General features: G+C 71.9%; 85 protein-coding genes and 1 pseudogene (1 of these 86 running past the window's edge). 56 read left to right on the top strand and 30 right to left on the bottom strand.

Going from position 1 to position 115,343, the window contains the following annotated elements; translation table 11 throughout:
• Window positions 1–596: 596 nt before the first annotated feature.
• Window positions 597–1,439 carry a hypothetical protein gene (locus tag OHA89_RS39115; protein ID WP_331761640.1) on the bottom strand — a complete coding sequence of 281 codons (843 nt, stop codon included), beginning with the start codon at window positions 1,437–1,439 and terminating at the stop codon, window positions 597–599.
• Between the two features lie 596 nt (window positions 1,440–2,035).
• Between OHA89_RS39115 and OHA89_RS39120 the strand changes: the two genes are divergently transcribed.
• On the top strand, window positions 2,036–2,566 hold the full coding sequence (locus OHA89_RS39120; protein ID WP_266617151.1) for a hypothetical protein: 531 nt from the start codon (window positions 2,036–2,038) through the stop codon (window positions 2,564–2,566).
• 146 nt (window positions 2,567–2,712) lie between these two features.
• On the opposite strand, the gene OHA89_RS39125 is transcribed toward OHA89_RS39120, so the two are convergent.
• A complete protein-coding gene (locus OHA89_RS39125) occupies window positions 2,713–5,112 on the bottom strand; it encodes a UvrD-helicase domain-containing protein (protein ID WP_331761642.1) in 2,400 nt (799 codons plus the stop codon).
• Between the two features lie 840 nt (window positions 5,113–5,952).
• On the opposite strand from OHA89_RS39125, the gene OHA89_RS39130 reads away from it, so the two are divergent.
• The 3 genes from OHA89_RS39130 to OHA89_RS39140 all read left to right on the top strand — a co-directional run bounded on the left by OHA89_RS39130 (window position 5,953) and on the right by OHA89_RS39140 (window position 9,125).
• Window positions 5,953–6,975 (top strand): bifunctional DNA primase/polymerase, encoded by a 1,023-nt coding sequence (locus tag OHA89_RS39130; protein ID WP_331761643.1) that lies wholly within the window; start codon window positions 5,953–5,955, stop codon window positions 6,973–6,975.
• Window positions 6,972–8,567, top strand: a complete 1,596-nt coding sequence (locus tag OHA89_RS39135) for a phage/plasmid primase, P4 family (RefSeq protein WP_331761644.1) — start codon at window positions 6,972–6,974, stop codon at window positions 8,565–8,567. The genes OHA89_RS39130 and OHA89_RS39135 overlap by 4 nt, the downstream gene beginning before the upstream one ends.
• A gap of 180 nt (window positions 8,568–8,747) precedes the next feature.
• Window positions 8,748–9,125 carry a DUF6009 family protein gene (locus OHA89_RS39140; protein WP_257559655.1) on the top strand — a complete coding sequence of 126 codons (378 nt, stop codon included), beginning with the start codon at window positions 8,748–8,750 and terminating at the stop codon, window positions 9,123–9,125.
• Window positions 9,126–9,278: 153 nt separating this feature from the next.
• Here OHA89_RS39140 and tpg read toward each other — a convergent pair whose 3' ends face one another.
• The 6 genes from tpg to OHA89_RS39170 all read right to left on the bottom strand — a co-directional run bounded on the left by tpg (window position 9,279) and on the right by OHA89_RS39170 (window position 16,701).
• A complete protein-coding gene (tpg, locus tag OHA89_RS39145) occupies window positions 9,279–9,833 on the bottom strand; it encodes a telomere-protecting terminal protein Tpg (RefSeq protein WP_266617156.1) in 555 nt (184 codons plus the stop codon).
• A 3-nt stretch (window positions 9,834–9,836) separates the two neighbouring features.
• On the bottom strand, window positions 9,837–12,020 hold the full coding sequence (gene tap, locus OHA89_RS39150) for a telomere-associated protein Tap (protein ID WP_331761645.1): 2,184 nt from the start codon (window positions 12,018–12,020) through the stop codon (window positions 9,837–9,839).
• A 131-nt stretch (window positions 12,021–12,151) separates the two neighbouring features.
• A complete protein-coding gene (locus OHA89_RS39155) occupies window positions 12,152–13,090 on the bottom strand; it encodes a ParB/RepB/Spo0J family partition protein (protein ID WP_331761646.1) in 939 nt (312 codons plus the stop codon).
• Window positions 13,087–14,343, bottom strand: coding sequence for a ParA family protein (locus OHA89_RS39160; protein WP_257559659.1), 1,257 nt, complete (start codon window positions 14,341–14,343; stop codon window positions 13,087–13,089). Before OHA89_RS39160 ends, OHA89_RS39155 begins: the two co-directional genes overlap by 4 nt.
• Window positions 14,344–14,513: 170 nt before the next feature.
• Window positions 14,514–15,164: a ScbR family autoregulator-binding transcription factor gene (locus tag OHA89_RS39165; RefSeq protein ID WP_266617159.1), complete on the bottom strand. Its 651-nt coding sequence runs from the start codon at window positions 15,162–15,164 to the stop codon at window positions 14,514–14,516.
• A 196-nt stretch (window positions 15,165–15,360) separates the two neighbouring features.
• The gene (locus OHA89_RS39170; RefSeq protein ID WP_331761647.1) at window positions 15,361–16,701 is read right to left on the bottom strand and encodes an FAD-dependent monooxygenase; all 1,341 of its coding nucleotides are present in this window, start codon (window positions 16,699–16,701) and stop codon (window positions 15,361–15,363) included.
• Between the two features lie 91 nt (window positions 16,702–16,792).
• Between OHA89_RS39170 and OHA89_RS39175 the strand changes: the two genes are divergently transcribed.
• The 3 genes from OHA89_RS39175 (at window position 16,793) to OHA89_RS39185 (ending at window position 19,366) form a co-directional block, all read left to right on the top strand.
• Window positions 16,793–17,551 (top strand): TetR/AcrR family transcriptional regulator, encoded by a 759-nt coding sequence (locus OHA89_RS39175; protein ID WP_266617161.1) that lies wholly within the window; start codon window positions 16,793–16,795, stop codon window positions 17,549–17,551.
• A gap of 128 nt (window positions 17,552–17,679) precedes the next feature.
• Window positions 17,680–18,849 (top strand): epoxide hydrolase family protein, encoded by a 1,170-nt coding sequence (locus OHA89_RS39180; RefSeq protein WP_331761648.1) that lies wholly within the window; start codon window positions 17,680–17,682, stop codon window positions 18,847–18,849.
• 10 nt (window positions 18,850–18,859) lie between these two features.
• Window positions 18,860–19,366, top strand: coding sequence for a DinB family protein (locus OHA89_RS39185; RefSeq protein ID WP_266617163.1), 507 nt, complete (start codon window positions 18,860–18,862; stop codon window positions 19,364–19,366).
• 63 nt (window positions 19,367–19,429) lie between these two features.
• Here OHA89_RS39185 and OHA89_RS39190 read toward each other — a convergent pair whose 3' ends face one another.
• Together OHA89_RS39190 and OHA89_RS39195 are read right to left on the bottom strand one after the other, a co-directional pair.
• Window positions 19,430–19,981, bottom strand: a complete 552-nt coding sequence (locus OHA89_RS39190) for a flavoprotein (RefSeq protein WP_266617164.1) — start codon at window positions 19,979–19,981, stop codon at window positions 19,430–19,432.
• Window positions 19,982–20,122: 141 nt separating this feature from the next.
• Window positions 20,123–21,718 (bottom strand): MDR family MFS transporter, encoded by a 1,596-nt coding sequence (locus tag OHA89_RS39195; protein ID WP_331761651.1) that lies wholly within the window; start codon window positions 21,716–21,718, stop codon window positions 20,123–20,125.
• Window positions 21,719–21,859: 141 nt separating this feature from the next.
• On the opposite strand from OHA89_RS39195, the gene OHA89_RS39200 reads away from it, so the two are divergent.
• From OHA89_RS39200 to OHA89_RS39220, 5 genes are all read left to right on the top strand, one after another.
• A complete protein-coding gene (locus tag OHA89_RS39200) occupies window positions 21,860–22,438 on the top strand; it encodes a TetR/AcrR family transcriptional regulator (RefSeq protein WP_331761653.1) in 579 nt (192 codons plus the stop codon).
• 146 nt (window positions 22,439–22,584) lie between these two features.
• Complete coding sequence (locus tag OHA89_RS39205) at window positions 22,585–23,127, top strand: dihydrofolate reductase family protein (protein ID WP_331761654.1); 543 nt, start codon at window positions 22,585–22,587, stop codon at window positions 23,125–23,127.
• A 27-nt stretch (window positions 23,128–23,154) separates the two neighbouring features.
• The gene (locus OHA89_RS39210) at window positions 23,155–23,370 is read left to right on the top strand and encodes a DUF4287 domain-containing protein (RefSeq protein WP_266615943.1); all 216 of its coding nucleotides are present in this window, start codon (window positions 23,155–23,157) and stop codon (window positions 23,368–23,370) included.
• 67 nt (window positions 23,371–23,437) lie between these two features.
• The gene (locus tag OHA89_RS39215) at window positions 23,438–24,289 is read left to right on the top strand and encodes an NAD(P)H-binding protein (RefSeq protein WP_266615945.1); all 852 of its coding nucleotides are present in this window, start codon (window positions 23,438–23,440) and stop codon (window positions 24,287–24,289) included.
• Window position 24,290: 1 nt separating this feature from the next.
• Complete coding sequence (locus OHA89_RS39220; RefSeq protein ID WP_266615947.1) at window positions 24,291–25,292, top strand: AraC family transcriptional regulator; 1,002 nt, start codon at window positions 24,291–24,293, stop codon at window positions 25,290–25,292.
• Here OHA89_RS39220 and OHA89_RS39225 read toward each other — a convergent pair.
• Complete coding sequence (locus OHA89_RS39225) at window positions 25,289–25,765, bottom strand: GNAT family N-acetyltransferase (protein ID WP_266615949.1); 477 nt, start codon at window positions 25,763–25,765, stop codon at window positions 25,289–25,291. The genes OHA89_RS39220 and OHA89_RS39225 overlap by 4 nt on opposite strands.
• 94 nt (window positions 25,766–25,859) lie before the next feature.
• On the opposite strand from OHA89_RS39225, the gene OHA89_RS39230 reads away from it, so the two are divergent.
• Window positions 25,860–26,396 carry an anthrone oxygenase family protein gene (locus OHA89_RS39230; RefSeq protein ID WP_331761657.1) on the top strand — a complete coding sequence of 179 codons (537 nt, stop codon included), beginning with the start codon at window positions 25,860–25,862 and terminating at the stop codon, window positions 26,394–26,396.
• A gap of 8 nt (window positions 26,397–26,404) precedes the next feature.
• Here OHA89_RS39230 and OHA89_RS39235 read toward each other — a convergent pair whose 3' ends face one another.
• Window positions 26,405–26,893, bottom strand: coding sequence for a DUF1772 domain-containing protein (locus OHA89_RS39235; protein ID WP_331761659.1), 489 nt, complete (start codon window positions 26,891–26,893; stop codon window positions 26,405–26,407).
• A 190-nt stretch (window positions 26,894–27,083) separates the two neighbouring features.
• Between OHA89_RS39235 and OHA89_RS39240 the strand changes: the two genes are divergently transcribed.
• The 4 genes from OHA89_RS39240 (at window position 27,084) to OHA89_RS39255 (ending at window position 31,998) form a co-directional block, all read left to right on the top strand.
• Entirely contained in the window at window positions 27,084–28,439 is a 1,356-nt protein-coding gene (locus OHA89_RS39240) for an AMP-binding protein (protein ID WP_331762024.1), read from the top strand.
• A gap of 507 nt (window positions 28,440–28,946) precedes the next feature.
• Window positions 28,947–30,065: a bifunctional DNA primase/polymerase gene (locus OHA89_RS39245; RefSeq protein WP_406368835.1), complete on the top strand. Its 1,119-nt coding sequence runs from the start codon at window positions 28,947–28,949 to the stop codon at window positions 30,063–30,065.
• The gene (locus tag OHA89_RS39250; protein ID WP_331761663.1) at window positions 30,062–31,612 is read left to right on the top strand and encodes a phage/plasmid primase, P4 family; all 1,551 of its coding nucleotides are present in this window, start codon (window positions 30,062–30,064) and stop codon (window positions 31,610–31,612) included. Before OHA89_RS39245 ends, OHA89_RS39250 begins: the two co-directional genes overlap by 4 nt.
• Window positions 31,609–31,998, top strand: a complete 390-nt coding sequence (locus OHA89_RS39255; protein WP_266615955.1) for a DUF6009 family protein — start codon at window positions 31,609–31,611, stop codon at window positions 31,996–31,998. The genes OHA89_RS39250 and OHA89_RS39255 overlap by 4 nt, the downstream gene beginning before the upstream one ends.
• A gap of 152 nt (window positions 31,999–32,150) precedes the next feature.
• On the opposite strand, the gene OHA89_RS39260 is transcribed toward OHA89_RS39255, so the two are convergent.
• On the bottom strand, window positions 32,151–33,173 hold the full coding sequence (locus OHA89_RS39260) for a ScbA/BarX family gamma-butyrolactone biosynthesis protein (RefSeq protein WP_331761666.1): 1,023 nt from the start codon (window positions 33,171–33,173) through the stop codon (window positions 32,151–32,153).
• A gap of 287 nt (window positions 33,174–33,460) precedes the next feature.
• Here OHA89_RS39260 and OHA89_RS39265 point away from each other — a divergent pair, with 287 nt between their 5' ends.
• Entirely contained in the window at window positions 33,461–34,780 is a 1,320-nt protein-coding gene (locus OHA89_RS39265) for a cytochrome P450 (protein ID WP_331761668.1), read from the top strand.
• Here the strand turns inward: OHA89_RS39265 and OHA89_RS39270 are convergent.
• Window positions 34,707–35,648, bottom strand: a complete 942-nt coding sequence (locus OHA89_RS39270) for an NAD-dependent epimerase/dehydratase family protein (RefSeq protein WP_331761670.1) — start codon at window positions 35,646–35,648, stop codon at window positions 34,707–34,709. The two genes, OHA89_RS39265 and OHA89_RS39270, sit on opposite strands and share 74 nt — an antisense overlap.
• A gap of 159 nt (window positions 35,649–35,807) precedes the next feature.
• Between OHA89_RS39270 and OHA89_RS39275 the strand changes: the two genes are divergently transcribed.
• The 7 genes from OHA89_RS39275 to OHA89_RS39305 all read left to right on the top strand — a co-directional run bounded on the left by OHA89_RS39275 (window position 35,808) and on the right by OHA89_RS39305 (window position 42,898).
• Window positions 35,808–36,473, top strand: coding sequence for a ScbR family autoregulator-binding transcription factor (locus tag OHA89_RS39275; protein WP_331761672.1), 666 nt, complete (start codon window positions 35,808–35,810; stop codon window positions 36,471–36,473).
• A 393-nt stretch (window positions 36,474–36,866) separates the two neighbouring features.
• Window positions 36,867–37,487 carry a ScbR family autoregulator-binding transcription factor gene (locus OHA89_RS39280; RefSeq protein WP_331761674.1) on the top strand — a complete coding sequence of 207 codons (621 nt, stop codon included), beginning with the start codon at window positions 36,867–36,869 and terminating at the stop codon, window positions 37,485–37,487.
• A gap of 292 nt (window positions 37,488–37,779) precedes the next feature.
• On the top strand, window positions 37,780–38,619 hold the full coding sequence (locus OHA89_RS39285) for an AfsR/SARP family transcriptional regulator (RefSeq protein ID WP_257559680.1): 840 nt from the start codon (window positions 37,780–37,782) through the stop codon (window positions 38,617–38,619).
• Between the two features lie 94 nt (window positions 38,620–38,713).
• Window positions 38,714–39,394 (top strand): ScbR family autoregulator-binding transcription factor, encoded by a 681-nt coding sequence (locus OHA89_RS39290; protein WP_331761676.1) that lies wholly within the window; start codon window positions 38,714–38,716, stop codon window positions 39,392–39,394.
• Between the two features lie 19 nt (window positions 39,395–39,413).
• Window positions 39,414–40,199: a phosphopantetheine-binding protein gene (locus tag OHA89_RS39295; RefSeq protein WP_331761678.1), complete on the top strand. Its 786-nt coding sequence runs from the start codon at window positions 39,414–39,416 to the stop codon at window positions 40,197–40,199.
• 33 nt (window positions 40,200–40,232) lie between these two features.
• Entirely contained in the window at window positions 40,233–42,044 is a 1,812-nt protein-coding gene (locus OHA89_RS39300; RefSeq protein ID WP_266615970.1) for a beta-ketoacyl synthase N-terminal-like domain-containing protein, read from the top strand.
• Window positions 42,041–42,898, top strand: a complete 858-nt coding sequence (locus OHA89_RS39305; protein WP_266615971.1) for a 4'-phosphopantetheinyl transferase superfamily protein — start codon at window positions 42,041–42,043, stop codon at window positions 42,896–42,898. Before OHA89_RS39300 ends, OHA89_RS39305 begins: the two co-directional genes overlap by 4 nt.
• 131 nt (window positions 42,899–43,029) lie before the next feature.
• Here OHA89_RS39305 and OHA89_RS39310 read toward each other — a convergent pair whose 3' ends face one another.
• Entirely contained in the window at window positions 43,030–43,995 is a 966-nt protein-coding gene (locus OHA89_RS39310) for an AfsR/SARP family transcriptional regulator (RefSeq protein WP_266615972.1), read from the bottom strand.
• Between the two features lie 244 nt (window positions 43,996–44,239).
• Between OHA89_RS39310 and OHA89_RS39315 the strand changes: the two genes are divergently transcribed.
• The 4 genes from OHA89_RS39315 to OHA89_RS39330 all read left to right on the top strand — a co-directional run bounded on the left by OHA89_RS39315 (window position 44,240) and on the right by OHA89_RS39330 (window position 48,515).
• Complete coding sequence (locus OHA89_RS39315; protein WP_257559686.1) at window positions 44,240–45,061, top strand: AfsR/SARP family transcriptional regulator; 822 nt, start codon at window positions 44,240–44,242, stop codon at window positions 45,059–45,061.
• Between the two features lie 147 nt (window positions 45,062–45,208).
• A complete protein-coding gene (locus OHA89_RS39320; RefSeq protein WP_257559687.1) occupies window positions 45,209–45,940 on the top strand; it encodes a thioesterase II family protein in 732 nt (243 codons plus the stop codon).
• A complete protein-coding gene (locus OHA89_RS39325) occupies window positions 45,937–47,193 on the top strand; it encodes a beta-ketoacyl-[acyl-carrier-protein] synthase family protein (protein WP_323186116.1) in 1,257 nt (418 codons plus the stop codon). The genes OHA89_RS39320 and OHA89_RS39325 overlap by 4 nt, the downstream gene beginning before the upstream one ends.
• 41 nt (window positions 47,194–47,234) lie before the next feature.
• Window positions 47,235–48,515 (top strand): FAD-dependent monooxygenase, encoded by a 1,281-nt coding sequence (locus OHA89_RS39330; protein WP_266615973.1) that lies wholly within the window; start codon window positions 47,235–47,237, stop codon window positions 48,513–48,515.
• Window positions 48,516–48,554: 39 nt separating this feature from the next.
• On the opposite strand, the gene OHA89_RS39335 is transcribed toward OHA89_RS39330, so the two are convergent.
• Window positions 48,555–49,970, bottom strand: coding sequence for a condensation domain-containing protein (locus OHA89_RS39335; protein ID WP_331761685.1), 1,416 nt, complete (start codon window positions 49,968–49,970; stop codon window positions 48,555–48,557).
• Between the two features lie 380 nt (window positions 49,971–50,350).
• On the opposite strand from OHA89_RS39335, the gene OHA89_RS39340 reads away from it, so the two are divergent.
• From OHA89_RS39340 to OHA89_RS39355, 4 genes are all read left to right on the top strand, one after another.
• Window positions 50,351–51,964, top strand: a complete 1,614-nt coding sequence (locus tag OHA89_RS39340) for a class I adenylate-forming enzyme family protein (RefSeq protein ID WP_331761687.1) — start codon at window positions 50,351–50,353, stop codon at window positions 51,962–51,964.
• A gap of 48 nt (window positions 51,965–52,012) precedes the next feature.
• On the top strand, window positions 52,013–52,327 hold the full coding sequence (locus OHA89_RS39345; RefSeq protein WP_257559691.1) for an antibiotic biosynthesis monooxygenase: 315 nt from the start codon (window positions 52,013–52,015) through the stop codon (window positions 52,325–52,327).
• A gap of 67 nt (window positions 52,328–52,394) precedes the next feature.
• A complete protein-coding gene (locus OHA89_RS39350; protein WP_257559692.1) occupies window positions 52,395–52,709 on the top strand; it encodes an antibiotic biosynthesis monooxygenase in 315 nt (104 codons plus the stop codon).
• The gene (locus OHA89_RS39355; RefSeq protein ID WP_266615979.1) at window positions 52,702–54,363 is read left to right on the top strand and encodes an FAD-dependent oxidoreductase; all 1,662 of its coding nucleotides are present in this window, start codon (window positions 52,702–52,704) and stop codon (window positions 54,361–54,363) included. The genes OHA89_RS39350 and OHA89_RS39355 overlap by 8 nt, the downstream gene beginning before the upstream one ends.
• A 15-nt stretch (window positions 54,364–54,378) precedes the next feature.
• Here OHA89_RS39355 and OHA89_RS39360 read toward each other — a convergent pair whose 3' ends face one another.
• On the bottom strand, window positions 54,379–55,143 hold the full coding sequence (locus OHA89_RS39360) for a thioesterase II family protein (RefSeq protein ID WP_266947395.1): 765 nt from the start codon (window positions 55,141–55,143) through the stop codon (window positions 54,379–54,381).
• A gap of 440 nt (window positions 55,144–55,583) precedes the next feature.
• Between OHA89_RS39360 and OHA89_RS39365 the strand changes: the two genes are divergently transcribed.
• The 10 genes from OHA89_RS39365 to OHA89_RS39410 all read left to right on the top strand — a co-directional run bounded on the left by OHA89_RS39365 (window position 55,584) and on the right by OHA89_RS39410 (window position 71,311).
• Window positions 55,584–56,540 carry an aromatase/cyclase gene (locus OHA89_RS39365; RefSeq protein WP_331761690.1) on the top strand — a complete coding sequence of 319 codons (957 nt, stop codon included), beginning with the start codon at window positions 55,584–55,586 and terminating at the stop codon, window positions 56,538–56,540.
• Between the two features lie 23 nt (window positions 56,541–56,563).
• Window positions 56,564–58,333, top strand: coding sequence for an acyl-CoA dehydrogenase (locus tag OHA89_RS39370; protein WP_406368843.1), 1,770 nt, complete (start codon window positions 56,564–56,566; stop codon window positions 58,331–58,333).
• Window positions 58,334–58,380: 47 nt separating this feature from the next.
• Window positions 58,381–59,220 carry a 4'-phosphopantetheinyl transferase superfamily protein gene (locus OHA89_RS39375; protein WP_257559697.1) on the top strand — a complete coding sequence of 280 codons (840 nt, stop codon included), beginning with the start codon at window positions 58,381–58,383 and terminating at the stop codon, window positions 59,218–59,220.
• A gap of 109 nt (window positions 59,221–59,329) precedes the next feature.
• A complete protein-coding gene (locus OHA89_RS39380) occupies window positions 59,330–61,420 on the top strand; it encodes a condensation domain-containing protein (RefSeq protein ID WP_266615987.1) in 2,091 nt (696 codons plus the stop codon).
• A gap of 113 nt (window positions 61,421–61,533) precedes the next feature.
• Window positions 61,534–62,742 carry a methionine adenosyltransferase gene (gene metK, locus OHA89_RS39385; protein WP_257559699.1) on the top strand — a complete coding sequence of 403 codons (1,209 nt, stop codon included), beginning with the start codon at window positions 61,534–61,536 and terminating at the stop codon, window positions 62,740–62,742.
• A 75-nt stretch (window positions 62,743–62,817) separates the two neighbouring features.
• On the top strand, window positions 62,818–63,804 hold the full coding sequence (locus OHA89_RS39390; RefSeq protein WP_257559700.1) for a carbohydrate kinase family protein: 987 nt from the start codon (window positions 62,818–62,820) through the stop codon (window positions 63,802–63,804).
• Window positions 63,801–67,256 (top strand): methionine synthase, encoded by a 3,456-nt coding sequence (gene metH, locus OHA89_RS39395; protein WP_331761693.1) that lies wholly within the window; start codon window positions 63,801–63,803, stop codon window positions 67,254–67,256. The genes OHA89_RS39390 and metH overlap by 4 nt, the downstream gene beginning before the upstream one ends.
• Window positions 67,257–67,338: 82 nt before the next feature.
• Window positions 67,339–68,205: a methylenetetrahydrofolate reductase [NAD(P)H] gene (metF, locus tag OHA89_RS39400; protein WP_257559879.1), complete on the top strand. Its 867-nt coding sequence runs from the start codon at window positions 67,339–67,341 to the stop codon at window positions 68,203–68,205.
• Between the two features lie 30 nt (window positions 68,206–68,235).
• A complete protein-coding gene (gene ahcY, locus OHA89_RS39405) occupies window positions 68,236–69,654 on the top strand; it encodes an adenosylhomocysteinase (RefSeq protein ID WP_257559702.1) in 1,419 nt (472 codons plus the stop codon).
• A 61-nt stretch (window positions 69,655–69,715) separates the two neighbouring features.
• Window positions 69,716–71,311, top strand: a complete 1,596-nt coding sequence (locus OHA89_RS39410) for an acyl-CoA carboxylase subunit beta (RefSeq protein ID WP_257559703.1) — start codon at window positions 69,716–69,718, stop codon at window positions 71,309–71,311.
• Between the two features lie 107 nt (window positions 71,312–71,418).
• Here OHA89_RS39410 and OHA89_RS39415 read toward each other — a convergent pair whose 3' ends face one another.
• From OHA89_RS39415 to OHA89_RS39445, 7 genes are all read right to left on the bottom strand, one after another.
• Window positions 71,419–71,925, bottom strand: a complete 507-nt coding sequence (locus OHA89_RS39415) for a flavin reductase family protein (protein ID WP_266615993.1) — start codon at window positions 71,923–71,925, stop codon at window positions 71,419–71,421.
• Between the two features lie 23 nt (window positions 71,926–71,948).
• A complete protein-coding gene (locus OHA89_RS39420) occupies window positions 71,949–73,091 on the bottom strand; it encodes an LLM class flavin-dependent oxidoreductase (protein WP_331761697.1) in 1,143 nt (380 codons plus the stop codon).
• Entirely contained in the window at window positions 73,088–81,202 is an 8,115-nt protein-coding gene (locus OHA89_RS39425; RefSeq protein WP_331761698.1) for a non-ribosomal peptide synthetase/type I polyketide synthase, read from the bottom strand. The genes OHA89_RS39420 and OHA89_RS39425 overlap by 4 nt, the downstream gene beginning before the upstream one ends.
• Complete coding sequence (locus OHA89_RS39430) at window positions 81,199–84,585, bottom strand: beta-ketoacyl synthase N-terminal-like domain-containing protein (protein WP_331761700.1); 3,387 nt, start codon at window positions 84,583–84,585, stop codon at window positions 81,199–81,201. Before OHA89_RS39430 ends, OHA89_RS39425 begins: the two co-directional genes overlap by 4 nt.
• A complete protein-coding gene (locus tag OHA89_RS39435) occupies window positions 84,585–89,963 on the bottom strand; it encodes an acyltransferase domain-containing protein (RefSeq protein WP_406368849.1) in 5,379 nt (1,792 codons plus the stop codon). Before OHA89_RS39435 ends, OHA89_RS39430 begins: the two co-directional genes overlap by 1 nt.
• 220 nt (window positions 89,964–90,183) lie before the next feature.
• Window positions 90,184–91,824, bottom strand: coding sequence for an MFS transporter (locus OHA89_RS39440; protein WP_266616001.1), 1,641 nt, complete (start codon window positions 91,822–91,824; stop codon window positions 90,184–90,186).
• Window positions 91,825–91,934: 110 nt separating this feature from the next.
• On the bottom strand, window positions 91,935–92,309 hold the full coding sequence (locus tag OHA89_RS39445) for a cupin domain-containing protein (protein ID WP_215143713.1): 375 nt from the start codon (window positions 92,307–92,309) through the stop codon (window positions 91,935–91,937).
• Between the two features lie 287 nt (window positions 92,310–92,596).
• Between OHA89_RS39445 and OHA89_RS39450 the strand changes: the two genes are divergently transcribed.
• Complete coding sequence (locus OHA89_RS39450; RefSeq protein WP_257559880.1) at window positions 92,597–93,019, top strand: MarR family winged helix-turn-helix transcriptional regulator; 423 nt, start codon at window positions 92,597–92,599, stop codon at window positions 93,017–93,019.
• 152 nt (window positions 93,020–93,171) lie between these two features.
• Window positions 93,172–93,705, top strand: a complete 534-nt coding sequence (locus OHA89_RS39455) for an NUDIX domain-containing protein (RefSeq protein WP_266616004.1) — start codon at window positions 93,172–93,174, stop codon at window positions 93,703–93,705.
• On the opposite strand, the gene OHA89_RS39460 is transcribed toward OHA89_RS39455, so the two are convergent.
• Window positions 93,675–95,033 carry a hypothetical protein gene (locus OHA89_RS39460; protein ID WP_331761704.1) on the bottom strand — a complete coding sequence of 453 codons (1,359 nt, stop codon included), beginning with the start codon at window positions 95,031–95,033 and terminating at the stop codon, window positions 93,675–93,677. The genes OHA89_RS39455 and OHA89_RS39460 overlap by 31 nt on opposite strands.
• 746 nt (window positions 95,034–95,779) lie before the next feature.
• Here OHA89_RS39460 and OHA89_RS39465 point away from each other — a divergent pair.
• The 3 genes from OHA89_RS39465 (at window position 95,780) to OHA89_RS39475 (ending at window position 98,017) form a co-directional block, all read left to right on the top strand.
• Complete coding sequence (locus OHA89_RS39465) at window positions 95,780–95,935, top strand: hypothetical protein (RefSeq protein WP_331761706.1); 156 nt, start codon at window positions 95,780–95,782, stop codon at window positions 95,933–95,935.
• Between the two features lie 91 nt (window positions 95,936–96,026).
• Window positions 96,027–97,238, top strand: a complete 1,212-nt coding sequence (locus OHA89_RS39470) for a JmjC domain-containing protein (RefSeq protein ID WP_331761708.1) — start codon at window positions 96,027–96,029, stop codon at window positions 97,236–97,238.
• On the top strand, window positions 97,172–98,017 hold the full coding sequence (locus tag OHA89_RS39475) for an aldo/keto reductase (protein ID WP_331761710.1): 846 nt from the start codon (window positions 97,172–97,174) through the stop codon (window positions 98,015–98,017). The genes OHA89_RS39470 and OHA89_RS39475 overlap by 67 nt, the downstream gene beginning before the upstream one ends.
• Here OHA89_RS39475 and OHA89_RS39480 read toward each other — a convergent pair.
• The 4 genes from OHA89_RS39480 to gntD form a co-directional block, all read right to left on the bottom strand.
• Window positions 98,008–98,865, bottom strand: a complete 858-nt coding sequence (locus OHA89_RS39480) for a hypothetical protein (RefSeq protein WP_331761711.1) — start codon at window positions 98,863–98,865, stop codon at window positions 98,008–98,010. The genes OHA89_RS39475 and OHA89_RS39480 overlap by 10 nt on opposite strands.
• A gap of 181 nt (window positions 98,866–99,046) precedes the next feature.
• On the bottom strand, window positions 99,047–100,708 hold the full coding sequence (locus tag OHA89_RS39485) for an MBL fold metallo-hydrolase (RefSeq protein ID WP_331761712.1): 1,662 nt from the start codon (window positions 100,706–100,708) through the stop codon (window positions 99,047–99,049).
• Complete coding sequence (locus tag OHA89_RS39490; protein WP_266616007.1) at window positions 100,705–102,006, bottom strand: MFS transporter; 1,302 nt, start codon at window positions 102,004–102,006, stop codon at window positions 100,705–100,707. The genes OHA89_RS39485 and OHA89_RS39490 overlap by 4 nt, the downstream gene beginning before the upstream one ends.
• A gap of 46 nt (window positions 102,007–102,052) precedes the next feature.
• Window positions 102,053–103,144, bottom strand: coding sequence for a guanitoxin biosynthesis L-enduracididine beta-hydroxylase GntD (gntD, locus tag OHA89_RS39495; protein ID WP_266616008.1), 1,092 nt, complete (start codon window positions 103,142–103,144; stop codon window positions 102,053–102,055).
• 247 nt (window positions 103,145–103,391) lie between these two features.
• Here gntD and OHA89_RS39500 point away from each other — a divergent pair, with 247 nt between their 5' ends.
• From OHA89_RS39500 to OHA89_RS39525, 6 genes are all read left to right on the top strand, one after another.
• Complete coding sequence (locus OHA89_RS39500; protein WP_266616010.1) at window positions 103,392–105,272, top strand: B12-binding domain-containing radical SAM protein; 1,881 nt, start codon at window positions 103,392–103,394, stop codon at window positions 105,270–105,272.
• Window positions 105,269–106,828 carry an amino acid adenylation domain-containing protein gene (locus tag OHA89_RS39505; protein WP_331761714.1) on the top strand — a complete coding sequence of 520 codons (1,560 nt, stop codon included), beginning with the start codon at window positions 105,269–105,271 and terminating at the stop codon, window positions 106,826–106,828. Before OHA89_RS39500 ends, OHA89_RS39505 begins: the two co-directional genes overlap by 4 nt.
• Complete coding sequence (locus tag OHA89_RS39510) at window positions 106,825–107,502, top strand: hypothetical protein (protein WP_266616014.1); 678 nt, start codon at window positions 106,825–106,827, stop codon at window positions 107,500–107,502. Before OHA89_RS39505 ends, OHA89_RS39510 begins: the two co-directional genes overlap by 4 nt.
• Window positions 107,499–107,696, top strand: coding sequence for a hypothetical protein (locus tag OHA89_RS39515; RefSeq protein WP_257559726.1), 198 nt, complete (start codon window positions 107,499–107,501; stop codon window positions 107,694–107,696). The genes OHA89_RS39510 and OHA89_RS39515 overlap by 4 nt, the downstream gene beginning before the upstream one ends.
• A 67-nt stretch (window positions 107,697–107,763) precedes the next feature.
• Window positions 107,764–107,904, top strand: coding sequence for a hypothetical protein (locus OHA89_RS39520; protein WP_257559727.1), 141 nt, complete (start codon window positions 107,764–107,766; stop codon window positions 107,902–107,904).
• A gap of 70 nt (window positions 107,905–107,974) precedes the next feature.
• A complete protein-coding gene (locus OHA89_RS39525) occupies window positions 107,975–109,057 on the top strand; it encodes a hypothetical protein (RefSeq protein WP_266616016.1) in 1,083 nt (360 codons plus the stop codon).
• Between the two features lie 9 nt (window positions 109,058–109,066).
• Here the strand turns inward: OHA89_RS39525 and OHA89_RS39530 are convergent, their stop codons facing one another.
• Window positions 109,067–109,471 (bottom strand): ACT domain-containing protein, encoded by a 405-nt coding sequence (locus OHA89_RS39530; protein ID WP_215143747.1) that lies wholly within the window; start codon window positions 109,469–109,471, stop codon window positions 109,067–109,069.
• Window positions 109,472–109,636: 165 nt separating this feature from the next.
• Here OHA89_RS39530 and OHA89_RS39535 point away from each other — a divergent pair.
• Both OHA89_RS39535 and OHA89_RS39540 read left to right on the top strand, forming a co-directional pair.
• Window positions 109,637–110,416 (top strand): annotated as a pseudogene (locus tag OHA89_RS39535) (AMP-binding protein); the annotation flags it as partial.
• A gap of 112 nt (window positions 110,417–110,528) precedes the next feature.
• Window positions 110,529–115,343, top strand: the 5' portion of a protein-coding gene (locus OHA89_RS39540; protein WP_331762025.1) for an amino acid adenylation domain-containing protein. It continues 1,245 nt past the right edge of the window; only the first 4,815 of its 6,060 coding nucleotides appear in the window; the start codon lies at window positions 110,529–110,531; its stop codon lies off the right edge, out of view.

The following is a 115,343-nucleotide window of genomic DNA, read 5'->3' on the forward strand; positions in this document are numbered from 1 at the left end:
GCAGGTCTCAGCGCTGCGCGCTGAGGAGAGAACGGCCTCGCTCCGCTCGGCCGTCCCGCCGTCGGCGGGAGGGCCCTCCGCTTCGCTTGGGCCCCGCAGCGCTACGCGCTGCGCCAACGAACCGCCTCGCTTCGCTCGGCTCTGGGCCGGCTTCGCCGAGCCAGAGCCGGCCCTTCGGGCCGGAGTCCGCGCTTCGCTGCGGATGGTTCGGGTTCCGCTTCGCTCCACCCGAACTCATGCCCGCCCTGCGGGCATGAGTTCGGCATCTCAACGCTGCGCGTTGAAAAGAGAACCGCCTCGCTTCGTGGGCCGGAGCCGGCCCTTCGGTCGGTGTCCTTGGCTTCGCTTCGCACTGGTTCCGGTTTTGCTGCGCTCCACCTGAACTGCTCCCTCGCTTCGCTTGGGCGATGACCAGGCCTACGACCTGTTCAAAGTGTCCGCTTCGCTCTCACCCTTGTCCTTACGGCTCCGCCTCCAGGACCAGCCCGCTACGCGGCAGCTAGCAGTGGAGCAGGGTGGGGTGCCCGAGCCCGAGTCTGCCTGCGAGGAATGGGGAACAAGGGTGCTGTCCGCTGCGCCACGGAGCCAACCGTCTCCTAGGGTCGTTCAAAGGCCTGGAGTACGCCGCCGAGTGAGAAGCACAGTGCGCCGGACAGTGTTCCCCAGTTGGCGATGTCGGTGTTGACCAGACTTCCGGTGGCGGGCCGGGTGAACGCGGCGAGTGCCGAAACCATGAAGAGCACCGACCCGAGTTGATTGACGGCGACGACCCACCAGCCGAGGCTGCGCGAGTGGACGCAGGGCCGGGACCGATGGCAGATCTCGGCGAACGCGAGATGCCCCGAAACCAGGAACAGCACGCATCCGATCACGTCGGGAGTCCAGATCAGCCTGTTGGTCTGCTGGACGGTGAGCCCCTGCAGGAAGGAGTCCAACAGGTTGACGCCGAATACGAGCGTTCCTACGAACAGCACAAACGTGCTCAGCCAGTCCAAGCGCATCGGCTCGTACCCCCACCACCTCCAATCGGCCGTGACCAGTGAACCGCCCCCTTGGGAGTGGCGGGGCGCGTTCAGCACCTGCAAGAGCGAGGTGTAACCCCCGGTGTTGAAGAACAGTCCGCCTGCGAAGTAGATCGCGGCACTCTCGACCGCGTCGCCCGAGCCGAACTGGGCGACGGCTGCGCCGAGGGCGAAGAGTGCTCCGCCGATGACGAACGCGCTCGAGGCGACGGTGTTGAGCCTTCGAAGGCGACCCAGAGCCTTGGCATCGGTACTCGGGGACATGGTGACCATGCCTCCCGGACCGCGGACCGACAGCGCCCCACGCCTGCGCGCGAGCCGCGACTCCCAGACCACCGTTTCCCCTTCAGGCCGGTGCCAGGTGAGCCGGGTCGTGAACGGTCCTGCACCATCGGCGCGCTGCTCAGGCTGTCCCACGGCCCGAGCCTAGTCCCGTGTGCAGTGCCCGATGGGCAATGAAACACACCACTCCTCCCCTGTGCGTTCACGGCGTCCGCAATCTCCTCGTGCGGGTCCCGGCCGAGCCGGGAGGCCCCGCCGCCGACCGCCTGTGGCGCAGCAGAACACCGGGATCATGATTCATTTTGGATTACTGATAGAAATGGGAATTCCAGGGACGCCCTCCCCCGGGTGGGGGGCTCGGTCGTGCCTGTCGACGAGCAGTGAAACTGCGTACTGCTCAACCAGCCTGCGCGATCGAACGCAGACCGGATTGGGGAAGTAGTGTCCCTGACTATCCGTCATGAGCTGGCTTACCGATAAGGGCCTGTGACGACAGGAGTGTTTCGTTGAACTCATAAGCGAGGAGGCGTAGCAGCGGCTGCTCCCCACTCCGGTTGGTGCAGCCACCGGGGGGCGTCAGGAGCCGTCGTCATCCGCTGACATCCAACAGCTGCCCCACACCACCCACTCACACCGATCCGTGTCCTGGTTCGGTCACCGATGTCTGGCTGCGCGGCATAAACTGACGGTATGGCCGAATGATGCTCGCGCAGTCCGCATAACGTGGCGACATGCTGAGGGAATTCCTGCAGGTGGGCGCTTTCGTGGCCGTCCTCTGGTGCTTCGTTGCGGCCGTCAGACGCGCGGCCCGCGGCGACCGGTGGGCGCTCTGGACCCTGCTGCTGGCCGTCCTGACCGGCGTGCACTACCTAGTGGGGCTGACCCACCTCCTGGTCCTGGACATCCGCGAGATGTGCGAGCTCACCCTGCACACGAGCTTCGACCCCGACGAACACGTCGAGACGCTGCTCCCGCTGTCGAAAACCTGCAACGCCGATAGCGAGCTGGTCCCGGCCTACGTGAACCCGGTCCTCGCCGTCCTCGCGTTCGCAACCCTGGCAGCCGGGGCCGGAACCGTCACACGCGCAGTCCGCACACCGTCATGGACGCGGGAAATGTGGACCGGGGGTTCACCAGCGAAGCGCGGTGATGCTGCTTTTCAGGAGGTGGGGGCGCGGCGGATCGTGGGGACGGGGGCCTGGGTGAGGAAGTCGAGGATCAGGCGGTTGACCAGATCGGGCATCTCCTGGGTGAGGAAGTAGGAGGACCTCGCCGTAGGCGGGGCCGAGGAAGTGTGCAGACGGCTGGCTCGAAGGTGACCGTGCTGGTGTCGCATCCCGGCACCCGGGATACCGGACGTCGTCGGCTGCCCGGTCGGGGCGTCGGCGTGGGCGTGTGAGGTGCCTGGTCATCGAGTGCGGCGGGCCGCGGTGTGGAGGTGGTGGCGGAGGTCGGCGCGGAGTTGTGGGAGGGGAGTGGTGGCGCCGAGGCGGCGGAGGAAGTCGGGGGTCTGCCAGGTGATCAGGCCGCCTTGGCGTGAGAGGTACAGGCCTACTCGGGTGATGCCGAACTGGTCGTCGTAGTCCAGGAGGAGGTAGCCGGCCAGCTGGTGGATCTCCTCGCGGCCCAGGCGGCGTGGGTCCTTGGTTGCTTTGCAGTCCAGCAGGCAGCCGCCCAGGATGAAGTCGGCGTCGGCTCCGCCGATGTCGGTGCTGCCGGTGAAGATCGGGCCGCACACGCGGGAGGTGGGGGGCAGGGCGCGGAAGGGGGCGAAGGGGGTTCGTGCGAGGCGCATCTGCTGGTCGATGTCGTCGATGACGTATGGGGGGACTCTTGTGGTGAGGGTGTCCAGGGATGTGCTGGGCGTGGCCGGATTGAGCAGGCTGAAGCGGCGGATCTCTCCGGTGCGGGCGATGTCCTCGAAGAAGCCGGCGACGAAGCAGAGGCGGGTGAGGGCTGCGTCGTCCAGGGTGCCGGGGTGGGCCAGGTGGGCGTCCACGGTGGCCAGCAGCTGCTCTCCTGCCGTGTGGAGGGCCTTGCGGGGTTCGTCGTCGGCTGCTCCGCGCAGCGGCCTGGTGCCCTCGAGGAGCCTGACGCCCGCGTCGACGGCGGGTCCGAGCCGGCCGCCGAGATGCAGACGGATCCGGTAGTCGATGGCGTGTCCGAGGGCGGACCAGTTGGGGTGTTGCACGTCGATCGGCTGGACGGGGTGCGGGAGTTTCGCGATGTGGGTTTGGCAGTCGCGGATCAGGCTCTGGGTGTGGGGGAGGTGGGTGGCAATGAATCGGGAGATCGGTGAGGAGTCGTATTTGAGTTGTGTGGTGAGGCTCAACTCGATCAGGGGGCGGCCTGCAACGGTGCCGTCGCGGGCCGGGGTGTTCATCGTGGTTTCGTATCCGTCGATCCAGCTGATGCCTTCGGTGTCCAGCAGGTGGCCGGCGCGGGTGACCGCGACGTAGATCAGGCGGGCCTCGCTCGGGTTCAGCGGGCGCTGGAGGCCGTGGTCGTCGACTGCCGGCGCCAGGAAGCCCTTTCCGATGCGCACCGAAGCCCACTCACGGCCCTTGGCCTTGTGCGCGGTGGAGACGGTGACGGTCGCTTTCTCCTCGGGGGAGAGCCGGTTCACCGCTTCGATGATCTGGTCCGGTCCGTAGGTGTCGACCAGTTGCACGATCGCTTTCAGGTCCTGCCCGGCCTTGTCCTGCTCGGTGTACTCCTGGACCTCGCCCCATGAGGAGAACAGGAACAGCTCGGGGTGGCTGGTGCGCCGGCCTGCCTTCAGCTCCAGGGCGGCCGTGGCGGTGCGCTGCAGCGCGCTGCCGCCGCCGGTCAGTGCGACCGGGATGCCGCGGTCCAGGTAGGCCAGGACTTCGCTCATCGCGTCCATGTTGCCCCGGCACAGCACCGCCTGCGGGTGGGCCACCGAGCCCACGAGGGAGTCGGAGCCGTGGCCGGTCAGTCGCATTTCAGACCCGGCGTGCCCCAGCCACCGGTTGGCCACCTCGGCGATGGCGGGGCCGAAGCGGAAGGACTTGGTCAGGTGCAGTTGCTCGGCCGGGAAGCCGGTCATCACGTCGCGCGCGTTGCGCCAGCCGTAGATCTGCTGGGCCGGATCCCCGACGCATACCCGCTGCGCGTCTTGGGCGAGGAAGACCTCTTCCAGGACCGGGTTGGTGTCCTGGGCCTCGTCCAGCAGGACGAAGTCGGCCCCGAGCCTGGGTTCGGCCATCGCCCATAACTTCATGTAGTGGTCGTGCTCGAACCGCAGTTCCCCGCGGGGAGAGCAGATGTCCTCCCATGCCCGGTGCGCGTACGGCAGGAGTGTGCGCGCCACGTACTCCTGGCCCGGGTCGTCCAGGCCGTTGATCGGGTCCATGTGGCGGGCCATGACCGTGCGGTCGGTGGTGTGGCAGAACTTGCGGATCATGCCCATCACCAGGCGTGCCTGATGGGGGACCTTGATGGTGCGGGAGCTGACGTGGAGGTCGCGGGTGATGCCGAGCAGACGGGCGGTGTGCTTGGCGGGGATGCGCGCGGAGGCGTTCAGCCGCTCTCGGTAGAGGTAGCCGACGGCCCTGAAGGCGAGGGAGTGCGCGGTGCGGCATTCGACGTTGTTCCCGAAGCGCCTGCGGGCGTCGTCGGCGATCGCGCGGTTGAATGCGACGTAGAGTCCCCGTTTCTTGCGGGTGGCCTCGCCCATGAGGATCAAGGTGGACGTCTTGCCTGTTCCCGCACCTGCGACGAGCGCCAGGTCCTGGCCCGCGGTGAACGCCTCGCGGGCTGCGCTCTGCTCCTTCGTCGGCTCCATGGCCCCCGAGACTGCCCCGGCCCGGCCGTGAGTACCCGTCCTCCTCCGCTGCCGTTCAGTCCCTGCCCGCTTTTCGTGACTCCGCCCCCTCCCTCGGTACTCCCTTCCCCGACTAGGGGCTGAAGCCCGGTTCGGACCCTTCGGTCCCTGTCCCTTCAGTCACTGCATAAACCTGCAGGTCAGGCGGCTGGACCCGGTTCGTCAGGGACTGAAGGGACTCAACTTCGCAGTTATAAGCCACATATGCATATACAAGATCCTTCCTACGCCCGCGCATACACGCACACACGTAAAGGCTGGAAGTAGTGATTCTGAGTCCCTTCAGTCCCTGGGATTTAGGCTAAAGGGCTGTGACCTGCATGTTTGTCGAGGGACTGAAGAGGGAGGGACTGAACGAGGGTCTGGGGGGTTCAGTACCTGAGGACACTGTGGGGGTGCGGACCGGTCGGCGGGTGAGGGGTGAGTGACTGGTGGGGGGTTCGAGGGGCTGATGCTTGGCAGGCGGCTGGGTGAGGCGGGGGTAAAAAACGGCTGTGGCAGGCCGCGACACGCCCGGGCGTGTACTGGGGCGTAAGAGAGAACCTTTCCGGACGTACCGGGGTAGAACTTCAGGGACTGAGGGACTGAAGGGACTGAACTCTCGATACTGCGGAGATCCAGCCCGAGGCGTCGCGGTCTCTGCGGTAATCTCCGAGATAGTGAATCTTCAGTCCCTCTGGTCCCTGAGATGCAGGGTGCCGGGACAGGAGGAACCGTCCCTAACCGCGCGTCAAGGAAGAGCCAGTGCCCGTCTATTCCGAGCATCCGTCACGAGGTGTGAGTGGCGGGACGGCACTGGACGTGGCGACCTGGATGGCCTTGCGCGGCTACCCGGTGCACCCTCTGGCCCCGGGGACCAAGATGCCGGCCCCGAACTGCCCCGACTGCCGAAGGAGCCAGCATTCCCCGCAGGAGTGCCCGTGCCATGCGCAGAGCCGTTGGTGCCACGGCTTCCACGCGGCCACCACGGACCTTCGTACGGTGCGGCAGTGGTGGCAGACCGAGCCAGGGTTCGGTATCGGGGTGTCCTGTGGCCCCGCGGGACTCGTGGTGATCGACGTCGACGCCCACGCGGCGACCCTGCCCGACCGGCAGCGGCTGCTGCCGGGCATCCCCATCGACGACCGTGTCGACCTGACCGGACTGCAGAGCGGATTCGACACCTTGGCGCTCCTGGCCGCGTACCGTTCCCGGCCCAACCCTTGCGAGGACACGGCGACCCTGCGCGTCCGTACGCCGTCCGGAGGGATGCACATCTGGTATCGGGTGCCCCATGACGGCCCGGGCTTCCGGTGTTCCAGCGGTTCGAGCTCCAAGGTGGCGCTCGCCTGGCAGGTCGACGTCCGTGCCATCGGCGGCTACATCGTGGCGCCCACGACGCGTACGGCCGCCGGGGTTTACGAGCCGTTGCCCGGAGCCCGGCTGCCTGCGGCCCTGCCGCTGTGGCTGAGCGCCGAGCTCTCCCGTACCGGGCACACCGTCGGAACAAACCCTGTGGCGCCCGTAGAGGCCCCTGTGGCGCGTCCGCAGGCGCGCAGGCCCCGGCAGGCCGGGCAGCGCGTGCTCGGCTCTCTCCTGGACGAAGTGCGGGCCTGCGGAGCCAGCCCCGAGGGAACGGCCTTCAGCGAGAAGCTCAACCGGGCTGCCTTCACAGCCGGGGGGCTGGTCGCCTCGGGCCACCTCACCGTCGGGGAGGGCCGGCAACTGCTCCTGGAAGCCGCGGACCACGCACGACCCCACCAGCCGCGCCGGAACGTCCTCATCGTCGAAGCAGGGCTACGAGCCGGAAGCGACCGACCGATCCACCCCAAGGAACGCCCATGAGCAGCGCCGGAAGCACGGGGTTCAACGCCCAGGCAGCGGCGGAACAGCTTGCCGCGTTCACGACCGAGACCGGCGCCGCCACCACCGTCACGCCCGGTCGGCGCCTGCCCGCTCAGCAGAGCGGAGTTCCGGCGGCTGCCGCCGCCGGCGAGTTCATCTCGTCCGGTCTGCTGCAGAACCTCACCGACCGGGGCAACGCCAAGCTGTTCGCCCACCTCCACCACAACCGGTTCCGGCATGTGGAGGGACTGGGCTGGTACGTGTGGGACGAGTACCGGTGGAAGCGCACCGGCGGGGAGAAGGCCGCGATCTGGGCCGCCGGTGACATGGCGGAGGACCTGCCCACCCACGATCCGCGTGGCCTCTTCACGGACCGGGAGCTGGCCAACCACCGCAAGCGCGCCATGTCCACCTCGGGTGTGAAGGCCATGCTCACCCAGGCCAAGGCATCGCCCGAACTCGCCTTGGACCCGGACACCCTGGACGGCGACAAGTACGCACTGTGCACGCCGGCCGGTGTCGTGGATCTGCGGACCGGCGATCTGCACAAGCCCGACCCCACCCGGGACCTGCACTCCCGCGCCACTCATCTGGCGCCCGAGGCCATGCCCACGCCGAGATTCCACCTGTTCCTTCACCAGACCTTCGGCGACGACGACAAGGGCAAGGAGATGATCAACTTTCTTCATCTCCTGCTCGGCTACTCCATCACCGGTGACGTCGGCGGCCAGGTCCTGCCGTTCCTCTACGGTGTCGGCGCCAACGGCAAGTCGGCGCTCCTCGACGTCGTCATCAAGATTCTCGGCGACTACGCGGACGTGGCTCCGCCGGGCTTCCTCATGGAGCGCGGCAAGTTCAACGAGCACTCCACCGAGCTGACCGAGCTCCATGGCCGGCGTCTGTTCGTCTGCAGCGAGCTCAAGCCGCACGACAAGTTTGACGAGGCCCGCGTCAAGCTTCTGACCGGTGGTGACCGGCTCAAGGCCCGGCGCATGCGGCAGGACTTCTTCAGCTTCGAGCCGACGCACAAGCTGTGGCTCCTGGGCAATCACCGGCCGGAGGTCGGCACCGGCGGGCACGCCTTCTGGCGCCGGATCCGGCTGATCCCCTTCGAGAAGGTCGTCCCCGACCACCGCAAGATCGACAACCTGGCGGAGGCACTCGTCCAGGAGGAGGGCCCGGGGATCCTCCACTGGATGATCCAGGGAGCCAAGGTCTATCTCGCGGCCAAGCCGGCCCTGACCGGGCCCAGCGTGGTCCGTACGGCCACCCAGGCGTACGCCACGACCGAAGACCACATCGGGCGGTTTCTCGCCGAATGCTGCACCACCGGGGTGGATCTGCCGGATCCTCGTGACCTCAAGGTCGAGCAGGGAGCCCTCTACCGCGCTTACAGTGCCTGGTGTCTCGACGGCGAGGGACTGCGTCCGGCGACCACCCGCGCGTTCGCCACACGCATCCGCGCCGAGGTCGGTGTCGCCTCGCCCAATGAGATGCTCCGTTCGAACGGGCAGAAGTTCTACCCCGGCCTGGCCCTCCTGGCAGACGAGGAACCGACCTCGCGTGACGCGAACAGGGCAAGCACGACCTGACTGGCCGACGTGTGCCGCCGCCCCGGGGCGGGCACGCCTACGATGGACAAGGACGATGAACAGACCCACCAGCCGGCTGTGGCCCGCAGGGCCCTGCCGCATACCGGCATCGGCGCCGTTCGCGGCGTGGAGGAACCAGGGGCCCGGAAGGGCCGACGTGAACGAGGAAGGACCCAGGCCATGAGCTCGCTACTGACAGCAAGCGATCTCGCCCACGAGGACAAAGTGGTGTGGCTGGAGGATCCCGAAGAGCTCGACTACGTGCGCCAGGCCCTGGACAAGACTCCCCGCCGCCGGGGAAAGCCGCGCTACCACCGTGACGGGCGCATGATCGGCTTCACCGAGCTCGGTGACACCGCGGAGGCGGACCCCGACAGCGGTCTGCAGAAGCGGCGCGTCTTCTACCTGTTGCCGCATGACCGGGATGCCGAGCCCCATGGCCTGTACCGGGAAGGCGCGCCGGGCGAGGCCGTCGACCCGCGCACGATCGAGCCCCGGCAGGTCGGCCGGAAGACCGAACGCTCACAGCGAGGGCTGTCCACGCCCACGGTTGCCTGATTCGGACTCTTCGGTCACTTCGGTCCCTCTGGTCCCTTGCACGCCGCTGGGCGCGGGGCACTGGACGGGTGGCCGAAGTGTTTGAAGGTAGTACTGAAATTCGGTCCCTTCAGTCCCTTCAGTCACTTGGGCTCAGGGGCTCAGGGGCGCGCGTCAGAAGGCGAAGTCGACGTAGTCGATGTCCGTGAACTCGACCAGGAGGCTCGTCGCGCGGGCGCCGTTGTCCTTGAAGTAGATCTCCTGGAGGGCTTCGGCCGCGATCTGGCGGAGTCGGGGTTCGGCGGCGCCGGCTTCCTGGGCGGCGAAGAGGCGGGCCGCGTACTCCGGGGGCAGGTGCTGGGTGATGCGGCGCATGCGGCCGTCGTCGGTGGTGCCGGGGGCCGCGGTGAAGCCGAAGCGGGCGCGGGTCTCGATGACCAGGCCCGTGGTGGTCGAGGCCCTGGCGCGGGCGCGCTTGCGGACCAGCGGCTGCCAGCGGTTGCGTACCTCGGTCTCCAGGCGGGCGGCGAGTTCCGGCTTGGGCTGCTTGATCTGGTTCTTGACGTAGCGCTCGACCGTGCGCTGGGAGATGCCGAGGGTGGCTGCCACGCTCTTGGTGCTCTTCAGTTGTTTGACCAGGAAGCGCATCTGGGCGCCCGCGGACTTGGGGATCGCGCGGGTGAAGTGCAGTGCGTCGGCCTTGGTCAGGCTGTCGGAGATGTCGGACATGGGTTACTCGCCGTCTGCCGCTGCGTCGTGGCCCTTGATGTGGCGGGCGGGGTTGAGGTGTTCGTCGAGCATCTGGACGGCCCAGAGCAGACTCTGGGTTCCCTCGTGCTTGACCATGCCGGGGCTGACGCCGAGGCGGAAGCCCCCGGGGAGGGGCTTGCCCTCGGGGGTGCGGGGGAGGAAGTCGAGGGGGCTGGGGCCGTCGGAGAGGTAGACGGCGCAGTCCGAGAGGACCGCGATGGGGTGCAGGCCCGCCGTGGCGGCCAGCTTGTTCATCTTGCGGTGCATGTTGACGCGGGCCGTGGCGATGACCGCGGCGCGGATGTCGGGGCGCCAGGTGGGGCGTTCGAGGGCGGGCCAGCGCTCGCCGGGGCGGTAGCCGGCGCCCTGGGGGCGTTCGCGGAGCTTGCCGATGCCGCCCTTGACAGTGGACTTGATCGCCGAGAGGACCGCCGCGGGGACGGGGCTGTGATGCTCGGTGCGGGCTGCCATCGCCTGGAGGAACGCGTCCTCGGTGAGGGCCGGGGTGATCCCGAGGTCCGCCATCGTGGCCATGTAGGCGTCGCGGAGACGGGTGTACCAGGCGTCGAGGTAGGGGCCGTGGTCGGGGCGGAGCCAGGCCTCGGTGGGGTGGACCTCGTGGCCGAGTTCCTGCGCGTAGGCGAGGGTCGGGGTGGCGTACCAGGCGGGGCCGGTCGGTGCCTTGCCGTGGGGGGTGAAGGGGCTCGGGAGCCGGGGGTCGAGGGGGAGGGAGGAGAGGTCGGCCAGCCAGCAGCCGGGGGTCTTCGGGTCGAAGCGCGGGCCCGTACGGTGCGTCGCGGGGCCCAGCCCGACGGTGAGGCGGTTCGCGGCCGCGGCGAAGGCCATGTTCACGTCGATGCCGACGGCGTGGGTGCGGGCGCACTCTGCGTCGGTGAGGAGCTCCGGGTCGCGGATCCAGTCGTACGCCTCCTCGTCGAGGACCTGGTCCGGGGTGCGCTGATGGGAGCGGGGGTAGAGGGCGGCGACCACCGGGTGCTCGTCGGGGGCTTCCGGGGGAGCGGGGTCGACGGGCTGGGTGAGGGAGCCGGCGACGGGGGCGGATTCCCAGGTGTTGGTCTCGGGGTTGCGGGCGGCGCGGGTGGGGGGACGCAGGGCCGTCATGAGTTCGAGGCCGGTGACGGCGGTGGAGCCGCGGGGGGTGAGGACGCGGGTGGCGTACGTGGTGAGGAGCGCGGCGAGTTCGGGGGCCGGGAGGTCGGCGGTGTCCTCGCCCCAGGCGCGGGGGTCGAGGGCGCCCCAGGGGAGGATCGCGAGCTGGACGCACTGGCGGCCGGTGGTGGGGGTGGCGGGGCGGTAGATGCGGGGCCAGGGGCCGAAGCCGCGGCGGGTGAGCTGCCACTTGGCCTTGGTGAGCTGGCGGATGACGGGGTGGTTGTCGGGGAGGCGGAGGGCGCGGCGGTCCTCGAGGGTGAGGGGGAGACCGAGCCGTTCCACGGCGGGGGCGGTGAGGACGAGGAGGGGGTCGCCGTCCTTGCCGTTGCGGTGGAGGCGGGGGGAGCGGAGGTTCGCCGCCGGACCGAGGGCCCAGGTGATGAGGGAGGGGAGATCCTTGGTGGGATGGTCGAGGACGAGGCCGCCGGTGGTGTGGGCATGGCCGGTGCCGTCCAGGACGGCCAGGGGGCCGTGGCCTGCCAGGGGTGTGGTGGGGGGTGTGGTGGGGGGCTTTGCCCCGGACCCCGGTGCGGGGGTGGGCCCGGCGCCTGGGGTGAGGGCCGGCGGGGGCGGCGTTGTGGCGGCCGCGCTGGTCGTGGGGGCTTGGGGCTGCGCCTCGGCGCTCGGTGCAGCGGGGGCTTCGGCGTTAACGGCGTTAACGGCGTTAACGCCGTTAAGGGGGGTGGGGGGTTGGGGGGTCACATCGTTAACGGCGTTAACGGCGTTAACGGCGTTAACGGGGTGGAGGGTGGAGAGGCCCTCCAGGAGGCGGGCGTAGGCCGCGCGTTTGGGGGGGCGGGGGGCGGTACGGCCGGTTTCCCAGGAGGTGACCGTTTCGCGGCGGACCAGCAGGGCCTTGGCGATCTGGTCCTGGCTCAGTCCGGCGGCTTCGCGGAGGCGCTTGCGCTCGTCCGGGTGCGGGAGCGGGTCCTGGGCGGCTTCCTCGAGCAGGGCGTCGACCGCTGCGAAGAGGCTCTCTTGTTCGTTCGGCATGGGTACCTCCGGGGGCAGCCTATGCGAATCGCACCGCTGAACGCACATGAAACACACGTGGGGGCGTTAACGGCGTTAATGCCGTCAGCGCCCCCGGCGTGGGTGGTGCCTTGTGCCCTCGGCTGCCCGGCTCAGATTCGCAGCATGAGGAGTTCCGTGACGGCCTTGAGGTCGTCCGGGGTGAGGTGCGCCGTGAGGGCGTCCGCGATCGTTTCCGGCGAGATCGTGGAGATCGTGATCCGGGGGGACGGGGCGGGTGTGGTGGAAGAGGAGGAAGGGGTTGAGGGGGCGGGTGGGGAGTTAACGGCGTTAACGGCGTTAACGCCGTTAACGGGCTGGGGAGTGCGTTGGCGGGGGGGATTGACCGTGTTGATCGTCTCGTCCGCGGCGGCCTCCTGGACCTCCTGGGGGAGGCGGCCGATGCGGCGGGCCGGTTCGACCTTCAGCTCGCCCGTCTCGACCTTCTCCTGGAGGCTGGGGGTGAGGTTCAGGAGGGTCAGGCGCTGGGAGACCCAGGCCGCCGTCTTGCCGAGGCGCTTGGCGACCTGGGCCTGGGAGCCGTGGACGTCGACGAGTTCCTGGAGGGCGCGGGCCTGGTCCATCGGGGCCACGTCCACGCGGTGGACGTTGGCGATCAGGGCCGATTCGAGGATGTCCGCAGCCGATGCGGACAGGGCGTCGTTCACGTGGATGTGCAGCGTCTTGAGGCCGGCCAGGTGGGCTGCCGCCAGGCGGCGGTTGCCGTCGATCACCACGTACGGGGCGCGGCCCAGGCCGTCGGTGGCGCCCGGGTGGGCCTCCATGAAGGCCATGCGGGTGGCGACGGCGAGGGGCTGCAGCTGGCCGCGGGCGATGAGGGACTGCGCCAGCTCGTCGAGTTCCGTGAGGTCTTCGCGGAGGTTGAAGGGGTTGTGGGCGAGTGCCTCGATGGGAACCTCGGACGGCGGGATCACACCGGAGGTGGGTGCGCCGGTGGCCTCCGCGATCGCCGCGCGGCGGGAGCTGACGCCGACCGGCTGAGCCCGGGCGAAGGATGCCGAGACTCCGAGTTTGTCGGCCTTGCTGCTCATGAGATCTCCCGGGCGAGGGCGCGCAAGGCGACCGCTTGGTCGCCCTTGGGGGCGTAGACGAAGAGGGGCTGCTTCACGCGGACGGCTTCGCGCTGTTCCTTGAGGTCGGGGACGATGGCGACGACCCGCGGATCCTTTATGTCCATCCAGGCCTGGAGGGAGGAGGTCGCGATGTAGCCGCGGCGGCCGTCGTAGAGATTGACGACGAGGCCGAGGTAGTCGATGTCGAGGCTGAGGTCGTCGCGCAGATCGTTGATCTGGGAGGTGAGGAGGTCGTAGGCGTCCGCCGAGGAGTCCTCCGCCTGTACGACGATCAGCGCGCCGGAGGCGCCCGGCTGTTCGGTGTCGCGGCGGCGCCCGTAGTAGATGGCGGCGTCCATGCTCAGGCCCAGGCTCGGGGGGCAGTCGACGAGGATGACGTCGTAGTCGGACTCGACGGGGGCCAGGGCGCGTTCGAGGGCGGCCTCGCGGGCGCGGACGGTGGAGAGGCGGACGTCGAGGAGGAAGGCGTCCGTGCAGGCGGGGAGGATGTGCAGCCGGTCGCCGAAGCGCTCGTCCGTGATGGGGACGATCAGGTCGGAGAGGGGGCCCTTGGCCTCGCCGGCCATGTGGCAGGTGAGGCTGTCGCCGCCGATCGGGAGCGGCTGCTGGCCGAGCTGCTTGGTGAGGTGGCCCTGCGGGTCGAAGTCGATCAGCAGCACGCGCATGCCCAGGCCCGGGAGGTCCTCCAGGTCCAGGATGGCGGAAGCCGGGTCCGGCTGCTGTTCCTCGTCCGCCGTGAGGCGGGCCAGTTGGCGGGCGATGCGGACCGGGTGGAGGGTCGAGGCGTCCTCGGCGAGGGCCTCGGCCGTGCCGGCGGTGATGGCGGTCTTGCCGACCCCGCCCTTCTGGTTGCACACGATGATGCGGCGTACGACGGAGGGCCGCTTGACCGTGGGGGCCGGGTTCATCTCCAGCCAGAGGCTGACGGCCTGGGCGAGTCCCTGGATGAGGGAGACACCACGGTGCTTGGAGTCGGTGCGGAAGGACTCCCACTGGCCGGCGGGCAGCCAGGTGGAGAACGATTCGGCGCCGGAGGTGTCGACGGGGGAGGGGGCGGAGGCGAGCGCGCTCCAGTGGCTGATCCCCTGGTGGACGGCGTCCTGGATGTCCACCCGCAGCTGGGCGGTGCGGATTTTCAACTCCTGGCGCAGCCACGGGGGAAGCTTGGAGACGACCTTCTCTCGGTCGCTCTGAGACGAGGGCGAAGTCATGAGGGGGACTTTACTAACGTTCAGGGGTGCGCGTGAGCGCCACGCTTGGGTTTTGCTAACGAAATGGCGCGCTTCTGGTTCCGGATGCGCGACAGGGCGGCCTCGCACACGCCGTAGCGAGCACCCCCGTGGTTCACCACGGCGTGTGCGAGGCCGCCCTGGAAACGCCGTCAGGCGGGCAGAGCGAGTTCGGCCCGGCACTCGGGCGAGCCCGACGGGTCGAACTGGGGGATCCGGTCCGCCGGCACGATGCCGGGGAGAAGCAGGTTCCACAGGTCGATGACCCGGGCGTGGAGGTCCTCGCGGCCGGTGCGGACGTGCGAGGTGACCTGGATGCCGGTGAACGAGCCGACCAGGAAGGTGGAGACGTCGTACACATTGAGCGACGGCAGTACGTCGCCGCGCTCCTGGGCCGGTGTCAGACAGTCGTGGCAGGTGTCGATCCAGTTGTCGTACGGGGCGGGCTCGGGGCGGGTGAAGGAGCCGAACTCGACCACCAGGCGGATGCCGGCGCGGATGCGGACGTTGGTGCGCAGTCCGAACGCCATCTGGTGGGTGAGGTCGATGATCGTCTGGAGCCCGGGGTTCTCGATGGCGGGGACGTCCTGGGAGACGACCTGGAACTGCTCGTCCATCAGGGTGCGGGCGAGTGCTTCCTTGGACTGGAAGTGGAAGTACAGGGCGCCCTTGGTGACCCCGGCGTGCCGGACGACGTCGCTGAGGCTGGTGCCGTCGAAGCCGGAGTGGTCGAAGGCGATGGCCGCGCCGTCCAGGATGGCCTGCCGGGTGATCTCGGCCCGTTCCTGCCTGGCCCTTGCCACGTACGCGTCTCCCGATCGGTTGGTGCGCGGGAGTGGATCCCACAGGGGTCAATCTAGTCGTGCAACGGCAAAGAAAACCAGTCGACAGGTACTTTTTAGAGGGAGGGGAGGGGGATTTGATGGAGTGTGAGAGGTTTTGGGGCGCAACTTTTCGATGGGTGGCGGGGGCGTGGAGGCGTTAACGGCGTTAACGCCGTTAAGGGTGCCGAGCTCTCCGCTCGCCGTTAACGGCGTTAACGGCGTTAAGGGCGTTAAGGGTCAGGCGGTCAGGCTCTGTGGTTCCGGCGCCATCGAGGGAGGTCGGGTAGTGGGGGAGGGGGAGGGTCGTCGCGTCCGCCCCGGCCTTCAGCATCCAGTCGAGGATGCGGCGCCGACTGAGCAGGCCGTTGCGCAGGCGCAGGCCGAGCCCGGTCGCCGGGGCGAGGAAGGGGCCCGTACGGTCACCGCTCTTCTGGCAGCCCTGGGCGTAGGTGCGGAGCAGGGACTCGTAGCGGGCGAAGGCGGCCCGGTGGTCCTCGGGCGACCGGGAGAGCTCGCCCGCCAGGACGTAGGCGGCCACGATGCCGGTGCCGGTACCCATGCCGCCGATGGTCGCGCCGCAGGCGGCGTCGCCGACGAGGGCGATCCGGCCGCTGGACCAGGCGGGGACGTCGGCGCGGCTGATCGAGTCGAAGTAGAGGTCGTCGGCGGTGGTGAGTGAGGACAGGAGCTGGTCCACCTGCCAGGGCAGGCCCGTGAACGCCTGGCGGAGGAGGGCCTTCTGGGCCTCGGGGTCGTGACGGTCGTACGTGAGCTCCGGGGAGGCGAAGACGAAGAAGGCGCGGGCCCGGGTGGGGTCGGTGTGGTCGGCGCCGACGCTCGCCAGCCGGCCGGGGGCGTTGTAGCCGACGGAGCCGGCGCCGGGGCGGAGGCCCAGGCGGTGGTCGTTGGGGAGGCTCCAGGTGGCGGCGTAGTAGCCGAGGTGGGTGACGTGGTCGGCCTCCGGGCCGAAGGCGAGGCGGCGGACGTTGGAGTGCAGGCCGTCGGCGCCGATGACGAGGTCGAAGGTGCGGGGCGGGGAGCTGCGGAAGGTGACGTCCACGCCGGTGGGGGTCTCGGTGAGGGAGGTGATGGAGTCCCCGAAGACGTACTCGGTGAAGGGGAGGGAGGCCTCGTGGAGGACGCGTGAGAGGTCGCCGCGCAGGACTTCGATCTCCCCGCCCGCGAACTCGGCGGGGAGGTGGAGCAGCTGCTCGCCCTCGGCGTCGACGAACGTCATGGGGCTTCCGCCGGTCTGGAGGCGGCGGAGGTCTTCGAGGATGCCCATGCGGCTCAGGACGGAGAGGTGGGTCTCGCCGCGGAAGTCGACGGCCTGGCCGCCGGGGCGGAGGGCGGGGGCGAGTTCGACGACGGTGGGGCGGAAGCCGTGGCGGCCGAGCCAGTGGGCGAGGGCGGGGCCGGCGATGCTCGCGCCGGAGATGAGGACGGTGCGGGGCGCCTGCCGCGGGCTGTGCGGGTTGGGGCGGGGGGCCGGGTGGGGGTCGGGGTACTGGTCCATGGAGACTCCGTTGCGATAACTGTGTCCGGCGGACACTGAAGCGATACCGTGTACGGTAGACGCAGTTTTGGTGCGAGCGCAAGGGGATCCGATGACGGATGAGCAGTGGGGCGCGGCCGTGCGGTTGTTGTGGGGACCGCCGGCCAAGCCCGCGCGGGGGCCGAAGCGGGGACTCACGCTCGAGGGGATCGCCCGGGCGGGGGTCGGCATCGCCGACGCGGAGGGGCTGGGCGGCGTATCGATGCAGCGGGTGGCCGGAGAACTGGCGGTCACGAAGATGGCGTTGTACCGCTATGTGCCGGGGAAGGCCGAACTGGTGTCGCTGATGGTGGAGTCCGCCATCCCGGATCCGGGGGTGGTCGACACCGCCTGGGCGGAGGTGGCGGAGGCCGAGGGATGGCGGGGGCGGCTCCGGGTGTGGGCGCGGGAGTTGCTCGCCGGGTTCCGCGGGCATCCGTGGCTGCTGGAGGCGACGGTCGGGGCGCGCGTGATGGGGCCGCGGGAGCTGGGGTGGATGGAGCGGGCGCTCGCCGCGTTGGACGGGTGCGGGCTGACCGGGGCCGAGGCCATGGATGCGGTGGTGTTGCTGACCGGGCATGTGCGGGGGATTGCCGAGCAGGAGCGGGCGGCGGGGGGCGGGGCTGGGGCGGCGGGGCCTGATGCGCAGCTCGTGGCGGTGATGGGGGAGCTGATGCGGACGCACGGGGAGCAGTTCCCGGCGCTGGGGGCCGCGTTGGCCTCCGTGGCGGAGCACGGGGGGCAGGACCAGGCACTGGAGTTCGGGCTGGAGCGGATCCTGGACGGGTTGGGGTTGCTGGTGGCGCGGCGGGTGGGTGGGGCCGACCGTTAACGGCGTTAACGGCGTTAACGGTCTGGGCTGTCTGGGAGGGCAGCGTTAACGGCGTTAACGCCGTTAACGGTCGGGGGTCGTTAACGGCGTTAAGGGGGTGAGGGGCCGCGGCCTAGCATGGGGGGCTTATGAGCGATCTTGGGGAAGGGCTGCAGGGCTTTCGGCTCGATGTGGCGCAGGCGGAGTTGGACGATCTCGGCGAGCGGCTGGGGCGGGTGCGGTGGCCCGATGAGTTGCCCGGCGTGGGGTGGGCGTACGGGATTCCCCTCGGGGAGATGCGCGAGCTCGTGGAGTACTGGCGCGGGGAGTACGACTGGCGGGCGGCCGAGGCGCGGCTGAACGCGTGGCCGCAGTTCACCACGGTCATCGACGGGGCCCGGGTGCACTTCGCGCATCTGCGTTCGCCCGAGCCGGATGCCACGCCCTTGCTGATGACCCACGGCTGGCCGGGGTCGTTCGTCGAGTTCCAGCGGGTCGCCGGCCCGCTGACCGATCCGCGGGCACACGGCGGGGATCCCGCCGATGCCTTCCACCTCGTGCTGCCGAGCATTCCCGGCTTCGGGCTCTCCGGGCCGACGACCGAGACCGGCTGGGAGTTCAAGCGGGTCGCGCGGGCCTTCGGGGTGCTGATGCAGCGGCTCGGGTACGAGGCGTACGGGGTCCAGGGCGGCGACTGGGGAGCCGCGATCTCGCGGGAGCTGGGGCGGATCCGGCCGCGGAACGTGGTCGGGGTGCATCTGAACCTGCTGCCGGGCGGCGGGGCGACCGAGGAGCCGGGCGCGGAGGAGCTGGCCGCGCTGAGCCCGGACGAGCGGGAGCGGACCCTCGCGTCCTGGGAGCGGTACCGGGTCTGGGCGCGCGAGCGGCAGGGGTACGCCGATATCCAGGCGACCCGGCCGCAGACCCTCGCGTACGGGCTGAACGATTCGCCGGTGGGGCTGCTCGCCTGGATCGGCGAGAAGTTCGCCGAGTGGAGCGATCCCCGGAGTCCGATCGACCGGGACCAGATGCTGACCAACGTGATGCTGTACTGGCTGAGCGGGACAGCCGGCTCTGCCGCCCGGATCTACTACGAGCGGGCACACGCCGACTACTTCGGGCAGCCGCCCGAGGTGTCGCGGACCCCGACCGCCCTGGCCGACTTCCCCCGGGACAACTTCATCCCGTTGCGGCACGTCGCCGCGCGGACCGACAACATCGTGCGCTGGACCTCGTACGAACGGGGTGGGCACTTCCCCGCCATGGAGGTGCCGGAGTTGTTGGTGGGGGACGTGCGCGCCTTCTTCCGGCAGATGTGATGATCGCTCGATGATCGACGAACAGAGGACTCGGCCCGTTCTGGACGGCGACGAGCGGGCCACCCTGACCAGCGTTCTGCAGTGGCAGCGGGACACCCTGATGATGAAGTGCGCGGGCCTGAGCGCCGAGCAGTTGCGGCGGAAGGCGGTGGTCCCGTCCGGGCTGAGCCTGCTGGGGCTGGTACGGCACCTCGCGGAGGTGGAGCGCGGGTGGTTCCGCAACGCCCTGGGCGGCGAGGACGTGCGCGGCTACTTCCCGAAGAACGAGGCGGGGGAGTGGACGGAGTTCCACGTCGAGGACGCGGATCCGGCGGAGTCGTTCAGGATCTGGGAAGAGACCTGTGAGCGGTCGCGGAAGATCGTGGAGGCCGCCGAATCCCTGGACGTGACGGGGTACTTCGGCGACCAGCCGTACTCGCTGCACTACATCCTGACCCACATGATCGAGGAGTACGCCCGGCACAACGGGCATGCGGATCTGCTGCGCGAGGCGATCGACGGGGTGACGGGGGAGTAGGTACCCGCTCCCCGGTACCCCGCTCCCCGGTACCCCGCTCCCCGGTACCCCGGTCTCCGCGTGTCAGGCCTGGCGCGCGCTGCCGGCCCGGGTCACGGCGTCCAGGGCGACCTGCCACGGGAAGTGGGGCGGGGCGTCCGGGCCGGCCGGTCCGGGGGTGAAGCCGGTCTCGCCGTAGAGGAGTTCGACTCCGGCGGTGCGCAGGACGGCGAGGGACTGGTCGAACTGGGGGTGTGCGGCGAGGGCGGCGTTCGTGCAGGGCATGGCGACGACGGGGGTGCCCTTGCCGATGGCTTCGGCGGCGACGCCGACGGCGAACCGGTCGGTGAGGCCGAGGGCCCAGGCGTTGACCGAGTTGAAGGTGACCGGGGCGAAGAGCAGGGCGTCGGCCTGGGGCCATACGTCGTCCTCCCCGGGCAGCTTGTACTGCCAGCGCACCGGGTGGCCGGTCAGGGCGGCCAGCCCGTCGAGGCTCCCGGCCACCCAGTGCGCCGCGGTGGGGGTGAGCCCCAGGCAGACGTCCCAGCCGCGGGCCTGGGCGTCCTCGATCACATGGGCCACGTCGAAGACGGGCGGGGCCGCGGAGCAGAGCAGGTAGAGAGTCCTCGTGGTCATGTCGCCATATGATCATATTGCTTGACCTCGACCATGCTTGAGGTAGCCGTTGAGCGCACCCGGCAACGGGAAGAGCCCGGTCCCGGTGGATCCGTTTGTCCACCGGGGCCGGGCTGTTGTCTTGGTCGGTTGGTTGGTTGCTCAGGCGGTGACCGGTTCCTGCTGGGCGGGGGCGGTCTTGCTGTCCTGGCTCTCGTTGGGGGTGGGGGTGCCGCGGAGGGGGACTTCCTTGATGAACAGGGCGGCTGCGAAGCCGAGTACGGCGATGGCGGCGCAGATGAGGAAGGCCCAGTGGGTGCCGACGGCGACGGCGTACCGGTAGGCCTCGCGGACGGCTTCGGGGAGTGTGGCCAGGCTCGCCGCGTCGAGTTGGGCGGAGCTCAGAGCTCCGGCCTGCGGGCCGAGGCGGTCGGTCATGGCATCCGTGACCTGGGTGGTGAACAGGGTGCCCATCAGCGCCACACCGAAGGCGCCGCCGAGGGTGCGGCCCAGGGCCGTGGTGGAGGATGCGACGCCCATGTCCTTCAGCTCGACGCTGTTCTGTGCGACGAGCATGGTGATCTGCATGAGGAAGCCGATGCCGGCACCGAGGACGGCCATGTAGAGACCGGAGACGAGGCGGGGAGTGCTGGTGTCCATGGTGGCGAGGAGGAAGAGCCCGGCGACCACGAGTGCTCCGCCGACGACCAGGAAGATCTTGTATTTGCCGGTGTTGCTGGTGATGCGGCCAGTGATCATCGAGACGGTCAGCATCGAGCCGAGCAGGGGCAGCAGGAGCAGGCCCGAGTTGGTGGCGGAGGCACCCTGGACGGTCTGGAGGAACAGCGGGAGGTAGAAGACGCCGCCGACGGTCACGAAGCCGACGAGGAACCCGATCAGGGCGATGAGGCTGAAGTTGCGGTTGCGGAAGACGTGCAGCGGCAGGATCGGCTCGGCGGCCTTGGTCTCGATGTAGAGGAACGCTGCGGTCGACAGGACGCTGACGGTGATCAGGGCGATGATCTGGCCGGAGGCCCAGGCGTACTCGGTGCCGCCCCAGGTCGTCACGAGCACGGTGGAGGTGATCGCGGTGGTCAGCAGTGCCGCGCCGGGGTAGTCGACCTTCGGGCGGGCCGCCTGTGTGTTCTTCGGCAGGTGCAGCACCACGCTCACCATGGCGAGGGCCACGGCGGCGAGCGGGAGGTTGATGTAGAAGGCCCAGCGCCAGCCCAGGTGATCGGTGATGGCGCCGCCGATCAGCGGGCCGCCGATCATGGAGAGGGCGGAGACGGCGGCCATCAGGCCCTGGTACTTGCCGACCTCGCGGGGCGGGATCAGGCTGCCGATGATCGCCATGGCGCCGACCAGCAGACCGCCGCCGCCCAGGCCCTGGATGGCGCGGAAGGCGATCAGCTGGCCCATGTCCTGGGCCGCGCCGCAGAGCGCGGAGCCGATCAGGAAGATGACGACCGAGGTGAGGAAGGTGCCTTTGCGTCCGTAGAGGTCGCCGGCCTTGCCCCACAGGGGGGTGGAGGCCACGGTGGCCAGGGTGTAGATGGTGACCACCCACGACAGGTGCTCCAGACCGCCGAGCTCGCCGACGATCGTCGGGATCGCGGTACTGGTGATCATCGTGTCGAGGGAGGCGAGCAGCATCGCGATCATGACCGCCACGAGGACGACCCCCACACTGCGCGGCTTGCTGCCCTCCGGGGGCACGCCCTTCGAAGTCCCGGCAGAATTGGCTGTGTCCACCATGTCCCCTCCCCTGACCCTGCTTCACGTATCGCCTGCCTGGCTGCACTTACTTGCCGCCCGGCTAGTTCCTCATTAAGGTAGACCTGTAACTAGCCGGGCGTCAAGTAAGTACGAGTGAGCATGCGAGCCGAAGGAGATTCCATGTCCAGCAGCACTGCGCAGAGACGGCGCGGGGACACACGTCAGCGCATCCAGGACGTCGCACTGGAGCTGTTCGTCGAGCAGGGCTACGAGAAGACCTCGCTCCGCGAGATCGCAGAGCGCCTGGACGTCACCAAGGCCGCGCTCTACTACCACTTCAAAACCAAGGAAGACATCATCGTCAGCGTCTTCAACGACCTGACCCGGCCCATCGACGAGCTCATCAGCTGGGCCCGGCAGCAGCCACCCACCCTGGACACCAAACGGGAAGTGCTGCGCCGCTACAGCGAGTCGATGGGGGCCGGCGCCTCACTCTTCCGCTTCATGCAGGAGAACCAGGCCACCATGCGCGAACTGAGCATCGGCGAGACCATGAAGAACCACATGGCCGAACTCGTCGAACTCCTGCGCACCCAGGACGGCCCCCTCACCGACCAAGTCCGCTGCGTCAGCGCCCTCTTCACCCTCCACGCCGGGATGATGTACCTCCAGCACGTCGAAGGCGACCCCGAAGAAACCCGCCTCGCCGCTCTCGAAGTCGCTACCGACCTCATCGCCCAGGCCCACCACGAGGCGTAGTACGGCCCGCCGGTCCACCTTGTCTGAAGATCATCCGGACTTTCTCCGGTGGGAGCGATGAGTTTCGGGCGCGGCCCCGGTCTACTCCTGTGACTGTGGGAACGAGCGCCCGACGTGGACGCCGTGCACATTTAAGGGGAACCGTCATGCGCAAGGTCATCGCCTCCATCTTCATTTCGGTCGACGGCGTCTTCGAGGACCCGAGCTGGTCGATGCCGTTCTGGAACGAGGAGGCGGAGAAGTTCGCCGGCGAGCAGCTCCTCGCCGCCGACGCGCTGCTCCTGGGCCGGGTGACCTACGAGGGCATGGCGCCGGCCTGGACCGCCCGCGCCGAGGGCGCCGACGCCGGTACCGAGCGGATGAACGCGATGCCGAAGTACGTCGCCACCCGCACCCTGGACACCCCCGAGTGGAACGCCACCTTCCTGGCCGGCGACCTCGCCGCCGAGGTCGCCGAGCTCAAGCGTGAGGACGGCGGCGACCTGCTGGTCTACGGCAGCGGACAGCTCGTCAACACCCTGCTCGCCCACGGCCTCATCGACGAGCTGCGCCTGTGGACCCTGCCGGTCGTGCAGGGCAAGGGCCGGAAGCTCTTCGGCGAGGACTCCCCGGTCACCACGCTGCGACCGATCGGCTCCACCACCTTCAGCAGCGGCGCGCAGGTGCACGCCTACGCCCCCGCCCTCTGAGCCTCTGAGCAGACGGGAAACGACGACATGACCCAGCCGGTGAAGGGCCCCGCCAGCTACTTTCCTTCGATCGAGAAGAAGTACGGCCGCCCGATCGCGCAATGGCAGGACCTCATCCGGTCCTCGCCCCTGACCAAGCACATGGAGCTCGTCTCCTGGCTCAAGACCGAGCACGGTCTGGGCCACGGACACGCCAACGCCCTGGTCGCGCACACGCTCGCCGAGGACAGTGCCCGCAGTTAGACGCTCGCGTATGGAGCTGAGCTTTTCGGCTATGTTCCGTCTCGGGTGGCTCGACTTGACTGTTCTCATGACGCAGACGAAGAACAACCCCACGCAGAGCGCCGCGCAGCACACCACCCTCGTCATCGGGGGCACCGGCAAGACCGGGCGGCGCGTCGCCGAGAAGCTCATCGCCCAGGGGCGTCCGGTCCGGATCGGATCCCGTGCCGGGACCCCGGCCTTCGACTGGAACGAGCCCGCCGGATGGCCGGCCGCGCTGGAGGGCGTGGACCGGGTGTACGTGACCTACTACCCCGACCTCGGCTTCCCCGGCGCCGCCGAGCAGGTCGGCGGGTTCGCCGAGGTGGCCGTGGCCGCCGGGGCCCGGCGCCTGGTGCTGCTCTCCGGGCGCGGTGAGGAGGCCGCGCAGCTCGCCGAGGACAGCCTGAAGGCCTCCGGCGCCGACTGGACCGTCGTACGGGCCAGCTGGTTCAACCAGAACTTCGACGAGAGCTTCTTCCTGGAGCCCGTACTGGCCGGCGAGATCGCCCTGCCGACCGCGGACGCCGTCGAGGCCTTCGTCGACGCCGACGACATCGCCGAGGTGGTCGTGGCCGCCCTGACCGACGACCGGCACATCGGCAGGACGTACGAGCTGTCGGGCCCGCGCCTGCTCAGCTTCTCCGAGGTCGCCGCCGAGCTGTCGAAGGTGACGGGCCGCGAGATCGCGTACGTCCCGGTCTCCGACGACGACTACCGTGCGACGCTGCGCGAGAACGGCCTGCCGGAGGAGTTCGCCGAGCTCTTCACCCTGATCCTGGACGGGCGCAACGCGCACCTGGTGCACGGGGTGGAGGAGGTCCTGGGACGCGCGCCCCGCGACTTCGCCGATTTCGCCCGGGAAGCGGCGGCCACCGGCGTCTGGGACGTACGGTCCTGATATGGACACGCTGACCGGTCTCCTCGAAGGCCCCAACGCCCGGGGTGCCTTCCTCCAAAAGTCCGTCCTCAACCCGCCGTGGGCCATGCGCATCGAGGACCAGGCCCCGCTGTCGGTGGTGACGATGGTGCGCGGCTCGGCGTGGCTGCTGCCCGACGAGGGGGAGCGGGTGCGGATCAGCCCCGGAGACGTGGCCGTCGTACGGGGACCGGCCCCGTACACGGTCGCCGACTCCCCTGAGACCCCGGTGCAGATCAGGGTGGGGCCGGACCAGCGGTGCAGCACGCAGGCGGGCGAGGACGTCAGCGACTCCATGGCGCTGGGCGTCCGTACCTGGGGGGAGGGGCATCAGGACGAGGGGTCGGCGGTGATGCTGAGCGGGAGCTACCAGGCGCCGAGCGAGATCGGCCGCCGGCTGCTGGGGGCGCTGCCCACCATCGTCGTCCGCCCGGCGGGGGCCGCGGACGCCACCCTGATCGACCTGCTCGGCTCGGAGATCTCCCGGGACGAGCCGGGCCAGGAGATCGTCCTGGACCGGCTGCTCGACCTGCTGCTGATCGGTGTGCTGCGGGCCTGGCTCGCGGCCCCGGGTTCGGGCGCCCCGGCCTGGTACCGGGCGCAGAGCGATCCGGTGGTGGGCCCGGCTCTGCGGCTGCTGCACGAGAACCCGGCGCACGGGTGGACGGTGGAGGAGCTCGCCCTGAAGACCGGGGTCTCCCGGGCCTCGCTGGCCCGGCGGTTCACGGACGTGGTGGGCGAGCCGCCGGTCGCCTATCTGACGGGCTGGCGACTGGCGTTGGCGGCGGACCTGCTGCGCGAATCGGAGGCCACCGTCGCGACGGTGGCCCGCCGGGTCGGGTACGGCAGCGCGTTCGCGCTGTCGACGGCCTTCAAGCGGGTACGGGGCGTCAGCCCGCAGGAGTTCCGTTCGGGTGCGGCGGCCCCGGCGGCGGCGGCCGTGTGCGGGCCGCCGCGCACTGTGGTCCTCGCGGAGAGCGCTTAGTTCAGGAGCAGTTCGCCGACGCGCTGGTCGCCGCTGAGTTCGCCGGTGAGGCGGAAGCCCAGGCCCAGGTAGAAGGGCTCGGGGCTGCCGTCGCCGGTGTCCCAGGTGACGTACGCGCGACCGGCGCCGCGGCGGCGGACCTCCTCGACTACCGCGGCGACCGCGAAGCTGCCGTAGCCCTTGCCCTGGTGGCCGGCGGAGATGTTCAGGCGCCAGATGCCGGAGCGCCGGTCTGAGGGGTCGCGGGCCGGGTTCCACTGGATGTCGAGGAAGGCCATGACGAAGCCGACCACCTCGTCGCCGTCGACGATGGCCCGCGGCCAGGCGACGTCCCCGTGGACGTACGCCTCGGCCAGCGACTTCACCACCGGAGAGACGAGGTGCGCCTGATCGGGGCGCACCCGTATCGCGCACACCGCGTCGATATTTTCGGCGGTCACGGGTTCCAAGCGGGGGGCTGGGGTGCTGATCATGGCCTCAGCGTAGAACCTCGATCGTGCAGACAGACCGTTCAGACCGTTCAGACCGTTCCGATCCTTCCGACCGTTGAGACAAGGACGCAACCGCATGAATACCGGTCAGAGATCCCGCAACACCCGGCTCGCCACCGCACTGATGGTCGTCTCGACGATCCTGGTGGGGCTGATGGCCGGGCTGTTCTTCGCCTTCGACGTCTCGGTGATGCCGGGCCTGGCGGCGGGCGACGAGCAGACGTACGTCACCGCCATGCGCGGCTTCAACAAGGCCATCGACGGCAACCCGCTCTTCGGCACCGCCTTCGTGCTCGCCCTGCTGGTGGCCGCGGCCTCGGCGGTCGTCGAGTACCGCGCGGGGCGGCGCGGCACCGCGCTGTGGGTCGGGGCGGCCGCGGCGGCCTACCTCGTCGTGCTCGTGCTCACCTTCGCGGTGAACATCCCGCTCAACGACGAGCTCGCCGACGCGGGCGCAGTCGCCGACATGCGGGACTTCTCGATCGTGGAGAAGTTCAAGACCACCTGGGTCACCACGAACATCGTCCGCACCCTGCTGTGCACGGCGGCCCTCACCGCGCTCGCGCGCGCCCTGGTCCTGTACGGGCGCGCCACTCCCGCCGGGGAGTCGTAGGGGGCGGGCTAGTTCTGCCCGTGCAGGACCAGCGCCCAGGCGAGCAGGCCGAGCGCCGCCGTGGAGAGCACCGTCCGCCACACGTTGGCCCGTACCCACGGCTGCTCGAAGGCGCGGCGGACGGCGGCCGGGTCGGCGATCCGGTCGACCGGGCCGGCCTGCTCCAGGGTGTTGTTCAGCGGGATGTTCACGCGGGCCGTGATGCCCATCGCCAGGACGCAGCAGACGAACGCGCCGATCACCGGGGGCAGTACCTCGCGGCCGTCGGCGGGGAGGGACAGCGCGAGCGCCAGCCCGGTGAAGACGAGGGAGCCGACGTAGCCGAGCAGGAACCAGCCGTTGAGGATGGCCACGTTGATGCGCTGCATCACCTCGATGACGGCCCGGTCGTCGGTGCGCCGCAAGCCCGGCATCACGGCCACCGAGAACCCGTAGAACAGGCCGCTGACCAGGCCCATCGTGATCGTCGCGGCGATCAAGGACGCGAACCGTGCCATTTCCACGCCGGTCTCCCCCACAGTCGTCGAAGCAGTCGTCGAAGCAGTCGTCGTGCGGTCGTCGTGCGGTCGTCGAACGGTCAAGTCCCGCCGATCATAGGGGCACGGCCGCCCGTAGGCTGGGCGCGGCGTGCAGGCCGTGCAGGCCGTGCAGGCCACCTGCGAAAGGGAGTTGCCGACCATGCCGACCATGCTGACCGCGCTCGACGGGGTGTACGGGGACCGGCCGGACGCCGTGACCGTCGCCGGCCGTTCCGCCTCCTACGAGGACCTGCTCGGCGCGGCCCGCGCGGTCGCGGCAGACGTGGCCGGAGCCCCCGCGTTCGCGGTGACGGCGACGGCCTCGCTGGAGACCGTCGCCGCCGCGGTCGGGGGACTGCTGGCCGGGGTGCCGCTCGTCCCGCTGCCGCCCGACGCCGGGCCCGCCGAGCGCGAGCACATCCTGCGCGACTCCGGGGCGGTCGTCGTCGACGTGGACTTCGCCCGGCGCTCCTCCGGCTGGTCGGGCAAGGCCCCGGCGGCCGAGGATCCCGCGATGATCCTCTACACCTCCGGGACCACCGGCGCGCCCAAGGGCGTGGTGCTCAGCGGCGCGGCCCTCGCCGCCGACCTGGACGCGCTGGCCGAGGCCTGGCAGTGGAGTGCCGAGGACACCCTGGTGCACGGGCTGCCGCTGTTCCACGTGCACGGGCTCGTGCTCGGCGTGCTCGGCGCCCTGCGTACCGGAAGCCGCCTCGTCCACACCGGGCGGCCCACGCCCGAGGCCTACGCGGCGGCGGGCGGGAGCCTGTACTTCGGGGTGCCGACCGTGTGGTCCCGTATCGCCGGGGCGCCGGAGGCCGCTGCCGCGCTGTCCGGAGCCCGGCTGCTGGTCTCGGGCAGCGCGGCCCTGCCCGCGCCCGTCTTCCGGGACCTGGAGCGGCTGACCGGGCTGCGGCCCGTGGAGCGCTACGGCATGACCGAAACGCTGATCACCATCAGCGGCCGGGCGGGCGGGGAGGTCCGTCCCGGTACGGTCGGCACCCCGCTGCGCGGGATCCGGACCCGGATCGCGGCCGAGCCGGGCGCCGAGATCGGGGAACTCCAGCTCACGGGGCCGACGCTGTTCGCCGGATACCTGGGGCGCCCGGAGGCCACCGCCGACGCGTACACCGAGGACGGCTGGTTCCGTACGGGCGACATCGCGGCCGTCGACGAGGCGGACGGCGTGCACCGGATCGTGGGCCGGGCCTCCATCGACCTGATCAAGTCGGGCGGGTACCGGATCGGCGCGGGCGAGATCGAGAACGCGCTGCTGGACCACCCCAAGGTGACCGAGGCGGCCGTGGTCGGCGTACCCGACGCGGACCTCGGCCAGCGCATCGTCGCCTTCGTAGTCGCCGAGGGGGTCACGGGCGCGGAGCTCACCGAGTTCGTGGCCGCGCACCTGTCCGTGCACAAGCGCCCGCGGGAGGTGCGGTTCGTCGCGGCGGTACCGCGCAACGCCATGGGCAAGCCGCAGAAGAAGCTGCTGCTGACGGGGGAGTTCGGTCCGCAGGAAGGCTGAGGCGGGCTGAGGAGGGCGGGCCGGCCGCTGCGGCTCGGTCTCCGCTCGAGGCCCGGCCCAGGTGGGCTAGGGGTGGCCCGGAAGGTGGGTACGGGCGGGCAGCGACCGGACGCGAGCTACTCAAGCTCCTTTCAGTCGCTGCGAGCGATTGGAAGAAACCCCAGGTCAGAGGGGTTGGGCGCGGCTTTCAGCGACTGAAGCGACTCAAGGTTCCGGTATATGAAGACATTCCTGCGCGTGCGTGTGCGTGCGTGTGTGCGTCATATATACGGACCTTGAGTCGCTTCAGTCGCTGTTCTTGCTTGCGTACGCCTGTGACCTGGTGTTCTGTGAGCAGCCCGACGAGCGACCGAACGAGACCCGGTCGCTGGGCGGTGGGTCGGCCGGTCGCTGGCCGACCGGGTGGAGGCGTACATCTGTTCTGGCTCATATGCCCCTCGCCTCCCGGGGGTTTCGCTAATCTGATTTTGGGCTTTGAGTCGCTTCAGTCGCTGATGGGGGATGTGAATGGCAGCTGAGCTGCGGGATTCGCGCAGCGACCCAGGGCAGTGCACGAGAACTGCGCCGGTCGCCGGGCTCCCAGTGACGACTGCCAAGTGGTGTGCCCGGCAGGGGTGGCCGGTTCACCCCCTCGCCGCGGGCCGCAAGACGCCCGTGGGCAACTGCGCCGCGTGCCGCGCGCCGGGACACGACCGCGCCGCGTGCGACTGCCTCCGGGCGGGCCGCTGGTGCCACGGGTTCCACGCGGCCACGCTCGACGCGGACCGCGTCGAGCAGTGGTGGGGCACCCGGCCGGATCTCGGTGTCGGCGTGGCCACCGGTCCCGCGGACCTCGTCGTCATCGACGTCGACGCGCACGGGCGGGAACTGCCCGGCCGCGACCGGCTGCTGCCCGGCATCGCCATCTCCGCCGGGATCGACCTGACGGGACTGGCCAACGGCTTTCACACCCTGGGTGTGCTCGCCGCTCTGCACGGCGTCACCAGCCCGGCGGACGACGCGTCGACGCTGCGCGTGCGCACCCCGTCGGGCGGGCTGCACGTCTGGTACCACGGCGGCGGGCGGCGGTGGCAGTGCTCCACCGGTTCGGGCGGCGGCCGGGCCCTGGCCTGGCAGGTGGACGTACGCGCCCACGGCGGCTACATCGTGGCTCCGGGGACCGTGACCAGCGCGGGCGTCTACCGCGCCCTGGGGCCCGTACGCGAGCCCGCGCCGCTGCCGGACTGGCTCGCCGGGGAGCTGGAGCGCACCGGGCACCTGGTTCCCGAGACCGCGGCTGCTGCCATCGGGCCCCGGCCCGTGCCGCCCCGCGCCCGGCAGGCCGTTCTCGCGGCCGGTGGCGGCGACGGTGTCGCGCAGCGGGTCCTGGCGGGGGTGCTCGCCGAGGTCGCCGCGTGCGCGGCCGTACCCGAAGGGGCGGCGTTCTCCGAGAAGTTGAACCGCGCCGCCTACACGGCCGGCGGGCTGGTCGCCGCCGGGCGCCTCACCGAGGACGCTGCCACGCGGGCCCTGCGGGAAGCGGCCGAGCGGGCCCGGCCCGGTCAGGAGAGCCGCTGCGGGGCCATCATCCGCGGCGGGCTGAGTGCGGGCCTGGCGCGCCCGCTGTCCCTCGGAGGCCGCGGATGAGCCGCGACAAGGAGGGCGTGCTGTCCGGCTTCGACGTCCAGGCGGTCGCGGCGCAGATCCTGGCGCAGCCCATTCCGGCGCCCCGGGAGTCGGGTGAGTCCGGCGTGCAGTCCGACGCCCAGTCCGGCGTGCAGTCCGGCGGTTCGGGCTCCGACGGCGAGGCGACGGCGGACGGGCTGCTGCCCGACACGCTCACCGACCGCGGCAACGCCAAGCTGTTCGTCAAGCTCTACTCCAACGACTACCGGCACGTTCCCGGGATCGGCTGGTTCCGCTGGGACTGCACCCGCTGGCAGATCGACGAGGACGACACCGCGGTGTGGGCCGCGGGCGACCTGGCGGAGTCCATCGCCACCACCGACCCCCGTGGCGTGTACACCCCGGCCGCGCTCCAGCAGCACCGCCGTCGTGCGCTCAGCACCAGCGGGATGAACGCCATGCTCGCGCAGGCGAAGTCCGCCCCGGGCATGGTGCTCAACGCGGCGCGGCTGGACGCCGACCCGTACGCGCTGTGCACGCCCGCCGGTGTCGTGGACCTGCGTACCGGTCACATCCGCCCCTCCGACCCCGCGCTGGACTTCCACTCCCGCTCCACCTCGGCGGCGCCTCAGCCGATGCCCACGCCGCGCTGGAACCGCTTCCTGACCGACACCTTCGGCCAGGGGCCGGAGGGCGCGCAGATGATTGACTTCCTGCAGCTGCTGCTCGGCTACTCCGTCACCGGGGACGTCGGCGCCCAGGTCATGCCGTTCCTGTTCGGGTCGGGCAAGAACGGCAAGTCGGTCCTGCTGGACGTCCTCATGAAGCTGCTCGGCGACTACGCGGACGCGGCGCCGCCCGGGTTCCTGATGGCCCGTCCGTACGAGGGCCATCCGACCGACCTCGCCGAACTGCACGGCCGGCGGGTGATCGTGTGCAGCGAGGTCAAGCCGGGCGACCGCTTCGACGAGGCCCGGGTCAAGCTGCTCACCGGCGGTGACCGGATCAAGGCCCGCCGGATGCGGCAGGACTTCTTCAGCTTCGAGCCGACCCACAAGCTGTGGCTGCTGGGCAACCACCGCCCCGAAGTGGGCACGGGCGGCTTCGCGTTCTGGCGGCGCATGCGGCTGATCCCGTTCGAGCGGGTCGTCTCCGACGACCGCAAGATCGACAACCTGGCGGACGTCCTCGTCACCCAGGAGGGCCCCGGCATCCTCAACTGGCTCATCGAGGGCGCCCGCCGCTACCTGGGCGGCGACAAGGACCTCACGGGCCCCGAGCGGGTCCGCATCGCGACCACGGCGTACGCCGAGACCGAGGACCACACCGGGCGCTTCCTCGGGGAGACCTGCCGGCTCGAGCCCGAGCTGCGGGCCGAACAGGCCACGCTCTACGCGGCCTACAGGAGCTGGTGCCACAATGAGGGCGCCCCGGCGATATCCTCCCGGGCCTTCGCGGCACGGGTCCGCGAGGTGGTGGGACTGGCCTCGCCCAAGGAAATGATCCTGTCCAACCAGCGCAAGTACTACCCGGGCATCGGCCTGCTCGCGGACGAGGAGACAGCATGAGCGCCCTCATCGCAGAAGACGAGATCGTCCACGAAGTGGACCTCGTCTGGCTCGAGGACATCAGCGGGCTCGACTACGTCCGGCAGAGCCTGGACCGGCTGCCGACCCGGCGCGGCAGGCCCGCCTACCACCGCGACGGGCGGATGGTCGGGTACGCGCTGCTGGGACCGGGCGCCAAGCCCTCCCGCTCCTCCGGCACGTTCCGGCGGCGGGTGTTCTGGCTGCTCCCGCACGACCGGGACACAGACCCGGACGGCCTGTACGCGACGGGGGCGCCGGCGGAGGCCGTGGACGCCCGGACCCTGGCCCCGGGCAGCAAGGGCCGCAAGACCGAGCGCTCGGAAGGCGGCCCGATGTCGTCGGCTATGCGGGGACTGCTGCCGTAGACCGGCTGGACGGTGCCACGCTCGGCGGGCCGGGGCCGGGGGCTCGTCCTCGCATCGCCTACGGCATGGAACTGCCCGAGGTGGACGGGGGAAGACGTGCGGTACGGGTGGTTCGCGTCGTGATCGTCCCGAGGGGGCCGACCTGGGCGCGGTCACCTCAGGAGGCTGGCGAGCAGAGCGCTTTCCGGTCCCTGGTGGCTGACCGGGCCGGAGACCAGGGAGGTGAAGACGCTCTCGTCGTCCTGCCAGCCCGTGACCTGGACGCTCAGTACGTCAGCGGCACACGTGGGGACAGGGGTCGCTTCGATCCAGACAGGGGTGTCGAACTCCGCGTACCGGTGGAAGTCTGTGAGGATGGAGGCCGGCGTGAGGGACGCCGGGTAGCACAGTGCGGCGGCAGCCTGGCGGGCGGCTTCGAACAGCACCATGCCCGGAAAGTGGTCCCCGTCGTGGTCGAACAGGATGGGATGCCGCGGATCCGGGTCGAGCAGCCAGCGGTCCGTCTGATCCGTGGGGGAGAGCACCACGTCTGTGGGCAGCGTCCTGCCCACCGTGGCCGGCAGGACTTTGACGTCCGGCTGGCGGCGTGAGCGCCGGGGGGTGCTCGCCGAAGTGCCCCTCAGCCTCCGGTAGGTCGCTTCGGAGACGCAGGCGAACCCGCCGTGGCCGACAGCGCACACCCGGCCGTCGCGCTCGATGCTGATCTCCATGCGGAACTCCGCGAGCCGCTTGCCTTTGCGAACCACGTCGGTGCACTTCGCCCGCAGGTTCAGGTCGCTGGGCCCGGGCCCGATCCCCATGTTCTCCGGGTAGGTGGTGATGTTCATGTCCGAGATCACGAAGTGGTGTCCCAGCGGGACTCCGAGCTCGGCGTGGGCGAGGAACAGGCCCGCCTGACGGATCGTTTCCGCGGCCTGCATCGAGTCGTGGTGGTAACCGTCCATGCTGATGAAGAACGTGTGGGCGCGGGGCCACTGGCCGGTGAGGGCGAAGTCGTCTTCGTCGAGCCTCTCGCAGCCGGTCAGGAAGACCTCGGCGTGGCTCGCGCGGTGGACGTACTCGCGCGGGACCGTCGTGGTCAGGCGCGGTATGCCATGCGTGTTGGTCCGGATCGCGGGTCTACGCGCCTGCCAAGGTATCCCGAAGTCCGCCTCTTGGATCGAGAGGAGGCTCATGCTCGCACCGCCTATCTCCACCGTCGTGTGATGGGTTGTCGGATGGCTCAGGAGTTCCGGGCCATAAGATACAGACGCACCGGTTTTTTTTCCATCCTCCACGGCTGGAAAGTGCGGTAGGTTTCCGGGTCGCGGGCAGGCGTTAAGTGGTAGAAGCCCTTCCGCTTATGGGCTTTCCCGGCCTCCGGGCTCGCCGCAGCGGTCGGTGCGGTGCCTTGAAAAACCGGCAAGCCGGTTTTATTCTTACACGGTCCTCAAGCCCAGGCCCAGACTTTCTGGAGACTCCGATGCCTCGTCAGCAGCAGTGCCCCTACGCGATCAACCCCTTGGGCACGGACCTCCACGGGGAGGCCGCGCGCTTGCGTGCGCAGGGCTCCGTGGCCCGGGTGACCCTGCCCGGCGACGTCGAGGCGTGGGCGGTGACCGACCACGCAGTGATCAAGGGACTGCTGACCGACCCGCGCGTGTCGAGGGACGCCCACCAGCACTGGCCCGCCTGGATCGACGGCGAGATATCGAAGACCTGGCCCCTGGCCATCTGGGTCTCGGTCCAGAACATGGTTACGGCCTACGGACCGGACCACACGCGGCTGCGCAAGCTCGTGGCTGCGGCTTTCACGGCCCGGCGCACCGCTCTGTTGCGTCCGCGAATCGAGCAGATCGTGCAGGACCTGCTCGACGCGCTCGCGCAGCTTCCGTCCGACAGCCCGGTCGACCTGCGCAAGGAGTACGCCCAGCAGCTCCCCGCCCAGGTGCTCAACGAACTGTTCGGCATCCCCGAGGAGTTCCGCGTCCCGCTGCGCAAGATCATCACCTGCTTCTTCGACACGTCCATATCGCTGGAGGAGGCGCAGCAGAACGGGATGGACCTCTACATGACGCTGAGCGGCCTCATCGCCCTCAAGCGCAGCCAGCCGGGCGACGACCTGACCAGTGCCCTGATCGCGGTGCGGGACGAGGACGGCACCCAGCTGACGGAGAAGGAGCTGGCGGACAACCTGATCCTGCTCTACACCGCGGGCTACGAGCCCATGGTGAACCTGCTCGACAACGCGGTCGCCCTGCTGCTGGCCAACCCGGGGGAGCTCGCCCTGGTCCGGTCCGGCGATGCCGCCTGGGAGGACGTGGTGGAGGAGACCGCTCGGGTGGAGACGCCGGGGGCGAACGTACTCCTGCGCTACGCCGTCGAGGACCTGGAGATCGGCGACACCGTGATCCGCAAGGGGGAGCCGATCGTCATCTCCTTCATCGCCGCCGGCCGCGACGCGGCCGTGCACGGGGACGGCGCGGACCGCTTCGAGGTGACCCGGTCCACCCGCCGTGACCACCTCGCGTTCGGCCACGGAACGCACTACTGCCTCGGCGCCCCTCTCGCCCGGCTGGAAGCGCAGATCGCCCTGAGCGCGCTGTTCACGCGCTTCCCGGACCTCTCCCTCGCCGTCCCGGCAGAGCAGCTGCGCCCGCTCGAGTCGTTCCTCGTCAACGGACACCGTGAGCTGCCCGTACTGCTCGGGCCGGACGCCGGGGCGGGGTTCACCGGCCCGGAGCAGGATCGGGCCGCAGCAGCTCCCGGTACCAGGGAAGATGTGCCGGCAGGCCTTCTGTAGGCGAGGGGCCCGGGTCGCGGTCCAGCAGGCGCCAGATGTCGGAGCTGGCGAACCAGTGGTCCACCAGCAGCATGTCGAGGTGGTGCAGGGCCTGGGGCGCGCCCGCCGCACGGGCCCTGGCCTGCTCGGCGTCCAGTTTCCCGGCCGCGGACAGGTCCAGGTGTTCCCGCACCAGGTCCATCAGCGCCGAAGCCTGGATGGGCACGGGGTGGTTCGCGTGGTGTACACCTGCCACGTCCCGGTCGGTGAGGGCGGCCGCGACCGCTGCCGAGGCCAGGGCGGCCGCGTCCACCGCGGAATGCACCGACGGGCAGTCCACTCCCGCGCGCAGGTACCGCAGCAGGCCGGCCAGGCCGGGGATCACCCAGCGGTCGCCGGTGCCGTAGACGAGGTGTGGGCGCAGCACCGTGCCGCCTGCCCGAAGGACGTGCTGCTCGGCGGCCGCGCGGGTGTGGCTGGTCGGTGAGCCCGGCCGGACCGGCAGGGTGTGCGCCTCGGCCTCCCGGAACGGGCCCCGCCCGTAAACGGAGGCCGTGCTCACATAAACTACGCGCCGCACGCCCTGCCGGAGAGCAGCGTCGACGAGAGCATGCGTGCCCTGGTCGTTCACGGTGTGCAGGGTCTGCGCGTCCCCGCTCACGGCCGAGGCGCAGTGGATGACCGCGTCGATGCCGTCGCACAGCGCTCGGAGGGAGGCGGGATCCTGTAGGTCTCCGGAGACGGTGTGGATCCGGTCGTCTGCAGGCGTATCGACTCCGGCTCGGTGCCGCATCACCCGAATCCGGGCATCCGTTTGTGAATGTGCTGCTCGCAGCACATGGCCTCCGATGAAACCGCTGGCACCGGAAATAAGGATGTTCTGGGGCATTTTTCAGGACTCCCGTGGTGGGTAGGTGAAGTTCGAGATGACCGAAAACGGCACGCGTGTGCCGCCCAGCTTGTGAAAATACGGACTACCTGGTTTTGTTTCTATGGGGGAGGTCGACATCTTGTAAAAATCAGCCCTGCTAGAACCACTGGAGGCGTCGTGGCGCGACAGGAGCGCGCGATCCGCACCAAACTCGCGATCTTGAACGCGGCGGCAGCCGTGTTCGACGAGCGCGGCTACGAAGCTGCCACCATTGGCGAGGTCCTGACCAGGGCGGGCGTCACGAAGGGCGCCTTGTACTTCCACTTCCCCTCCAAGCAGGCGCTTGCGGAGGGTGTGCTCGAGCAGCAGTTCGCGGGTGTCACCATCCCTCCGAGCGCGTCCAAGCTGCAGACCCTCGTGGATACGGGGTTGGTGCTCGCTTACCAGATGCGGCGCGACCCGATGGTCAGTGCCGTGGCCCGGCTGTCCCTGGAACAGGACATGCGCGCGGAGTTCGGGACGAAGGCGCTCACCGAGTGGATCCAGGCGACCGAGTGGATGTTCAGCGAGGCCGCCGCACAGGGCGAGTTGCTGCCGCACGTGGTGCCGGCCGAGAGCGCTTGGCTCTTCTCCGGGGCCTGGACCGGGGTGCAGATCTACTCCTCGATGCTTTCGGGACGAGAAGACCTGGAAGCCCGGGTGGTCTCGCTCTTCGAGCACCTGCTGCCCAGCATCGCTGTGCCCGCTGTACTGAACAGCCTGGTCATCTCCGTCGAACGGGCCTTGGAGCTCGGAGCCGAGAGCGAACGCCTCGCCGCTGAAGCCGCCGAGGCGGAGGTCTGACCGCAGCCTTTCCCCGACATTTCAGAGCACCGTGGCCCCATGGCCGCGGTGCTCTCGTGCGTTTGGCGTGCCTCGACCATCTCTCGAGTGGAATTCGACCGGCGCTCCCTTAGCTGGGCGGTGGTGTGCGCAGGCCTGCGCGCAGGCTGCCGGATACCTCAATCGTGGCTGAACTGCGTGTTCAGCTCTGCCAAACCATTAAAACCGCACAAGCGGTTTGTTAGAGTCTTGGGTAGTGGAGCTCGCTGCATCGTGGGGAGCGGCCTGGTGTGACTGTGAGCGGTGGTGTCGGGGGCGCCAGCGAGTCCAGCTTTCCGGCCGACTCCGTGACAGCCTCCCTGGCCGCCTGCCCTTCCGCAGGCGTGGCAACCCCTCGCAGTGACGGAGCAGTTGATGGTCAAACAGGAACGCGCGGTGCGGACGCGCGACACCCTGATCCGGTCCGCGGCCGAGATCTTCGACCGGGAGGGGTTCGCGATGGCGTCACTCACCGCGATCAGTTCGCTTGCCGGGGTGAGCAATGGGGCGCTGCACCACCACTTCATCAGCAAGGCCGCGCTGACCGACGCCGTCGAGGAAGCGGCGCTGGCCCGGCTGCTGGCCGTCGCCGATGCCGTGCTCCCGCTCGGGGCGAGCCGTATGCAGCTCCTGGTCGACGTCACCCACCGGCTCGCCGCCGCGCTGCGCGGAGACGTGGTGCTGCGGGCCGGGTTCGAGCTCAGCGGTGAGACGTCCCGCCCGCCGCACGCAGATCTGCGCGAATGGTGGCGGCGGTGGGTCGAGGAGACGCTCAAACAGGCCGACTCCGAGGGCGAGTTGCGCCCGGACGTGATGGCCTCGGACGTGGTGAGCGCCGTGGTGGCCGCCACCGTGGGCTTCGAGGTGCTCGGGGCCCGGGAGGCGGAGTGGCTTTCGGCCTCCACCGTCACCCGGTTCTGGCGGCTTCTCCTGCCGACCGTGGTGCCGGCTGCCCTTCTCGCGGACCTCGAGGTCGAGGGGACCTGCCCGCAGTAGTCCCCCGGGGCCCCGGCCTTCCGTGCTTGCGAAGCGGACGGCCGGGGCTTCCGTATGCCAGAAGACCAACCGGTCTGTTTTGGCCCCCCTGGGTCCGTTCTAGAGGGGATGCAGAGCGTGCGCCAGTGGGTGACGTGCACCCTTGGTGGGTTCATTTGTGCAGGTCAGAGCCGCTTTTGTGGATTCGCCAGAGCGACTGAGAAACCAAAACAGCACGGTCGGTTTCGTATTGACAAACCGCCAGTCCTGTTTTTTACTGAGTCAGGCTTATCCACGGACAGGGGAGTACGACGTGGACATCGAAGTACTGGGCACACTGGCGGTGCGGGAACAAGGAGTCTCCGTAACGCCGACCGCCCCCAAGCCGCGACAGGTGCTGGCACTGCTGGCCCTGCACGCAGACCAGGTCGTCCCGGTGTCGGCCCTCATCGAGGAGTTGTGGGCGGGGACGCCGCCGCGCAGCGCCCGCACCACGCTGCAGACCTACGTACTGCAGCTGCGGACCCTCATCGCGACGGCCCTGGAGCAGGGCGAGGGGGGTGAGGGCGGGGAAGGCCGGCGTACGGCCAAGGACGTGCTCGTCACGCTGCCCGGGGGCTACCTGCTCAACAGCGGCGGCGGCACCAGCGACGTCCGCGAGTTCGACCGGCTCGCCGGCATGGGCTACCGGGCCATGGACGCGGGCGACTTCCCGGGCGCGGCCCGGCTGCTGCGCGAGGCGCTGTCCCTGTGGTCGGGGCCGGCCTTCGCCGACGTACAGGGCGGCATCCAGCTCGACATGGAGACCCGTCGGCTGGAGGAGACCCGGCTGTGCGCCCTCGATCAGCGCATCGAGGCCGATCTGCGGATCGGACGGCACCGGGAGCTGCTCGCCGAACTGACCGTACTGGCCAGCCGTTACCGCACCCACGAGAACCTGCACGGCCAGTTCATGCTGGCCCTGCACCGGTCCGGCCGCCGGGGCGAGGCGCTCGACGTCTACCAGCGGCTGCGCGGAGTCCTCGTGCGCGAGCTCGGGCTCGAGCCGTCGGCCGCCCTGCGCAGGCTGCAGCGCTCGATCCTCATGGCGGGCCCCGAAAGCCCCGCGGGGGTGGCGGAGACCGGCAACGAGCGACTCGTACGCGTGGGCTGAGATGCCCGCACACCACATCCGGCACGCCGCGGACGGCCCGGAGGTGCGGCCGCGCGACCGGACAGCCACAGGTCGGGGCCGAGGAGGAACCGCGGTGCAGGAGAGGTCGGAGCGGACCCGCAGGAAGCTGGTGCACGCGGGGGCCGAGATGTTCCACCGCAACGGTTACGCGAACGCGACACTCGGAGGGATCGCCGCGTTCGCCGGAGTGACCAAGGGGGCGCTGTACTTCCACTTCGCCTCCAAGGACGAACTGGCGGAGGCGGTCCAGCTGCGCGGTCGCGCACTGCTGGACGAGTCGGTACGGGAACGGCTCGAAGCCGGGCTCTCTCCGCTGCAGACGCTGGTCGACACCACGCACTGGATGGCCCGCACCCTGCGGGAGGAGCCGGCGATCCCGGCGAGCTTCCGCCTCACCAAGGAGTGCGCGGGCCTTCCCGAGGCCGTCGCCGACTTCCACCAGATCTGGCTCGCGGCGGTCTGCGGGCTGCTGCGTCAGGCCCGCGACGCGGGCGAACTGCGCGCCGAGGGCCGTTGGGAGAGCGTCGAATCGCTGGTCGCCGCCGCGGCCTGCGGTATCGAGGCGATGGCCGGCACCGCGATGCCCTACGCCGAGCTGCAGCGCCGGGTCTCCGGACTGTGGTCGCTGCTGCTGCCGATCCTGGTGCCCGAGGGCGCAGTGGGGGAATGGCGCACCGAAGTGCCGGCGCGCGATCTCCCGGCCCGTCCCGTGGGCGGCGCGCCGGGCCACCGATACCGGACCGTGTGCCACTGAAGGCTTGGAGGAGCAATCGATGACGAACGAACATCCCAGTGATGTGCTGAACGACCTCGTCGGGGTGCTCGGCGACGTCCTGCGGATCAAATCGGAGAAGATCGACCCCGAGCAGACCTTCCGGACCCTGGGGCTCGACTCCCTGCTGGTCGTGGAGTTCGTGGCCGTCGTCAACAGCCGGTACGGACTGCGGGTGCGGGCGACCGACCTGTACGACTACCCGACTCCGGCGTCCTTCGCCCGGGAGGTCAAGCGGGCGATGAAAAGCGGGGAGGCCCGGCCGGCCGCCACAGCATTCACCGGCCCCGGCCCCGGCCCCGGCGCCGACATCGCACCCGCCGCTTCTCTCGCTCCCGCCGTGGATCCCGTCCCCGCACCGGAACTCGCACCGGAACCCGCACGGGAACCCGCCGGGGCGCCCGCGGCGCAGCAGATCGCGGAGGTGCTGCGCGAGCAGCTCGCGGCGATCCTGTGCTGCGACGCCTGGGACATCGACACCACCGCCCCGTTCAACGTGCTGGGCGTCGACTCCATCGTGGGCGCGGAGTTCATCGCCGTCGTCAACCGCACCTTCGGCATGAAGGAGCGGTCCGTCCTGCTCTACGAACACCCCAACATCGCAGCCATGGCTGCCTACATCGCCGTGCGCACCGGAGCCTTCGGGCACGAGGCCGCCCCCGTCAGGGCGCCCGAGCTCGCCTCCCGTCCGGCGGCCCGGGACGACCTCGACGTCCTGCTGGACGCGGTCCGCGAAGACCGGCTCAGCGTGGACGAGGCGCTCGTGCTGCTCGCCCGCCGCGGCTGAAGCCGTCTCTCACTCCAGAAGGAGCGCGTCCAGATGGACGAGAAGGAAGTCCTGACCCGGTTCAAGAACGGTCATCTGGACCGGGCCCAGGCGGCCGCGCTGCTGACCGGCACCGGCGCCGGTGCCCGTACCGCCACGGGTACTACTGCCCGTAGCGGCGCCGGCGGCACGGTTCCGGTGCCCGTGGCCTTTCCGCGGCCGGACACCGCGCGGGAGCGGGCCGCGGAAGGACCGTCCCCCACCGAGCGGATCGCCGTGGTCGGGATGGCCGGACGCTACCCGGGCGCGCCCGACCTCACCTCGTTCTGGCGCCAGGCGCGCGAGGGGCGCGGCAGCGCCGGAGCGCCGCCGTCCGGGCGGCCCGGCGACGAGCGGGGCCACTACCTGGAGCGCGTCCAGGACTTCGACGCCGGGTTCTTCGGGATCGACGTGTCCGAGGCGGCCCTGATCGACCCTCAGGAACGGCTGTTCCTGGAGACGGCGTGGGAAGCCCTCGAGGACGCCGGATGCACCGGCGGCCGCCTGGACGCCCTCACCGCCGCGGACGGGACTCCGCGCAGCGTCGGGGTGTTCACCTGCGCCGGGACCGGGGACTACGCGCTGCTCGCGGCCCGGACCTGGACGCGCGAGCGGCCCGTACGGCTGCCCCGCGGCGGCCACTGGAGCCTGCCCAACCGGTTCTCGGCCCTGGCCGGCCTCACCGGCCCCAGCCAGTCGGTCGACACCGCGGAGTCCTCCGTGCTCGTCGCCCTCCACCTGGCGGCGGCCGCCCTGCGCGCCGGGGAATGCGCCGCCGCGCTCGTGGGCGGAGTCCAGCTGCTGCTGCACCCCTCCAGCCGCCGTCCCGGCGCGGGCGAGGGCGTCGGCGCGCTGCTGCTCAAGCCCCTGGCGCGGGCCCTGGCCGACGGGGACACCGTCCACTGCGTGATCAGCGGCAGCGCGGTCGGCCACACCGCACCGGGCCTCCCGTCCGCCGGACCCGGCCGCGGGTCCCGCGCCGCCAGCGATGACGAGGAGGCTCCCGGACAGCGGGTGCTGCGCGCCGCGCTGCGGGCGGCCGCGGTGGACGCCTCCACCGTCGCCGTCCGCGAGGACACCGATTCCGTACGGGCGTTCGTGGGCGAGGCCGGGGCCGTGACCGCGGCGGCCGCGCTCACCCGGGCCGTGCTCCAGCTGAGCCACCGGGTCCTGGTGCCCGGTCCGGGCAGGGCCGAGGCGCAGGCCTGGGAGGGCGGGGAGCCGGCGCCCCGCCGGGCGTCGGTCGGGGCGCACGGAGCCGGTGGCTGCGCCGCGCACGTGATTCTCGAGGAGTACCTCCCCGCCGCCGGGTCCGGCGAGGCCGCCGGACCCACGGGGGGCGCCGGAGCCGCCGAGCTGTTCGTGCTGTCCGCGCCCACCCCCGCCCATCTCGTCGCCACCGCACGCCGGTTCGCCGAGCTGCTGCGCGGAGTCGGCCCGGTACCGGCGCTGGGGGTGCTCGCCCGCGCCCTGCGCACCGGGCGCGCCGCCATGGACTGCCGGTTCGCGGCCGTCGTCGCCGGCGCCGCCGAACTCGCCGAGGTCCTGGAACGGTTCGCCGCGGACGGCGGCCCGTGCGCCGACCTGAGGGACGGCGGCGCGGACCCGCTGGGCATGGGCGCCGTGCCCGAGACGGCCGACTACCTCGCCGCGCTGTGGCGGGCCGGGCACCTGCACCAGGTCAGGAGCCTGTGGCTGTCCGGACTGGACGTCGACTGGGCGGCGCTGGAGCGGGCCCACGGGGCGGGCGCCGTGGCCGTGCCGCTGCCCGCGTCCGCGTTCCTGCGCACCCCGTTGTGGCTGGGCGGCGAGGAGGAGCGGGCATGACCCTGCTGCCTTCCGGGGCCTCCGGGCCTTCCGGGCTTTCCAGGTCCTCCTGGTCCTCCGGGCCGGACGAGAACGGGCCCGTCCCGATCAACCTGTGGTTCTGTCCCAACGAGGACCTCGCCCCCGGGATCGCCGCCACCCTGGCCTCGTACTGGCTGGACGAGCACGAGCAGGAGGTCGCCGGGCGCTTCCTCTTCGAACGCGACCGCCGCCAGTACCTCGTCGCCCACGCCCTGGTGCGCCGGGTGCTGGCCCTGGAGACCGGCATCCCCGAGGCCGAGGCGATCATCTGGCGCTCCTCGCGCGGGCGGCCGTTCCTCCAGATGCCCACCGGAGGACTGCCGCGCGGCGCCGACACCCTGGACTTCAACCTCTCGCACGCCCACGCGTACAACCTGCTGGGGGTGTCCCGCGAGCACCGCATCGGCGTGGACGTCGAGCGGCTGGACCGGGGCGAACGCGGGCTGGAGAACATCATCGCGACGTTCTCCCCCCAGGAGCAGGACTGGATCGCCCGCGCCGCCCCCGGGCGGCCGCGCGACCGGCGCGCCCTGCGCCTGTGGACGCTGAAGGAGGCGTACTCCAAGGCCCGCGGCCTGGGACTCGCCCTGCCCTTCGACTCCTTCGCGTTCACCCTGGCCGAGGACCAGGGCGTGCTCTCCTTCCGGCCGCCCGCCGACGACTCGGCGCGGCGCTGGCGGTTCCTCGAGGTCGAGCCGGTGCCGGAGGTGCTGGCGGCGGTGGCGGTGGAGGTCGATGTCGCCCACCTGCCGGCGGTCCACCTGCACCACGGATTTCCGTGGGGGCGCGCCGCACCGCGCCGCCTGGTGCTGCCGGAACTCGCCGGAGTGTGAACCGGGTGCGAGAAATCGGCCGTCGCATTGCCGAAAAGGCTCCGGGCGGGCGCATATCCGCCGCCGCTGGAATGGCGCTGGAGAATATCTCGAGCGAAATTCCGGGCAATGTGGCTTCCGCTCCCATTCGGTCAGAGGCCGGACGGAACTTCCCGGGCCCCTTCGGACAGGAGTGTGAAACGGCGTACGAGTTCGTCCTGTTCGCGGCCGATGGCGTCGATGCGGGCCCGGAGGCGGGCGATTTCCCCGCCCAGGTCCAGCGCGGCCGCGTCGGCGCCCGTGGCGGCCGGCGGTCCGGCGGAGTCCAGCCCCGGCTCCCGGAGCAGGATGGACTCCATCCGGTCCCGCAGGGCCGGCCCGGGCCCGATGCCGATCTCGCTCATCAGCCGCTGCCGGGCCCGCTCGTACACGCCCAGGGCCTCGGACCGGCGGCCGCACCGGTACAGGGCGAGCATCAGCAGGTCGTAGAAGCGCTCCCGGGTGGGATGGGCCGCCGTGAGCCGTTCCAGTTCCCCGGTGACCTCGGCGTGCCGCGCGCCGCGCAGCTTCGCCTCGTAGCAGGTCTCCAGGGCGGTCAGCCGGCTCTGCTCCAGCCGCTCCGCCTCCCGTGCGCAGATCTGGCCCCGTCCGCTGCCTTCCAGCGCGGGGCCGCGCCACAGCGCCAGGGCCCGGTCCAGCAGGTCGGCGGCGTGCGCGGGATCGGCCACGACCGCCGCCCGGCCCTGCGCGGAGAGCCGGGTGAAGCGCTGGGCGTCCGTACGGGCGGAGCCGAGCCGCAGCAGGTAGCCGAGCGGGTGCGTGGTGATCAGGGCCTGGCCCGGATCTCCCTCGCCGGCGGGCGCCAGCAGCCGGCGCAGCCGGGCCACATGGGCCTGCAGCGCGTTGGCCGCGCCCGCGGGCGGGCGGTCACCCCACAGTTCGTCGATGAGCCGCTCGGCGGAGAGCACCTCCCCGGCCCGTACGACCAGGGCCGCGAGCAGGGCGCGCTGCTTGGCGCCGGACGGCGTGATCCGGGTGCCCGACCGGTGGTCGTGCACCTCGACGGGGCCCAGGACGCGGAAGTCCAGGCCGTCGCTCCGACTTACGTCCCATTCCATCGGTCACTCCTCCCAGCGATCCGGTGGGAATCGCGGAAAGACCTGTACGGCCGGTCGTTGAATTACGTTCCGGCAGTCATCCCGCAAGGGAATCTAACAGTTTGACTGAAGTGCGGAAACGTCGAAGTTCGAGGTGTGCTCGACAGGCGCTCAAGAAATTGAGGGGTGTTGCCCTGGATCCCGCTACTGTGCCTCAGTCGAAGGCTTGAAATCGATGGGAACTCGACGACGTGCGGAGGAAACCGTGAAGATTCAGGTTCTGGGTCCGTTGAGTGCCGAAGTCAACGGGGGCTCGATTGTTCCGACGGCCGGCAAGCCGCGCCAGATTCTGGCGCTGCTCGCGCTCTACCCGGGGCGGGTGATGCCCGTACCGACCCTGATGGAGGAGGTGTGGGGCACCGACCTGCCCCAGAGCGCGCTCACCACCCTGCAGACCTACATATTGCAGCTGCGCAGGAGGCTCGGCACCGCCATGGGGCCGGGCGACCCGGGCGGCGCCAAGGAGGTCCTGGCCACGCGGCACGGCGGGTACCTGCTCCAGATCGCCCCGGAGAGCGTGGACGTCCACGAGTACGAGCGACTGGTGGCCGACGGGCAGAGCGCCTTCGAGGAGGGCGACGACGAGCGCACCGCCACCAAGCTGCGGCAGGCGCTGGCACTCTGGCAGGGTCCGGCGCTGGTCGACGTACGCGTGGGACCGATCCTCGAGATCGAGGTCATGCGCCTCGAGGAGAGCCGGCTGGTCACCGTCGAGCGGCGCATCGACGTGGACCTGCGGCTGGGCCGGCACACCGAGCTCATCGCCGAGCTCTCCGAGCTGATCGCCCGGCACCCGCAGCACGAGGGCCTGCACTCGCAGGCGATGGTGGCGCTCTACCGCTCCGGCCGTCAGGCCACCGCGCTCGACGTCTACCGCCGCCTTCGGATGCGCCTCATCGAGGACCTCGGGGTGGAACCCTCCCCGCAGCTCCAGCGCCTGCACCAGGCGATGCTGACGGTGGATCCGGCACTCGACGTGCCGGCCGGCCCGCGCCGGGGATCCACCTTCGACCTGTACGCGGCCTGAGATGCGACACGGGAACGCAGGAACCGCGGACCGGGGCCGAAAGCCCCGGTCCGCGGTGGCGTGACCCGGATCCGGGGAGGGCTCGAGCCGGCCTCGAGTCGGGCTGCGCAGGGTGGGGTGGATATGGCGGGCGAGGAAGGACGGGGCATGGCACGGGAACAGGACGTGCGGCTGGTGTGCTTCGCGCACGCGGGAGCCGGGACCTCGGCCTTCCACCGCTGGAGCGATCTGCTCGGCCCCGGAGTGACCCCCGAGCCCCAGCTGCTGCCGGGCCGTGACGGGCGGCGCCGCGAGGCGCGGGTGACCACCCGCGAGGCGCTCCTCGACGACCTGCGCGACCTGTTCAAGGAGCAGCCGCCCGGACCGTACGTCCTGTACGGGCACAGCCTCGGCGGGCTGATCGCCTACACGCTCACCCGCGCGCTGGACGACGCGGGACTGCCGCTGCCCGAGCTGCTGGTGATAGGCGCCGTGCCGCCGCCCGACGTGTTCGCGGGGGCGGCCTTCGCCGCCGACGCCCCCGACGACGAACTGATGCGCATCCTCGAGAGCTTCGACGGCGTGCCCGCCGGAATCGATCCCGGCGTGTGGCACCGCTTCGTCTTCCCCGTGCTCCGCGACGACCTGCGGCTGGCCGCCTCGCTGCGCGCCGCCGCCCTCGACCCGGTCGCCGGCGGTCCGGTGCCCGTCCCGTTGCTGGCCGTCGCCGGCAGCGAGGACCCGGTGGGACCCCCCGACGTGCTCCGGGGCTGGAGCGAGTGGACGACCGGGCGCTTCGAGTCCCGAACGGTGCCCGGCGGACACTTCTTCGTCCGCGACGGCGAGCTGCCGAGACTCCTCGGGCAGGTCTGCCGGACGGTGGGGCGGTCCGGGCGTTGAAACGCGTGGTCATCACCGGTATCGGGGTGGTCGCCCCGGGCGGTGGCGGCACCAAGGGCTTCTGGTCGATGCTGACCTCCGGGCGCTCCGCCACCCGCGCGGTCACCTCCTTCGACGCCCGGCCGCTGCGCTCGCGCGTCGCCGCCGAGATCGACTTCGACCCCCGGGAGCACGGGCTGAGCGCCGGGCAGGCCATGGACCTCGCCCGCGTGACGCAGTTCGCGCTGGCCGGGGCCCGCGAGGCGCTCGCCGACAGCGGGGCGGCTCCGACGCTCGACCCGCTGCGCACCGGGGTCGCCCTGGGCAGCGCGCTCGGCTGCGCCGCCGAGCTGAGCCTGGAGTACGCCGTGGCCAGCCACGTCGGCGCCCGCTGGCTGGTCGACCACACCCGGGCGGTGCCCCACCTGTACGACTACTTCGTACCCGGCTCGCTGGCCGCCGAAGTGGCCCGGGACGCGGGGGCGCAGGGCCCCGTCTCGTTCGTCGCCGGAGGCTGTACGGCCGGCCTGGACTCGCTCGGCCACGGAGCCGAGCTGATCCGCGAGGGCAGCGCGGACGTCGTGCTCGCCGGGGCCGCCGAGGCCCCGATCTCCCCCGTCGTCATGGCCTGTTGCGACATCGTCCGGATCACCTCGCGGCGCAACGCGGAGCCTTCGAGCGCCGCGCGGCCCTTCGACCGGACCCGTGACGGGTTCGTGCTCGGCGAGGGCGCGGGCGTCCTGGTCCTGGAGGAGCGGGAGCGGGCCCGCCGCCGCGGCGCCCGCATCTACGCGGAGCTCTCCGGCTACGCGAGCCGGGCAGCCGCCCAGCACATGACGGGGCTCAGCCCGGACGGCACGGAGCTGGCCGCGGCCATCGGTGCCGCGCTGGAGGAGGCCCGCCTGGACGCGTCCGCCGTCGAGTACGTCAGCGCGCACGGCTCGGGCACCCGGCAGAGCGACCGGCACGAGACCGCGGCCATCAAGCGCGCGCTCGGCCGGCACGCCCGCAACGTGCCCGTCAGCGCGATCGCCTCGATGACCGGATACCCCCTCGGCGCGGTCGGTGCCTTCCAGGCCGCCGCCGGGGCCCTGGCGATCGAGTACGGAACGGTGCCGCCCACCGCACACCTGCGGGTGCCCGACCCGGAGTGCGATCTCGACTTCGTCCCCGGGACTGCCCGTCACCAGCACACGAGCGCGGTGCTGGCCCTCGGCAGCGGATTCGGCGGGTTCCAGAGCGCGCTCGTGCTGACCCGGCCGGAGACCGACTGACCGGACCGGCCGGACCGACCCGCGAGAGAGGGACACCTCCCATGGACCACCCCGATCCGTGCCCCGCCACCGGCGCCGAGACCGAGACCGACGTGTGCGTCGTCGGCGCCGGGCCCGCCGGGCTGGCACTGACCCTCATGCTGCTGCGCTCCGGCGTCCGCGTAACGCTCATCGAGCGATCCACCGCCCTGCGGCGGGAGTTCCACGGCGAGATCCTCCAGCCGGGCGGCCAGCGCATCCTCGACGAGCTCGGCGTCCTCGGACCGGCGCGGTCCCGCGGCTCGCTCGCCCTGACCGGCTTCCAGGTGCTGGACCGCGACCGGGTGCTGCTCGACATCGACTACGGGCGGCTGCCCGCCCCGTACGACCACCTGCTGGCCCTCCCGCAGCCGCACCTGCTGGCCGAACTCCTGGACGCCTGCCGGGAGCTGCCCGGCTTCACGCACCTGGAGGGCCACCGGGTGTCGGCCCTGCTGGAGAAGCGGCCCGGCAGCCCGTGCACCGGGGTCGTCGCCAGGGGCCCCGACCGGGCGCCCGTCACCGTACGCGCCCTGGCCGTGGTCGGCGCGGACGGACGGTTCTCCAAGACCCGGGCGCTGGCCGGGATCGGAGCCGGGCGCTCGGACTCCTTCGCCCACGACGTGGTGTGGTTCTCGCTGCACGCGCCCGGCCGGGCCACCGGGAAGGTCAGGGTGCACCGGGCCGGCGGCAGCGCGGTCCTGGTCCAGGACAGCCATCCCGACCGGCTGCGGATCGGCTGGACCCTGCCGCACGGCGGATGGAGCCGGCCGGGCCGCGGGATCGAGGACATCCGGCGCGAACTGGCGGGGGTGCTGCCGCAGTTCGCGGACCTGCTGCACGAGCAGCTCACCTCGCTCAACCAGCTCACCCTGCTCGACGTCTTCGCCTCGCACGCCGAGGAGTGGACCCGCGACGGCCTCGTCCTGATCGGGGACAGCGCGCACACGCACGGCCCGATCGGCGCCCAGGGCATCAACCTCGCGCTCCAGGACGCCGCCGCCCTGCACCCCGTGCTCGTGGAGGCGCTGGGCCGGGGTGCGGTCACGGGAGTGGGCCTGGAACCGTACGCCCGGCGCCGGGCGTACGCGGCCGCGGCGGTCCACCGGATGCAGCGGATGCAGGCGCGCGCGATGTTCGGGGCGGACGGGGCGTTCGCCCGGTTCGCGCTGGCCCGCACCGCCGGGATCGTCACGCGCACCCCCATAGGGGGGAAGATCACGCGCAAGGTCGCGTACGGGACCGATCCGGTGGCCGTGCGCACCGATCTGTTCACCGCGGCGGCGGCGCACCGGCCGGGCTGACCGGGCTGACCGGGCCGGCCGGGGCTGCCGCAAGGCCCGTCAGCGGAAGCGGGCCTTCGGGTGGTCGGCGACATCGCCGAGCAGCCCGAAGTAGTCGGCGCGCAGCTGCCGGATGCGGGCCTCGGAGAACACGGACGAGTCGTACGTGAACACGCAGTGCGCGGCGCGCTCGTCGTGCCGCAGCATCAGGGTCAGCGGCCGGGCCGCCGGGGCGGGAGCGGAGGTGAACGGCTCGGCGCGCAGTCGGCCGCCCCAGGAGGCCGCGCCCCGCCGGGGCCCGTCGGCGGCCGGGCCGGCGCCGAACTGCACCTCGCCCAGTTGCTCCACCAGCCGCGGCCGGCGCAGCTGCGCGGCGACCGGCTCCAGCGGCACCTCGTGGTGCGCGAAGTCCCATGCGCTGGTGTGCCGGACCCGGTCGACGACCTCGCCGAAGGCGGGCGCGCCGGTCAGGTCGGTCCGCAGCGCCACCGCGTGGGACAGCGGGCCCAGCATGCGCTGCTCCCGGCCCCGCGCGCGCTCGGGGACGGGCCCGCGGACAGTGATGTCCCGCTGGCCCGACCAGCAGGCCAGCAGCAGCTGGAAGGCGGCCAGGCCCACCACCTGCACGCCGGCCCGGTGCCGGCGCGCGGCCTCCGAGATCTTGGCGGACAGCTCCTGCGGCAGCGGGAACGACAGGGCCCGCCCGGCGCCCGGGGTGCGCCCGGGCGCACCCGGCGCGCTCAGGTCCCAGGGCAGGACGGCCGGTTCGGCGCCGTTGAGCCGTTGCAGCCAGTACTCGGTGCTCTCGTCGATGCGTCCCTGCGCCGCGCGCTGCAGCTGCCAGGCGGCGAGGTCGGCGTACTGGGCGGCCGGACGGTCCGCCGGCACGCCGCGGTAGGCGGCCGCGAGTTCCGCGACGAGCCCGCCGAGCGCGGCGGCGTCGGCGATCAGCTCGTGCAGGACGAAGACGGCCACGTGGTCGCCCGGGCCCTGGCGCAGCAGCCGGAGCCGGGCCAGCGGTCCGCGCGCCGGGTCGAACGCCTGCTCCCGCTCCGCCGCGACGGCCGCGGGCACCTGCGACGGGCGGACCTCCGCCAGCGAGATGGGCACGGTCGGACCGGCCTGCGCCGCGACGACCTGGGTGAGCCGGCCCTCGTGCACGAGGTAGCGGCTGCGCAGGATCTCGTGCCGGCCGGCGACGGCTTGCCAGGCGGCCGCCAGGGCGCGGGTGTCCAGGTGTCCCGTCAGCCGGAGCGCCGCCGTCACCACCGGCGGGCGGGCCCGGTGCGGGAGTCCGGCCCAGAGCGCCTCCTGGCTCGGTGAGGCCGCGAAGTACAAGGGGCCGGGACCGGCCGGACGGGGCAGCCGCGCGACGGCGTCCGGCTCCGGCTCGGGTCTGGGTCTGTGCTCGGGATCGGGGTCCGCGACCAGCGCGGCCGGGGTCCCGGCTTCGTCCATGAGTACCGTCGTCACCATCGGTTCAACGCCTCCTCGGCGATCAGCGCCGTGGGGCTCGCCGGCTTCCGGCCCGGCGGGCCGGGCGCGGTACCCCCGGCGGAAGTCCGGGTAGTGCGAGGTCATGCGAACGATAGGCACGGCCGTGGGCACCGGCCCGATTCCTCGAGCGGCCGTCCATCGCACGCGTGGCGGTCGTCGATTCCGGCCACCGCGCGACAACCATCGCGACGTGTCCTGTGGCCCGGCTTGAGTGCGCTTCGAAGCTCCTTCGAGCACGAATGCCGACGGTGGTACCCGACACCCGCAGGAGCCGCCCGCCGGCCCGCCCCCCGGCCCACCGCAAGCCGCCCGGCCCCCGGACCGCCCGACCGTCAGCCGCCCGACCAGTGAGGACAGCCGTGCCGCGATTCACGTATCCCGAACTCCCGCTGGACACCCTGCTGCGCCGGGCCGCCGTCCGCGACCCCGGCGGCTGCGCCATCGCGGCGGGCGCCGACACGGTCACCTTCGCCGAGCTCGACGACCGGGTCGACCGGTACGCGAGCTACCTGGAGCACCGGCTCGGCCGCCGGGGCGCCCGCGTGGGCGTCGCCAACGTCCTGGACGCGGACTTCGCCGCCGCCTACTACGGCACCGTCCGCAGCGGCAACACGGTCGTCCTGGTCAACCCGCTGATCAAGGAGGCCGGGCTGGTCCACGTCTGCGCCACGGCCCGGGTGGAGGTGGCCCTGGTCCCGACGGCGACGGCCGAACTGCTCGTCAAGGCGCGCGAGCAGCTGCCCGCCCTCGCCGAGATCGTCGTGACCGACGCGCCCGACGGGGTGGTGCCCGCGGACACCCTGCCGCTGGCCGTCGTCCTGGACCGGGCGCCCGCCGTCGGGCACGGCCCCGCCGGACTCGGCGCCGGCAGCGCCGACCTGGCCGCCGACGCCTGCATCCAGTTCACGACGGGCACGACGGGCCTGCCCCGCGGAGTCCGCCTCAGCCACCGCAATCTGGTGGCCAACGCCGCCCAGACCGCCGGTGCGCACGGCCTCGGCAGCGACAGCGTGACCCTGAACCACCTGCCGCTCTACCACGTCATGCACCTCAACTCGGCGATCTACGCGGGAGCCCGCCAGGTGCTGTGCTCCGACCCGGCCCCGACGGCCGCGCTCGAGCTGGCCGCCCGCAGCGGAGCCACCCACTTCTACGGGCTGCCGGCCCGCCTGCACCAGCTCGCCGCCGCCGTCCGCCTCGGCGAGGAGGACGGCGCCGGCCGGGCCGCCCCGCCCGCCGGGCTGCGGCTGAAGGCCGTCCTGTCCGGCGGCACGGGGCTGGCCCCCGCCGCCACCCGGCAGCTCCAGGACTGGCTGGGCGTCCCCGTCGTCCAGGGCTACGGGATGGCCGAACTCTCCCCGCTCGCCCACAGCCAGGACCCCGAGCACCCCCTGACCGGCTCGGTCGGTGCCCCCGTGGCGGGCACCCGGTGCCGGATCGTCGACCTCGCCTCCCGGGAGCCGGTCGACGTGTACAGCACCGGCGAGGTCCAGATCCGCGGACCGCAGGTGATGACCGGATACCTCGGCGACGAGGGCCACGGGCACCTGGATGCCGAGGGCTGGTTCTCCACCGGCGACGTCGGCTACGTCACCCCGGACAACGTGCTCTTCCTCGTGGACCGGCTCGGCGATGTCTTCAAGTACGACAACGAACTCGTCTCACCGACCGCCGTCGAGCGGATCCTCGCCGAGGACCCGCGCGTCGCCGACTGCGTGGTCGTGGGCTGGCCCGACCCCGTCCACGGGGCCCTGGTGTGGGCGGGGATCGTGCTGCGCGAACCGACCGCCCCGGGACTGCTCGACCTCGTCGACTCGATCGTGGTGCGGGCCAACGAGCGGCTCGCGCCCTTCGAGCAGATCCGCCGCGTCGAGGTCGTCGACTCCGTTCCGCGCACGCCCGTCGGCAAGCCGGAGCGCCGCGGCCTGCGCCGCACCCTCCACGAACGGGCGGCCGCCGAGGCCGCCGCCTGATCCCCGAACCGTCCACCGTCTTCGTTCCCCCCGATTTGAGGAGAGACCATGACCACCTTCATCAACAAGCTGACCGTGCAGGGCGACGTCAACGAGTTCCTGGCCGCCAAGGAGCCGATCACGGCCTTCATGAGCTCGCAGCCCGGCCACATCGGCAACCGCACCCTGCGCAACCTGAACGAGCCCGGCGTCTTCGTCGAGGTAGCCCACTGGGACGACCAGGCCGCCCACCAGGCCGCCGTGGGCAGCGAGGAGTTCCGCGCCCTCGTCGCCCCGCTCGCCGCGCTCGCCAAGCCCGAGCCGGGCCTCTACGAGGTGGTCGAGGCGGGCGCCCGCCTGCAGGAGGACGGCACCTACGCCTGATCAGGCCAGGCGAACCGTCCCCCCTTTTTTCATCCCCACCGATAACCCCGATTCGAGGAGAACCACCATGGTGACTTTGATCAAGAAGATGACCGTGCTCGGCGACATCAACGAGTTCCTGGCCGCCAAGGACCCGGTCACGGCCCACCTCGCCGCGACGGAGGGCCACGTCGGCAACCGCACGCTGCGCAACCTCGGCCAGCCCGGGCTCTTCATCGAGATCGCCCACTGGAACGACCTCGACCAGTACGAGGCCGCCGTGGGCAGTGCGGAGTTCCTCGCCCTCGCCGCCGTGCTCTCCCCGCTCGTCACGACCGAGGCGGGCCTCTACGAGGTGGTCCCCGTGGGCGCCCGCCTGGACGCGGCCGGTACCTATGCCTGATCAGGCCCAGGACCGGACCGGTGCCCGGACGCAGACCGGGGCCGCCCAGGTCCTGGTCGTCGGCGCCGGGCCGGTCGGTCTGACGGCCGCCCACGAACTGGCCCGCAGGGGCCTGCGGGTGCGGCTGATCGACGGCGCCGACGGGCCCGCGCGCACCAGCCGCGCGGTGGCCGTGCACCCGCGCACCCTGGAGACCTTCGACCAGATGGGCGTCGTGGCGCCGGTGATCGAGGCCGGGCGCCGCAACCGGGCCTTCACCATGTTCGCCCGCGGGCGCAAGCTGGTGCGGCTGGACGCCGACTACTCCTCCATGCCCACCCGGTACCCGTACACCGTCATCATCGAGCAGACCCGCACCGAGGCGGTGCTGCGCGAGGCCGTGGCCCGGCTCGGCGTCCGCGTCGAATGGGGCGTGCGGCTCACGGACCTCGCCCAGGACCCCTCCGGGGTGCGGGCCCGCCTGGAACGTGCCGACGGCACGCGGGAGGAGTACGAGGTTCCCTGGCTGGTCGGCTGCGACGGCGGCCACAGCACGGTCCGCAAGCAGTTGGAGCTGCCGCTGATCGGCGAGTCCAGCGAGACCTGGGAACTGGCCGACGCGCCGGTGGTCACCGGCCTCGCACAGGACAGCATCTACTGGGTGCACACCGGCCGGCAGGCGATGATGATGGTGCCGTACAGCCGCCAGGGGCACTGGCGGCTGCTGGACACCGCGCCCGCCGGTGACACGGCGGGCAGCACCGCGAGCCGCTTCGGCGCCAAGCTCAGCGCGGGGCTCGGACAGAGCGTCAGCGTGGGCGAGCCGCAGTGGACCTCCGTCTTCACCTTCCAGCAGCGCATGGTGCCCCGGATGCACGAGGGCCGCTGCTTCGTGGCCGGTGACGCCGCGCACGTGCACAGCCCCGCCTCCGGGCAGGGCATGAACACCGGTGTGCAGGAGGCGTACAACCTGGCGTGGAAGCTCGCCCAGGTCGAACAGGGCTGGGCCGGGCGCGAACTGCTCGACACCTACGGCCAGGAGCGCGTGCCGATCGGCAAGGCGCTGCTCGGCAGCACCCGTACGGCCACCTTCCTGGTCCAGTTCAAGAACGTGATGGCCGGGCTGATGCTGCCGGTCGTCTTCGGCGTGGTGCGCAATGTCCCGCCGCTGCGCCGGGCCATCCAGCGCAAGGTGCTCGGCGGCATGTCCGGGCTGCGCCTGGCCTACCCCGAGTCCTCACTGACCACCCCGGACCCCGGCATCGGGACCCCGGCGGGCAGCCGTGCGTCGGCCGCCGCCGCCCGCTTCCCCGGCGACCCGGGTGCGGACGCGCTCCAGGAGGAACTGCGCGACACCCGCTGGTCGCTGCTGTACGCCGCGGGCGGCCGCGGCGCGGCCCGCCGTGCCGCGGTCAACGCGGCCGCCGAGCACGGCCCGTGGCTGTCGGTACGAACCGTCGGCGGGGCCCCCGGCGAGGGCCCCGGAGCGCTGGCCGACCCGGACGGCCGGCTGCGTCAGGCGCTGGGCCTGGTGCCCGGCGGCTGGGTGCTGATCCGGCCCGACGGGTACTTCGCCACCAGCGGCGCCTCGCTGACCGGCGAGATCCTGCGGCGGGCACTGGCCCCGCTGGGCCCTGAGGCCGTACGGGTACGCGAGCCCGCCGGCGCTGTCTGAACCGCCCCCCGACGGTCAGACGGCGCCGGCGAGCGAGGCGGTCAGCCGCGCCGACACCGTGCGCAGCACGGCGGCCGTGTGGTCGCTCAGGTAGAAGTGCCCGCCCGTGAACACCTCCGAGTGGAAGTCGCCCGTGGTGTGCCGCTGCCAGGCCAGCGCCTCCTCGACGGTGACCTTCGGGTCCGCGTCGCCGGTGAACGCCGTCACCGGGCAGCGCACCGCGGCTCCGGGCCGGTAGACGTGCGTCTCCACGGCCTTGTAGTCGCCGCGGATCGTCGGCAGCAGCATCGCCCGCATCTCGGGGTCGTCCAGCAGCTCGGAGCCCGCCGCCTGGTGGGACTGGATCTCGGCGACCAGCGCCGCGTCACTCACGTCGTGCCAGCGCTCGCCGCGGCTGACCGAGGGGGCCCGGCGGCCCGAGACGAACAGCTCGACGGGCCCGTCCCCCCGCTCCTCGAGGCGCTGGGCGACCTCGAAGCCGAGGACGGCTCCCATGCTGTGCCCGAACAGGGCGAGCGGCTTGTCCCGGTACGCCGAGAGCTCCTCGGTGATCCGGTCGGCGAGGGTGTGGATGTCGTCGATCAACGGCTCCATGCGCCGGTCCTGGCGGCCGGGATACTGCACGGCCAGCACCTCGACCGAGGGCGAAAGCGCCTGGGCGACCGGGAAGTAGAAGCTGGCGGAGCCGCCCGCGTGCGGCAGGCAGAGCAGGCGTACGGCCGCGTCGGGGGCGGAACTGAAGAGGCGGAACCATTCCGGATCGCCGCTGGGCCCGTTCATCTGCTTCTCCGCTCGCCGCTCTTGATCGTTCTTGATCACTCTCGATGACCGGTTCCAGGGTGCAGGTCGGGGCGGCTGCGCGAAACCCCGGACCGGCCGCCACGGCCGCTCGCTCGACGGGACCTCGACCGGATCTCCGGCGCGCCTCCGGCCGTCCGGGAAACCCTGTCGATCAGCGGGTGTCACCGAACCCGCCGTGATCCGTACGACCCGGCCCACCCCCGTCCCGGTCGTACGGCTCGCAGCGCCCCGGCCGGCGCGCTGCACCAGATCCGAGGCCGTCGCCCCTCCTGACGAGGACGCGACGGCCTCGGATCGTTGCGTCCGGCGCGCCCGGCCGCCCGGATCCTCGAGGGCCCCTGGAGAGGTCGAGACGGATTCAAGCGGCTCTCCGGTGGATCTTGTCAATCTCGAGAGCCAGGGCGAGAGAGGTTGAGCCGATGACGGGTGACCGAGTGCACCGCAGGACATACGCGGTGGACGTGGCGGCGCCGGCAGGCGTGGTCTACGGGTTGATCGCGGACACCACCCAGTGGCCGCTGTTCGTGCCGCCGAGCATCCATGTCGAACGGCTCGACTTCGACGGGATCCGCGACCGGTTCCAGATGTGGGTCACCGCCAACGGCACGGTCAAGTCCTGGCTCTCGCACCGCACTCTGGACGCGCAGGCCCACCGCATCGACTTCCACCAGGAGGTCCCGGCCGGGCCCGCCGCGTCCCTGGGCGGCCGCTGGACGGTCGAGGCACAGGGCGCCGCAGGCTCCCGGCTGACGCTGGACCACGAGTTCACCGTCGCCGACGACCGGCCCGAGGACCTGTCCTGGGTGGAACGGGCGACGGACACCAACAGCCGGGCCGAGCTGGCACGGCTGAAGGAGACCGCCGAACGCTGGACCTCCCTGGACTCCCTGCTCCTGTCCTTCGAGGAGTCCGTACGCGTCAAGGGACCGGCCGAACTCGTCTACGACTTCCTCTGCGGCATCGCGGACTGGCCCGGCCAGGTCCCGCACGTCTCGCGCGCCGACGTCGCCGAGGACCAGCCCGGCGTGCAGCTGGTCCGCATGGAGACCGTGTCCGGACCGGACCAGGCACAGACCACGGAAGAGGTCCGGATCTGCTTCCCGCACGCCTTGCGGATCGTCCACAAGCAGACCCGGACGCCGCTGCTGCTGGAAGCGCACACCGGGGAATGGTCGGTGATCCCGGACGAGACGGGCGTCACGGCCGTGGCCCGGCACAACGTCCTGCTGCGCGAGGAGGCCGTCGAGGCGGTGCTCGGCCGGGGCGCCGGAATCCAGGACGCGCGCCGCCACGTACGCGAACTCCTCGGCGGGCAGAGCGCCACCGTCCTGAGCCTCGCCAAGCGGCACGCGGAATCCACCATTCGAACCCTCTGAACCGGGAGTTGATCAACGCCATCATGACCACCTCCCTGCACGCCCCTGACTCCCTGTCGGCCACGGACGCCACCGCCTCCGCCTCCCACGAGGCGGCGGCGCTGCGCCGGGCCGCCCGGCTGGAGGCCCTCCTCGGCGCCCCCCAGGACCCCGCCAACCCGCACGGCATCGCCGCACTGTGCGCCGCCGACTCCCGCGGGGAGCTTCCGGCCGCCACCGAACGGCTGCTGACCGGGACCGGCCTCGCGGCCGAGTTCGTCCCGGCCGAGTTCGGCGGCCGCCTCACCCGCGCCGACCTGCTCGCCAAGGTGCTGCGCCCGGTCTTCCGCCGCGACCTGGCCCTCGGCTTCGGCTTCGGCATCACCTCGCTCTTCGCGAGCGCCGCGGTATGGGCCGCCGGCACCCCCCGCCAGCGCGAGCGGACCGCGGACCTGCTGCTCGGGGGCGGACGGGCCTCGATCGTCCACCACGAACTCGCCCACGCCAACGCCATCCTGCGCGACGAGCTCGTCGCCACCCCGGACCCGCGCGGCGGCTACACGCTCGACGGCCGCAAGAACGTGATCATGAACGCGTCGCGGGCGGGCGCGTACGTGGTCTACGCCCGCACCGCGCCCGAACGCGGCCCCCGCAGCCACTCCGTGCTGCTCCTGGACCCCTCAGAGCTGCCCGCCGACGGCATCCGGAAACTGCCCCGCGTGCCCACCCCCGGCATGCGCGGCGGGATCTTCTCCGGCCTGGAGTTCACCGGATGCCCGGTCCCCGAGGACGCCCTGGTCGGCAGCCCGGGCGAAGGCGTCTCGCTGGCCCTGCGCACCTTCCAGGTCAACCGCTGCCTCATCCCCGGCGTCGCCATCGCGGCCGCCGACACCGTGCTGCGCTCGGCCGTGCGCGCCGCGTCCACCGGACGCAGCACACCCGTGGCCAAGCGCTGGCACAAGCCGCTCGCCGGGGTCTTCGCCGACCTCCTGGCCTGCGACAGCATGGCCACCGTCGCGCTGCGCTCGCTCAGCCTGCTGCCCGAGCGCGCCCACATCCTGGCCGCGGCCGTCAAGTACGTGGTGCCGGACCTGCTGCGCGAGAGCCTGGAGGAACTGTCCACCGTCCTCGGCGCGCACGGCTACGAACACGGCAGCCCGAGTTACGGATCCGTCGACAAGCTCGTGCGCGACCTGCCGGTCGCGGGCCTCGGCCACGCCGGCACGGCCGCCTGCCACGCCGTCATCGTCCCCCAGCTGCGCAGCCTCGCCGAGCGCTCCTGGTTCCTCGCCGAGGAGCCGCCGCCCGAGCTGTTCCGCAGCGGGGCGACCCTGCCCGTGCTCGACTACCGGCTGCTGGGCATCGCCAGCGGCGAGGACTTCCTGTCCGCCTCCCTCATCGGCTCGGCCGGGCGCCTCGCCGCGACCCGGGGCGTCGGCGGCCAGATGGCCGTCCTCAGCGACCTCGCCGAGGGCTTCGTCAACGAACTGCGCGCGCTGCGCGCCGAGTGCGCGGCCCTGCCCGCCACCCGGGCCGCCCTGACGGACCCCGCCGTCGTGATCCTCAGTGACCGGTACGCCATCGTGCAGGCCGCCGCGGCCGTACTGGGCATCTGGGAGGGGCAGGACGGCGCCGACCCCTTCCTCGCCGACCCGGCCTGGGCGGTCCTCGCGCTGTCCCGGCTCGCCGGGCGGCTGGGCATCGTCGTACCGGACCTGCCCGAGAGCTGTCTTCGCCAGGTGCTGGACGAACTCGTACGCCGCTACCGCGGGGGCCTCAGCTGCGACCTCGACGGCAGTGAGCTGAGCCAGTGAGAGGGAACCAGCGGGGGAACCAGGAGAATCGGAGAGGGAACCACTCCATGCCTCACCAGATCGCACCGGAAGAGCGGACCATCGCACCGCCCATCCACGTCTCCGGACCCGGCGGGCCCTGGGACACGGTGTGCGAGAACCTCGAACGCGACGGCTACGCCGTGGTGTTCGCCACCTGGGGGGAATGGCTGACCGCGGCCCTCTCGGATCCCGAGCTGCGCCCGCTGCTCGGCCGTGACTGGCAGCGCTACCGGCGGACCGAGAACGCGGCGATGCGCTACTGCTTCGTCGCCTCCCGCATGGTCGTGAAGTACACGGCCGCCGCGGCCTTGAGGACGGGTCCCGCCTCGCTCGACCTCGCGTACAAAATCGGCGGAAGGCCGTACATCCGCGGATTCGACCAGATCGACATCAGCCTGAGCCACACCGACGACCTGATCGTGGTCGGTGTCAGCAGGACGGGACGGATCGGTGTCGACACGGAATCCGCCGGGCGCAAGATCTCCTTCGAGCTGTTCCACGACCACATGTGCACCCCCGCCGAACTCGCGGAGCTCAAGCGCATGTCCCAGGACCGCCAGAGCTCCGAGATGCTCCGGCTGTGGACCCTGAAAGAGGCCTACACCAAGGCGCTGGGGCAGGGACTGCGGCTGGGCTTCACCGAATTCGGCTTCGGTCTGGAGAGCGGTGACCTGCTCGCCCCGGACGGCTCCCCCGCCTCCCGCGGGGAGTGGGCGTTCGCGACCTACCCGGTGCTCGGCGACCGCTACCTGGTGAGCGTGGCCTGCCACGACACCGGGCTCGACACCGCCCGCGACACCGCCGTCCACACCATGCTCGACGAGGGCTTCATGGGCGCGGTCGAGGAAGGCCTGGCGAGCGCGTGAAGCCGATGAGCAGGCCGTGTCAGCGCCGCGTCAGCGCCGTGTGGCCGCTGCTCGCATACTCGTTCACCTTTCCATGCCCGATGCACGCAGCCGACCGAGGAGGGAGCAGATGGCCGCGCCCGTGACGGTGATCGTCACTCCCGGCCCGCCGCCTTCGCTCGACCTCCACGGACCGCTCACGCAACGGGCCCTGGAGGCGGCGCTCGCGGCGCTGCCGCCGTGCACCCCCACGCTGCACCGGCACACCGAGACCCATCACACGCTCCAGGTGCCCCCGCCGCCGTTTCCCGCGGGCGTCCTCGCGGACCTGCTGGCCGCGCCGCGCTCCGAGGACGCCGCGCCCCGCCCGCGCGGCGCCGACGACCTGAACTCCGGTCCGCCCGGGGAGGCCGGCGCGCCCGAACCGGTTCAGGCCGCGGCCCCCGCCGCCCCGCTCCAGCGGGACGTCCTGCTCGACGCGCTGGCCCGGCCCGGCGCCGGGCTGCACGCCGGGCAGGTGTACTGGCGCTGGCACGGCCCCCTGGACGTCGCCCGGTTCACCGCCGCCTGGCAGTCGCTCGCCGACCGCGAGGCGGTGCTGCGCGCCGCCCTGGCCCCGCCCGTGCGCGACGCCGGCCCGCAGATTGCCGTCCATCCGCACGCCGCCGTGGAGATCCTGCGCCACCGGCACGACGCGACCGACTGGAGCACCCTGCTGGTCGCCGAGCGCGCCCGCGCCTTCGACCTGCGCCACCCCGGACCGCTGCGCATCGCCCTGCTGGACGATCCGCCGCCCGGGGAGGGCGGCGCCCGCTCCACCCGGATCCTGATCACCTATCACCAGGCCCTGCTGGACAGCAGCAGCGTCCGTACCCTGCTCGGCGCCTTCTACCGGGCCTACCTCGCCGACGGCCGGGTGCCCGGCGGGGAGCGCCGCCCCGACGTACGGGACCACCTGCACTGGCTGCACGCCCAGAACCTGGGACCCGCCCGCGCGTTCTGGTCGCGGGCCGCACCCTCGCCCGACGCCGCGACCCTGCCGGCCCGACCCGCCGCCCGCACCACCGGCGGACTCGGCCACGGCCGGAGCCGGCTCACCCTCACCGCCGCCGAGGCGGTCCGGCTGCGCGAATGGGCCGCCCAGTGGGGTGCGACCGAGAGCACCGCTCTGCACGCGGCCTGGGCACTCCAGCTCTACCGGCCGTCCGCCGACCTCGACGCGAACCCGCGTTCCGTGGCCTTCGCCGTCTCCGTCTCGGGCCGCGGCATCTTCCTGGAGGGCGTCGAGGCGCTGCCGGGCCCGTTGCACAACCCGCTGCCCGTGCAGCTCGTCGTCGACCCGGCCGCGACCGTGTCCCGGCTGCTGGCCGACCTGACCTGCCGGGCACTGGACGCCGCCGCCTACGAATGGGTGTCGGCCGGGCAGATCCAGGCGTGGGCGGGCACCTCCCCGGACGCGGGCCGGCTCACCGAATCCCTGATCGTGTTCGAGCCCCCGGCGCAGCGCGGACACGGGTACGGAGAGAACGCGTACCGCGAGGACGTGTACCGCGAGGAGCTCGCCGCCGAGGGCATCCGGGTGGACCCGCCCGAGGCCGTCGGCCCGCTCACAGGCGTGCCCTTCACCCTCGCCGCCCGCCACGAGGCGGACGGCTCCCTGGTGCTGACCGCCGTACACGACCGCACCCGCTTCTCCGACAACGCGGCCGCGCTGATCCTGTCGCAGACCGCGGGCCTGCTGCGCGAACTGCCCTTCTCCACCGACGGGTTGACGACCGTAGCCGAGGCGCTCGGGCTGCTCTCGGGGGCCCGCGTGCCCCCGGTCACCATCCGCCCGACCGGCGCGCTGCGCCTGCTGCGCGAAGCCGCCCACCCGGGCGCCGGCACGATCTGCCTGATCCCGCCGCCGGACGCGCCGCCGGACTGCTACGGCGGGCTCGCCGATCTCCACCCGGGACCGGAGGCGCTGGCCACCCTGACCGCTCCTGCGGACGCGGCGGACTTCCTGACCGGGCTGCGCCCCGTACTCGCCACCGGGGAGCCCCTCGTCCTGGGCTGCTTCTCCGGCGCGGGCGCCCTCGCCTGCGAGATCGCCGACCGGATCGCCGCGCACGGCTGGTACCCGCCGCTCGTCGTGATCGCGGGCGCCGCCGACGGCGGACCGGATTCCGCCCGCGCCCTCACCGGGGCACTCAACTCCGCGACCGCGAGACCCGGATGAGCCGCTGACCTGCGGCCGCTGCCTGTCGACCCGGGCACGCGCACCTCGTCCGTCCGGGCTCTCCCACCATCGCTCTGCCATGGGCCGAGCGACCTCTCCCACCCTGGAGCACTATGTCCCGCCGACTGTTCACCTCAGAGTCCGTCACCGAAGGCCACCCCGACAAGATCGCCGACCAGATCAGCGACACGATCCTCGACGCGCTCCTCACCCAGGACCCGACCTCCCGCGTCGCCGTCGAGACCCTCATCACGACCGGTCTCGTGCACATCGCCGGCGAGGTGACGACGAAGGCCTACGCGCCGATCCCGCAGCTCGTCCGCGACAAGATCCTCGAGATCGGCTACGACTCGTCCGCCAAGGGCTTCGACGGCGCCTCCTGCGGCGTCTCCGTCTCCATCGGCTCGCAGTCCCCGGACATCGCGCAGGGCGTCGACACCGCGTATGAGAACCGGGTCGAGGGTGATGAGGACGAGCTCGACAAGCAGGGCGCCGGCGACCAGGGCCTGATGTTCGGCTACGCCACCGACGAGACCCCCGAGCTGATGCCGCTGCCGATCCACCTGGCGCACCGGCTCTCGCGCCGGCTGTCCGAGGTCCGCAAGAACGGCACGCTCCCGTACCTGCGCCCCGACGGCAAGACCCAGGTCACCATCGAGTACGACGGCGACACCGCGGTGCGCCTGGACACCGTGGTCGTCTCCTCGCAGCACGCCTCCGACATCGACCTGGAGGGCCTGCTGGCCCCCGACATCCAGGAGCACGTGGTCGAGTACGTGCTGGCCCAGCTGGCCGAGGACGGCATCAAGCTGGACACCGAGGGCTACCGGCTGCTGGTGAACCCGACCGGCCGCTTCGAGATCGGCGGCCCGATGGGCGACGCCGGCCTGACCGGCCGCAAGATCATCATCGACACGTACGGCGGCATGGCCCGCCACGGCGGCGGGGCCTTCTCCGGCAAGGACCCGTCCAAGGTCGACCGCTCCGCCGCCTACGCCATGCGCTGGGTGGCCAAGAACGTGGTCGCCGCCGGTCTCGCCTCGCGCTGCGAGGTCCAGGTCGCGTACGCGATCGGCAAGGCCGAGCCCGTCGGCCTGTTCGTCGAGACCTTCGGCACCGCCAAGGTCGACACGCAGAAGATCGAGGACGCCATCGGCGAGGTCTTCGACCTCCGCCCGGCCGCGATCATCCGCGACCTCGACCTGCTGCGCCCGATCTACGCCCAGACCGCCGCCTACGGCCACTTCGGCCGCGAGCTGCCGGACTTCACCTGGGAGCGCACCGACCGCGCCGAGCAGCTCAAGGCAGCGGTCGCCCGCTGACACCCGTACGACCGCCACCCAACCGCCCCGCCGACGGCGGGACTCCGGCCCACTCCGTCCCGATCAGGAGACCACGTGCGTATCGCGGTGACTGGATCCATCGCCACGGATCACCTCATGGCCTTCCCGGGCCGTTTCGTCGACCAGCTGCTCCCGGACCAGCTGGAACACGTCTCGCTCTCGTTCCTCGTCGACTCGCTCGAGGTGCGGCGGGGCGGGGTGGCGGCCAACATCGCCTACGGTCTCGGCGGACTGGGCCTCGCCCCCGTCCTCGCCGGGGCGGTGGGCATCGACTTCCACGAGTACGAGGTCTGGCTCAAGGAACACGGAGTCGACACCAGCGGGGTGTACGTCTCCGACACCTGCCAGACCGCGCGCTTCATGTGCATGACCGACGAGGACTCCAACCAGATCGCGTCCTTCTACGCCGGTGCGATGGCGGAGGCGGCCGAGATCGACCTGCGCGCCCTCAACGCAGCCGGGGACGCGCCCGTCGACCTGGTGCTCGTCTCGCCCAACGACCCGGCCGCGATGCTCCGGCACACCCGCCAGTGCCGGGGGCTGGGCATCCCGTTCGCCGCCGACCCCTCCCAGCAGCTCGCCCGCCTGGACGGCGACGAGGTACGGGAGCTGGTGACGGGGGCGCGCTGGCTGTTCACCAACGCGTACGAGGCCGCGCTGCTGCGCGAGCGGACCGGCTGGGACGTGGAGCAGATCCTCGACCGGGTCGGCATCTGGGTGACCACCCTGGGCGCCGAGGGCGTCCGCATCGAGCGCAAGGGCGAGCCCGCCCTCACCGTGGCGGCCGTGCCCGACATCCGCCCCGAGGACCCGACGGGCGTCGGCGACGCCTTCCGGGCCGGGTTCCTCGCCGCCGTCAGCTGGTACCTGCCGCTGGAGACGGCCGCGCAGCTGGGCTGCGCGATGGCCGCCCTGGTCCTCCAGGCCGTGGGCTCGCAGGACTACGAGGTCGAAGGCGAGCGGCTGCTGGCCACCGTCGAGACGGTCTACGGGCCCGAGTCGGCCCGGCTGCTGGGCCCGGCGCTGCGGGCGCTGACATGAGCCGCACCAGGGCCGATGCCCTCAGGGAGGCGCTCGCCACGCGTGTGGTCGTCGCCGACGGAGCCATGGGGACGATGCTCCAGGCGCAGGACCCCTCGATGGAGGACTTCCAGCAGCTGGAGGGCTGCAATGAGGTCCTCAACGTCACCCGTCCGGACATCGTGCGCACCGTCCACGAGGCGTACTTCTCCGTGGGCGTGGACTGCGTCGAGACGAACACCTTCGGTGCGAACTACGCGGCGCTGGCCGAGTACGACATCGCGGAGCGCAACTTCGAGCTGTCGGAGTCGGGCGCCCGGATCGCCCGCGAGGTCGCCGACGAGTTCACCGCCTCCACCGGGCAGCAGCGCTGGGTCCTGGGCTCCATCGGTCCCGGCACCAAGCTGCCCACCCTCGGCCACATCACCTACGCCCAGATCCGCGACGCCTACCAGGTCAACGCGGAGGGCCTGCTGACCGGCGGCGCCGACGCGCTGCTGGTGGAGACCACGCAGGACCTGCTCCAGACCAAGTCCTCGATCATCGGTGCCCGGCGGGCGATGGAGGCGCTGGGCGTTTCCGTCCCGCTGATCTGTTCGGTGACGGTGGAGACGACCGGCACGATGCTGCTGGGTTCGGAGATCGGTGCGGCGCTGACGGCGCTGGAGCCGCTGGGCATCGACATGATCGGTCTGAACTGCGCCACCGGCCCCGCCGAGATGAGCGAGCACCTGCGCTATCTGGCGCGGCACTCGCGTGTTCCGCTGTCCTGCATGCCCAACGCCGGTCTCCCGGTGCTGACCAAGGACGGCGCGCACTACCCGTTGTCGGCCTCCGAGCTGGCGGACGCGCAGGAGACCTTCGTACGGGACTACGGTCTCTCGCTGGTCGGCGGCTGCTGCGGTACGACTCCGGAGCACCTGCGGCAGGTCGTGGAGCGCGTTCGCGGCACCGCGATCACTCAGCGGACCCCCCAGCCCGAGCCCGGCGCGGCCTCGCTGTACCAGACGGTGCCGTTCCGGCAGGACACCTCGTACATGGCGATCGGTGAGCGGACGAACGCGAACGGGTCGAAGAAGTTCCGTGAGGCGATGCTGGATGCCCGCTGGGACGACTGTGTGGAGATGGCGCGGGACCAGATCCGCGAGGGCGCGCACATGCTGGACCTGTGTGTGGACTACGTGGGCCGTGATGGTGTCGCGGACATGGAGGAGCTGGCGGGGCGTTTCGCGACGGCCTCGACGCTGCCGATCGTGCTGGACTCCACCGAGGTTCCGGTGATCCAGGCGGGTCTGGAGAAGCTGGGCGGGCGCGCGGTCATCAACTCGGTGAACTACGAGGATGGTGACGGTCCGGAGTCGCGTTTCGCGAAGGTGACGGGGCTGGCGCGGGAGCACGGGGCGGCGCTGATCGCGCTGACCATCGACGAGGAGGGCCAGGCCCGTACCGTCGAGCACAAGGTCGCCATCGCCGAACGCCTCATCGGCGACCTGACGGGGAACTGGGGGATCCATGAGTCGGACATCCTCATCGACACCCTGACGTTCACGATCTGCACCGGTCAGGAGGAGTCCCGGGGCGACGGCATCGCCACGATCGAGGCGATCCGTGAGCTCAAGCGCCGCCACCCCGACGTCCAGACCACGCTGGGTCTGTCGAACATTTCCTTCGGTCTGAATCCGGCTGCCCGTGTGCTGCTGAACTCGGTGTTCCTTGACGAGTGTGTCAAGGCGGGTCTGGATTCGGCGATCGTGCACGCGTCGAAGATCCTGCCGATCGCCCGGTTCGACGAGGAGCAGGTCACCACCGCGCTGGACCTGATCTACGACCGGCGGGCCGAGGGCTATGACCCGCTGCAGAAGCTGATGGCGCTGTTCGAGGGTGTGAACACCAAGTCGATGAAGGCCGGCCGCGCTGAGGAACTCCTCGCGCTGCCGCTGGACGAGCGGCTGCAGCGGCGGATCATCGACGGTGAGAAGAACGGTCTGGAGGCCGACCTCGCCGAGGCGCTCCAGACCCGTCCCGCGCTCGACATCGTCAACGACACGCTGCTGGAGGGCATGAAGGTCGTCGGTGAGCTGTTCGGCTCCGGCCAGATGCAGCTGCCGTTCGTGCTGCAGTCGGCCGAGGTCATGAAGACGGCGGTCGCCTATCTCGAGCCGCACATGGAGAAGACCGACGACGAGGGCAAGGGCACCATCGTGCTGGCGACGGTTCGCGGTGACGTCCATGACATCGGCAAGAACCTGGTCGACATCATCTTGACCAACAACGGCTACAACGTCGTGAACATCGGCATCAAGCAGCCGGTGTCCGCGATCCTGGAGGCCGCGCAGGAGCACCGGGCCGATGTGATCGGCATGTCCGGTCTGCTGGTGAAGTCGACCGTGATCATGAAGGAGAACCTGCAGGAGCTCAACCAGCGCAAGCTGGCCGCCGACTACCCGGTCATCCTCGGCGGCGCCGCCCTGACCCGCGCCTACGTCGAACAGGACCTCCACGAAATCTACGAAGGCGAAGTCCGCTACGCCCGCGACGCCTTCGAAGGCCTGCGCCTGATGGACGCCCTGATGGGCGTCAAGCGCGGAGTCCCCGGAGTCGAGCTCCCGCCCCTGAAGCAGCGGCGCGTTCCCAAGCGGGACGCTCCGCTCCTGGTGGCGGAACCCGAGGAGGGCGGCCGCTCGGACGTGGCCGTCGACAACCCGGTCCCCGCCCCGCCGTTCTGGGGCACCCGCGTGGTCAAGGGCATCGCGCTCAAGGAGTACGCCTCCTGGCTCGACGAGAGCGCCCTGTTCAAGGGCCAGTGGGGTCTGAAGGACGCCGACACCATCGAAACGGACGGCCGGCCCCGGCTGCGCGGCTGGCTCGACCGGCTGCACACCGACGGACTGCTCGAAGCGGCCGTCGTGCACGGCTACTTCCCCTGCGTGTCCAAGGGCGAGGACCTGATCATCCTCGACGAGTTCGGCGGGGAGCGGACCCGCTTCACCTTCCCGCGCCAGCGCCGCGGCCGCCGCCTGTGCCTCGCGGACTTCTTCCGCCCCGAGGAGTCCGGCGAGACCGACGTGGTCGGCCTCCAGGTCGTCACCGTCGGCAGCCGCATCGGGGAGGAGACGGCCCGACTCTTCGCCGCCGACGCGTACCGCGAGTACATGGAACTGCACGGCCTCTCCGTCCAGCTGGCCGAGGCCCTCGCCGAGTACTGGCACGCCCGCGTCCGCGCCGAACTGGGCATCGCCGGGTCCGACCCGGGCTCCATGGACGGCATGTTCCGCACCGAGTACCAGGGCTGCCGCTACTCGCTCGGCTACCCCGCCTGCCCCGACCTGGAGGACCGCGCGAAGATCGCCAACCTCCTCCGGCCGGAGCGGATCGGCGTGCACCTGTCCGAGGAGTTCCAGCTCCACCCCGAGCAGTCCACCGACGCGATCGTCATCCACCACCCCGCGGCCACGTACTTCAACGCACGCTGACACCGGAAGGAACGATCCTTTGGCAGCCGTCATCGCAGAACGCCCCACCCTGGTCCGGCTCCGCCCCGCCGCCCGGCCCGGTGTGCGCGAGATCCTGGCCAGCGGCCGGCGCTCGTACTCCTTCGAGTTCTTCCCGCCCAAGACCGAGGCGGGCGAACGCACCCTGTGGAACGCGATCCGCCGCATCGAGGCCTTCGGCCCCTCCTTCGTGTCCGTCACCTACGGGGCCGGCGGCTCCTCCCGCGACCGGACCGTCGAGGTCACCAAGCGGATCGCCGCCGAGACGACCCTGCGCCCGGTCGCGCACCTGACGGCGGTCGGCCACTCCCGGGCCGAGCTGCGCCACATCATCGGCCAGTACGCCGACGCGGGCATCCGCGACGTGCTCGCCCTGCGCGGCGACCCGCCGGGCGACCCGAAGGGCGTGTGGACCCCGCATCCGCAGGGCTTCACGCACGCCCACGAGCTGGTCAGCATGATCCGGCAGCTGGGCGACTTCAGCGTGGGGGTGGCCGCGTTCCCCGAGCGGCACCCGCGCTCCCCGGGCTGGACCGAGGACGTCCGGCACTTCGCCGCCAAGTGCAAGGCGGGCGCCGACTACGCCATCACGCAGATGTTCTTCCACGTCGAGGACTACCTGCGGCTGCGCGACCGGCTGGACTCGGTGGGCTGCCTGACCCCGGTGATCCCCGAGATCATGCCCGCCACCGACGCGCGCCAGATCCGCCGCTTCGCCGAACTGAGCGACGCCCGCTTCCCCGACGCCCTGGCCCGCCGCCTGGAGGCCGTGCAGGACAACCCGGCCGACGGCCACAAGGTGGGCGTGGAGTACGCGACCGCGATGGCCCAGCGCCTGCTGGCCGAAGGCGCCCCGGGTCTCCACTACATCACCCTCAACCGTTCCACCGCGACGCTCGAGATCCATCAGAACCTGGGCGTCACCGCCTAGCCCCGCCATCCACCACCGGAGTAAGTCACCATGACCAGCCAGACCCCTGCCGATTTCACGGACTACAAGGTCGCCGACATCACCCTCGCGGAGTTCGGCCGCAAGGAGATCACCCTCGCCGAGCACGAGATGCCCGGCCTGATGTCGATCCGCGCCGAGTACGCCGCCACGCAGCCGCTCGCCGGCGCGCGGATCACCGGCTCCCTGCACATGACCGTGCAGACCGCCGTCCTGATCGAGACCCTGGTCGCCCTCGGCGCGGAGGTCCGCTGGGTCTCCTGCAACATCTACTCCACCCAGGACCACGCGGCCGCCGCGATCGCCGCCGCGGGCATTCCCGTCTTCGCCTGGAAGGGCGAGACGCTGGAGGAGTACTGGTGGTGCACGGAGCAGGCCCTGACCTGGCCCGGCGCCGACGGCCCGAACATGATCCTCGACGACGGCGGTGACGCCACCCTCCTGGTCCACAAGGGCGTCGAGTACCAGAAGGCCGGCGAGGTCCCCGACCCGTCCACCGCCGACAACGAGGAGATGGCCCTCGTCCTGGGCCTGCTGGCCGACACCGGGATCGACTGGGTCAAGCTCGCCGCCGGCATCCGCGGCGTCACCGAGGAGACCACCACGGGCGTCCACCGCCTCTACGAGATGCACCAGGCGGGCGAGCTCCTCTTCCCGGCGATCAACGTGAACGACGCCGTGACGAAGTCGAAGTTCGACAACAAGTACGGCTGCCGCCACTCCCTGATCGACGGCATCAACCGTGCCACGGACGTCCTGATCGGCGGCAAGGTCGCGGTGGTCTGCGGTTACGGCGACGTCGGCAAGGGCTCTGCCGAGTCGCTGCGCGGGCAGGGTGCGCGGGTCATCGTCACCGAGATCGACCCGATCTGTGCGCTCCAGGCGGCGATGGACGGCTACCAGGTCGCCACGCTCCAGGACGTCGTGGAGACGGCGGACATCTTCATCACCACGACCGGCAACAAGGACATCATCATGGCCGCGGACATGGCCAAGATGAAGCACCAGGCGATCGTGGGCAACATCGGTCACTTCGACAACGAGATCGACATGGCCGGTCTGGCGAAGATCGAGGGCATCGTCAAGGACGAGGTCAAGCCGCAGGTCCACACGTGGAAGTTCCCCGACGGCAAGGTTCTGATCGTGCTGTCCGAGGGCCGTCTGCTGAACCTGGGCAACGCGACGGGTCACCCGTCGTTCGTGATGTCGAACTCCTTCGCGGACCAGACGCTGGCCCAGATCGAGCTGTTCACCAAGCCGTCGGAGTACCCGACCGACGTGTACGTGCTTCCCAAGCACCTGGACGAGAAGGTCGCCCGCCTCCACCTGGACGCGCTGGGCGTCAAGCTCACCACCCTGCGCCCCGAGCAGGCCGCCTACATCGGCGTCCAGGTCGAGGGCCCGTACAAGCCCGACCACTACCGCTACTGACGGCCCCTCACGGCGGACACCCGCGTTCGAGCCGGGCTTGAGAGCCCGGCCGGATGCTGGGATGTCGGGCACGGGCCACCGGAGCAACGTCGAGGAGAGTCAGTTGGAGAGTCTGCGAGAGCGCGCCACGGAGCTCGCGGCGATACGGGCCCTGGCCGTGGCCGGACCCGGTGACCGCGCGACGGCCGCGCAGCACGCCAAGGGCAAACTGACGGCTCGCGAGCGCATCGAGATCCTCTTCGACGAGGGCTCCTTCTGCGAGGTCGAGGGCCTGCGCAGGCACCGTGCGACGGGCTTCGGCCTGGAGGACAAGAGGCCCTACACCGATGGTGTGGTGACGGGCTGGGGCACCGTCCACGGCCGCACCGTGTTCACCTACGCGCACGACTTCCGCATTTTCGGCGGCGCGCTGGGCGAGGCCCACGCGGAGAAGATCCACAAGCTGATGGACCTCGCGGAGGCCGCCGGCGCCCCGATCGTGGGCCTGTGCGACGGCGCCGGCGCCCGCATCCAGGAAGGCGTGACGGCCCTCGCCGGGTACGGCGGCATCTTCAAGCGCAACGTGCGCAACTCCGGGGTGATCCCGCAGATCTCGGTGATCCTGGGCCCGTGCGCCGGCGGCGCCGCGTACTCCCCGGCGCTGACGGACTTCGTGTTCATGGTGCGCGGCACCTCGCAGATGTTCATCACGGGCCCGGACGTGGTCCAGGCCGTCACCGGCGAGGCCGTGACCATGGAGCACCTGGGCGGCGCGGACAGCCACGGAGCGGTGTCCGGCGTCGCCTCGTTCGTCTACGACGACGAGCGCGGCTGCCTGGAGGACGTCCGCCACCTGCTGTCCCTGCTGCCGTCCAACAACCGCGAACTGGCCCCGGCCGGTGACCTGGAGGACCCGGCGGACCGCCGCAACGACAAGCTGCTGGACCTGGTCCCGGCGCGCCCGACCCAGGGCTACGACATCCGCGACGTGATCGAGGAGATCGTCGACCACGGCGACTACTTCGAGGTCCACGGCCAGTGGGCGCGCAACATGGTCTGCGCGCTGGCGCGCCTGGACGGCCGGCTGGTGGGTGTGGTGGCGAACCAGCCCTCGCACCTGGCGGGCGTGCTGGACATCGGGGCGTCCGAGAAGGCGGCGCGGTTCGTGCAGTTCTGCGACGCGTTCTCCATCCCGCTGGTCACCCTGATCGACGTGCCGGGGTTCCTGCCGGGCGTGAACCAGGAGCACCAGGGGATCATCCGCCACGGCGCGAAGCTCCTGTACGCGTACTGCAACGCGACGGTGCCGCGGATCAGCCTGGTCCTGCGCAAGGCGTACGGCGGCGCGTACATCGTGATGGACTCGAGCGCGATCGGCGCGGACGTGGCCCTGGCCTGGCCGACGAACGAGATCGCGGTCATGGGCGCGGAGGGCGCGGCGAACGTGATCTTCCGCCGGGAGATCGCCGACTCCGCCGATCCCGAGGCGACCCGGGCGCAGCGGATCAAGGAGTACCAGTCGGAGCTGATGCACCCGTACTACGCGGCCGAACGCGGCCTGGTGGACGACGTCATCGACCCCGCCGAGACCCGCTCCCGGCTGATCGCCACCCTGCGCATGCTGCGCGCCAAGAACGCGCCGCAGCCGAGCCGCAAGCACGGCAACCTGCCGCTCTAGCACGTACGCAAGCCCGCAACGCAGTGGAGCCGGGACGGGGATCACCCGTCCCGGCTCCACGCTTGTCCGCGCCCCGCCCGACGGATCACGCCGGGCGGGGCGCGGGGTCAGGTGGCGGTGCGGAAGGCCCGCTGATACCAGAGCAGCGGCCGGTCCGAGCCCGCCAAACGCACCTCCAGCACCCGGCCGACCAGCAGGTCGTGGTCGCCCAGGGTGATCCGGTCCGCGAGCGCGCAGCGCAGCGCGAGCGCGTCGGGCACGTGCGGCAGGCCGGGGCTGTCCGGCCACTCCTCCAGCGGCGCACCGGCGAACCGGTCGACGCCGCTGGTCGCGAAGCGGCCCGCGAGGTCGCGGTGCTCGTCCCCGAGCACGTTGATCACGAACTCGGGGACCTGCGTCAGCGCCTCGTGGCAGCTGGAGGTGTGCGCGATGCCGACCAGCACGAGGGGCGGCTCCAGCGACACCGAGGTCACCGCGCTGGCGGTGAACCCCCAGGGCTGCCCCTGTGCGTCACGTGTGGTGACCACGGTCAGCGGCGCCGCCAGCAGGGACATGGCTTTCTTGAAGGTCGACCCGTCGACGGCGGGCCACTTCTCTTGCAGTTTGGTCGACATGTTGGCTCCGTCCGTGGTGGGGGTCAGCGGGGGGCCGTGGCCTGGGCCGTGGCCTGGGCCGCGGCCTCCCGGGCCTGTGCGGCAAAGCCGTTCTTGTTCTCCGAGACCCACTTCTGGGACGCGCGACGGCTGTCGAGGGCGCCGGTGAAGTGCGGTGCCACGTAGCGGGCGAGCAGCTCGTAGCTGCGCTTGGTCTGCTCGCGGGTGGCCCAGTCCTGGGTGTTGACCAGCAGGGTGCCGAAGCCGCCGCTCTCGCGCTGCATGCGCTCGATGCCCTCGATGGCGTCCTCGACGGAGCCGATGATCGCGGTGTGGGTCTCGACGGCCACCTCGGCCTCGCGGCCCTCGGGCAGCTTCGCGGAGGCGCCGACGGTGTCGCGCACGTACTCGCGGAACCAGTGGCTCATTCCGGCGCGGACCTGGTCGAGGGCCTCCTCGCGGGTCTCCGCGATGTGCACGCAGATCGCCACGCGCCACTTGGAGCGGTCCACGGTCTGGCCGTGCTTGGCGGCCTCCTCCTCGCCGGCGGCCCACAGCTGGGCCAGCGGCGGCTCCGACATGCCCGGGCGGCCCGCGAAGGTCAGCGCCTCCAGGCCGTACTGGCCCGCGAGGCGCATGCCGCGCTCGGTGCCGGCGCTGGCGACGGCCATGTCGAACCGCGGCTTGGTGTACGGGCGCAGGTGCAGCATGGCGTCGCGCAGCTCGAACCAGTCGGTCTTCATGGTGACCGGCTCGTCGCCCTTGAACAGGCGGACCAGCGCCTCCAGCGACTCGGCCATCATGCGGCGCTGGTCACCGGCCGAGATGCCCATCATGTGGGCGTCGGCGGGCGAGACCCCGGCGCCCATGCCGAACATGGCACGCCCGCCGCTCTGGTGGTCCAGCTGCACGATGCGGTTGGCCGCGGTCAGCGGGTGGTGGTACGGCAGGCTCACCACGCCGGTGCCGAGCTTGATGCGGCGGGTGCGCTCGGCCGCGGCGGCGAGGAAGACCTCGGGGGAGCTGACCGTGGACCAGCCGCCCGAGTGGTGCTCGCCCACCCAGGCCTCGTCGAGGCCGAGCTCGTCCAGCCAGTGGATCAGGTCCAGGTCCCGCCAGAAGGCGGTGGTGGGGTCCTCGCCCAGGGAGTGGAAGGGAGGAATGAAAGCACCGAACTTCAGCGTCATGACTGTATTCCTTCGAGGGGTCGGGCCGCCGATCCGGCGAGCCAGAGGGACAGCTGGTCGGCCAGCAGCCGCAGGCGCGGAGACTGCATGACCGTGTAGTGATCGCCCGGCAGCGCGACATAGTGGAAACCGGAGGGGAACAGCTGCGACCAGGCGGCGACCGCCTCGTCGGTGGAACCGTCCTCGGCGCGCAGGAACGCGGTCGCTCCCGCGTACGGCTGCGGCGCGTAGGACAGCAGGGCCCGGAAGTTGCGGGCGAAGCGGGTGTGGATCTCGCTGAACATCTCGAGACCGACGCCCGCGGGGAGAACATCGAGTTCCGCCGCCTTGGTGTACAGGATCTCGAAGGCCGCCTCGGGGCAGTCCGCCGCGCGGAACAGCTCCGGGTCCGGCTCCCACGAGGTCCCGGCCAGGCCCGCCAGGTCCCGGCCGAACCACGAGAGCAGCACGGCGTCGTCGATCTCCGCCCGCTCCGGCGCCGGGCCCGGGGGCTCGAGCAGGTCGATCACCGCGAGGTGTTCGACCTGGTGCCCGGCGGCGGTCAGCTGCTGGGCCATCTCCAGGGCGATGACCCCGCCCATGGACCAGCCGCCGAGCCGGTACGGTCCCTGCGGAACCGCGGCGGTGAGGGCGGCGGCGTAGTGCGCGGCCAGCTCGGGCACGGTCTCGAGGACCTCGTCGTCCGGCACCTGGAGGGCGTAGAACGGCTGGTCCTCACCGAGCAGGCCGGCCAGTTCGCCGTAGCAGAGCACGTCTCCGCCGACCGGGTGGACGAAGAACAGCGGGGTCTGAGTGCCCCCGGTGCGGATGGGCACCAGCGCGGTGCGGCGCACCGACCCGCCGGCCTCCCGGATCGCCGCGGCGAGCAGGGCGATCGTGGGCCGGGCGAACAGGGTGGACAGCGGCAGCGAACAGCCGAGCCGGGCCCGGATCTCGGCCATCAGCCGGACCGCGAGCAGCGAGTTCCCGCCCAGGGCGAAGAAGTCGGTGTGCACCCCGAAGCCGGCGTCGGGGAAGAACTCGACCCAGATCGAGGCGAGTTCGCCCTCCGTCAGATCCCGGGGGGCCTGTGCGGCGTCGCCGTCGGCGGCCTCGGCGCCGGGCACCGGCAGCGAGGAGCGGTCGACCTTGCCGTTGGCGGTCAGCGGCAGCTCGTCGAGGATCAGGATGTACTGCGGGACCATGTACGAGGGCAGGGCCGCGCCGATCGTCTTCGCGAGCAGCTCGGGCGTCACCTCGCAGCTGCGGTCCTCGTCGAGGACGACGTAGGCCACCAGGCGCTTGGCGCCCTGGCGTTCGCCGACCGCCGAGGCGACCGCGGCGCGCACCCCGTCGCAGGCCAGCAGTGCGGCCTCGATCTCGCCGAGCTCGATCCGGTACCCCTGGATCTTGACCTGGAAGTCCTCCCGGCCCAGGAACTCGATGTTCCCGTCCGGCAGGTACCGGCCCAGGTCGCCCGTGCGGTACAGCCGCTCGCCGGTGGCCGGGTGGCGCAGGAACGCCGCCCGGGTCTTGGCCTCGTCGCCGAGGTAGCCGCGGGCCAGGCCCACGCCGGAGATGTAGAGCTGGCCGGGCACCCACACCGGGCTGGGCTGCATGGCCTCGTTGAACACGTGGAACTGCTGGTTGAGCAGCGGCTTGCCGTACGGGACCGAGGTCAGCGACGGGTCGGCGTCACCGGTCACGTGGTGCGCGATCGACCAGATCGACGCCTCGGTCGCCCCGCCCAGGCTCCACACGGCAGCCTCGGGCGCCAGCGTGGCGATGCGCTCCGGGAGGGTCAGCGGGATCCAGTCGCCGCTCATCATCACCGTGCGCAGCGGCAGGGTCCCGGCCATCTGGGCGCCCAGCGCGTGCTCGGTGAACATCTCCATCAGCGTCGGCACGCTGTTCCACACGGTGACCGCGTGCGCGGTGACCAGCTCGGCCCAGCGGCCGGGCTCGCGGTGGGCGTCCGGGGCCGGCAGGACGATCGCGCCGCCTGCGGCCAGGATGCCGAACACGTCGTACACCGACAGGTCGAAGTTGAGCGCGGACAGGGCCAGGACCCGGTCCTCGTGCGTGATGCCGAACCGCTCGTTGATGTCGAGACAGGTGTTCAGGGCGCCCGTGTGCTCGATCATCACGCCCTTGGGCTGGCCCGTGGAGCCGGAGGTGAAGATGACGTACGCGAGGTCGTCGGGGCGCGCGGCCGAGGCGGGCACGGCGCCGGCGGGCACGGCGAGCGCCTCGGGGCCGTCCACGTTGAGCCGGACGGTGCCGTCCGGCCACCGGGTGTCGGCCTCGACGCGGCTCTGCGTCAGGACGAGGCGGATGTCCGACTTCTCGCACAGCAGCCGCAGCCGCTCGGTGGGCACCCCGGCGTCGATGGGCACGTACGCGGCGCCCGCCTTCAGCACACCGATGGTGGCGGCGACCTGCTCCCAGCCCTTCTCCATCACGATGCCGACGAAGGTGCCGGGGCCGGCGCCCTGCTCCAGGAGCCAGCGGCCCAGCCGGTCGGTGTGCTCGTCCAGTTCGCCGTAGGTGAGCTCGCGGCCGGGGGCGATCACCGCGACCCGTTCGGGGTGGTCGGCGGCCTGCGCGGCGAACGGCTCGTGCAGCAGCCCCGCGGGCAGCGGTCCGGCCGTCGCGTTGGCCGACCGGCGCACCTCGAGCTCGGCGGTCGGGGCCAGGGCGGGCGCCGGGCGGCGCCAGGCGTCCTCCTCGACGCACAGGCCGCGCAGCACGTCGAGGTACGCGCCGAACATCGCGTCGATCATCCCGGCGGGGAAGAGCTCCTCGATGACGTCCCAGTTCACGATCAGCGCGCCGGCGTCCTCGACCACCTGGTGGTCGAGCCACACCTGCGGGGTGCGGATCGAGCTGGAGACCTCCTCGCCGCCCTCGCCGATGGAGGTGAGGTGCTGGGCCAGGCCCATGGAGGCCGCGGAGTCCTCCTTGGCCGCGAAGTTGACGGTGCTGGCGAAGACGACCGGCATGTTGGCGCGGGCGTTGCCGCCGCGGGCCCGGTTGAGCTCGCGCAGCACCGCGACACCGCTGACGTGGCTGTGCTCCAGGTCGTTCCACAGCTGGCGCTGGATGCGCCCGGCCCGCTCGCCGAAGGCGACCGAGGCGGTGGAGTCGATCTCCAGCAGGGTGGTGGCGCTGAAGTTGCCGAGCACGCTGCCGACCTGCTCGTGCAGCGGCAGCCGGTTGAAGAAGAGCACGTTCAGCGTGAAGCGGCTGGACTTGCTCCAGGAGGCCAGCACCTGGGAGTACGCCGTGCACAGCGCGGCCGACGGGGTGACACCGGCCGCCGAGGCGTACGCCTTGAACCGGGACCAGTCCTCGGCCTCGATCCGGCTGGAGCGGTGGGTGAACGCCGGAGCCTCGAGCGAGCCCGGGTCGGTGGCCAGCGGCAGTTCGGGAGCCGGCGGCAGGGTGTCGAGCCGCTCGCGCCAGTAGGCGAGCGAGGTCGCGTGCAGGTCAGTCTCCTCGACGGCCTTGGCCGTCACCACGTAGTCCCGGTAGGTGAGCGGGACCTCGGGCAGCTCGCCGGCCTCGCCGCGGTAGGCGGCGGCCCACTCGCGGAACATCATCGAGGTGCTCCACGCGTCGATGATCAGCGCGTCGAGTCCGATGTGCAGGCGGGTGCGGCCCTCGGTGACGCGGGTGGCGCGGATGTCGAACAGCGGCCACACCGCGGTGTCGAAGACCTGTCCGGCGACCTCGTCGTGGAGTTCGGCCAGGCGCGCGCCGCGCTCCTGTTCGCCGCAGCCGCGCAGATCGGTCGTGCGGATCTCGTACGGGGCGACCTCGGGCAGCACCTTCTGGTAGCCGTCCTCGGTCATCACGGCGCGCAGCATGTCGTGGCGGTCGATCACCAGGCGCAGGGAGTCCTGCAGCCGGTCCACGTCCACCCCGTCGAGGTCGACCTCGATGAAGAAGTACGTGGAGACGTTGCCCAGTTCGAAGGCGCTGGAGCGGCCCACCAGATAGGCCTGCTGGAGGTCGGTCAGCGGGAACGGCTCGTAGCGGGCCGCATCGTCGCGGATCAGCTCCGGCAGCCGCCCGCCGCCCGCGGTGGGCTGCGTCGCGGCGTCCTGGGTGCCCGCACCGGCCGGGGACTCCTCGGGGGTGCCGAGGGTCTCCAGGATCTGGTCGCCGAGCGTGCTGACGCTGCGGCCCTCCAGGAAGGCCACCAGCGGCAGGGAGACCCCGAGCGCGACGGACAGGGCCTCCTTGACCTCCAGGGCCATCAGCGAGTCCAGGCCGAGGTTCTGCAGGGGCTCGTCGCGGTCGACCGCGTCCGGGGAGGTGCCCAGTGCGCGGGCGACCGTCGCCGTCAGCAGCTCCCGTACGCCCGCGGCGTCCAGCGACTGCGGGGCGGCGGCCGGGGCGAGCGGGGCCGCGGCGGGCAGCGCCCGGGCAGCCGGGGCGGCCGCGCCGTCGGTGCGCAGCAGCTGGTCCTTCTCTGCGCGGCGCAGGCACACCCCGGTGGCCTCGACCACCGTGCGGCCCTGGGCGTCGTACAGCGCGGCCTCGGCGAGGAGCATCCCCTGCGGGTCGGGCGACGGCAGCAGCCGCACCCGGCAGTACGTCTCGCCCTGCGCGCCGGAGAACCCGTGGAAGGCGAACCGGTCGATGCCCACCAGCATGAAGGTGGCGTCCGCCGGGGTGCCCTCGGGCAGGCAGGCGAACAGGGACTGGAACAGCGCGTCGGTCTGGCCGGGGTGCAGCCGGTAGCCGTCGGCCTCGCCCGGGCGCGGGGCGCGCATCCTCGCGACGGCCTCGCCCTCACCGCTCCACACGTGCTCGATCCACTGGGCGGTGGGGCCGAGGTACAGCTTGCGGCGCCACATCCGGCGGTAGAACTCCTCGCCGGTGGTCTCCTCGGCGAGCGGGGCGCGCAGCGCGTCCAGGTCGGTCGCGGCCGGTGCGCCCGCGGGGAGTTCGGCCAGCTTGCCCTGCGAGTGCAGCAGCCAGCCGGCGCCGTCCCGCCGGGCGGAGTAGAAGCGGTACGCGGTGCGGCCGCCGGGCGCCGGGTCCAGCACGAGCTGCACCCGGGCCCGCTGGTCCTCTTCGAGGATCATGCTCTGCAGGACCAGGCACTCCTCGATCAGCGCGCCCGCGCCGCCGCCGTCGGCCCGGGCGGCCTCCAGGGCCGACTCCAGGTAGACGCCGATGTTGACGACGGGCAGCCCGTCCATCACACAGTCGCCCAGACAGGGGTGGCCGGTGGTGTCGAGCACCGCCGAATACTGCGTGGACTCCAGCGGGGAGGGCACCAGCTCACCCAGCAGACGCGCGGAGCCGGCCTCGCCCGTGGCGGGCGCGGCCGACACCGGGCGGGCACTCGGCGTGAACCAGTGACGGGTGCGCTGGAAGGGGTACGTCGGCAGCGCGGCGCGCCGCCGGCCCCGGCCCGCGTCGTACGCGGCCCAGTCCACCGGCGCGCCCAGCGCGTACAGGGCGCCCAGGCTGTCCAGCGCCACCCGGTCGTCTTCGTGGCCCTTGCGCAGCGACGGCAGGAAGACCGGGGCCTGTTCGCCGTCCACCGCGCCGGGCACGAACCGCTTGGCCATGCCGGAGAGCGCGGGCTGCGGGCCGGTCTCCACGAAGACGCGGAAGCCCAGCCCGTGCAGGGCGGTCATGCCCCGCAGGAAGTCCACGGGGCGGCGGATGTGCTCGCGCAGATAGCCCGCGGAGAAGGCCTGCGGGCCGGTCAGCGGCTCGCCGGTGACGTTGGAGACGACCGGGATGCGGGGGGCCGCGTACGTCAGGGCGGCCGCCGCGGCCTCGAACTCGGCCAGCACCGGGTCCATCAGCGGCGAGTGGAAGCCGCGGGTGACCGTGAGCCGCTTGGACTTGACGCCCGCCGCGGCCAGCTCGTCCAGCAGCTGGTCCAGCGCCTTGGCGCCGCCGGACACGACCAGGGACTCGGGGCCGTTGACCGCGGCCAGCGACAGCTCGCCCTCGTACGGCGCCAGCGCCGCGGCGAGCTGCTCCTCGGTGGTGAAGACCGCCGCCATGGCGCCCTCCACCGACAGTTCCTGCATCATGCTGCCGCGGCGCACCGCGAGGGTCAGCGCGTCCTCGAGGGACAGGACGCCCGCCACGCAGGCCGCGACGATCTCGCCGATGCTGTGGCCGAGTACGGCGCCCGGTGTGACGCCCCAGGAGCGCCACAGCTCCGCGAGCGCGTACTCGACGGCGAACAGGGCCGGCTGGGTCCAGCGGGTCTCGTCCACCAGCGCGGCGTCGGCGGGCGCCGGGTGCAGCACGGAGCGCAGCGAGCGGTCCGTCAGCTCCGAGACGATGGCGTCGCAGCGGTCGATGGCGTCCCGGAAGACCGGCTCGCTCGCGTAGAGGCCCGCGCCCATGCCCGCGTACTGCGAGCCCTGGCCGGTGAAGAGGAAGGCCACCTTCGGCTGCGCGCCGCCGGGCACGTGGCCCGTGCGGACGCCGGCCGGCAGGAGCGCGCCGGGCGCGTACGCGGCCAGCTTCTCCCGCATCTCCCCGGCGGAGCCGGCGACCACCGTCAGCCGGTGGGAGAGGGGGGCGCGGCCGGTGGCGGCGGTGTGGCAGACGTCGGCGAGCGGGGCCGCGTCCGGCCCGCCCAGGTAGGCGGCGTGGCGGGCGGCCACCTCGGCGAGCGCGGCCGGGCTCTTGGCGGACAGCGCCAGCAGCTGCGCGGTGCGCTCGCCGTCGGCTCCGTCGGCGCCGTCGGCTCCGTCGGCTCCGTCGGCGGCGGGCTCGGCGGCGGGCACGGGGGCCGGCGCCTCCTCGATGACGAGGTGGGCGTTGGTGCCGCTCGCGCCGAAGGAACTGATGCCCGCGAGACGGGGCCTGTCGCCGCGGGGCCAGGCGACGGCGGTGCGCGGGAAGGTGACCGAGAGGTCCTCGATGCCGATCTCCGGGTTCACCTCCTCCAGGTGCAGCTGCGCCGGGATCTCCTCGTTCTGCAGCGAGAGCACGACCTTGATCAGCCCGGCGATGCCGGCGGCGGGCTCCAGGTGCCCGATGGTGCTCTTGACCGAGCCGACGACCAGCTCCTCGCCCGGCGCGCGGCCGCCCAGTACGGCGTCCAGGGCGCGCAGTTCCAGCGGGTCGCCCAGCGGGGTGCCGGTGCCGTGCGCCTCCACGTAGCCGATCTCCGCCGGCTCCACGCGGGCCGAGGCCAGCGCGGCACGGATCACGTCCTGCTGGGCGGCGGCGTTCGGGACGGTGATGCCGCCGCTGCGGCCGTCCTGGTTGACGGCGGAGCCGCGGATGACGCCGAGGACGCGGTCACCGGCCGCCTGCGCGTCGGAGAGCCGCTTGAGGACGACGACTCCGCAGCCCTCGCTGCGTACGTAGCCGTCGGCGCGGGAGTCGAAGGTCTTGCAGTGGCCGTCCGGCGCCAGCATGTTCGCCTTGTCGGCGATGGTGAACCACTCGGGCGACAGCAGGACGTTGACGCCGCCCGCCAGCGCCATGCCGGTCTCGCCGGAGCGCAGGCTCTGACACGCCAGGTGCACGCCGACCAGCGAGGACGAACACGCGGTGTCGACGGAGAGGCTGGGGCCCTGCAGGCCCAGCCAGTACGAGAACCGGCCGGCCGCGAAGGTGGAGGCGTTGCTGGTGAGGCTGTACGCCTCCAGCTCGGCCGGGTCGATCTGCTGCATCTGTCTTTGTACGTAGTCGTACGTGGTGACGCCGAAGTACACCCCGGTGTCCGTGCCGGTCAGGCCGGCCGGCGAGATGCCCGCGTGCTCCAGGGCCTCCCAGCCCACCTCCAGCAGCAGGCGCTGCTGGGGGTCCAGGGTGGCGGCCTCGCGCGGCGAGATCCCGAAGAACGGGGCGTCGAACCCGTCGACCCGGTCGAGGAAGCCGCCGAGGCGGCTGCCGTGCCGTGCGGTGTCCCAGCGGTCCTCGGGCACCTGGCGGATGCCGTCGCGGCCCGAGCTCAGGAACTCCCAGAACTCCTCGGGCGTCTCGGCGCCTCCGGGCATCCGGCAGGCCAGGCCGACGATGGCGATCGGTTCGGTGCGGGCGCGCTCGGCGGCGTCGAGCTCCCCGCGCAGGCGGCGGATCTCGCGCACGCTCTGCGCGAGTACGTTCTGCCGCTCGTGGTCCTTGTCGGTCATCGGGCTCCTCCGGCTGCGTGCGTCGGGGAACCGGACTCCGCGGCCAGCACGGCGAGGAGTTCGGCTTCGGAAAGGTCGTCGAGGGATGTGTCGTCCCCGGACCCGAAAAGGTCCGAAGGCACCTGCAGTGCGGGGGTGGGGATGGCGGTGGGGATGGGTGCGGCGGACGGGGCCGCGGACGGGTCCGCGGAAGACTGCGGGCCGGCGTCGGCCGCCGCCCGCTCCGCCAGCGCCAGCAGATGCGCGGACAGCGCCTCCACCGACGGGTGTTCGAACATCACGGTCGCCGGGAGGCGGCGGCCGAGCAGGGTCTCCAGCCGGATGCGGGCATCGCGGGCGAGCGTGGAGTCCATGCCCATCTGGAAGAAGCCGGCCGTCCGGTCGACCCGGTCGGGGCTCAGTTCCAGGGTTCCGGCCACCGCCGCGGCGACCTCGCCGCGGACCAGCTCGGCGCGGGCGTCGCCGGGCTCGGCGGCGGCCACGGCCGCCACCAGCCTGGGCAGCCGCTCGCGGCCCTCCGCGGTGTCCGGCTCGGGCATCGCGCCACCGGCGAGGGCGACGGCCGGCACCGGGCCGGCGGCGCCCGACGCGCGGAACCAGAAGCTCTCGTGCTGCCAGGCGTACGCGGGCAGCGGTACGGGACGCGCGGGCGCCGCCGGCAGCAGCTCGGTCAGGCGGGCGGGCAGGCCGTGCGTGTGCAGGGCGGCCAGGATCTCCAGCAGGCCGTGCGCCTCCGGCTCGTCGCGCCGCATGGACGGCAGGGCCAGCCCCTCGCGGCCGGTGTGCTCGAAGGCCTGCTCGACGGCGGACAGCAGCGTCGGGTGGGGGCTCATTTCGACGAACACCCCGTGGTCGCTGTCGATCAGCCGGCCCACCGCGTCCCAGAAGAGCACCGGCTCGCGCAGGTTGCCCGCCCAGTACTCGGCGTCGAAACCGGAGCCGTCGCACAGTTCGCCGGTGACGGTCGACAGGACCGGCACCTTGCCCGCGCGGGGCTCGATGCCCTCCAGCTCGGCCAGCAGGTCCTCGCGCAGGGCGTCGACCTGGGGGCTGTGCGAGGCCACGTCCACCTTGACGTGGCGGGAGAAGACGTTGCGGGCCTCGAGGGCCTTGGCGAGCTTGGCCAGCACCTCCGGGTCACCGGAGAGCACCGTGGAGGTGGGGCTGTTGCTGACCGCGACCGAGACCCGGTCGCTGTGGTCCGCGATGAACTCGGCGGCCTGGTCGAACGGCAGGCCCACCACCAGCATCGCGCCCTGCCCGCTGATGCGGCGCAGCAGGAAGCTGCGGCGGCAGATGACGCGGGCCGCGTCGTCCAGGCTCAGCACGCCCGCCACGTACGCGGCGGCGACTTCGCCCATGCTGTGGCCGACCACCGCGTCGGGCTCGACGCCGAAGGCCCGGGCCCGGGCGGCGAGTCCGACCGCGATGGCGAACAGGGCCGGCTGGATGACGTCGATCCGCTCCAGCGGTGCCCCGTCCTCCAGACCCATGATCGTGTCGATGACGGAGAACCCGCCGTCGGTCCAGCGCTTGAAGGCCTCGTCGCACTCGGTCACGGCGGCCTTGAACACCGGGCAGACGCGCATCAGTTCGCGGCCCATCCCGGCCCGCTGGGCGCCCTGGCCGGGGAAGACGAAGACGACCTTGTCGGCGATGTCGCCGCCCGTGCGGCCGGTGATCACGGAAGCCGGGGACTTGTCCGCCAGCCACATGTCCAGCCGCTCGGCGGCCTCGGCGTGCGTGCTCGCGGCGACCGCGAGCCGGTGTGCGTGCCGGGTGCGCCGGGTGGCGGCGCCGTGCACCAGCGCGGAGAACGGCTCCTGCCGCGTCTGCGGGTCCTGGAGGTGGTCGCGCCAGGCACGGGCCATCGGGACCAGCGCGTCGGCGGTGCCCGCGTAGACCGGCAGCAGCCAGGGGCCCTGCGCGGCCTGCGGCACGCCGGGGGCCACAGCCTCCTGGACGCCTTCGTCCTGCGGGGCCGGGCCGAGGACGACATGGGCGTTGGTGCCGCCCGCGCCGAAGGAGCTGACGGCGCCGTGGCGGCGCTCGGCGGGCTCGTCCCAGCCCGCCGCCTCGGTCGGGATGCGCAACCGTCCGCCCTTGAGCGAGATGTGCGGGTTGACCTCCTCCAGGTGGAGGTTGGGCGCGATGGCCCGGTGGTGGATGCTCAGCGCCACCTTGATCAGGCCGGCCAGGCCGGCGCCCGCCTCCAGGTGGCCGATGTTGGTCTTCACCGACCCGAGCGTGCAGCTCCCGCCGCCTGCGTCCGCGGTCCCGTACACCTCGTGCAGTGCCTCGACCTCGATCGGGTCGCCGAGGCTGGTGCCGGTGCCGTGCGCCTCCAGCAGGGTGACCTGCGAGGGCTCCAGCCGGGCGGAGCGCAGCGCCGCCTTGATGACATCGCGCTGGGACAGGCCGCTGGGCGCGGTCAGGCCGTTGGTCAGGCCGTCCTGGTTGACGGCGGAGCCGCGGATGACGGCCCAGATCCGGTCGCCGTCCGCGACGGCGTCCGAGAGCCGCTTCAGGACGAGCACGCCGACGCCCTCGCCGCGGGTGTAGCCGTCGGCCTTCGCGTCGAAGGTCTTGCAGCGGCCGTCGGGGGCGAGCGGCAGGCCCTTGGAGTGGGCGACCGTCATCGTCGGCGACAGGATCAGGTTCATCCCGGCGGCGACCGCGGTGGAGCACTCCTGGGTGCGCAGGGACTGGCAGGCCAGGTGCACGGCCACCAGCGAGGACGAGCAGGCCGTGTCGACGGTCATGCTCGGTCCGCGCAGGTCGAGCTGGTACGAGAGCCGGTTGGAGATGATGCAGTTGGTGCCGCCGACGACGGTGTACGTGTCGAGGCCGGCCGGGTCCTCCAGCTGCATCTGGAGGTAGTCGGTGGCGTTGGCGCCGACGAACACGCCCGTCGCGCTGCCCTGGAGCTTCTCCCGGGGCAGGCCCGCGTCCTCCAGCGCCTCCCAGGCCACCTCCAGGAAGTGCCGCTGCTGGGGGTCCATGCGGGCGGCCTCGCGCGGGGATATGCCGAAGAAGTACGGGTCGAACCGGTCCACCCCGTCGATGAACCCGCCGAAGCGCATGGTGGTGCGGCCCGCGGCGTTCGGGTCGGGGTCGTAGTAGGCGTCGGCGTCCCAGCGGTCGCCGGGCACACCGGTGATCGCGTCGGTGCCGGAACTGATCATCTGCCAGAAGTCGCCGGGGGAGCGGACCCCTCCCGGCAGCCGACAGCCCATGCCGACGATGGCGATGGGCTCGTGGCGCTTCTGCTCCAGTGCGTCCAGCCGGCCCCGCAGCATGCGGACGGCGGACAGTGCCTTGACGAGGGCGTCCCCGGAGCGGTCTTCGGCCGGGGCGGCCCCGGCGGCGGTGCTGCTGCTCACTAGAAGGTCTCCATCCGCTCGCTCAGTTCCGCGAGTTCACGTTCAAGGAGGGCCTCGAGGCTCTCCGGGTCTGCGTCACCGTCCGCCGCCGGGGGCAGGACGGGGGCTTCGGCTTCGGGGCTCTGCTCGAGGGCCTCGTCGCCGTCGAGCGCGATGCCCGCCTTGCCGGCCAGGAACGGCGCGATGTCGCGTACGGTCGGGTAGTTCCAGATGAGCGTGGCCGACAGCTCCACGCCGAAGGCCGCCTCCAGGCGGTTGCGCAGCTCCAGCGACATCAGCGAGTCGATGCCGAGCGAGCGCAGCGGGGTGTCGGGGTCGATGCGGCGGGCGGGGAGCTTGACCACCTGCGCGGTGATCTCCCGTACGGCGGTCTCGAAGGCGGCCCGCCGCTCCGCCACGGGCAGTTCGGCCAGCCCGGCGGCGATCGCCCCGTCCGCCGGTCCGCTCTGCGCGTCGTCCTGGCTCGCGGCCAGGACGGGTACGGAATCCAGCCTGACGACGCGCAGCCCCTCGGCCTCGGCCAGCAGGGTGCCGTCGGAGGACAGGATCCGCACGCGGGCCTGCCAGTGCCGGTCGTCGCCGGCCTGCTCGCACTGCGCGTACGCCCACAGCTCGCCGGCGAGCGCTCCGTACACCGTCAGCCGGCCGATGGACTCGCTGACGAAGCACTGGGTGACGCCCTCGCCCCACGCGGCGCCGAGCAGCGGGGCCACGGCGGACTGCAGGGCGGAGTCGAGCAGCGAGGGGTGCACCCGGTAGCCGGGGTCGGCGGGCAGGGCCGCCGGGTCGGGTGCGATCCGGGCCAGGGCGGCGCCTTCGCCGCGCGAGAGGCTGGTGATTCCCTGGAAGGCGGGCCCGTAGCCCAGGCCGCAGGCGGCGAGCGCCCGGTAGTAGGCCGGTCCCTCGAGGGTCTCGGTCAGCGAACCTGCCAGCGAGGCCGGATCGCAGGGCTCGCCCGGGTCCGGCGCGGCGCCGAAGACCGCCTGGGTCTCGGCCACGCACAGCGGGCCGTCGTCCTCGCGGACGAAGAAGCGGATCTGCGCCCGCTCGCCGTCCGAGCCCTCCAGTACGGCCTGCACCCGGCGCACGCCCTGCGCGGGCAGGATCAGCGGCTCCCGGAAGGCGAACTCCTCCAGTACGGGCTCCTCGCCGGGCCGGACCTGGGCGCACATCGCGAGGGCCATCTCCGCGAATCCGGCGCCCGGCAGGACCGCGGCCCCGCCGATGCGGTGGTCCGAGGCGGTGGCGGCCGTACTGTCGAAGTCCATCTGCCAGTAGTGCGTCCCCGGGGTGACGGGGGAGTCGAGGCGCTCGCCGAGCAGGCCGCGGCGCAGGGCCCGGCCGCCCGCGGCGCCGGTGCCCGGGCCGGGGGCGTCGATCCAGAACCGCTCCCGCTGCCACGGGTAGTGGGGCAGCTTCGCCGCGGGGGCCGGGGTCAGCGCGCGGTCCACCCGGGCCGGGGCGCCCAGGACGTGCAGCCGGCCCAGCGAGCCGAGCAGGGTGTCGCGTTCCTCCTCGCGGCGGCGCAGCGAGGGCAGCGCGGCCACGGCCGTACCGCTCTCCGCGGCCACCTGCTCCACGGCGGGCAGCAGGATCGGGTGCGGGCTCATCTCGATGAAGACGCTCACGCCGTCCTCGACGAGCCGGGCCACCTGGTCGGCGAAGAGCACCGGCTCGCGCAGGTTGTCGGCCCAGTAGTGGATGTTCATCTCGGTGCCGGAGGCCACCGAGCCGGTCACGGTCGAGTAGACGGGGACGGTTCCGGCCCGCGGGGCGATGCCGTCCAGCGCGGACAGCAGGTCCTCGCGCAGCGGGTCCATCTGCGGGCTGTGTGAGGCCACGTCCACCTTGACCCAGCGGCAGAAGACCTGGTCGGCCTCCAGCCGCTCGGCGATCGCGGCGAGCGCGTCACGGTCTCCGGAGAGCACGGTGGAGCGGGGGCTGTTGTTCACGCCGACCGACACCAGGTGCTCCTGGCCGGCGAGGAGCTCGCGGGCCTGGGCCATCGTCAGCTCGCAGGCGAGCATGGCGCCCTGGCCGGCGGCGCGGCGCAGCAGCAGGCTGCGGCGGCAGATGATCCTGGTCGCGTCCTCGATGCCCAGCGCGTCGCTGACGTGCGCGGCGGCGACCTCGCCCATGCTGTGCCCGATGACCGCGGCGGGCTCGATGCCCCACGAGCGCCACAGTGCGGCGAGCGCGACCTCGACGGCGAACAGCATCGGCTGGACGACGTCGATGCGGGTCAGCTGCGAGCTCTCCTCGTCGGCGCACAGCTCGGCCTCGATCGACCAGTCGATCCAGGCCCGGGCGGCGGCGTCGGTGGTACGGATGGACGCGGCGAACGCCGGTTCCGTGCGGAGCAGTTCGCGGCCCATCCCGATCCACTGGGAGCCCTGGCCGGGGAAGACGAACGCGGTCCGCGGCCTGGATTCCGCCGGCTTCGCGCCCTCGTACAGCTGCGGCGGGCGCTCGCCGTCCGCGTGGGCGGCCAGCGCCTCGGCGAGCTCGGCCGTGTCACGGGCGACGAGCGAGAGGCGGTAGGGGTGGTGGGCCCGGTCCAGGCCCGCGCGGGCCAGGGCCGGCAGCCGGTCCGCGTCCGGCGCGGCGTCCGCGAGGGCGGCGGCGACGGAGCGGGAGAGGTCGCGCAGGGCCTGCGGGGTGCGCGCGGAGAGGGTGAACAGCTGGGCGGCGGGCGGGCGTTCGTCCGGCAGCCGCACTTCGAAGCCGAGCCCGGCGAGGGCGGTGAGGGTGTCCACCAGCCCCGCGCGGTCGTCGTCGCCCTCGCGGCGCATGGTGGTCAGTACGGACGCGGTGCCTCCGTACTCCTCGGCGGACTGGCGCAGCGCGGGGGCCAGCACCGGGTTGGCGCTGATCTCCACCAGGACGCCGGTTCCGCTGGTCAGCAGATGGGCGGTGGCCGGGGCCAGCAGTACGGGCCGGCGCAGGTTGCGGACGAAGTACGAGGCGTCCGCCTCCCGCCAGTCGAGCGGTTCGCCCGTCACGGAGGAGATCATCGGGATGCGGCCGGGCCGCGGGGTGAGCGTGCCGATGGCCGCTTCGAGATCGGCGGTGATCGGGTCGATGCCGGCGCTGTGGGCCGGCAGGTCGACGCGGATCATGCTGCACAGCACGCCCTGGGCCTTCAGCTCGGCGACCAGGGCCTCCAGCGCGGCGCGGGGGCCGGCGAGGCCGGTGGTGCGGGGGCCGTTCTGGGTGGCGACCGAGATGTCCTCGCCGCCGATGCGGTCGTCGATGCGCTGCTGGATGTCGGCGGCGGAGAGTTCGACGACGGCCATGCCGCTGCCGGAGCCGGCGACGCGGCGCTGCTGGTCGCTGTAGTGGTGGATGAGGCGGACCGCGTCCGGCAGGTCCAGGATGCCGGCGATGACGGCGGCGGCGATTTCTCCGAGGCTGTGGCCGACGACGGCGTCCGGGCGGACTCCGGAGGCCTCGAGCCAGGCGGCGATGCCGACCTGGATGGCGAAGAGTACGGGCTGCATCACCCCGACGTCGCCGCTGCGGGAGGTGTCCTCACCTGCGTGCAGTTCGTCCAGGAGCGACCACCCGGTGTGCCGGGCGAGTTCGCGGTCGCACTCCTCCAGTACGGAGCGGAAGACCGGTTCCGTACGGAGCATGGTGCGGGCCATCCCGATCCACTGCTGGCCGTACGGGGAACATACGAAGGCCACCTGCGGGCGGCCGGCGGAGTCGGCTTCGGTGCCGGGGCCGGGTCTCTCGAGCAGGGTCAGCGGCGCGGGCGCGGTGACGGCCTCGAGCACGACGTGCACGTTGGTGCCGCCCCAGCCGAAGGCGCTCACCCCGGCCCGGGCCGGGCCCTGCCCGGTCTCGGGCCACGGCTCCTGGGCCGCGGCGACCCGCAGGCCGAGCTCGTCGAAGGGTATGTGCGGGTTCGGCGTCTCGAAGTGGATGCTGGGCGGAATGCGGCGGTGGCGCAGCGCGAGGGCCGTCTTGACCACGCCGGCGATGCCGGCGGCCGCCTCCAGGTGGCCGATGTTGCTCTTGACCGACCCGATGCGCAGGGGCGCGTCCGCGTCGCGGCCGCGTCCGTAGACCGCGCCGAGCGCGGTGGCCTCGACCGGGTCGCCGAGCGCGGTGCCCGTGCCGTGGGTCTCGACGTACTGGACCTCGGCGGGGGAGACGCCGGCCTGGCGGCAGGCGGCGCGCAGTACGGCCTCCTGTGCGAGGGGGTTGGGGGCGGTGAGTCCGTTGCTCAGGCCGTCGTTGTTGGTGGCCGTGCCGCGGATCGTGCACCAGATGTCGTCGCCGTCGGCCAGCGCCTTGGACAGCGGCTTGAGGACGATGGCCCCGGCGCCCTCGCCGCGGCCGAAGCCGTCGCCGCGGGCGTCGAAGGCCTTGCACCGGCCGTCCTGGGAGAGGCCGCCGAACTTGCTGAGCGAGACCATCGTCTCCGGGCTCAGCAGCAGGTTCACCCCGCCCGCGACGGCGGTCTCGGACTCGCCGGACCAGATGCTCTGGCAGGCCAGGTGGACCGCGAGCAGGGACGAGGAGCACGCCGAGTCCAGGACGACGCTGGGGCCGGTGAGCCCGAGGACGTAACTGAGCCGGTTGGCGACCATGTTCAGGGCCCGGCCGGTGGCCGAGTGCAGGGAGGCGCCGGCGGGGTCGGCCGCGCCGAGGTCGGCGTAGTCGTGCCAGATCGCCCCGGCGAAGACACCGGTCGCGGTGCCGGACAGCCGGCCGTCGGAGAGGCCCGCGTCCTCCAGGGCCTCCCAGGCGACCTCCAGGAAGAGCCGCTGCTGCGGGTCCATCTCCTGCGCCTCGCGCGGGGAGATGCCGAAGAAGAGCGGGTCGAAGGTGTCCACCGGGCCGCGCAGGAAGCCGGCCTGGGAGGTGACCATCTTGCCGGCGGCGGCCGGGTTGGCGTCGAGGTAGGCGGCGGCGTCCCAGCGCTCGGCCGGCACCTCGCTCACCGCGTCGGTGCCCGAGCTGAGCAGCTCCCAGAACTCCTCGAGGCTCTCGGCCTGCGGGAGCCGGCACGCCATGCCCGTGATGGCGATCGGCTCGCGCTCGCGGGGAGCGGCCCGGAAGGTGTCCGGGAGCTCGGCGGGCGCATCGGGCTCGCCCGCGACGACGCGGGCGGCGAGCGCCGCGATGCTGGGGTGCGACCACATGAGTGCCGGGGAGAGCCGGGTACCGGTCAGCTCCGAGAGGTCGCCCATGAGGGCGACGGCGCGCATCGAGTCGATACCGATGGTCGTGAAGAGATCGTCGTCGCGGATCTCGTCGGGCGCGCGTCCCGACCGTACGGCGATCTCGCTCCGCAACCAGTGCGACACTGCCTCGACGTTGTCCATACGGGACCCGTCGACGTGCCCAGAGTCCTTGCCCATCTGCATGAGAACCCCCTCCGCTTGTACATAACGCTGAAACACTTGAGCGCTGATGGATCGTTCTTCGACCGGTCGCGGGGGCGGGACGGCTTGTCCCGCCATGTCCGGGATGCTTTGAACTGGGCCTGCAATAAAGGGAGTTGGATTCCGTTTATCGGCAGAATGGACAGTGCCCGCCGACCCCGAAGGGTGGGCGGGCACTGAGGGCGGCGCGGCGCGCGCCGGGTCAGGGACGGAGGCTCGGCTCGTCCTTCACCGGGGCGGGCGGGGCCGCGGGGGCGCCCGGTGCCGTGGCACCCGGCGCAGTGGCGCCGGGGGCCGTGGCACCCGGGGCGGCCGCGCCCGGCGGGGGTCCGGGCGGGGCCGGCGGGGTCTTGGGGAGCCAGCGCAGGGCCACGAGGACCGAGACGAGGGCGACACCGGCGACCACGAACAGCGTGGACTGCATGCCGCTGACGTAGGCGTCGGAGGCCTTGGCCAGCAGGGCCGGGGCCTGGTCGCCCAGCTTGGCGGCCTGGACGGCGCGTACGGTGCCGCCGATGGATCCGGCGGCCTCGTCACGCAGGGCCTCCGGAAGGACGTTCACCGCGTCACCGATCGAGGAGCGGTAGCCGGAGCTCAGCAGGCTTCCGATGATCGCGATGCCGAGGGCGCCTGCCACCTGACGGGCGGTCTGCGAGACAGCCTGACCCGCGCCCGCCTTGACCGGAGGCACGACGGACATCAGCGAGGCGGTGGCGGGAGCCATGATGGAGCCCCAGCCGATGCCCAGGAGCAGCTGCGCGACGACCAGCAGCCAGGTCGGCGTACCGGCGTCGAAGAAGGCCGCGCCCACGGCGTACAGGGCGATGGCCGTGGAGCCGGCGGCGACCACGGCGCGGGGGCCGAACTTCATGACGAGCTTGGGGCAGCGGGCCGAGACGACCATGGAGCCGATGCCCATGGGCAGGACGAGCAGACCGGCTTCCAGCGGCGAGAAGCCGAGGACTGCCTGGAAGTAGAACTGCGAGATGAAGATCGAGCTGATGAGTGCGAAGAAGCACAGGGCGATGGCGCCGGTGCCGGCCGCGAAGCGCGAGTTCTTCAGGAGGCTGACGTCGAGCGAGGGAGCGGCGATCTTCTTCTCGAAGAGGACCAGCGCGACCAGCAGGACCACACCGCCCGCGATGGCGCCGAGCGCACCGGTGCTGGTCCAGCCGTCCTCGCCCGCGAGGACGATGCCGTAGACCAGCAGGCCGACGGAGACGATGGACAGCAGCACGCCGAGCGGGTCGAACGCGGTGCGGACCGGGTTCTTCGACTCGGGCACCAGCGCGATCATCAGGGCGACGGCGATGACGATGAGCGGGGCGTTGATGAGGAAGATCGAGCCCCACCAGAAGTACTCGAGCAGCACGCCGCCGAGTACCGGACCGACCGCCATGGCCACACCGGCGGCCGCGGCCCAGCCCGCGATGGCCTTGGGACGCTCGGCCGGCGGGAAGACGTTCATGAGGATGGCGAGGGTGACCGTGGGCACCACGGCCGCGCCGACGCCCATGACGGCGCGCCAGATGATGAGCTGGACGATGTCGGTCGCGAAGGCGCCGAGCACCGAGCTGACACCGAACAGGACGAGACCGGTGATCAGGGTCTTCTTGCGGCCGAACCGGTCGGCGCAGACGCCACCGGTGAAGAGGAACGCCGCGAAGGTGATCAGGTACGAGTCCAGCGCCCACTGGAGCTCGCCGTTGGTCGCATCAAGGCTCTGCTGAATGGGATTGAGTGCGACGTTGATGATCGTGAGGTCCATGACCACGACCAGCACCGTGGATGCGAGCAGAGCCAGGATCGCCCGGCGGCGCCCGCTGCTGACTTCGGGATTCATTGCCCGTCCTTCGTAGAGTTTTTCCTCTGATGGCCGCTGCCGCTGCCGCTGCCGAAGTCCGCGCTGCGAACGCAGCGCGGACCTCGGTTCAGGTCGCCGGGCCGACCGAACTACTCGGCCCAGGGAAGCGGAATCTTCTTGTCCTCGTTGCCCGGCATGCTGGCCTTGCCGCCGACCACCATGGCGACGAGCGCCTGGGTGTCACCGACCGCGGTGAGCTGACGCACGGCGCCGCCGGGGATCGCCAGGGCCTCGCCGGCCTTGACCTGCCCGTCCTCGCCGTCGATGGTCACCTTGAACGCGCCCGAGAGCGGCATCCAGATCTGCTCGCGGTCGATGATGTGGACCGGGGTCGCCGAGTCCGCGCCGAGCTCCACGCGCCAGGTGCTGACCTCGGTGCTGCCCTGGCTGGGGGCGGCGAGGCCGAACATCGCACCCGAAGGGGTACGGGTAGTCCGCTGCTCGCTCTCGCTGACCACGTTCATTGCGACCTCCTGTGTAAAGAAGCTTTACTTCGCTTGCTCCACGAGTAAAGCTGCTTTAGTCGTAGGTGTCAAACGGCAAGGGGAACCGCGCCGAGACTGTTCCCACAGGTAACCGAGAACCGCTGGAGTCCGGCTGGAGCGAGGGAGGGAACGTGGGAGTAAAGCGTCTTTCCAGGGTGTGGCAGCATGGCCGGATGGAGTCCACAGCAGAGACAGGAAGCAACGGAGCGGGAGCAGGCCAGGCCGGAGACCCGCTGGCCAGAGCCGAGCTGACCTATCTGCTCGGCATGTCCTTCCAGCTGGTCCTGTCCGAATTCGTATCCCGGCTGGACTCGGCCGGGTACGACGACCTGCGTCCGATGCACGGACTTGTGTTTCAGGCGCTTTACGGGGACGGCGCCACCAGCAGCGAACTGGCGGAGCAGCTCGGCGTCACCAAGCAGGCGGCCGGCCAGATCGTCGACGACCTGGCGGCGCGCGGCTACGTGGAGCGGCGACCCCACCCGGCGGGCGGGCGGCGCAAACTCGTCGTCCTGACCGACCGGGCGCTGGAGCACCTCGCGGTCGCCGGACGGGTCATGTTCGAGATGGAGAGCGAGCTGGACGAGCGCCTGGGAGCCCAGAACCGCCGCGTCCCCCGCGCCGAACTCGCCGCCCTCATCAGAGCCATGACAAAGGGCGACCTGCCACCGCTGCGCCCGCTGTGGTGAGCGGCGCGGCCGGTAGCGGGCTCAGGCGGCCTCTTTCTTGAGCGCGGGCAAGGATCGCCCCCATTTCGTCACCCTGACGCGATTTGGGCGAACCGGGGGCTCTCTCAGGACGGTTCTGCGATGCTGGTGGTCGATCGAGAGGGGCCGCAGCGATGCAGTGGAAGATCCACGGTGAACGTCCGATCTACGAGAACAAGTGGGTGAACCTGTGGCTCACCGACATCGAGACGCCGGACGGCCACCGCTGGGAACACCACGTCGTCAAGCTCCGCCACCTGGCCGTGGCCGCCGTTGTCAACGACCGCCAAGAGGTCCTGATGATGTGGCGCCACCGCTTCATCACCGACGCCTGGGCCTGGGAGCTCCCGATGGGCCTGGTCGAGGCAGACGAAACCCCGGACGAGGCTGCCGCGCGCGAAGCCCTCGAAGAGACGGGCTGGCGCCCGGGGCCGATGAAGCCCCTCGTCTACGCCGAGCCGGCCAACGGCATCACGGACTCCCAGCACCACTTGTTCCGTGCCGACGGTGCGACGTACGAGGGGCCGCCGACTGAGAAGAACGAGTCGGACCGCATCGAGTGGATCCCGCTGGCGAACATCCGCAGCATGATCGACCGCCGCGAGATCGTCAGCAGCGGCTCCCTCGTCGGCCTCCTCTACGTCCTGATGGACGAGGGGGTCCGCTGACCGGGAGCCGGCAGCACCTCACGTAGACGGGCCTCAAAGGCAACTGCGGCCGGCACCTCGCGATGGGGCGCAAGCTGCTCGTAGAACTCGCGCAGGTGCCCGGCCACCCGTTCCGAGGTCACCGCCGACGCAGGCACCAGTGCCTGCGTCGCCGTGTGACACGCCTGGTCGACCTTGCCCCGCTGGAGCTGCGTACGGGCGAGCCAGAAGGCGTGGAAGGCCCGGCCCCGTTGGTTCGACTGGTCTTCCCGCTCCAGGGCATCCGCGATCAAGGGTTCAGCGATGGCGGCCTCACCGAGACGGCCATGCGCGATACCGGTGTCCACGATGAGCTTCGGCTCATCGAAGTAGGCCACCCATGCCGGGTCGGGGTCTCCCGGCCGGATGCGCTCGAACTGGCTGTGGGCCTCGGAGATCGCGGTGTGAGCAGCTCTCTTGTCGCCCAAGGCGGCGTGGGCGAAGGCTTCCCGCATGGCCAGCATGGAACGCACCCTCGGTGTCGTCCCAGTGGCGGCGCGAGCTTGGTCCTGGGCGGCCGAGACCAGCCCCAGGGCGTCCGCCGGCTTATCCTGGTAGGTCGCTTGCAGGCTCATGCACGCCAGCACGTTGGCCATGAAGGGATGGTCGTCAATCGCCCTGGCCAGTTGAAGGGCTTCCGAGAAGTACGCGCGGGCCTGGTGGTACTGGCGGGCGTCGAAGTACGTCCACCCGGTGAGCCGAGCCAGCTCGGCGGCGACGCCGTACAGGCCATGCTGTATCTGCGTCGGCCGCCGGTCCTTGAGCAGACCTTCGACGTATCGCAGCTGGCCGACGACGGCCGGTCGAAGGGTCTCCCCTCCGTGCTCGTCGTCGCGTCGCCAGTAGTCCTCGATCGAGGACCGGAGCGCCTGGAGCGTGGACGGGCTCGGATTGGTACCGGCGGCCAGGGCAAGGATGCTGTCCACCTCCACCCCGGGTAAGGCCGCAAGCGGCCTGGGCCCGGCAGGTAGGTGCACGGGCTCTGGTGGCTCGCGCTCTGCCACGGCAAGTGCAACCGGCGTTTCCCACTCCCGTCGGGCAAGCCCGAGCATGTGGCCCGGGATGCGCAACCCGTCGGCAATCCGCTCGATCACGTCCATGTGGAGTAGCTGCCGTTGGCCCGCGATTACCTCCCCCACCCGGCTCGGCGTCAGCTCACACTGGCGCCCGATCATCGACGGGTAGATGCCTGCGCGAGCCTTGACCAGGCGAAAGACCTTCGCGAAGTCGCGCACGCGGCACGCGTCGATCATCTCAGGATCGGTGAGCAGACTTGCCGGTAGTTCCTTCGTGCGACGTGACACGGGCATCGGGCACGCTCCGGAGGAAGACTACGGATCGCTTCAAGGTCTCAACCGAACGTGATGTTACCCAAGTTGGGTAATCCGCTGGGCCTTTCTGGCCCGTCGTCCTGATCGCGATCCTTCCGGACATGGCGAAGCGACCGAGGACGACCGCCTTGAACGAGTCGGCGGGCACTCCTGACACAGAGCGAACGGCCCTCGGGAAGACCCCTGACCTGGGCATAGAACCCCGCGTCCTGATGAACATCCGGGTATCGCGGGACTCGGGCCGGACGTGGTCGCCGAGCACGCGGGTCCTGGAAGGCGACCCGTTCGACATCCTCTCCAACCCCGGCCGCTACCCCCCGTGCGAGTGCCCCCGCTGCGGCGGTACGTCGTCGTCGGCCGGTGCCCTTCGGCTGGCATCCATCACGCCGGGGGGCGGCGTAGTGACCACTTCCCGACAGTGAAAGCCCCTTTAGATCGGGATTCCCGGGTACGTGGTCGAGCTCCGTGGGGCTGGCGCCAACAACTCGCCGTGCTCCTCTACGCCGCTGCCGTCATCGTCCTGGTGGTCGCCCTGGCCATTGCTGGTGATCCCGGCCGCTGACCTGCAACCAGCTTCCGGCACGAATCCCGAGTTCGCTCGATCCGTGGCCTCGCGCCACCCCTGTCTCCTCGCCGACCCGGAAACCACAGGGCTGGTGAGGCACGCCCCATCGGGGCTGGGCCGGCACCCGTCGGCCCTGAACTTCCAGGAAACGGAGACACACATGGCAGCGCAGAAGGAAGACCTGCTGATCGGCGTCGAGAGCCTGATCAAGGTCCAGGACCGCTTCACCGCTGCGGCGGCGGAGTCCGACTGCACCGGCACCTCCGCGGGCGACGACGGTGAGAACCGCGACGGCCTGAACCTCCCGCAGGAGTAGCGCCACCAGCACGCCACAGCACCAACCGGGGGCTCGTCATCCACGGCGGGCCCCCGGCCTTCACCCGCCATGACGCCGACCGGAGGAACACATGGACCACCACTTCGTCAACGCGATGGAGAAAGCCCTCGGCTGGGACGGCCCCAGGGAACTCGGAGCCGCTTTCGCCCGGGGAACGATCGAGGATCTTGATCTGCTCGATCGCCTGCTCAACCCCAGGAAGCTGCTGGACCTGGTGATGCGCCGCAGCGTCACCACTCCCCAGTTCCGCATCTTCCAAGACGGCGCCGAACTGCACCCCGGCCGCTACATCCACCCCTCCGTCACCCGGCGGGGACAAGCCATCCCCATGGCCGACATGAACCGTGTCGGCGCGCTGATGCGCGAGGGCTGCACCCTGGTTCTGGACGAGGTCGACTTCTTCGACCCGGCCATGGAAGCCACCTGCCGCGCCCTCCAGTGGTGGGCCCATGAGCTGGTGCAGGTGAACGCCTACCTGACCACCCAGGACGCCAGCGGCTTCAAGCTCCACTGGGACGACCACGACGTCGTAATCGTCCAGCTCGCCGGCCGCAAGAGCTGGGAAGTCCGCGATACCTCGCGCAAGGCGCCGATGTACCGCGACTCCGCCCCCAACTCCGAGCCCAGCGACGAGATCGTGTGGCAGGGCGTCATGGAGCCCGGCGGCGTGATGCACATCCCGCGCGGCTTCTGGCACCAGGCCACCCGGGACGACCAAGGCGACGGCTACAGCCTGCACGCCACCTTCGGCATCGTGAAGCGCGTCGGAGTGAACTGGCTGGCCTGGCTCGCCGACCAAGCCCGCACGCAGGAGCTGTTCCGGTACGACCTGGACCGATGGAACTCACCTGGCCAGTGGGAGGGGCAGCAGCGGCTCTTGGCCGACGCCGTCGCCGAGATGGCTAAGAAGCTGACCCCGCAGGACTTCTTCGATGCCCGGGAGCGGGAACGCTTGGCCGCCCGGCATGTCCCGGCCACCGGCCTGTTCGGCAAGCCCGCGGCCGTCGTGTGCGTCACCGACTTCGAGCCCGTGATCGAGCAGCACACCGACACCGTGGACGTCCTAGCGGCAGGCAAGAAGCTCTCCTTCTCCGGCAAGGCGTACCCCGCACTCGCCCTGCTGCTGAGCGGCCACCCCGTCGACATCGCCGACGCCGCCGAGAAGACCGGCCTGGACGTAGAACAGCTCGCCGAGATCCTAATGAAGGAGGAACTGTGCACGGAGCTGACCCCCGCCTTGTCCTCGGCCTACACCGGTCTCGTCACCACCGCGACATCCTGACGGCCGCACTCGACCTCGGCGTCACGGCCCTGGACACCGCAGCTCCCTACCTCGGCTTCCGCTCACACGCGGTACTGGCCGAGACCGCCCCTGATCTGCTGCCGCAGTTCACCCTCTCCACGAAGGTGGGCTTCTTCCCGGGCGCCGGAGAGGCTGAGCACTCCCTCGACCCGAGCCGGCTGCGCCTGGCCATCGAAAAGGCGGCCCGGGAACTCAGCAGGGAACCCGATACTGTTCTCCTCCACAACCCCGAGCGGAGCCTCACGAGCCTGTCCCCGGCCGATGGCCAGGCCCTCCTCGGCAGCGCTTGCACCGCCCTGGCCGACGCGGCCCGCGACGGCCTGTGCCGCACCTGGGGCGTGTCTTCCTGGGACACCCGGCCGCTCGGCATGGTCGGGGTGGACGCCCTGCCGTCTCCGGACGTCCTCATGGTCCGGGCCGGGTTCCTCGTGGGCATCGACCTCCTCGACACCACGACCGTCCTGCGCAATGCCTGGCAGGCGGGCGAGACCTGGGGCATGAGCCCCTTCGGGGGCGGCAACGGGAAGGTCTGGGAGGACTTCGACCCCCGCCCGTTCCTCCGACAGCCCCACGATGGCTTGTCCCGCGTGCAGGCGGCATTCCGTACGGCGTTCCACCTGCCGAGTGCTGCCGCGGTGGCGGTCGGCGCCGACGACCCCACTCACCTGGCCCAGCTGGTTCAGGCCCTGGGCGCAGAGGTGGACACCGCCGCTGTCAGTCAGTACCTGTGGGCCCTCCACGGACACCGTCAGAGCTGAAGCTCGGCCACCAGGCGCTCGGCCTCCTTCCGGGCCGGCGCCAGCAGCGGATCCTCCTCGTACGCGTGGGGTCCGACGATCTTCGACAGGAAGAACAGCGACATCAGCTTGCCGTCCCGGCTCTCCAAGTCCGTTTGCCGCTCCTGGCGGACGCGGTGCGCGAGCGCCGGGACGGCCAGCGCGTTGCCCCACAGCGTTGCGGCGTCCAGGCCCCGGGGCGCCATGCCCCAGTCCTCCCAGTCGATGATGGAGAACTCCGGTCCCATCACGTTGGCCCAGGTCAGATCCGCATGAGCCGGCGTCCACCGTTCGATCCGTGTATCGGCGATGCCGGGGAAGACCTCCCCGAGGGTCTGCGTCACCTGCTCCTGCGTGATCGTCACCGTGTCCGGTGTCGCGATCCGCGGCGTCTGCTGGTCCGCGAGGGCGCCCAGTGAGGCATTCAGCGCCTCCCACCACGCATCCGGCAGACCGGGATCTTCGAGCACCAGCGCGCCCTTGGCGACAGACGGCGACGCAAGCAGCTCCAGCTCATCCGCGCGCCACATCACCGGCTCGCCCCGCTCACGCCACGCCACGCCCTGGTACCACTCGGGCATCGCGACCCCTTGCAGCACGGCGGCGGCCTCGGTCCCGTTCCAGCCCTGCGGGCCGATCCTCTCGAAGCCGCGGCGCTCGATACGCACCCACGTGCCCCGCTCCGTCCGGCCGCCCAGGGACCGGCGCTTGCGTACCAGCGTGTGTCGTTCCAGTCGAGCATGCAGAGCTTGCTCCACGCGCTCCAGAACTTCTTCGATCGGCTGACGGCGGAGATCCACACGGGCAGCGACAGGCAGGGAAGCAGACATCACGACCTCCTCGGCGAACGGAAGACCGTAGCAGCAGAAGGCCCCCAGACACGCCCCGTCCGTCAACACTGACCGTCGTACCTCCGGCCGGTCTTTGGCAGAGTGGCCCATTGGATCACACTGCGCGAAAGTGCCCCCTCCTGCCCGGAGGAGAAGGCAAGCGGGGGCGCTGTGTTCCGTGTCAGGTGCGGGTGCGGGTGCGGGGCCAGAGGCGTTCGCCGCGCTGGTAGAGGAGTTCGGCGGGGACGCCGCGGGTGCGGCAGCGGTCCAGGAGGAGGTTCGTCTGGCGGATCTGCTCGGACTGCGGGTCGTAGCTGGAGCCGGTCAGGTGGCGCAGCCACGGTTCCAGGCCCAGGGCGTAGACGAAGACCTCGGCCGCGCCGAAGCGCTTGACCAGGCGTTCCGCCATGTCCGCGTCGCAGCCCTTGAGCCGGCGCGCCTGGTCGTGTGCGCGGTCCTGGGCGCCTTCCATCAGCGGGCCGTACAGCCACGACATCGGAGCGCCCACGCACTCCAGCCCGATGAAGACCGTGTCCACGTCCCCGGTGCTCTCCTGCACCCGGCGGTACAGGTCCGGGTCGATGTCCACCGCGTCGGTCGCGAACAGCACCCGCCGTCCGCCGATCTCCACCAGCGGGACCGCCTTGGAGCGGATGTCGAGGTCGCCGTGCTCGCCCAGGAACGGCAGCATCGTGACCTCGGCGTCCTCGCCGATCCGCGCCGACTCCATCTCCCCCAGCTCCACCACCGAGGTGAAGCCCAGCGCCCGGAGAAGGAGTTTCGGGCTCGGGTCCTCCAGCGAACCGCCGCCGCCCCGGGGTACGACGACCGTGTCCACCCGGTGCCGCAGCTGGAGCAGCGCCTCCACCGACACGTGGTCGCAGTGCAGGTGGCTCAGGACCACCGCGTCCAGCCGCTCGGGCAGGTCGGCCAGGGTGAGGTGGCGGTGGCCGTCGTCGGCGTAGCCGGGCAGCGGGTCCAGCAGTACGGCCGTGGAGTCCGTTTCCAGGAGGACTGTGGCGTGGTTGAGGTAGCGCATGCGCACCGCGTCCGGCGGCGCGGCCTCGTACGGGGCCGGGGCGGTCTCGGTGAACAGGTCCGCGAAGGCGGCCGTGCTCGCGTCCGACGCCTCGTCCCCGAGCAGCAGTTCGGCCAGGCCCGCGACATCGGCCGCGGTACGGCGCGACGCGTACAGCTGGTCCAGTCGGGGGTCGGCGAACGGGATGCGCAGGTCCATCCGCTCCCGCGTGCGCAGGATCGGGCTGCCGAAGGTGAAGGGCTGCTCCAGGTCCGTGCGCGGGGCCAGGGAGATCTCCTGGCCCTTGGCCAGCTCCGCCGCGAACGCCCGGTGGACCAGCGGCTCGAAGAAGCGCAGCCGCGGCCGGTTGCCGGTGTCGTAGACCAGCTCGACCAGCCCGCGCAGGCTTTGCGGCACCTGGGCGTACAGCGACTCCATCGGCTTGCCGTCGGCCTGCTCGGCGAGCATCCGCTGGGCTTCCTTGATGTCCTCGGCCAGCCGCAGCAGGGGGGCGGCGGCCTCCTCGGTGGCGGCCAGCAGCTCCTCGACGTCCTCGGGGGCGCCGCCGTACGGGGCGAGGAACGGGCCGCCGTACCGGGCCGGGTTGCTCAGCGCGGACGCGTGCACCTGCGGCGAGCGCAGGTAGCTGCGCAGCTGGGGCAGGTAGCGCTCGCGCAGGTTGAGCGCGGCGGTGTGCGGCGGCACCAGGTGGCACCAGGCGTACCAGCGGTGCAGCAGCGGTTGCGGGACGACGGACGGGTTCAGGTAACCCTTGGCAGGACGTCGTCCGTTGAAGACCGAGGCCGCCGAGGCCGCTGAGGTCAAGGCGCACCCCCGGGCTGCGCGACGGGCTGCGCGACGGTCTGTGCGGCGGGGAGCTGGTCGGCTTCCGGCGCGTCCGCGTCCGCGTCCTCGGCCGGGGCCGCCGCGAGTGCGGCGCGCGCGGACAGCAGGGCCGGGCCGCACAGCGCCAGCGCCAGGAAGATGCCCCCGCCGGCGATCACGAAGACCAGCCGGGGGTTGCCGTCGGGGCTCAGCAGGCTGCCGGCCAGGTAGCCGGCCGTGCTGCCGAAGAAGGCGGCGGAGGACAGCGTGCCGCCCACCCGGCCCAGCACCTCGGCGGGCACGGCCTTCTGCAGCAGGGTCTCCTCGCCGACGTTGGCCACGCCGTTGCCCAGTCCCGCGATCAGCTGCATGGCGATCGCCGCGAACAGCACCGGAGCGGCGGCCGTCAGCAGCAGGCCCAGCCCGGTGAAGAACCAGCCCGCGAGCAGCACCCACACCGGCGAGCGGCTCTCGGCGGCGCGGACCAGCCACAGCGAGGCGGCGACCATGGCGACGCCGAAGGACGCGGACAGCACGCCGAATCCGGTCTCACCCGTGTTCAGCGAGTGCTCGGCGAGGAAGACCAGCGCCAGGTTGTCCAGCGAGCCGAAGAACAGGCCGAGCAGGAGCAGCAGCACGATGGCGCGGGCCACCCGGTGGTGGCGTACGAACTTCAGCCCCTCGACGGTGTCGCCCAGCAGGGTGCGGCGCTCGCCGGTGCGCAGCGGCTCCAGCGCCGGGATGCGCGTCAGCAGCAGGGCGGAGACCAGGAAGGTGCCCGCGTTGATGGCGAGCGCGCCGTACGCGCTGCCCCAGGCGGAGAACACGCCGCCGAGCACCGGGCCGAGCGCGGCCTGCAGGTTGAAGGCGGTGCCCATCCACGCGTTGGCGGGCATCAGGTCCGCCTCGTCGACCAGGCGCGGCACCACCGTACGGCCGGCCGCGGAGAACACGGTGGAGGCCGCGGCGGCCACCGCGACCAGCGGCACCAGCACCACGAGGCCCGGGCGGGCCAGCACGATGACTCCGAACACCGCGGCCTGCACCAGCTCGGCGGCGATCAGCAGGCGCCGTACGCCCATCCGGTCCGCGAGCGCCCCGGCGAGTGGTCCGAAGAACCGCGGTACGGACTCGGCCAGGAGGATCAGCGACACGGCGGTGCCGGCGTGCTCGCCGCGGCTGACCAGCAGGACGAGGGCCACCATGGCGGCGCCGTCGCCGATCAGCGAGACGGCGCGCGCCAGCCAGAACCGGCGGAAGAGCCGGTGGCGTCGGATCAGATTCGGTTCTGCGGCCAAGGCCTTGGGTCCTTTCAAGGGGAAAGTGTCCGCCCGCGGATCGGGGTCAGACCACGGCCCGGCCGTGGTCGCCACGCCGGGAACCGGCGCTGCGCCGCAGATCGGCGGTGAGGTTGATGCGCTTGAGCCAGCGGTCGGTGCCGTCGTAGCGGGCCGCGAACGGACGGCGCCCGTGCACCGCGCGCTTGTTGTCGATGACGAAGAGGTCGCCGTTGCCGATCGTCACGTCGGTGAGCTTCGCCTCGATCGCGGCGAGCAGCGCGTCCTGCGCCTCGGCGGCCTGCGGGTCGAGCGGGTTGGAGTGCATGAACGGCGGGTCGACGCGCAGCCACGGAGCGGCGGGGTCGCCGTCCAGCAGTGCGATCGGCTCGGGCCGGTTCACCATCGTGTCGATGCGCCGGAACTGTTCGCCCTCGGTCGCCTCGGTGGCGTCGGCGGCCCCGGTGGCCTGGTTGAAGCTCTTGGTGTGCGACTGGTCCGGCAGGATCGCGAAGCGCTTCTCGAACAGGACCGCGCGGTGCTCCTCGGCGAGTTCGATGTCCTCCATGGCGGCGAAGGTCGTGGCCACCGCGTCGTGGTTGCGCAGGCCCATCAGGATCATCCAGTCCGCGCGGTGCGGGTGGAAGGCGTCCTCGGTGTGCCAGTCCAGCATGGCCGCGGAGCCGGAGCCGAGCTGGTCGAACTCGTGCCCGGCGACCGGGAAGAGGTCGAGGATCAGCCGACCGCGCTGCTGGCTGCTGAAGGAGAAGGGCTCGCCGAGGAGGGAGCCGACCAGCCGCAGCACGGCGTCCGCGTGGCGCAGTTCGGGGCGGTCGGGGCGCTCCTGGTAGCTCGCGGGGGTGGGCCCCAGCGCGTTCTCGTCGATGAGCAGCCCGCTGATCAGGAATCCCGCGTGCGGGACCCCGGACAGACGGAAGTCGGTCATCACCCGGCGCAGCGAACGCGGCAGCTCGTGGGCCATCAGGGCGGCGAGCTGAAGGGACCGCCGGGGGTCCAGGCCGGCCGCGTCCCGCGCGTACTCGTGGGCGAGCGCGGCCACCCGGTGACGTTCGTCGGGCAGGAGTTCGATGCGCGGGACCCCCGGTCCCGGCTGTGACACCGCGGCAGATGCCGCGGCGGGCGGTGCGATGGTCTGCATGGTGGCTCCTCAAGAGACGCGAGGTTGCCGCAGCCTCTCAGGGCCCACTCGAATTGCACTCGAAACCGCCGCACCCGCTGCCCGGTCCGCACCGCACTACACCATGCCGGAAGCTCCGGCACCCACTCTGGCCTCGATCTCTATCGGCCTTCAAGCGACCCTGTAGTCCCAGCGGTTGTGCTCATTCCCAGAACGGCGACGGTCCCCCCGTCCGGACCGGCCACGACAGGGAAGAGGTGAGCGAAGCGTGAGTACGACGGCCACGGTGAACGCTGCCAAGCGCAGGATCTACGTATCCGCCTTCAGCCGCTCCGCCTACCTTCCCGCCGTCTGGGGCGCCCTGCGCTCTTACGCCGACACCCAGCCCGACCTCGTCGAGGCCTACACCTTCGAGCAGCCGTTCTTCCTGCCCGAGCAGGCCAAGGACCCGGTCTCGCTCATGGAGGACCCGGCGGTCTTCGCGATGTCCTGCTACCTGTGGAACTTCAACAAGAACATGGCGGCCTGCCGTGCGGTGAAGGAGCGTTTCCCCGACGCGGTCACCGTGGTCGGCGGCCCCCACGTGCCGGACAACGCGACCGAGTTCCTCTCCAGGCACCCGTACATCGACTTCGCCATCCACAAGGAGGGCGAGGCGCCCTTCTCCGAGCTGCTGCGGGCGCTGCTCCAGGACGAACCCGACTTCGCCTCGGTCCCCTCGCTCAGCTACCGGGACCGGGACGGCAAGGTCCGCCGCAATCCGCTCGGCGGGCAGCTGCCGCGCGACATCGAGGTGCCCAGCCCCTGGCTCACCGGCCTGATGGAGCCCTCCTTCGAGGCGGCCCGGGCGGCCGGCTACCAGCCGACCGTGCTGTGGGAGACCAACCGCGGCTGCCCCTACAGCTGCACCTTCTGCGACTGGGGCTCCGCGAACCAGTCGAAGATCCGCAAGTTCGACGAGGACCGGCTGCACGCCGAGATCGACTACTTCACCGAGCAGAACGTGTCGGCGATCCTGTGCGCCGACGCCAACTTCGGCATCCTGCCGCGTGACGTGGGCCTCGCCGAGCACCTCGTGCGCAACAAGCAGGAGAGCGGCTTCCCCGGCAAGTTCGTCACCAGCTACGCGAAGAACGCCAACGACCGGATCGTGCAGATCAGCTCGATGTTCGCGCTCAACGGCATGTCGAACGGCACCATCCTCGCGATGCAGAGCGGCACCGCCGACGTACTGGAGCAGGTCAAGCGCTCCAACATGCCGGCCAAGAACTACGAGAAGCTCGCCGCGGCCTTCCGCGAGCGCGGGGTCGAGGCCTACACCGAGGTCATCGTCGGCCTGCCGCACGAGACACCCGAGACCTTCGCCCGCGGCCTGTGCCGGATGCTCGAGATGGGCATCCACGACGACATCATGATCTACGAGTGCGTGCTGCTGCCCAACTCCGAGATGGGCAGCGCCGCCCACCGCGAGAAGTACCAGCTGGACACCATCACCCGCACCTACCTCCCGGACGACGTGGAGGAGGTCGAGGTCGTCGTCGGGCACTCCACGATGACCCGCGAGGACTGGGTGCGCATGTACCTCTTCGGGGCCGTCCTGCAGTCCCTGCACAACCGGGGCATCACCCGCCAGCTCGCCATCTACCTGCACACCGAGGGAATCCTCGGCTACGAGGACTTCTACCGCTCGCTGGCCGACGCCGCGCTCGCCGACACCTCCACCGTCCTCGGCAAGGCCGTCGACCGGGCCCGCGCACTGCTCTGGGAGTACATCGAGTCGCCCACCGTCCCCAACGAGGGAAAGGTGGCCTCCCAGCCGGACATGATGGAGAGCCTGGCCCGCTGGGTGCCGGACAAGGAGTCCTGGCTCATCTACGAGTGGTGCTGGGCCTACGTGCAGAACGAGCTGGACCGGTTCTACGAGGACCTGCGGGGCCACCTCGAGACCGCCGGCGTGAAGATCGACGAACGCCTCGAGGAGCTGCTGCGCTACCAGCGCGCCTCGGTGTTCACCGTCGCCGAGTCGGGATCCAGCCGCGTCGAGCTCTTCTCGCACGACTGGACCAGCTACTTCCGTGCCCCCGCCGAGGGACTCCACCCCGGCGTGCACGTCACGAGCTTCCAGCCCCCGGAAGCGAGGATGCGATGACGAACCGGAGCCTCGCAGCCCGCGTCCTGGACCGGGCGGCACACGACCCGGACCGCATCGCGGTCGAACTCCCCGGCTTCCCCGGACGGGCCCTGAGCTACGGCGCCCTGGCCGGCGCCGCACGGGACCTGGCGGCCGCGCTGCACCGGCGCGGCGCCCGCCCCGGCGACACGGTGGCGCTGGTCGCCGCCAGCGTGCCCGAACTGGTCGTCGCCCTGCTGGCCACCGCCGGCGCGGGACTGGTGTGCGCCCCGCTCGACGACGCGCAGCCGCCCGCCCGGGTACGCCGTGCGATGCGGGTGGCCGGCGCCGGGATCGCCCTGGTCGCCTCCCCCGAGCGGGCGCCGTACTGGCTCGCGGAACTGGGGGAGCAGGCCCTGGAGGTCGGCCCCGGACACGGCACGGACCAGCCGCCCGGCTTCCCCGTACCGGTGGCCGAGGACGACGCGGCCTACCTGCTCTTCACCTCCGGATCCACCGGAGTGCCCAAGGGCGTACGGGTCGCGCACGGCCCCTTCGCCCGGCACTGCGAGGTGGCCGCCGAGGCCTACGCGCTCACCCCCGGCAGCGTCACGCTCCAGTTCGCCTCGCCCGGCTTCGACGTCGCGCTCGAGGAGATCTGGCCGACCCTGCTGTCCGGCGGACGGGTCGTGCTGCGCGGTGGCGGCCTGTGGTCGCTGCCCGAGCTGCTCGCGGTCACCGCCGCCCACGGCATCACGATGTGGCAGCTGCCCACCGCCTACTGGACCCTGCTCGGAGCCGAGGCCGCCGTACGCGGCGACCTGCGCCCGCCGCCCTCGCTGACCACCGTGCTGATCGGCGGGGAGGCCGCGACCACGGCCGCCGCCCGCCGCTGGCTCGGCTCGCCGATGGGCGCGGTCCGGCTGCTCAACGCCTACGGACCCACCGAGGGCGTGGTCACCTCGACGCTGTACGAGGTGCCGCGCGCTGCCGGGGCCCTGCCGTCCGGGGAGATCCTGCCCATCGGCCACCTGCTGGCCGGACGCTCAGGCCTGGTCCTGGACGAGGAGTTGCGGCCCGTTCCACCGGGCAGCGCCGGCGAACTGTTCGTCACCGGGCCCTGCCTGGCCGACGGCTACGCCGGGGACGAGGCGGCCACCGGCCGCGCCTTCCCCACCCTGCCCGACGGACGCCGGGCCTTCCGTACCGGTGACCTCGTCACCGAGACGGCCGACGGCGTCCTCGTCTACCACGGGCGCCGGGACCGGCAGTTGAAAATCTCCGGCGTACGCGTCGAGCCGGGCGAGGTCGAGGCCGCGCTCGCCGCCTGCACCGGGGTCACGGCAGCCGCCGTCACCGTTGCCGGCGAGGGCGACCGAAGCCGCCTGGTGGCCCACGTGGTGCTCGCCGAACCGCCCGGGGACTCGGCGCGCCGCGCCGGCGACCTGCGCGGTGAGCTCGCCGGCCGGCTGCCCGCGGCCATGGTGCCGGCCCGGGTCGAGTTCCACGACCGGCTGCCGCGCACGGTCAACGACAAGGTCGACCATCACGCCCTGGCCGCCCCGGCCCGTACCGAGAGCGAGGAGAGCCGGTGACCACGACATCCACGCCCGCCACGCCGCCCCCGACCACCACCGCGGCCACCCCGGTACGGGAGTTCGCGCAGACCCTGGCACAGGCGGAACTCGCCGACGCCGCCCGGGAGCTGACCGCCTTCGCGGACGCCCTGGACACCGCCACCGCCGTGCCCGAGCGGCCCGCGCCCGTCCCGGGCTGGGTCGAGGTCACCGGCGAGGGCGAGGACGCGGCCGTCTCGCTGGTGCCCGCCGGGGTCTCCCGGCTGTACGAGGAGCTGTGCCGCATCGCGGACCCCGTGCGGCTGCGCGCCGCCGTGGTGCTCCTCCTCAACCTGAGCGTCCGTCTCCAGCAGGTACCCGGCGGCGCGCAGGCCGCGGCCGCGGTGATGCAGTGCGGGGCGGAACTCGCCCCGGTGCTGGAGGCCGTCAACGGCGGCGCCCCGCCCCTGGTGGGCCGCGCCGCGCTCCAGCTGACCGTCGAAGGCGAGCAGGTGCTGCTCGCCGACGAGCAGGCGCGCTGGATCGCGGCCGAGCTGGACCGGCTCCCGGCCGGCCCGCGCCGCAGGTCCGTCCTCGGACTCGCCGCGCTCGCCGAGCAGCTGGAGACCGATCCGGACGCCGTGCGGGCCGCCCAGGCCCTGCGCACCGTCGCGGCGGACGCCGCCCGCGCTCTGGAAGGGGAGATCCGATGATCACCAGCCAGACGCTCGGGACGACGCTCTATCCCGTCAGCATCGGCGGCCACCTCGTGGAGGCCGCCGTGGAAATCGCCCGAGGAGCGGCGGCCCGGCTCAGCGCCGGGCTCGACCAGGAACGGCTGCGCGCACACGGTGACGCGGCGGCCGCCCTCCTCCGCCTCACGGCAGCGGAACAACCCGCTCCGTGACCCACAGACGCCGGACCCCGCACAAGGCGGGATCCGGAGCTCCACCAAAACACGACGAGGAGTCGACGTGACCCAGAACAACATGGACCAGCAGTCCGCCATCGCGCAGCAGTCCGCCCAGGCCGGCAACAAGCCGGTCGCCCAGGAGAAGGCGTCGATCAGCTCCCGCATCAGCAAGTACGGGAAGTACGACCGCCTCGAGGGCTGAGTTTGAGTCGTGTTCCGGGGTGCGAGTGATCGGCACTCGCACCCCGGCACGCCTTTACAGGGAGGTTTCCTTGAGCACCGCACAGCCCGTACCGATCAGCCCGGAGCAGTTCCGCAAGGTGTTCGGGGGTGACCTCGGAGACGTCTTCCTCCTGGTCACGTCGCCGGGCGTGCGCAGTGCGCTCGCCATCGAGAACAGCGCCACCCCGGTACAGGAATTCAACTGGACCGGCCCCGATTCCCGCGCGGGCCTGATCGCCGAGATGGCCGCCATCCGCGCCTCCGGCCGCCGCGCCTCCGTCCTGTGGATCGCCGACGACGAGTTCGTCCACTTCGACGACGAAGACCTCGTGGGCATGGCCATGGGCGCCTTCTCCAGCTTCTCGGTGCCCTTCTCCGAGGAGAGCCTGCGCAACAACATCCGCGTCGTGGCCGATGTCGACTACGAGCGCGAGCTCGGCATCGAGGAGGAGTTCCTGACCCTCCTCGACCAGGCCGACGACATGCTCTTCCTCGGCCGCGAGTTCGGCACCGAGGCCGTCTTCCAGCACCAGCTCTCCGAGCACTGGTTCTCGCTGCACGGCCCGCTCCTGCCCGGCCAGCAGGTCGTCCTGCCCACCGGCGAGCTCAGCTCGCTGGTCAACGCCTCGGGCGAGTTCGAGCTCCACACCCACTTCACGCTGAACGGCGAGATCACCCTCCAGGGCGCCCCCATCGTCCACCGCGGCGGTCACGAGACCAGCCTCGCCGAGACGGAGCAGGTCTACCGCGACCTCGCCTCCATGGCCGACCAGCCGGCGGTCATCACGCTGGCCGAGGGCCGCATCACGGCGGTCCGCCCGGCCGTCGCCGGACGCGGCGAGTTCGCCACCAACCTCGAGAAGCTGCTGGCCAAGGACGACCGCTACGCCAAGGTGCACGAGATCGGCTTCGGCACCAACACCAGCTGCGCCCCGCTGCTCCCCGGCAACCACTTCGCCAACGAGCGGCACCCCGGCGTCCACCTGGGCCTGGGCCTGGGCACCTTCACGCAGTTCCACATCGACCTGATGAGCACCGCCATCGACGTGCTGATGCGGGGTGTCGACGGCAAGGACGTCGCGCTCTTCCCGGCCCTCGGGGTGGCCCCGGCACGGATCGCCGCCGGGGTCTGATCTCAGGCGTCAGTCCGACGAGAGGGTGTGCCCGGCCGCTTCCAGAGCGGTCCGGGCGCGCTCGTACTTCTCGGCCGGTACGAGTACGAGATCCGCGTCGAAGGTCGACGCGGCGAACACGCCGATCCTGGCCCCGGCCAGCGGCACCAGCACACCCGCCAGCATGCCGGGCAGGTCCAGGCCGTGGGCATCGGCCCCGTACAGCCCGCGCCAGGGACCGCTGACGGACCCGGCGCCGGCCGGCAGACGCTCGGCGCACACCACGGTGAGCCCGTCCCGGGCCCGGGTGACCGAGGACCACGGCCCGGCCGGCAGCGGGGGCACGGCCGCATCCGGGGGCAGGCGGTGCACCCACAACTGGTCAGGGAGGACGTAGAGGTGCTGCGGAACGATGGTCACGGAGAGTTCGGCCATGGGAACGACCCTAAGGGGGCGCGTTTCGACGATCAGGCCGGGTTCTGGCTCCCGCGGCTGACAGGCGCCTGCCACGAACCCCTCCTCGAGCCCGAGGCCTCGCCGGCCGCCGCCCCCGGTGGGCCCGCCACGGTCGCTCCCGAAGCCGCCGCCGCCCTGCACGCGATGACCGGCGGCGCCCCCGAGGGCCTGCTGCTGCTCACCGTCGCCGCCGCCAGGATCGCGCTGGCCGGACTCACCACGGCCGGACTCACCGGGCACGGCGCCCAGGGCCGGGTGCCCGTCCTCGTACCCGCCCTCGGATCCTCCTCCGCCCAGGCGGAGTTCGCGCTGCTGGCCCCGCTGGACCCCGCCGCGCCCGCGACCTCCTTCCTGGAGGCCCTGCACGCCGAGCTGGAGCAGGCCGCCGCCCGCCCCTGGCAGGACCGGGACGCGCTGAGCGCCCGGCTGGACGCCGTCACCCCCGGGGCGTCCGCCGCCCTCTCCCAGCTCGCCGTCCTCTGCCCGGCCCTGTACGGGGACCGCGCGCCGGAGCCCCGCGCCGCACTGGTGCTGCGCGTCGAACAGGCCCCGGACGGCAGCCTGTCGGTCCGGGCCCACGGCACGGCCGCCCTCACCGGGGCCCTGCCCCGCTGCGTGGCCGCCGTACTCGAGGCCCTCGCCGCCGACCCGCGCCGGAGCCCGGCCGAGACCGACATCCTCGGCGCCCCGCTGCGCGCCGAACTCCTGGAACTGGCCGCTCTGCCCGCCCCCGCCGGATTCGCGGCCGCCACCCTCACCGGCCTGTTCGAGGAGTCCGTCCGCCGTACCCCCGACGCCGTCGCCGTCACCGGCGAGGGCCGCACCCTGACCTACCGGCAGCTCGCTGCCGAGGCCGGGCGGGCCGCCGCCGCGCTCACCGCACGCCACGGCATCGGACCCGGCGACGCGGTGGGCGTGCTGGCCCCGCGCGGCGCCGGTCTCCTCACCGCCTTCCTCGCCGTCCTGCGCACCGGCGCGCCGGCCGTGCCCCCTCGAACCCCGCCAGCCCGCCGCCCGCATCGCCCTGCTGGCCCGCCTGAGCGGCGCCCGGCTCGCACTGCGCGCCGAGGGCGTCGGCCCCGCCGACGCGGAACTGCCCGTACCGGTGGCCGGACTCGACGACCTGCTCGCCGACGAGGCGGTGGAAGGGGCTGCGGACGCAGCCGAGCCCGGCGCCCCCGCGATGATCCTGTTCACCTCCGGATCCACCGGAACCCCCCGGCCCGTCGCGGTGTACCACGACCAGCTGAGCCACAAGATGCTCACCGGGGCCCGCGAGATCGGCATCGACGCGCGGACCCGTACCGCCATGCTCTCCGCGGTCACCTCCGACGCGACCGCCTTCCAGGTCTTCGCCACGCTCCTCGCGGGCGGCACCCTCGTCGCCGTCGGCGACCCCGACCGGCTCGACCCCGACGCGCTGTGGACGCGGGTGCGCAGCGGCGAGGTCAACCTCGTCAACTGCGTGCCCGGACTGTTCTCGGTGCTCCTGCGCGCCCTGCCCGAGGGCGGCGAACTCCCGCTGCGCCACCTCCTGCTGGGCGGCGACACCATCCCGCGCGGCCTGCTGCCCCGCACCGCCGGCCGGCTGCGCATCGGCACCTTCGCGAACCTGTACGGACCCAGCGAGGCCACCGTCGAGGCCAGCATGTTCATCCGCGAGGGCGCGCTCGCCCAGCGGCTCGACCGGGTGCCGGTCGGCCGTCCCTCGCCCGGCTACGGCGTCTTCGTGGTCACCCCCTCCGGGGAACTCGCCCCGCCCGGCGTACCGGGCGAGATCCAGATCGCCGGACCCGGCGTCGCCCCCGGCTACCGGGGTGACGCCGAGGCCACCGCCGTCCGCTTCGGACGCTCCCCGCACGCCGGCGACGCCCGCGTCTTCCGTACGGGGGACCAGGGCCGCTGGAACGCCGAGGGCGAACTGGAGTTCCTGGGCCGCTCCGACGGGCAGGTGCAGATCTTCGGCACCCGGGTGGAGACCGGCGAGGTCGAGCAGACCCTGGTCCGGCACCCCGGCGTGGTCGAGGCCGTGGTCGTGCCCCGCACCGCAGCCGACGGCACCGTGACCCTGCACGCCTGGTACGTGGCCCACCGCAGCGCTTCCGATACCCCGGTCGAGCCCGCCGCACTGGCCGACTGGCTGCGCGAACGGCTGCCCGCGACGATGCTCCCGGCCGGCCTGCACCGGCTCGGCACCCTGCCGCTCACCGTCCACGGCAAGGTGGACCGGGCGGCGCTCCTCGCGCTCCCCACGGCCGCGCGGGGTCCCGTATGGCAGCCCACCGACCCCGTGGAACGCCTGGTCCACGAGGCCTGGACCGAGGTGCTGGGCCGCCCGCCGCTCTCCGCCGACGAGGACTTCTTCCGGGCCGAAGGACACAGCCTGTCCGCCGTCCAGCTCGTCGCCACGCTCTGCGAGGGCACCGGCCGCCCCGACGCCGCCCGGGTCCACGAGGTGTTCGACCTGCGCACCCCGGCCGCGCTGGCCGCCGTACTGCGCGAACGCGGGGCGCTGCCCCGAAGCCGCGCCGCGGGCGCCGCGGCCGCGCCGGCCGAGCCGGCCGCCCCGCGCGGCGGGGACACCTTCCCCGCCTCCAACGCCCAGCGCCGGATGTGGCTGCTGGACCGGATGGACGAGTCGCCCGTCCCCCCGTACACGATGGTCGAGGCCTACCGGCTCGACGGCGTCGTCGACGAGCCCCGGCTCGCGGCCGCCGTCGACGCGCTGGTGGCCCGGCACGCGTCCCTGCGCACCGTCCTGCGCCAGACCCCCGAGGGCCTGACCCAGGTCATCCTCGACCCGCCCGTCGGCGTCCTGCGCACCGAGCACGACACCACGCCGGACGAGGCCTTCGCCCGGGCCTGCCACCACCGCTTCGACCTCGCCGAGGGCCCGCCGGCCGAGGTCTCCTGGATACCCGACGGCCCGGCCGGCGGCGTCCTGCTCTTCACCGTGCACCACGCGGTGTGCGACGGCTGGTCCTTCGGCCTGCTGATGCGCGACCTGGTGCGCTCGCTGACCGGCCCGGCCGGCGCCCCGGAGCCCGCCCCCGCGTACACCGAGCACACCGAACGGCTCGCCGCACGGCTGGCGGGCCCGGCGGGCGAGGCGCACCGCGCGTACTGGCGGGAGCGGCTCGCCCGGCTGCCCGAGCCGCTGGAACTGCCCGCCGACCGCCGCCGCCCGGCCGCCCGCAGCGCCGCGGGCGGCACCGTACGCCTCAGCCTCGACCCGGAACTGGTCTACGCGCTGGGCGAACTGTGCCGGGAGAACGCGGCCACCTCCTTCATGGGCTTCACGGCGGCGCTGCGCGTGCTGCTGTGGCGGCTGTGCGCGCAGCCGGACGTCCTGCTGGGCTCCGTCGTCGCGGGCCGGCCCGACCGGCGCGCCGCCGAGACGGTCGGACTGTTCGCCAACACCGTCGTCCTGCGCACCCCGGTGGAGACCGGCGGCTCCTTCCGCGAGCTGCTGGCCGCCGTACGCACCACCGCGCAGGAGGCGATGACCCACCAGGAGTACCCCTTCGAGCAGCTCGTCGAGGACCTCGCGCTGCCCCGCGACCCCAGCCGCAACCCCGTCTTCGACGTGCTCGTCGAGACCGCCCTGGACGACGGCGTCACGGGCGGACCCGGCCTCGCCGTCCGTCACCTCCCCTTCGAACAGCCGGTCAGCGACTTCGACCTGGCCTTCAGCTTCCGCGACGGCCGGGCCGGGGCCGGCGGTGAGCTGTGGGTCGGCTACACCGACGACCTCTTCGACCGCGACAGCGCCCGGCGCACGGGGGAGCGGCTGATCCACCTCCTCAGCGGTCTGGTCGCCCGCCCGGACGCCCCGCTCGCCGAGGTCCCCGTGCTGCCCGCCGCCGAACGGCGGTTCCTGCTCGACGAGGTCAACGAGACCGCCGCCCCCTTCCCCGAGGACCGCACCCTCCTGGACCTGGTCGAGGAGCAGACCGCCGCGGGCCCGGACCGGCCCGCCGTCGTGCACGGCACCACGGTCCTCACCTTCGCCGAGCTCGACGCCCGGGCCGAAGCCGTCGCCGCGCGGCTGCGGGAGGCCTGCGCCGCGGGCCCCGGCGCGCTGGTGGCCGTGGTCACCGAGCGCACCGAGTGGATGGTGGTGAGCGCGCTCGCCGTCCTGAAGACCGGCGCCGCGTTCGTCCCCCTGGACCCGGAACAGCCCGGCGACCGGCTCGCCTTCGCCCTCGCCGACAGCGGGGCCCTCGCGGTGCTCGCCGACGGCGGCCACCACGCCAAGGCATCCGCCCTGACCACCCTGCCCGTCCTCGACCCGCGCACCGCCGCGGCGGGCGGCGGCTCCCCGGCCGTGCTGCCCCCGGCGCCCAGGGCCACCCCGCGCGACCTCGCCTACGTCATCTACACCTCGGGGTCCACCGGCCGCCCCAAGGGCGTCATGATCGAGCACCGGGGCATCGTCAACACCGTCCACTACCGGGCCGGCTACTACGGGTTCGGGCCGGACGCGGCCGTGCTCCAGGTGCCGCCGCTGCACTTCGACAGCGGGGTCAACGACATCTTCTCCGCGCTGATCGCCGGCACCCGGGTCGTGGTCCTCGGCAAGGACCGCCTGCTCGACGTCGAGCACGTGGCCGAGGAGATCGGGCGCAACCGGGTCACCCACATCATGCTGGTCCCCAGCCTCTACCAGCTGATGCTGGAACGCTGCGCCCCCCGGCTGGTCTCGGTCCGACAGATCGTCCTGGTCGGCGAACGGCTCCCCGAGGCCCTCGCCGCCCGCCACGCCGAACTGCTCCCGGACACCGTCCTCTACAACGAGTACGGGCCCACCGAGGACAGCGTGTGGACCACCGTCCACAAGATCACCGACCCGGGCGCGGACGTCCTGATCGGCCACCCCATCGCCAACAAGACCGTCGACGTCATCGACGCCCACGGGGACCTGGCCCCGGTCGGCGTGCCCGGCGAGCTGTGCATCTCCGGCGCCGGCCTGGCCCGCGGCTACCTCGGCAACGCGGAGCTGACGGCCGACCGGTTCACGCCCCACCCGCTGCGCCCCGGCCGGCTCATGTACCGCACCGGCGACCGCGCCGCCCGCCGGCCCGACGGCAATCTGCTCTTCCTCGGCCGCATCGACGACCAGGTCAAGATCCGCGGCCAGCGGGTCGAGCCGGGCGAGGTGGCGGCCGTACTGGCGGGGCACCCGGACGTACGGCGCTGCGCGGTCCTGCCGGTGCCCGACGAGCGCGGCGAACTGGGCCTGGTCGCCTACGTGGTGGGCGCGGCCGTTCCGCGCGTCCTGCGGGCCTACCTCACCGAGCGGCTTCCCGCCGCGATGGTGCCCGGGACGTACGTGGAGATCGCCGAGCTCCCGCTGAACCCGAACGGCAAGCTCGACCGCCGTGCGCTGCCGGCTCCGCCCCGCGGGGAAGCCGCGGCGCGCCCCGGCCTGAACCCCACCGAGGAGCGGGTGGCCAAGGTCTGGACGGACGTGCTCGCCGTGCCCGTCACCGACCTCGACGCCGACCTGTTCTCCCTCGGCGGGCACAGCCTGACCGCCGCCCGCCTCGCCGCCGCCCTCCAGGAGGAGTTCGGCGTACGGGTCCCGCTGGTCACCGTCTTCCAGCAGCAGACCGTACGGGCCCTCGCGGCCGTGCTCGAGACGCCGGACACCGCCCCGTCCGCCCCGTCCGCCACACCCGCCCTGCCCACCCCGCCTGTTCCGCCTGTTCCGCCGGCCCCGGAGCTCGCGCCCGCCCGCGACGGCGCCGTGCTGCCGCTCTCCCGCGCCCAGCGCCGGATCTGGATGGCGGCCCGCACCAGCCCCAGCCCGGTCGCCCTCAACATCAGCGACGCCGTACGGGCCGGCCGG

The organism is Streptomyces sp. NBC_01546, from assembly GCF_045208355.1.
Lineage (GTDB): Bacteria > Actinomycetota > Actinomycetes > Streptomycetales > Streptomycetaceae > Streptomyces.

Bases quoted from the DNA above. Each gene is read 5' to 3' on its own strand.
- OHA89_RS39120 (WP_266617151.1), top strand. From the start codon at position 2,036: ATGCTGAGGGAATTCCTGCAGGTGGGCGCTTTCGTGGCCGTCCTCTGG.
- OHA89_RS39125 (WP_331761642.1), bottom strand. From the start codon at position 5,112: ATGGAGCCGACGAAGGAGCAGAGCGCAGCCCGCGAGGCGTTCACCGCG.
- OHA89_RS39135 (WP_331761644.1), top strand. From the start codon at position 6,972: ATGAGCAGCGCCGGAAGCACGGGGTTCAACGCCCAGGCAGCGGCGGAA.
- OHA89_RS39140 (WP_257559655.1), top strand. From the start codon at position 8,748: ATGAGCTCGCTACTGACAGCAAGCGATCTCGCCCACGAGGACAAAGTG.
- tpg (WP_266617156.1), bottom strand. From the start codon at position 9,833: ATGTCCGACATCTCCGACAGCCTGACCAAGGCCGACGCACTGCACTTC.
- tap (WP_331761645.1), bottom strand. From the start codon at position 12,020: ATGCCGAACGAACAAGAGAGCCTCTTCGCAGCGGTCGACGCCCTGCTC.
- OHA89_RS39155 (WP_331761646.1), bottom strand. From the start codon at position 13,090: ATGAGCAGCAAGGCCGACAAACTCGGAGTCTCGGCATCCTTCGCCCGG.
- OHA89_RS39160 (WP_257559659.1), bottom strand. From the start codon at position 14,343: ATGACTTCGCCCTCGTCTCAGAGCGACCGAGAGAAGGTCGTCTCCAAG.
- OHA89_RS39170 (WP_331761647.1), bottom strand. From the start codon at position 16,701: ATGGACCAGTACCCCGACCCCCACCCGGCCCCCCGCCCCAACCCGCAC.
- OHA89_RS39175 (WP_266617161.1), top strand. From the start codon at position 16,793: ATGACGGATGAGCAGTGGGGCGCGGCCGTGCGGTTGTTGTGGGGACCG.
- OHA89_RS39180 (WP_331761648.1), top strand. From the start codon at position 17,680: ATGAGCGATCTTGGGGAAGGGCTGCAGGGCTTTCGGCTCGATGTGGCG.
- OHA89_RS39185 (WP_266617163.1), top strand. From the start codon at position 18,860: ATGATCGACGAACAGAGGACTCGGCCCGTTCTGGACGGCGACGAGCGG.
- OHA89_RS39190 (WP_266617164.1), bottom strand. From the start codon at position 19,981: ATGACCACGAGGACTCTCTACCTGCTCTGCTCCGCGGCCCCGCCCGTC.
- OHA89_RS39195 (WP_331761651.1), bottom strand. From the start codon at position 21,718: ATGGTGGACACAGCCAATTCTGCCGGGACTTCGAAGGGCGTGCCCCCG.
- OHA89_RS39200 (WP_331761653.1), top strand. From the start codon at position 21,860: ATGTCCAGCAGCACTGCGCAGAGACGGCGCGGGGACACACGTCAGCGC.
- OHA89_RS39205 (WP_331761654.1), top strand. From the start codon at position 22,585: ATGCGCAAGGTCATCGCCTCCATCTTCATTTCGGTCGACGGCGTCTTC.
- OHA89_RS39210 (WP_266615943.1), top strand. From the start codon at position 23,155: ATGACCCAGCCGGTGAAGGGCCCCGCCAGCTACTTTCCTTCGATCGAG.
- OHA89_RS39215 (WP_266615945.1), top strand. From the start codon at position 23,438: ATGACGCAGACGAAGAACAACCCCACGCAGAGCGCCGCGCAGCACACC.
- OHA89_RS39220 (WP_266615947.1), top strand. From the start codon at position 24,291: ATGGACACGCTGACCGGTCTCCTCGAAGGCCCCAACGCCCGGGGTGCC.
- OHA89_RS39225 (WP_266615949.1), bottom strand. From the start codon at position 25,765: ATGATCAGCACCCCAGCCCCCCGCTTGGAACCCGTGACCGCCGAAAAT.
- OHA89_RS39230 (WP_331761657.1), top strand. From the start codon at position 25,860: ATGAATACCGGTCAGAGATCCCGCAACACCCGGCTCGCCACCGCACTG.
- OHA89_RS39235 (WP_331761659.1), bottom strand. From the start codon at position 26,893: ATGGCACGGTTCGCGTCCTTGATCGCCGCGACGATCACGATGGGCCTG.
- OHA89_RS39240 (WP_331762024.1), top strand. From the start codon at position 27,084: ATGCTGACCGCGCTCGACGGGGTGTACGGGGACCGGCCGGACGCCGTG.
- OHA89_RS39245 (WP_406368835.1), top strand. From the start codon at position 28,947: ATGGCAGCTGAGCTGCGGGATTCGCGCAGCGACCCAGGGCAGTGCACG.
- OHA89_RS39250 (WP_331761663.1), top strand. From the start codon at position 30,062: ATGAGCCGCGACAAGGAGGGCGTGCTGTCCGGCTTCGACGTCCAGGCG.
- OHA89_RS39255 (WP_266615955.1), top strand. From the start codon at position 31,609: ATGAGCGCCCTCATCGCAGAAGACGAGATCGTCCACGAAGTGGACCTC.
- OHA89_RS39260 (WP_331761666.1), bottom strand. From the start codon at position 33,173: ATGAGCCTCCTCTCGATCCAAGAGGCGGACTTCGGGATACCTTGGCAG.
- OHA89_RS39265 (WP_331761668.1), top strand. From the start codon at position 33,461: ATGCCTCGTCAGCAGCAGTGCCCCTACGCGATCAACCCCTTGGGCACG.
- OHA89_RS39270 (WP_331761670.1), bottom strand. From the start codon at position 35,648: ATGCCCCAGAACATCCTTATTTCCGGTGCCAGCGGTTTCATCGGAGGC.
- OHA89_RS39280 (WP_331761674.1), top strand. From the start codon at position 36,867: ATGGTCAAACAGGAACGCGCGGTGCGGACGCGCGACACCCTGATCCGG.
- OHA89_RS39295 (WP_331761678.1), top strand. From the start codon at position 39,414: ATGACGAACGAACATCCCAGTGATGTGCTGAACGACCTCGTCGGGGTG.
- OHA89_RS39300 (WP_266615970.1), top strand. From the start codon at position 40,233: ATGGACGAGAAGGAAGTCCTGACCCGGTTCAAGAACGGTCATCTGGAC.
- OHA89_RS39305 (WP_266615971.1), top strand. From the start codon at position 42,041: ATGACCCTGCTGCCTTCCGGGGCCTCCGGGCCTTCCGGGCTTTCCAGG.
- OHA89_RS39310 (WP_266615972.1), bottom strand. From the start codon at position 43,995: ATGGAATGGGACGTAAGTCGGAGCGACGGCCTGGACTTCCGCGTCCTG.
- OHA89_RS39320 (WP_257559687.1), top strand. From the start codon at position 45,209: ATGGCACGGGAACAGGACGTGCGGCTGGTGTGCTTCGCGCACGCGGGA.
- OHA89_RS39330 (WP_266615973.1), top strand. From the start codon at position 47,235: ATGGACCACCCCGATCCGTGCCCCGCCACCGGCGCCGAGACCGAGACC.
- OHA89_RS39335 (WP_331761685.1), bottom strand. From the start codon at position 49,970: ATGGTGACGACGGTACTCATGGACGAAGCCGGGACCCCGGCCGCGCTG.
- OHA89_RS39345 (WP_257559691.1), top strand. From the start codon at position 52,013: ATGACCACCTTCATCAACAAGCTGACCGTGCAGGGCGACGTCAACGAG.
- OHA89_RS39350 (WP_257559692.1), top strand. From the start codon at position 52,395: ATGGTGACTTTGATCAAGAAGATGACCGTGCTCGGCGACATCAACGAG.
- OHA89_RS39355 (WP_266615979.1), top strand. From the start codon at position 52,702: ATGCCTGATCAGGCCCAGGACCGGACCGGTGCCCGGACGCAGACCGGG.
- OHA89_RS39360 (WP_266947395.1), bottom strand. From the start codon at position 55,143: ATGAACGGGCCCAGCGGCGATCCGGAATGGTTCCGCCTCTTCAGTTCC.
- OHA89_RS39365 (WP_331761690.1), top strand. From the start codon at position 55,584: ATGACGGGTGACCGAGTGCACCGCAGGACATACGCGGTGGACGTGGCG.
- OHA89_RS39370 (WP_406368843.1), top strand. From the start codon at position 56,564: ATGACCACCTCCCTGCACGCCCCTGACTCCCTGTCGGCCACGGACGCC.
- OHA89_RS39375 (WP_257559697.1), top strand. From the start codon at position 58,381: ATGCCTCACCAGATCGCACCGGAAGAGCGGACCATCGCACCGCCCATC.
- OHA89_RS39380 (WP_266615987.1), top strand. From the start codon at position 59,330: ATGGCCGCGCCCGTGACGGTGATCGTCACTCCCGGCCCGCCGCCTTCG.
- metK (WP_257559699.1), top strand. From the start codon at position 61,534: ATGTCCCGCCGACTGTTCACCTCAGAGTCCGTCACCGAAGGCCACCCC.
- metH (WP_331761693.1), top strand. From the start codon at position 63,801: ATGAGCCGCACCAGGGCCGATGCCCTCAGGGAGGCGCTCGCCACGCGT.
- ahcY (WP_257559702.1), top strand. From the start codon at position 68,236: ATGACCAGCCAGACCCCTGCCGATTTCACGGACTACAAGGTCGCCGAC.
- OHA89_RS39410 (WP_257559703.1), top strand. From the start codon at position 69,716: ATGTCGGGCACGGGCCACCGGAGCAACGTCGAGGAGAGTCAGTTGGAG.
- OHA89_RS39415 (WP_266615993.1), bottom strand. From the start codon at position 71,925: ATGTCGACCAAACTGCAAGAGAAGTGGCCCGCCGTCGACGGGTCGACC.
- OHA89_RS39420 (WP_331761697.1), bottom strand. From the start codon at position 73,091: ATGACGCTGAAGTTCGGTGCTTTCATTCCTCCCTTCCACTCCCTGGGC.
- OHA89_RS39425 (WP_331761698.1), bottom strand. From the start codon at position 81,202: ATGACCGACAAGGACCACGAGCGGCAGAACGTACTCGCGCAGAGCGTG.
- OHA89_RS39435 (WP_406368849.1), bottom strand. From the start codon at position 89,963: ATGCAGATGGGCAAGGACTCTGGGCACGTCGACGGGTCCCGTATGGAC.
- OHA89_RS39440 (WP_266616001.1), bottom strand. From the start codon at position 91,824: ATGAATCCCGAAGTCAGCAGCGGGCGCCGCCGGGCGATCCTGGCTCTG.
- OHA89_RS39445 (WP_215143713.1), bottom strand. From the start codon at position 92,309: ATGAACGTGGTCAGCGAGAGCGAGCAGCGGACTACCCGTACCCCTTCG.
- OHA89_RS39450 (WP_257559880.1), top strand. From the start codon at position 92,597: ATGTCCTTCCAGCTGGTCCTGTCCGAATTCGTATCCCGGCTGGACTCG.
- OHA89_RS39455 (WP_266616004.1), top strand. From the start codon at position 93,172: ATGCAGTGGAAGATCCACGGTGAACGTCCGATCTACGAGAACAAGTGG.
- OHA89_RS39460 (WP_331761704.1), bottom strand. From the start codon at position 95,033: ATGCCCGTGTCACGTCGCACGAAGGAACTACCGGCAAGTCTGCTCACC.
- OHA89_RS39465 (WP_331761706.1), top strand. From the start codon at position 95,780: ATGGCAGCGCAGAAGGAAGACCTGCTGATCGGCGTCGAGAGCCTGATC.
- OHA89_RS39470 (WP_331761708.1), top strand. From the start codon at position 96,027: ATGGACCACCACTTCGTCAACGCGATGGAGAAAGCCCTCGGCTGGGAC.
- OHA89_RS39480 (WP_331761711.1), bottom strand. From the start codon at position 98,865: ATGTCTGCTTCCCTGCCTGTCGCTGCCCGTGTGGATCTCCGCCGTCAG.
- gntD (WP_266616008.1), bottom strand. From the start codon at position 103,144: ATGCAGACCATCGCACCGCCCGCCGCGGCATCTGCCGCGGTGTCACAG.
- OHA89_RS39505 (WP_331761714.1), top strand. From the start codon at position 105,269: ATGACGAACCGGAGCCTCGCAGCCCGCGTCCTGGACCGGGCGGCACAC.
- OHA89_RS39515 (WP_257559726.1), top strand. From the start codon at position 107,499: ATGATCACCAGCCAGACGCTCGGGACGACGCTCTATCCCGTCAGCATC.
- OHA89_RS39530 (WP_215143747.1), bottom strand. From the start codon at position 109,471: ATGGCCGAACTCTCCGTGACCATCGTTCCGCAGCACCTCTACGTCCTC.